The organism is Rhodobacter flavimaris, assembly GCF_021378075.1.
Lineage (GTDB): Bacteria > Pseudomonadota > Alphaproteobacteria > Rhodobacterales > Rhodobacteraceae > Rhodobacter > Rhodobacter flavimaris.
Genome location: NZ_JAJUOS010000005.1, coordinates 55156 through 165488, shown reverse-complemented (window position 1 = coordinate 165488; position 110333 = coordinate 55156). Strand labels below are relative to the sequence as shown.

Below are 110333 nucleotides of genomic sequence, written 5' to 3'. Positions count from 1 at the left end.
GGCGGCTCGCCGCGATGGCGCGAGATGAAACGCTCGAACACCATGCCGATCATGTCGGGCGAGACATCGGTGATGCCGAGCAGGTAGCACAGGATCGAATTGGCGGCCGAGCCGCGCCCCTGACACAGGATGCCGCGCGCACGGGCCTCGGAGACGATGTCATGCACGGTCAGGAAATAGGCGGCGTAGCCCAACTCGCCCACCAGGCCCACCTCCTTCGCCATCAGGGTCTGGACGCGCTCGGAGGGGCCGTCGGGATAGCGGCGGCGCAGCCCCTCCTGTGCCAGCCGGATCAGCCGCACCTGCGGAGTTTCGCCATCCGCGATCTCGTCGGGGTATTCGTAGCTGAGTTCGGACAGATCGAAGCTGCACCGCGCGGCGATTTCCAGCGTGCGCCGCACGGCGGCCGGGTGGTTGCGATAAAGCCGCGCCATGTCAGGCAGGCCCTTCAGGCGGCGCTCGGCATTGGGCAGGGCGCGGGTGCCGATCATGTCGATGGTGATGCCCTCGCGCAGGCAGGTCAGCACATCGGCCAGCTGGCGCCGCGCGGCGCGATGCATCAGCACGTCGCCCACCGCCACCATCGGCGCCGAGGCCCGCAGCGCCAGCGCGGCGCAGGCGTCGAGCCAAGCCTGATCCGAGCCGTCATAGCGCGGCGCGGCCCCCAGGAAGACATGGCCGGGATACCGTCGGCCCAAGTGCCGGAGCGGCGCGCGGGCCGCGCCCAGATCGGGTGGCGGCAGGGCGATCAGGATCATCCCCTGACATCCCTCGGCCAGGTCTGCCAGATCAAGGTGGCATTCGGCCTTTTCGGCGCGGCGCTTGCCCAGTGTCAGCAGCCGGGACAGCCGGTGATAGGCGTCGCGGTCGGTGGGCAGGGCGATCCACTCGACCGGGCAATCGCGCAGCACCAGCCGCGCGCCGACGATCAGCCGGGGCAGGCGCACGTCCTCGGGGCAGGCCAGATCCTGCGGTTGCCCGACCTCCTGGCGCGAGCAGGGATCGATCCGGTGGGCAGAGCGGATGCGCAGCGCCGCCCGTTCTTTCTCCAGCGCCCGCAGCGCGCTATAGGCCCGCACCACCCCCGCCAGCGAGTTGCGGTCGGTGATGGCGATCGCCTCAAGCCCCAGTTCGGCGGCGCGCAACACCAGTTCCTCGGGGTGCGAGGCCCCGGTCAGAAAGGTGAAGTTCGAGGTGACGCAAAGCTCGGCGTAGCTCATGCGAATTCCCCCTGCACGAACCAGCCGGGGTCTTGCGGCGTGTAGAACAGCCACAGGCGGCGGCCCTGCCGGGTCTCGACCCGCCAGTAATCGCGCATGCCCGAGCGCCAGTTTTCGTCCTCAAGCCACCATTCCGGGGCGATGCGCTCTGGCCCGGTGGCGCGCGCGGTGGCGAATGACATGCGGCGCCAGCGGAACCGCTCGGGCGGCTGCGGACCCGAGCCTGCGATGGCCTCGGGCGGGAACAGGCGCAGCGGGCGGGGGCGGGGGCTGCACCAGCCGCCCTCGGGGCTGCTGTAGGCTGCCGGGGCGATCAGGAAGCTGCGCTCGGGGATGTGGCTGTCGGCGGGCAGGAAGCGTTGCACGTTCTCCAGCCCGATGCGGGTGCCGATCCGGGTGATCAGGTCGGCCAGCCGGTCGGGGGCACCCTGCACCTGCATCGCGCCGATCTGTTCGACGGGCAGCGGCTCGACAAGCGTTGCCTCCAGCCGGATCTGGTCGATGCCGAAACCCGCGTCCACCTCGGCCACGCCGCGTTCGAACAGCGGCAGGATGCGCGCGGCATCGCGCATTGCCGCGGCCAGGCGCAGCTCGACCTGCTGGCTACCCTGATCGACACGGCGCAGGGTCAGTTCCAGCCGGCGCGCGCCCACCCCTTGGGCCTTGAGCCGGGCGCAGAGCGGCTCAAGCAGCCGGGCGGTCGCGGCCATCACGTCCGACACAAGGCCGATCGGGTCGGGGAAGGTCAGGCGCAGGCCGAAATGCGGTGGGTCGGCCTCGGGTGAGATCGCCTCGGCCACATCGCCCAGGGCCTGATCGAGCCGCGCCAGAAGCGCCGGGCCGAAGCGACGCGCAAGGGGCGCGCGCGGGGTGGTGCACAGATCCGCAATGGTGCGCAGGCCAAGCCGTTGCAGGCCGGTGCAGATCGCCTCGTCCAGCCGCAGCGCCGCGACCGGCAGCTGGGCGAGCGCGCGCCGCGTCTGACCCGCCGGGGCGATGCCCGCGCCGAAATGCGCCAGCGCCCAGGCCGCGCCGCGCGTATCGGCCAGCCCCAGCCGCAGCTCCAGCCCGGCCCGCGCGAGGCGCGCCCGCATGTCCTCCAGCATGGCCTCTTCGCCGCCCCACAGATGGGCCGAGCCGGTCACGTCCAGCACCAGCCCGTCCGCCCCTTCGCGCCCGACCCAGGGGCAATAGCGCCGCGCCCAACGCCCCAATGCCAGCAGGAAACGCGCATCGCGCCCGGGTTCGGCGGGGCGGCTGACCAGGTCGGGGCAGAAGGCGCGGGCATCGGCCAGGCTCATGGCGCGGTGCAGGCCCAGTGCCTCGGCGCGGGCGTTGAGGCAGTGGATACGCTCGGTATTGCTTTGCCGCAGCGTCAGCGCAAAGGGCGCCTCAATCGGGCGTGTTCGCAGAACCCGGTCGGAGGCCAACCGGGGAAACCACATGCAAACGACGCGTTTCCCGATTCCATCGAACATGCCAGGCCCCAAATGTTCCTGCTTTGTTCTTGATAATTTCCCACCGCATCAGAGTCGAGTCTTCGTCTTGCGGATCGAAGACCGGCGCGGCGTGCCAGCGCGTTTCCGCCGCGTTCGAGCCCATGCCCTCGGGGATCAGGCAAAGCCCGGTCGTGCCCCCCGCCTGCGCCGCCAGTTGCAGCCGCCGCCCTTCGCGCAGATTCAGCGGGCGGGTGATCTCGATCACGACAAAGGGCAGCGCGCCATCCTTCAGCGCCTCTTCGGCCACCGCAAGGCTGTCGGTCTGGCTTGCCGTGCGGGTCAGCAAAAGATCCGACGGATCCATGAAGGACAGAAAGCCCACCGGGTGCAGATTGTCCGCCTGCCAGGCCTCGCGCACCCAAAGCACGGGTTTGCCCGTCATGGCCGCGGCAATCGCGGCAAAGCCCGTGGCGGCGGGGCCGCAGGCCTCATGCACGCGGCCTGCGCGCAGGGGAAGGAAGGGGGGCGAAGCAGAAGACATGCCAAAGACTACCGCGATGACTAGCGATTTCAAGCGGCCCCATGACCTGCGTTCTGCTCCCGGATTGACAATGCCGTCGGCACGGGCGACGCTTGGCCTATGGGGATCCGCGATCTCCCCACGAGGCGATAGCCGAAGCTCGCGTTCCACATCAACCCGCACCCTTGGGAGGAACGCATATGCCTGCGCCCGACGCCATCACGCCCGACAAGCTCGCCAAGCTGATCGGCACGCCCCGCTGCCCCATCATCCTCGACACTCGGCGCGACGCGCTGCGTGCCGAAGACGCGCTGGTTCTGCCCGGTGCCCGCGCGATCCCCGAGGTCGAGATGGCGCCAGAGCGGCTCGCACCCCTGATCGCAACGCTGCAAGGCCCGGTGGTTGTGGCCTGTGCCGAGGGGCATAGTCGCAGCCAGGGACTTGCAGCCCTGCTGCGCAGTCAGGGCATTGCGGCAGAGTATCTCGAGGGCGGTTATGCGGCCTGGCGTGATGCGGGGCTGCCCCTGATCGATCCGGGCAAGATCACCGCGCGCGATGCCGAGGGGCGCAGCGTCTGGGTCACCCGATCCCGCCCCAAGGTGGACCGCATCGCCTGCCCCTGGCTCATCCGCCGCTTCATCGACCCGCGCGCGGTCTTTCTTTATGTCGCGCCCGCCGAGGTGGCAGGCGTTGCCGCGCTTTTCGGTGGCATGGCTTTCGATGTCGAGGACACCTTCTGGAGCCATCGTGGTGATCTGTGCACCTTCGACGTGATGCTGGCCGAGTTCGGGCTGAAATTGCCCGCGCTCGACCGGCTTGCGGTGATCGTTCGGGGTGCGGATACGGCTCGGCCCGATCTGGCGCCCGAGGCGCCGGGGCTGCTGGCGGCCTCGCTCGGCCTGTCGCGGATGTATTCCGACGATCTTGAGCAGCTGGAGGCGGGTATGGCACTTTATGACGCCTTCTACCGCTGGTGCCGGGACGCCACCGGGGAAACCCATAACTGGCCGACCAACCGGCCCGGAGGCGCCGCATGACCGAACAGTCCTATATCGCCGCACCCCCGGATTACCCCAGTCTTGCCGAGGCGACCAAGGTGTGGGCACGTATCGCGGCGCTTTCCTTTGGCGGGCCGGCAGGCCAGATCGCCGTGATGCACCGCATCTTGGTCGAGGAGAAACGCTGGCTCGGCGATGACCGGTTCTTGCATGCGCTCAACTTCTGCATGCTCCTGCCCGGCCCCGAGGCGCAACAACTGGCCACCTATATCGGCTGGCTGATGCATGGCGTGCGTGGGGCGTTGGTGGCGGGGCTTTTGTTCATCGCGCCGGGTGTGGTCGCGATCATGGCGCTGTCGTGGGTCTATGCGGTCTTCGGCGAGGTGGGGCTGGTTTCGGGGCTGTTCTTCGGGCTGAAGGCGGCGGTGCTGGCCATTGTCGTGCAGGCGGTGGTGCGGGTCGGCAAGCGCGCGCTGAAGAACCGCGCGATGCAGGGGATCGCCGCGGCTTCGTTCGGCGCGATCTTCCTGTTCGGCGCGCCGTTCCCGGCCATCGTTCTGGCGGCTGCGCTGATCGGCTGGGCGGGGGCAAGGGCGGGCCTTGCCGCTTTCCAGCCGGGCGGAGGCCATGGAGCGGTCGGCAAGACCCATGTGGCCGACGCACAGACCTTGCTCGGCGAGGAGCATATCGAGACCAGCACTGCCGCAACCCGAGGCGCCTTCACAGCCGGGCTTGGCGCGCTGGCGCTTTGGCTTGGGCCGGTGGCGGTGCTGTGGCTGATCGCGCCCGGCAGCGTCTTCGCCGAGATCGCGGCCTTCTTTTCCAAACTCGCCGTGCTGACCTTCGGCGGCGCCTATGCGGTGCTGGCCTGGGTCGCGCAAGAGGCGGTGGGCCACTACGGCTGGCTTGCGCCCGGCGAGATGCTCGACGGGTTGGGCATGGCTGAGACAACGCCGGGCCCCCTCATAATGGTTCTGCAATTCGTGGGCTTCATGGGGGCCTTCCGCGAGGCGGGCTGGGCGATGCCGCTGCTGGCGGGAACCCTGGGCGGGCTCTTGGCGACTTGGGTGACCTTTGCACCCTGCTTTGCGTGGATATTCCTCGGCGCACCCTGGATGGAGCGGCTGCGCAAGAACGCCAACCTGTCCGCCGCACTGACTGCCGTGACCGCCGCCGTGGTCGGCGTGATCCTGAATCTCGCGATCTGGTTTGCAATGCATGTGATTTGGCGCGAGGTCATGCGCCTGCAGGCTGGCCCCGTCTCGCTTGAACTGCCGGTGATGGCGTCGATCGACTGGGCGGCGGCGGCGCTGGCTGCGCTTGCGCTTGTCGCCGTGTTCCGACTGAAGCTCGGGATGGCGACGGTGCTGGGCGGAGCGGCGCTGGCTGGCATCGCGCTGCATTTGGCCGGTTTAAGCGTTTGATCGCGGGGGCCACAGTTTTGGAAACGGTTTAGGCTCCAGACTCATTGAGTTTCACGGCCATTCGAAACCGAAAACCGCGACCGGTCTGTAAACCAGACTGTAAACCGGGACCCGCGATTTCGGCTAAGTAGTGGAGGCGGGTACCGGAATCGAACCGGTCTTCACGGATTTGCAATCCGCTGCGTAACCTCTCCGCCAACCCGCCAGCCTTGAGGTGGGTCTGAACTAATGGAATGCGCAGCGCCGCGCAAGGGGCAGATTGTGCCGCAATGCCCCGCCGACGTGAAACTTGTGCGCAACAGCCACATGGCCAGTGCTGCGGCATGTTGCCCACTCGAATCTTATATGGCAAAACCGCACAAAGGACGCCCAAACCGAAGAGTTCAGACATGCAAGATTTCGCCGCGCGCCGCACGATGATGGTGGACACCCAGGTTCGTCCCAATGACGTGACGAAATTCCCGATCATCGACGCCATGCTGAACGTCCCGCGCGAAGAGTTCGTGCCCGCCGCGCGCCGCGAGGCCGCCTATGTCGGCGAGAATGTCGAGATCGCGCCGGGCCGCGTGCTGCTGGAGCCGCGCAACTTCGCCAAGATGTTGGATGCATTGGATATTCAGCCCTCTGACCTGGTGCTCGATATCGGCTGCGGGCTGGGGTATTCGGCGGCCGTGATCGCCCGGATGGCCGAGGCTGTCGTCGCTCTGGAAGAGGGTGATCTGGCGCCGCAGGCTGAGGCCACGCTGGCGCAGGCCGGGGCCGACAACGCCGCTGTGGTCGCTGGCGATCTGGCTGCGGGCTCGGCCAAGCACGGCCCCTATGACGTGATTATCATCGAGGGCGCGGTCGAAGCCGTGCCGCAAGCGATTCTCGACCAGCTCAAGGAAGGTGGTCGTATTGCCGCATTGTTCATCGAAGGCGCGCTCGGCACCGTTCGCATCGGCCACAAGATTGATGGCGATGTGACCTGGCGCTACGCGTTCAACGCCTCGGCCCCGCTTCTGCCGGGCTTCAAGGCGAGCAAGAGCTTTATGCTCTGACCGGCGCGCTTCGGCGGCCCGGTCGGTGGATGTGAATTGAAGAATGGGCCGCAATTGCGGCCCGATTTCCCTTGGCGGTGACGCCGGGGCCATGACCCGAAAAACGAGGACCGAGGCATGACGCGCAAGACTCTGAAACCCATCGTGCTCGCGGCAGCAGCAACGTTTGGCATGATGATGCAGCCCCTGGCGGCCCGTGCCGAGACGTTGTCGGACGCGCTGGTCTCGGCCTATCGCAACTCCAACCTGCTGGAGCAGAACCGCGCCGCACTGCGCGCCGCGGATGAGGACGTCGCGGGGGCCGTCGCCGCGCTGCGCCCGGTGCTGCAATGGTCTGCGGATTACGGTTACTCTAAAGCCGATCTCAAGCCGACCGCTGACCGTGTGACCGGTTCGATGACGCTGGCCGCGCAGATGACCCTCTTCGATTTCGGCCGCCATCAGCTGGCGCTCGACATCAAGAAAGAGGCTGTTCTGGCAACGCGCGAGGCGCTGCGCTCGGTCGAGCAGAGCGTGCTGCTGTCGGCGATCTCGGCCTATACCAGCGTCAAGAGCAGCGCCGAGCAGGTCGCGATCAACGAGAATTCGGTGCGTGTGATCGGCGAGGAACTGAAGGCCGCGCAGGATCGTTTCGAAGTTGGAGAGGTCACCAAGACCGACGTTTCGCAAGCCGAGGCGCAGCTGGCAGCGGCGCGTGCGTCGCTGGCGGCGGCTCGCGGAAGCTACGAAGTCGCGCGCGAGTCCTACAAGGCCGCGATCGGCCATTATCCCGGCTCGATTGCTGCTCTGCCGAATGCGCCTCAGTTGCCCAAGTCGGTTGGTGAAGCGACCTCGATCGCGCAGCGCAACCACCCGGCGGTCAAGCAGGTCCAGCACAACGTGACAATGGCGGAACTGGGCGTCTCGGCAGCTGCGGCCGAGCGGATGCCGAAGGTGACGGGTTCGCTGTCCTACAACTATGCCGAAGGTGGCTATGCCACCGAAAGCGCGGGCATCGCGCTGAGCCAGACGCTCTATTCCGGCGGCGCGCTTCCGGCGGCACATCGTCAGGCCCTTGCCAGCCGTGACAAGGCGCGTGCCACCCTTTCGCAGACCGGTGTGGAGCTGGCGCAGGGCGTGGCCCAGGCCTGGGCGCAGATCGACGTCTATCGTGCCCAGATGCGCGCCTATGACGAACAGATCCAGGCCGCCTCGATCGCCTATGACGGCGTCAAGGAAGAGGCGACCCTGGGCGCGCGCACCACGCTTGATGTGCTGGATGCCGAGCAGGATCTGCTCGACGCCCGCGCCTCGCGGATCGATGCCGAGGCCCAGTTGCAGGTAGCCTATTATCAACTTTTGTCGGCTATGGGTCTTCTGACTGTGGAAGACCTCAAGCTTGGAATCCCGACCTATGATCCGGCGGCCTATTACAACGCGGTGCGCAACGCGCCGTATACCAGCACGCAAGGCAAGAGCCTTGATCGCGTGCTGCAGGCTATCGGCAAGAACTGAGGAAGGTCGCTCGCTCCTGCCGCCCGCATTTAGTGCGGGCGCGCGGATCCTTGCGCAAATATGCGATTTTCACCCGCTTGGGGGCTGGACAGAAACGCGAAGCGATCGCAGGATTGAGGCATGATGTCTGAACCCGGAAAGCAAATCGAGATTGAGGACGTGCTGTCGTCCATCCGCCGCTTGCTGTCGCAGGACAATTCGGCTGCTGCGCCGGTCAAGGCCGTGGTGCGACCGGTTCCCGTGCCCGAACCCGCGCCGGAGCCGGTTGCCGAAGCAGCGCCCGAGGTCGAGGCTGCCTCCGACGCGGCGGGTGATGTTGATCTGCTTCTCCTGACGCCCGCGCAGCGGATCGCGCCTGCACCGGAAGCGCCGCTGGTGCTCGAGACGCCGCTGGTCGTGCCCGAGGATCTGGGCGAAGAACTCAGCCGCCTGGAAAGCAGCCTCGCGCAGATGCAGGCCGCAGTTGCCGAAAACGGGGGCGAGTTCGAGCCCGAAGAGGGTGATCCCTTCGAGGCCGATGGCGACGAGCTGGCCGAGCTGGTGGCGGGGGACGTGGCGCCTGAGCCGCCCTTCGACGAGGACCAGTCCGACAGCCTGTTTGCCGACGAAATGGCGATTGCCAGCTCGATTGACGAAGACGCGTTGCGCGATCTGGTGACCGAGATTATCCGGCAGGAATTGCAGGGCGCGCTCGGCGAGCGCATCACGCGCAATGTCCGCAAGCTTGTCCGGCGCGAGATCCAGCGCGTCCTGGTCAGCCGCGACTTCGAATAACGCTATCCACTTAAATGCAAAAGGCGCGCCAGCCGGGCGCGCCTTTTGCATTTGGGGAGGTCTTGTGACTCAGGCGGCTTCCGCCTCGTCCGCGGCCATGCGGCGTTCGCTTTCCTCGCGCGACAGCGCGACCGAAGTGCGCACGCCCTTTGCGACGAATTCCATCAGGCCCTTCACCACGCGCTCGTTCGGGTCGATCCCGGCGCAGGACAGCACTTCCCGACCGTCGCGCGAACGCGCCCACCGGGCGATCTGCTCGGGGCCATTCCCGTATTTCTTGTCATCGGCAATCGCATCGTCGAGCGCCGCCAGCACCACGGCCGCGAAGAGTTTGCGGGCGCGTTGGCCTTGCTCGTAGTTGAATGCGGAGCCGTCAACGAAATCGCGCATTATTTCGTCCTTTGTTATTGCTCTTACGTTTCCTGGCGTGCGGGTCATCTAGGGCGGATGGGTCCCGATTCGATACAGCCCCTAAGGTATGGCTGCCATGCATTTTTTGCATGGTGGTTACCGTATTTAGTCGAGTCCGCTTTCGGCGACCGGCCATATATATGCACCCAGCCAAACCGATCAAGCTTTTCTTCAATGAAAAAAGGTATCTGAAGGTCGTATGACGCTGCGGCGCAGAGGAGGCCGCCACCCAAGGCGCTCAAAGGTGTGAACTTGTCGATCCATGCTTTGGGTGCATGGCTAACGCATTCGTGAACGCTAACGGCGCCGTGGCTAGGCCTACTCGCGCCAGATCCGGGCGGCGTCGGCCAGCATTTCTCCGTCCGCGCGGTCGAGGCGCAGATGGGCGATGGCGTGGCCACCCGATTGGGTGAAAAGCGTGCCGACCACGCGCCCATCGGCAGTGATCTCGGTGCCCACGGGCGCGGCACCCTCGATGCGCACGGATGCAAGGCCCTTGCGCAGCTCGGTCTTGTGCTTCATCCGCGCGGTGACTTCCTGACCAACGTAGCAACCCTTGCGGAAATCGACGCCGTGCAGGCGCTCGAACCCGGCCTCAAGGATATAGGTCTCGGGGGTCAGTTCGATCCCGGTCTCGGGGATGCAATGGGCGACGCGGATCGCATCGAAATCGGTGCCGTCATCGCCCGCGCGCTCGCCGTAAAGCCGCCAGCCTAAGGCGGGATGTCGCGGGTCTTCCACAGCGCCGTCGGGCGCGGGCCCAGTGCCGTGAAATACCTTGCGCGCCGAGCGAGCGATCTGCACATCCGCGCGCAGCTTGTACATCGAAAGACGGCGCACCGTTGCCTCGGCAATTGTCGCGTCGATATCGAGAAGGATCGTCTCGCCCCTCGGCACTAGCAGGAAATCGGCCAGATACTTGCCCTGCGGCGTCAGCAGCGCAGCATAGACCGGCCCCTGAGCCAGCTGGCGGATGTCATTGCTGACCAGCCCTTGCAGGAAATGTTCCCGGTCATTGCCGGTAATCTCGTAGATCGCGCGTTCGCCCATGGTGCCTCCTACCCCCGATATAGGGGGCGCGTCTTACTCGACCAGTTGCATCCGGCACAGGCCCGCATAGGTGCCGCCTTTGGCGAGCAGCTCGTCATGCGTGCCTTCCTCGACGACCTGGCCCGCCACGATGACCACGATCTTGTCGGCGGTGCGCACGGTCGAGAGCCTGTGCGCGATGACCAGCGTCGTGCGCCCCTGCGCCAGCCCGTCGAGCGCTTGCGAGACTTTCGCCTCGGATGCGGTGTCGAGCGCCGAGGTCGCCTCGTCCAGAAGCAGGATCGGCGCGTTGCGCAGCACAGCGCGGGCGATGGCCACGCGCTGGCGCTGCCCGCCCGACAGCGCCGAGCCGCGCGGCCCGGCGGGGGTGTCGATGCCCGCGGGCAGGGCCGAGGTGAACTCGGTCACATAGGCGGCGTTCAGCGCCTCTTGCAGACGGTCGTCGGGCACGTCGGTGCGGCCTAGCAGGATGTTTTCACGGATCGTCTCATCGAACAGCGCGGCCTCTTGCGCCACGGTCGAGAACATCCCGCGCAGCGCCGCCAGATCGAGCGTGCGGATATCGACGTCGCCAATGGTGATGCGCCCCTCATCGGGGTCGATCAGCCGGGTGAGCAGCGCAAAGACCGTGCTTTTGCCCGCACCCGAGGGGCCGACTAAAGCCGTGGTCTTGCCTGCCTCGGCGGTAAAGCTCAGCCCGCGCAGAACGGGCGTGCTGTCATAGGCCATGCGCAGATCTTCAAGTCGGATCTCGGTTGTCTGGGGCAGGGCGGCGGGTTCGGCGGGGCTGGTGATCGAGGGCGGCGTGTCGAACAGCCGGTAAAGCCGCTCAAGGCTAGCCGCCGCCGCCTGCCAGGTGCCCGCAAGGCCACCGAGACGGCGCATCGGCTGGAAGGCCAGCGCCATCGCGGTGAAGAAGGACATGAACTCGCCCACGGTGCGCTCACCGGCGATGATCTGGCGCCCGCCAAGCACCAGAACGGCGAAGAAGCCAAAGCCCGTGATGATATCGACCAGCGCCGGGATCAGCGATTGCGACGCCGCCATCTTGACCTGTGCGCGGCGGATGATGGCAACAAGGCGCTCGAACCGGCCGGCCTGGTAGTCTTCCATCCGGTTCAGCTTGACCGCGTTGATGCCGTGGAAGACCTCGTCGAGCCGCGTCGCGCGCAGCCCCGAATTGTGCCGCATCTGGCCGGTCTTGCGACGAATGTAGCGCTGCGCCATCACCGTGGGCAACACCAGAAGCGGCGCGCCGATCAGCGCGGCCAGGGTCCAGACCGGGTCGATCGAGACCGCCACGCCAAAGAGCGACAGCAGCGCAATGGCATCCCGCCCCGCTCCGGTGATGAAGACCGACCACACGCCCTGCACGGCGGTGGTATCGCCCTGCACACGCTCGATCAGCGCGCCGGGCGGGTTGTGCTGGAAGAACCGCTGGTCGAGCGTCAGGATATGCCGCAAGAGGTCGGTCTGCATCTCGGTCGAGGTGCCAAGGGCGATGCTCGACATCAAGGTGCGCGAGGCGACCGAGGTGACTGCGCGCACGACGAACAGACCCATGATCGCGCCGCCCACCCACCAGATCAGGTTGGCCTGACCGGCGACGAAGACGCGGTCGAACAGGGGCTCCAGCATCCAGCTGAGCGCGCCGAGGGTCGAGCCTTCGACGATCATCAGCAGCAGCGCCAGCGCCATCTTGGGCCAGTGGCGGCGCAGGTAGCCTGTCCACAGCCGGGCAAAGAGGGCGCGCGAGGAATAGGGGTCGGTGCTCTTGGCCAAGGCAAGCCTGTCGTTTGAGGGCGCGAAAGGCGCGCGTTTCACGCGGTCTAGCGCGAAACTGCCCCCGCGGGCAAGCAAGCCGCGCAAGGCCGCTGCCCGCTGCCGGGCGTTGACCGCGCCCGCGCCGTTCTTTACCGCTTGGTCCATCAGCCCACGGAGACCCCACATGAGCCTCGCCCACGGCCGCCCCTACCTGGCCATCCCCGGTCCCTCGACGATGCCCGACCGCGTGCTGCGCGCCATGCACCGCGCCGCGCCGAATATCTACGAGGGCGAGATCGTGGACCTTACCGCGACCGTGCTGGCCGACCTGCGCCGCGTGGCGCTGAGCAGCTCGCATGTAGCGATCTACATGTCGAACGGCCATGGCGCCTGGGAGGCCGCGATCGCCAACATGTTCTCGAAGGGCGATAAGGCGCTGTTGCTGGCCACCGGGCGCTTTGGCATCTCCTGGGCGGAACATGCGCGCGGCATGGGGGTGGAGGTCGAGATGATCGACTTTGGCCGCCGCACGCCCGCCGACCCCGCCCGGCTGGAGGCTGCGCTGCGCGCCGATACCGAGCGGCGCATCAAGGCGGTGCTGGTGACCCATGTCGATACCGCCTCGAGCCTGCGCAACGATATTGCCGCGATGCGTGCGGCGATCGACGCGGTTGGGCATCCCGCACTGCTAGCGGTGGATTGCATCGCCTCGCTGGCCTGTGACGAGTTCCGCTTCGACGACTGGGGCGTCGATGTGATGGTTGCGGCCAGCCAGAAGGGGTTAATGGTGCCGCCGGGTCTGGGCTTCGTCTGGGTCTCCGACAAGGCGGTGGCGGCCAGCAAGGGGTCAGACCTTGCGACGCCTTACTGGAACTGGCACCCGCGCATTTTCGCCGAGGCCTATTACCTGCATTTCGCCGGCACCGCGCCGACCCATCACCTTTATGGCCTGGCCGAGTCGCTCAAGATGCTGCTCGACGAAGAAGGCCTGCCGCAGGTCTGGGCGCGCCACGCGGCACTCGCCCGCTCGGTCTGGGCGGCCTTCGATGCCTGGGGGCAGGGTGGCGATTTCCGTCTCAACATCGTCGATCCCGCAGCGCGCTCGCATGCGGTGACGGCGGCGCGTATCGGTAATGGCGGTGCCGACCGGCTGCGCGCCTGGTGCGAACGCGAGGCGGGCGTGACCCTCGGCATCGGTCTTGGCATGTCCGAGCCGGGCGCACCCGATGAGGGCGATTACCTGCGCGTGGCCCATATGGGCCATGTGAACGCGCATATGACGCTCGGCGCGCTGGCGGTGATGGAAACGGGGCTTCAGGCGCTGTCGATCCCGCATGGCAAGGGCGGGATCGCGGCGGCCGCGGCGGCCCTGGCCGCTACGGTGAAATAACGGCGCGCGGCGGGACCCCGCCGCGGCCAGAACCCCCGCCGCCACCGAGGCGGGGGCTTTCCTTGATCTGGTTATTGCTGGCCGTTCTTTTCCAGCCACTCGACCATCCAGGCGATCTCGGCTTCCTGCGCGGCGATGATCTCCTGCGCAAGCTTGCGCACTTCCGGGTCGTCGCCGTATTCGCTGACGATCTGGGCCATCTCGACGGCGCCCTCATGGTGCGGGATCATCGAGCGCACGAAATCCACATCCGCATCGCCGGTCAGCGGCACGGCCATATCGGCATGCATCTTGGCATTTGCCGCGAGATAGGCCGCGGTCGAGGGTGCCGCGTCGGCGGTAGCCGCCGCGCTTTCCATCGTATGCCCGGTATGGCTTTCCTGCGCATAGGCACCAAAGGCCAGCGCGAAGGCCAGCGGGCTCAGAATGGCGATACGGCGGGCGCGACTGATTCTGCTCATTTTCATCTCCTGTACGCTTTGGCAGGACGGTGCTTGCGCGGGGCGCTCCGCGCAAATCACCAAGCAGAGAGGGGAGCGTGATCGGCTTTAACGCGCCTGTGCCGCGCGGGCGCGGGCCAATGCGCCGGGCAGGGCGGCGGCGATGGCTGCCATCTCGGCCTCGGGTCCGCATGAGACCCGAATGCAGCGATCAAGCGGTGCCACGCCGGGCATCCGGGCGAAGATGTCCGCCGCTGTCAGCTCGGCTAGAACTGCACGGGCAAAGGCCCCGTCGGCGCCGCAGTCGATGGCTACGAAATTGGTGGCCGAGGGCAGGGGCGTCAGGCCATTGTCGCGCGCAATCTCCGCGATCCGATCGCGTGAGGCAGCCACGAGGCGGCGCATGAAGGCCTGCCAGGTGCGATCCTGCAAAGCCGCAAGCGCGCCCGCCTGGCTGATCCGGCACATGCCGAAATGGTTGCGGATCTTGTCGAAGGCCGCAATCAGCGGCGCCGCGCCAATGGCATAACCCACCCGCGCGCCCGCCATGCCATGCGCTTTCGAGAAGGTGCGCATCCGGATCACGCGCGGATCGTCGGGGGCAATGGGCGCCTCGGTGCCTTCGGGGGCAAGCTCGACATAGGCCTCGTCAAGGATCAGCAGGCTGCCTTCGGGCACGCGCTCGACCATCCGCGCAATGGCCTCGCCGGGGTGGTGGGAGGCCATCGGGTTGTCGGGATTGGCGATATAGATCAGCTTGGGCGCAACCTCGGCGGCCTTGGCGAGCAGCGCCTCGGGGTCCTCGCGGTCGTCGCGGTAGGGCACCTTGTGCAGCACGCCGCCAAAGCCCGCGACATGGTAGTTGAACGTCGGATAGGCGCCGTCCGAGGTCACCACCGTATCGCCCGGCTCGATCACCAGCCGCACAAGGTAGCCTAGCAACCCGTCGATCCCTTCGCCCACCACGATATTCTCGGGGCGGCAGCCGTGATGCGCGGCCAGCGCCGCTTTCAGGTCGTGGTTCTCGGGGTCGCCGTATTTCCACGCGTCGCCTGCCGCCGCCGCCATGGCCGCAATCGCCCGCGGCGAGGGGCCGAAGCCGTTTTCATTCGCGCCAAGCCGCGCCGCGAAGGGGCGGCCGCGCAGGCGCTCCTGCGTCTCGGGGCCGACGAAGGGCACGGTCGAGGGCAGCGAGGCGATCAGCGGGGTGAAGCGAGGTCCGGTCATGGCAAATTGCTACGGGCAAAGCCGAAACCCGGCAAGGGAATTTCGTTGCGTCACCAATGGTCGCACCCATCTCGCGCCCACGCGGGCGGCCCTTATATTGGGGTCAAAGAGGAGGACCCCATGGCCACTGTCACGATCGAAGTTCTGGGCGGCATCGCCTATGTCTCGCTCTCGCGTCCCGAAAAGATGAACGCCGTCACCTTCGACATGATCGAAGAGATGATCGCGGCAGGCGAGGAACTGGCTGCAATGCCCGACCTGCGTGCTGTGGTGCTGGTAGGCGAGGGGCGGGCGTTCTGCGCCGGGCTTGATGTGTCGAACTTCGCGCGCCTCGCCATGGGCGGCGCCGAAGAGCTGATCATGCCCCGCAGCCATGGCGAGGCGAACCGCTTCCAGCAATTCTCGCTGATCTGGCGCGCGCTGCCGGTGCCGGTGATCGCCGCGCTGCATGGTGTGGTCTTTGGCGCGGGCTTCCAGCTGGCCATGGGCGCAGACATTCGCGTGGCCGCACCCGCGACACGCCTCTCGATCATGGAAATGAAGTGGGGCCTGATCCCCGACATGGGCGGCATGGTCACGCTGCCCGAACTGGTACGCCCCGACGTGCTGCGCCGCCTGACCTATAGCGCCGAAGAGATCGAGGCGCGTCAGGCGCTCGACTGGGGGCTGGTGACCGAACTGGCCGAAGACCCATTCGCCCGCGCCTCACAACTGGCCGAGGCGATTGCCGCGCGCAGCCCCTCGGCCATCCGGGCGGCGAAGCGTCTGATCGCGACGGCCTATAGCGCGCCTGCCGCACAGGTGTTGCTGGCCGAAAGCCGCGAGCAGGTCGATCTGATCGGCAAACCGGACCAGATGGAGGTTGTCGCGGCCAATCTTCAGGGGCGCGCTCCGGCCTTCGCCTGATCACCCCTTGAGAAACTTGCGCCGCGCCTCTTCTGCGATGGCTTGTTTCATCATCAACTCGGAAAGCCGTGACATCGCGGCTTTCGCACCCTCGGTTCCCTTGGCCGCGGCATAGGCCACGCGGGCCGCCTCGACCTGTTTCTTGAGGACAATCTCCTCTGGCAGCACACCCGCCGCCGCCATCATGCGAAAGCCCACGGCCTCGCCCGCCGACAGATGCGCCTCGCCCGAGCGGTCGGGGAGGGGCTTGCCCTCCCCCTCTAGACGTTCAAGCTGGCCTTCGGCACGCGCCTTGAGCATCCGCCGTTCCGCAAGACGCTCAAGCCAGCTTGCCATCAGCCAAGCTCCGCCAGGCGCTTGACTGCGGCGGCGACCTTGGCGGCCTCTTCCTCGCGGGCGGCAAGGTTGTCGCGGGCCTCCTCGATCACCTCTTCCGAGGCGTTCTCGATGAACTTCGGATTGCCCAAGCGGCCCCGCAGCGCGCCAGCCTCTTTCTCCAGCTTGGCCAGCGATTTCTCGAGCCGCGCCTTCTCGGCCTGAATGTCGATCACGCCTTCCAGCGGCAGGCCGAACAGCGCGCCCACGACCGGGATCGAGATCGCCCCCTTCGGGATCGCGGTCTCGGTTACCGAGTCGACGCGCGCAAGACGCAGGATCAGCGCCTCGTTGCGGGCAATGGCGGCGCGGGCGGCCTCGTCGGCCTCGGCCAGAACCATCGGCAGCTTGAGGCCCACCGGCACGCCCATCTGCGTGCGCGACGAGCGGATCGTGTCGATCAGGTCGATGACCCAGTTCATCTCGCGGTCGGCCTCGGCATCGACCAGCTCGGCGCCGTAGCTCGGCCAGTCGCCATGCACCAGCATCTTGGCACGGCCACCTTCCGGCGCGGTCAGCTCCCACAGCTCTTCGGTGATGAAGGGCATGATCGGGTGCAGCATGGTGTAGCACTGCTCAAGCACCCAACGCATGGTCACGCGAGTTTCCTCGGCCTGCTCTCCGTCAAAAAGCGGCTTCGCGAATTCGACATACCAGTCGCAGACCTTGCCCCAGACAAAGCCGTAAAGCGCCTGCGCCGCGTCGTTGAAGCGATAGGCCGCGAAGGCCGCATCGACGGTTTCGCGCACCTTGGCGGTTTCGCCGATGATCCAGCGGTTCACGGTATGCGTGGGCTGCGGGATGCCGGCCGGGGCCGGGCCTTCGAAGACGCCGTTCATCTCGGCAAAGCGGGTCGCGTTCCAGATCTTGGTGCCAAAGTTGCGATAACCCGCGATTCGGTCCTTCGAGAGCTTGAGCACCCCACCAAGCGCCGCCATCGCAGTATTGGTAAAGCGCAGCGCGTCGGCGCCGTATTCGTCGATGATCTCGAGCGGGTCGATCACGTTACCCGCCGTCTTCGACATCTTCTTGCCCTTCTCGTCGCGGACAAGCTGATGCAAGTAAACGGTGTGGAACGGGATCTGATCGACCACGGCCAGCTGCATCATCATCATCCGGGCGACCCAGAAGAACAGGATGTCGAAACCGGTCACCAGCACATCGGTCGGGAAGTATTTCGAGGTGCTCTGATCCCAGTTCGGCCAGCCAAGTGTACCGATCGGCCAAAGACCCGAGGAGAACCAGGTGTCGAGCACGTCCGGGTCGCGCCAAACCGGATAGACCAGATGCGTCGGGTCCTGGCTTACGGCGTAATCCGCCAGGCTTGATGCCAGGGCCTCGATTGCGGCCTGTTTGTCGGCCACCTCAATCATGCGCGCATGGTTGAGCGGGGTCGGAATGTCGGCAATGTCGTCGCGGAACATCTCGACCACGTCGCCGAAACCGGCGGCGCAGTGGTAGACGTCATTGCGGTGAAGCATTCCGCCTTCCTGCAACAGGCGGCCCAGTTCCACCTCATCGAGCGCGCCGTCGCCCTCATCATCCTTGAAACCCGGCGCCGACAGGTCGAGCCCATACCACACTGGAATCTGGTGCCCCCACCAGAGCTGGCGCGAGATGCACCAGGGCTCGATGTTCTCCAGCCAGTGGTAATAGGTCTTCTCGCCAGCCTCGGGCAGGATCACCGTATCGCCATTGCGCACCGCGTCCAGTGCCTTGCCCACGATCTTCTCGGCATCGACATACCACTGGTCGGTCAGCATCGGCTCGATAACCACCTTCGAGCGGTCGCCGAAGGGCTGCATGATCGGCTTGGCCTCGACCAGTGCCACAAGGCTGGTTTCCTCGTCGCGCTCGTCGCCGCCTTCCTCGCTGTCAACCGGCGGCTTACCCGCCGCCTTGCCAAGGCGCGGATCGGTGGCGGGCACCATCACGGCCAGACCTTCGCGGGTGATCGCCTCGACCACGGCCTTGCGGGCCTCGAAACGGTCAAGGCCGCGCAGCTCCTCGGGCACCAGGTTCAGCGTATCGACCTCTGCCTCGGTGAACGTGGCCCCGCGCGAGATTTCCATCGCCCGGGTCGCGCAGTCCTCATAGCTCGCGCCATCCGCACGCATCTGCCCGCGCGTGTCCATCAGCCGGTAAAGCGGCAGGCCCGCGCGCTTGGCCACCTGGTAGTCGTTGAAGTCATGCGCGCCGGTGATCTTCACCGCACCCGAGCCGAAGGTCGGATCGGGGTATTCGTCGGTGATGATCGGGATCAGGCGGCGATGCTCCTTCGGACCCACGGGGATCTCGCACAGCATCCCCACGATCGGCGCATAACGCGCGTCCGAGGGATGCACCGCCACCGCGCCATCGCCCAGCATCGTCTCGGGGCGGGTCGTGGCGATCGAGATATAGTCGCGCTCTTCGGTAAAGAGCACGTTCCCCTCGGCGTCCTTCTCGACATAGGTATAGGTCGCCCCACCCGCGAGCGGGTATTTGAAGTGCCACATGTGACCGGCAACTTCGATGTTCTCGACCTCAAGGTCCGAGATCGCGGTCTCGAAATGGGGGTCCCAGTTCACCAGCCGCTTGCCGCGGTAGATGAGCCCCTTGTTGTACATGTCCACGAAGACCTTAATCACCGCGTCATGGAAATTGCCCTCTTCGCCCTCGGGTGCGTTCGGGGCGCCCGACATGGTGAAGGCGTTGCGCGACCAGTCGCAGGACGACCCGAGCCGCTTGAGCTGGTTGATGATCGTCTGGCCGTATTTGCCCTTCCATTCCCAGACCTTGCCCAGAAACTCCTCGCGGCTGAAATCGGTGCGCTTCTGCCCCGATTTCGCCAGCTCGCGCTCGACCATCAGCTGCGTCGCGATACCGGCGTGGTCCTGCCCGGGCTGCCAGAGCGTGTCATAGCCGCGCATCCGGTGCCAGCGGACCAGGATGTCCTGGATGGTGTTGTTGAACGCATGGCCCACATGCAGCGCACCGGTGACGTTCGGCGGCGGGATCATGATGCAGAAAGTTTCCTCACGCGAGGCATTGGCCCCCGCCTTGAAGGCCCCCGCCTCTTCCCATTTCGCATAGATCCGCGGCTCGGCCTCGCGCGCATCGAAGGTCTTTTCCATCGTCATCGGTCACGTCCTCATTCGGCTTGAGGCTCTTTAGCGCGCAGGCCAGACAAGGAAAAGCCTTTCCCGCATGGGCCAAGCGCCCGGCGCCCCTTCAATGTGGTGAAAATACCCCGCGGGGGTCCGGGGGCGCGAAGCCCCCGGCCGTGCCCTCAGACCGCGCGGTCAAGCTTGGTCGACAGATGGATCAGGCTCTCGGTGCCTTGCACCCCCGGAATAGCCCCGATGTCGTCGAGCACCTTGTCCAGCTGCTGGGTCGAACTCACCGCCAGTTGCAGCAACAGGTCGACCCGCCCAGAGGTGGTCAGGACGCGCTCGACCTCGGGGATGGATTTCAGGCGGCTCAGGATTGCGGCCTGGGCGCGGGGCTCGATCTCCAGCAGGGCGCTGGCGCGCAGACGTCCCGCCCGCGCGGCCTCGCCCAGCTTGACGGTATAGCCCGCGATCACGCCGCTCGTCTCCAGTCGCTCCAGCCGCGCCTGCACCGTCGAGCGCGCCACCTTCAACCGCCGCGCCAGCGTTGATAGCGACATCCGCGCATCCGAGGACAGCTGCCCGATAATCGCCTGATCCAGCTCATCCATCATCTGCACCTGAAAACATGACCGAAAGTTTCGTCATTATAACGAGATTTTCCGGCAAATATACCCATTTGATCGGTGAGATTGTACAGCATCTGCCGCAGCATAAAAGGAACAGGACGAGGGCGGATCGAACGCACCCTCCTGGGCTTGATTGAAACGCGTAGGCGCCCTCCGACCCGATCAGGGGCAGAAGAAGGCGGCCGCTCATTGGGTAAGGGAGAAACCAATGGGACTGACGAACACGATCTGGGCAAATCCTGCCGAGGTCATCCGGCTCAAGCGGCCGGACCATCCGGTGTTGGTTTTCGCACCGGCCGCGCTGCAGGCGACTGCCCGGCGCTTTATCAAGGGTTTTCCGGGGGTCGTGACCTATGCGGTCAAATCGAACCCCGACGAGATGGTGATCCAGAACCTCGCCGCGGCGGGGGTGACGGGCTTCGACGTGGCCTCGCCATGGGAGATCGACCTCGTTCGTCGCCTCGCACCCAGTGCGGCGCTGCATTACCACAACCCGGTGCGCGGCCGCGACGAGATCGCCCATGCCGTCGCCGCCGGGGTCAAGACCTGGTCGGTCGATTCCGTCTCGGAACTCGACAAGCTGATCGCCATGGTGCCGACCGCGGGCTGCGAGATCTCGGTGCGCTTCAAGCTGCCGGTCGAGGGCGCAGCCTATAACTTCGGCGCCAAGTTCGGCGCAACCGCCGATGTCGCGGCGCTTCTGCTGCGCCGTGCGGCGGCGGCGGGCTTCATCCCCTCGCTAACGTTCCACCCCGGCACGCAATGCACCGATCCGATGGCCTGGGACACCTATATCCGCGCCGCCGCGACGATCTGCGCCGAGGCGGGCGTCAAGGCGCACCGGCTGAACGTCGGCGGCGGCTTCCCCAGCCATCGCCAGCAGGCGCTGTCCCCTGCGCTCGAAGACATCTTCGCCCTGATCGACCGTGTCGCGACCGAGGCCTTCGGCGCCGACCGCCCGATCCTGGTTTGCGAGCCGGGCCGTGGCATGGTGGCCGAGTCCTTCAGCCTGATCGCCCGCGTCAAGGCGCTGCGCGACGAGGCGCATGTCTTCCTCAATGACGGCGTTTACGGCAACCTCACGGAGATGCCGCAGATCGGCAATATCGACCGCATAGCTGTCCACGCCCCCGATGGCCGCCCGCGCACCGCCGCGCTGATCCGCCGCGTCGTCTTCGGGCCGACCTGCGACTCGCTCGACCGGCTTCCGGGCGAGCTGCCGCTGCCCGGCGATCTGGCCGAGGGCGATTACCTCGTTTTCAGGGGGATGGGCGCCTACAGCACCGCCACGAACACGCGCTTCAACGGCTTTGGTCAGTGTGAGATCGAAACCGCCCTGTCGCTGGTCGGCTAAGTCTAATCACTACATCGTAAATGACCTGCAATGGACCTTGCCCTATAGTAAAGGGTAAGGTCCTTTCAATTTGGTCGGTGGGATGTCCGAAAGCGTGCTCAGTCGGAAAGCGGTGTGCTCATGCGGGGCGTGATCGAGCACATCTTTTCCGCGTTCCGGCGCCGTGGCACAGCCGAGCCCGCGGCGACGCCGCAGGCCCATGGGCGCGAGCCTGTCGATCACGTGATCCTGCTTGATGGCACGATGGGCACGCTCAACCCCGAGCGCATCACCTCGGTCGGCATTCTCTACCGCTTCCTGCGCCGCTCGAACCCGCGGCTGTCGCTTTATTATGGCAAGGGCCTGCAATGGCGCGAGTGGCGCGAGTTGCGCGATGTCTGGCTGGGGTGGGGGGTAAACTGGCAGATCCTGCGCGCCTATGGCTGGCTTGCGATGCGCTACCGGCCCGGCGACCGGATCTTTCTGCTGGGCTATTCGCGCGGCGGCTTTGCCGTGCGTTCGCTGGCCGGGCTGATCGACCGCGTGGGCCTGCTGCGCAGCGATCACGCGACCGAGCGCAACGTCCATCTTGCCTGGCGGTATTATGAAGCCGCCACCCCGCCCCGCGTCGCGCCCGTCTTTCGGCGCAAGTTCTGCCACTCCGACACGCATATCGAGATGGTTGGCGTGTTCGACACGGTCATGGCGCTTGGGATACAGGTTCCGTTCCTGTGGGTGCTGAGCGAACCGCGCTACCGCTTTCACGACCACAACCTCGGCCCCTCGGTCAATCACGGCTACCAGGCGCTTGCGCTGGATGAGACGCGCTCGGTGCTGGAACCCCTGATCTGGGGCACCGAGGAAAGCGGCGCCGACCGGATCGAGCAGGTCTGGTTCCGTGGCAGCCACGGCGATATCGGCGGGCAGCTTAACGGCTTCGAGGCAGCGCGGCCGCTGGCCAATATCCCGCTCGTGTGGATGCTTGAGCGCGCCGAGGCGCTGGGCCTGACGCTGCCCTCGGGCTGGCAAGAGGAATTCCCGACCGATCCGCAGGCCCCGTCAGTCGGGTCGTGGCGCAGCTGGGGGCGGTTCTTCCTGTTCCGTGCACCGCGCGTCGTGGGCCGCGACCCGTCCGAGCGTATCCACGAAAGCGCCGTCGGATCGCAGCGAAACTGGCGCACGATCCTGTTGCCCTCGGTCCTGCGCCGCCGCTCCGACGGATCAGATCGGGTCGCCCATGATGAAGCAGGTGGTCGAACCGGTGGCGTAGAGCTTGCCGTCAGCGACGCCGCGGATCTCGCCCCGGGCGACTCCGGTTGAACGACCGATGTGCATCAGTTCTCCGATGCCGACGATCTCGGCGCCGATGGGGATCGCGCGCAGCATGTTGACCTTGTATTCGAGCGTGGTCTGATACTGCCCGCGCGGCAGGCCGGTGATGATGGCGCAGGTCATGCAGGTGTCCATGATCACCCCATACCAGCCGCCATGCACCCCGCCGAAAGCGTTCGAATGCTGGAGAAGCGGCGTGCCGGTCACCTCGACGCGGCCTTTCTCGACCGCGCTGATCCGGTAGTTTGCACTGCGCGCGAAGGTCGTGGTGGGCACCTCGCCCGCCATCATCTTGCGCATGTATTCGAGGCCCGAGACCTCGCGGATCGCCTCGATCGACAGGAAATCGGCGGGGTCTTCGGCAAACAGCGGATCGGTCATGTGGTTCTCCCTTTGCCGCAGGGTAACCTGCGGGCGGACAGCGAAAAGGGGGCCGAAGCCCCCTTGCGCAAGTTCCGTTACGTCACGACCGTTCAGGCAACGTTTTCCAGCACCGCTGCCGGGGCCACGCCAAGCGCGTGACACACGTCGCGGGTCAGCTGCGGGCGGTTCAGCGTGTAGAAATGCAGGTCGTCCACGCCGCCACGGATCAGGTCGTCGCAAAGCTCGGTGCAGAGCGCGGTGGCCAGCAGCTGCTCGCGCCCGTCGCGGGTCGCGGCCTCGAAAGCCTCTTCCACCCAAGCCGGGATCGAGGTGCCGCAGCGCTGTGCGAAACCCTTGGCGCCTTTCCAGGACTGGATCGGCAGGATGCCCGGGATGATCTTGGCGTTGATGCCTTCCTTCTCGCAGGCATCGCGGAAGCGGAAAAAGGTTTCGGCCTCGAAGAAGAACTGGGTGATGGCCGAGGTCGCTCCGGCTTCCACCTTGCGCTTGAGCCAGCGCACATCGGCGAAGGTGTCGGCGGCTTCCGGGTGCGGCTCGGGGTAGGCACCACAGCGGATGGCAAAGCGACCATCAGCGGCCAGCGCCTCGATCAGCTCGACCGACGACGCGAAACCCTCGGGATGCGGCACGAAACCGGCCGAGCCCTTCGGCGGATCGCCACGCAGCGCCACGATCTCGGTCACGCCGGCCTCGGCGTAGGAATTCACGATCTCCAGCGTCTCGGCCTTGGTGGCGTCAACGCAGGTCAGGTGCGCGGCGACGTTCAGACCGTAGTTCTTGTGGATGGTGCCGACCGCCTCATGGGTCAGCTTGCGGGTGGTGCCGCCCGCGCCATAGGTGACCGACACGAAGTTCGGTTGCAGCGGAGCCAGCATCTGCACCGTCTCCCACAGGCGGAACGACGCATCCAGCGTCTGCGGCGGGAAGAACTCAAAGCTGATCTTCGGCGTGGTCATGATGGTATCCTTTCGTTGCGCCCCTTGTGCCTGATTCTGGGATGTGAGACAAATTCATAATCCTCAAGAAGGTTATGAGGCGCACAACAAGATGCATCTTGAGTTTCGACACCTGCGGACGATCAAGGCGATCCACGATGCCGGCGGCCTCGCGCGCGCGGCGGATATTCTGCACATCACCCAGTCGGCCCTGTCGCATCAGGTGAAGGGGCTTGAGGATCAGGCCGGGGTCGAGCTGTTCGTGCGCCGCTCGAAGCCCCTGCGGCTGTCGGCGGCGGGGATGAAGCTCTTGCGCCTTGCCGAACGCATCCTGCCCGAGATCGACGCGGTCGAGCAGGAATTCGACGCCCTGCGCAAGGGCCGTGCCGGACGGCTGCATATCGCCATCGAATGCCACGCCTGTTTCGACTGGCTTTTCCCGGTGTTAGAGCAGTTCCGCCGCGCCTGGCCCGAGATCGACATCGACATCCGCCCCGGCCTTGCCTTCAACGCGCTGCCCGCGCTGGCGCGCGAAGAGGTCGATCTGGTGATCTCCTCCGACCCGGAAAAGATCGAGGGCATCGTCTTCAACCCGCTTTTCGATTACTCGCCCACCTTCATCGCCGCCTCGAACAGCCCGCTTGCCGCCAAGCCCTATGTGGTGGCCGAGGATTTCGCGGATCAGACACTGATCACCTATCCGGTGGACCGCGCGCGCTCGGACGTGTTCACGCAATTGCTGACCCCCGCACGGGTTGAGCCGAAAGCCCATCGCAAGGTGGAACTGACGACCGTGATCCTGATGCTCGTGGCCTCGGGGCGCGGGGTGGCCGTGCTGCCCGACTGGGTGCTGCGCGAGGTAAAATACCAGCCCGACTACATCACCCGCCCGGTGACCGAGAAGGGCCTGACCAAGCGCCTTTACGCCGCCACGCGCGAGGAAGACGCGACCGAACCCTATATGGCGCATTTCCTGCGTCTGGCGCGGACCGAACCGGTCAAGCTCCAGCGGGCCTGATGTATCCGCACAATTCTGTGCGTGACGAAGGGGCGTGTGCGTCCTACATCGGTTGCAATCCGAGGGACATTCCGATGACCGCCATTCCGCAGCCGACCCGCGCCGCCAGCGCGACCGTCTTCCCGATCCTGATCGCGATCAGCCTGTGCCACATGCTCAACGATGTGATGCAGTCGATGCTGTCGGCGATCTATCCCATGCTGAAGGCGGATTTCGCGCTCGATTACTGGCAGATCGGGATGATGACGCTGGCCTTCCAGGGCACTGCCTCGCTGTTGCAGCCCGCCATCGGGATTTTCACCGATGCGCGCCCGCAGCCATGGTCGCTGCCGGTGGCCTCGGCCTCGACCTTCTTCGGGGTGCTGGTGCTGGCCTTCGCGCCCAGCTACCCGGTGCTGATCTTGGGCGCGATGCTGATCGGCATCGGATCGGCCATCTTCCATCCCGAAAGCAGCCGCGTGGCACGTCTGGCCTCGGGCGGGCGCTTTGGGCTGGCGCAATCGGTGTTTCAGGTCGGCGGCAATTTCGGCACGGCGATCGGGCCCTTGCTTGCGGCCTTCATCGTACTGCCGCTGGGGCGCGGGTCGGTTGCGCTCTTCGGCATTCTGGCGGTGATCGCGGGCACGGTTCTGGTGCGCGTCAGCCGCTGGTATGGCGGCGTTTTGGGCAACCGCGTGCGCCGGGCGGGCGACAAGACCCTGCCGCTGCCGCGCAATCGTGTCGTCGTGGCGCTGTCGGTGCTGGCCTTCCTGACCTTCACCAAGAATATCTACATGGCCTCAATTAGCTCTTATTACACCTTCTACCTGATCGAGACCTTCGCGGTGGATACCCGCACGGCGCAGCTGATGTTGTTCTTGTTCCTTGGCGCGGTGGCGGCGGGGACGGTGCTGGGCGGGCCGGTGGCCGACCGCTGGGGCCCGATGACCGTGATCTGGATATCAATCCTGGGCGTTCTGCCCTTCACGCTGGCGCTGCCGCATGTGGGGCTTGTGGCCTCCGGGGTGCTGTCGGTGCTGATCGGCTTGATCCTCGCCTCGGCCTTCTCGGCCATCGTCGTCTTCGCGCAGGAACTGCTGCCGGGCAGGGTGGGCATGGTCGCGGGCATCTTCTTCGGGCTTGCCTTCGGCATGGGCGGGATCGCTGCGGCGGCGCTTGGTGTGCTGGCCGACCACTACGGCATCCGCACGGTTTACCTGATCTGCTCGGTCCTGCCCGCGATGGGGGTGCTGACGATCCTTCTGCCCAAGCGATCCGAGTTCATCACCGGCAGCTGACCCCTTGGAATCTCGGCGCGCCTTGTGTATGGCGAGCCCTTGAGCCAAAGGAGCCCCCCGATGCAAGGCAGCGCAAACCTCAACCTGATGATCAAGGCAGCCCGCAAGGCTGGCCGCTCGCTGGTCAAGGACTTCCGCGAAGTCGAGAACCTTCAGGTCTCGTCCAAGGGTCCGGGGGATTTCGTGTCGAAAGCCGACCGCGAGGCCGAGCGCATCATCAAGGAAGAGCTGCGCGGCGCCCGCCCGTCCTATGGCTGGCTGGGTGAGGAAACCGGCGAGGACGCCGGCGAAGACCCGACCCGCCGCTGGATCGTCGATCCGCTCGATGGCACCACCAACTTCCTGCACGGCCTGCCGCATTGGGCGGTCTCGATCGCGCTTGAGCACAAGGGCGAGGTTGTCGCCGGGGTGATCTTCGACGCGGCCAAGGATGAGCTTTATTACGCCGAGAAGGGCCTTGGCGCCTTTATGAACGAGACCCGCCTGCGCGTCTCGGGCCGCCGCAACATGATCGAGGCGATCTTTGCGACTGGTGTGCCCTTCGGCGGTAAATCGACCCTGCCCGCGACGCTGCAAGACCTTGCGCGCCTGATGCCGGTCTGCGCCGGTGTGCGTCGCTTCGGTTCGGCGGCGCTTGACCTCGCCTATGTGGCCGCGGGCCGCTACGAAGGCTATTGGGAGCGCGGCATCAACCCGTGGGATATGGCTGCGGGCCTGATCCTCGTGAAGGAAGCCGGCGGTTTCATCGGCCCGGTGCGCGAGGGGCGCGACATCTTCGAAAGCGGCTCGGTCATCGCGGCCAATGCCGAGATGTTCGAGCCCATGTGCAAGATTCTGCGCCAACCCGCCTGATCGGGCTACCGTTCACCACTTGTTCACTTTGATCTGAGAGCCTGCCCGCAGAAGCGATCTGCGGGGGAACGATGACGGGTGAGGTGAACTGGATTGGCGTGGGGCAGGCCTTCGCGCTGCCCGAGGATACAATCGACGCAGCGGTGGAAGAGCTGTCACGCGCGGCCGGTGACATGGCGCGTTGCGCGGCGGCCGAGGCCATGGTCATGGGGCGTGTGGCCGCCCTGCGGACGCTTTTGGGCGAATGCGCTGCCTTGCAGGAGCAGGCAGGGGCGACCGAGGCCGAGACGCTGCAATCTGCCCTTGCCGCATTGCGCGACGATCTGGCCTCGCTTGAGGAAACCCTGCCGCTGGAGCGCGCCTTCCATGCCGATGAGCGTGACCGCGCCCGGGCCCGGATGGCTCAGGCCCGTGGCCGGCTGCGTCAGGCGATGCCCGGCTGATCGTTAGTCGCGCCGGGGCGTGTTCAGCCCGCGCTGTACTGCCGGGCGGGCCAGGAACCGGTCGAGATAGCCGGGCACATTGCGCAGCTGATCCCATCCCGCGATATCCGCCGCCTTGTAGCCGTCGCGCAGTGCGCGCAGCCAGGGTGCAATGGCAATATCGGCGATCGAGTATTCCCCGGCGATCCAGTCTTTCCCCTCAAGCGCGGCATCCAGCAGCTTGAGTTCGCGCTCGACCTCGGCGCGGAAGCGTTCCTTGGCGCGCGGGTCTTCGATCTCGCGTCCGGCGCCGGTGTGATAGTAGGCCAGCTGGCCAAACATCGGGCCGACGAAGCTGACCTGGAACATCAGCCATTGCAGGATCGGATAGCGGTCCTGCGCGGGCATGAGGCGCCCGGTCTTCTCGGCGAGGTAGATCAGGATCGCGCCGCTCTCGGTCAGGGTCAGGGGCTGCGCGCCGGGGCCGTTCGGGTCGATGATCGCGGGGATCTTGTTGTTCGGGTTGAGCGCGGAAAACTCGGGCGAGAATTGCTCGCGCTCCTCGAAGCGGATGTGATGCGCCTCATAGGGCGACCCGAGTTCCTCTAGCATGATCGACACTTTGACCCCGTTCGGGGTGGGGCGCGAATACAGCTGGATCGCCGTTGGATCGGTTGCGGGCCAGCGTTGCGTGACGGGATGGCGGGCAAGGTCGAACATGAAAACCTCCTGACGCGGGGATGCGAGGCGCGAAATTCCCCCTACGGTAAAGATGCAGTCGGATTGGAATCATGCTACCCCTTACGGGTCGCGACCAAACGACGCGGCACTGTTCAGGGGCAAGAAATGATCAAAGAGTTCAAGAATTTCATCGCCAAGGGCAATGTCATGGACATGGCCGTTGGTATCATCATCGGCGCGGCTTTTACCGCGATCGTGACCTCGCTGGTCTCGGACCTGATCAACCCGATCATCGGGGTGGTCACCGGCGGGATCGACTTCTCCAACCTCTTCGTGAACCTGGGCGAAGGTGAGTTCGCCTCGCTGGCCGCCGCGCGCGATGCCGGTGCGCCGGTCTTCGCCTATGGCGCCTTCATCACGGCGGTCATCAACTTCCTGATCATCGCCTTCGTGGTGTTCCTGCTGGTCAAGGCGGTCAACCGCATCAAGGACGCGGCCAACCCGCCCGAGGAACCCGCGCCCGCCGCGCCCGCAGGCCCGACCGAGCTGGAGGTTCTGCTGCAAATCCGCGACGCGCTGCAAAAGTAAGTCGCGTGGATCGCTGGAATGAAAAGGCCCGGTCGTTTGACCGGGCCTTTTGCTTAGATTGACAGGGCCTCGTGCGCCGTGATGAACGGCATCCCGAGCGCCTCGCCCACCGGCGGGCAGGTGATGTGGCCCGCGTGCACGTTCAGACCGGCCAGCAGGTGCGGGTCTTCGTAGCAGGCCTGCTTCCAGCCCTTGTTGGCCAGCGCCAGCATGAAGGGCAGCGTCGCGTTGCCAAGCGCCAGCGTCGAGGTGCGGGCAACCGCGCCCGGCATGTTCGCCACGCAGTAATGCATCACGCCATCGACCTCGTAGATCGGATCCTGGTGGGTGGTGGCGCGCGAGGTCTCGCAGCAGCCGCCCTGGTCGATCGCGACATCGACGATGACTGCGCCGGGCTTCATGGTCTTGAGCATGTCGCGCGTCACCAGCTTGGGCGCCGCGGCGCCCGGGATCAGCACGGCGCCGATGACCATGTCGGCCTGCGAGACAAGCTCGGCCGTGGTGGCGCGGCTCGAATAGGCGGTGCGGAAGGTCTTGCCGAACATGTCGTCAAGCTGGCGCAGGCGCGGCAGCGAGCGGTCAAGAACGGTGACATCGGCGCCCATCCCGGCAGCCACTCGGGCCGCATGAGTGCCCACCACGCCGCCGCCGATCACGACGACTTTGGCCGGGGCCACGCCCGGAACGCCGCCCATCAGCACGCCGCGGCCGCCATTGGCCTTTTGCAGCGTGTAGGCGCCGACCTGCGGGGCCAGCTTGCCCGCGACCTCGGACATCGGCGCCAGCAGCGGCAGGCCGCCGTTGCGGTCGGTCACGGTTTCATAGGCGATGCAGGTGGCGCCCGACTTGATCAGGTCCTTGGTTTGCTCCGGATCGGGGGCCAGGTGCAGGTAGGTGAACAGGATCTGGCCGGGGCGCAGCATTGCGCGCTCGACGGCTTGGGGCTCCTTGACCTTCACGATCATGTCGGCCTCGGCAAAGACGGCCGCAGCGTCGGGCAGGATCTTGGCGCCTGCCTCGATATAGTCGGCATCGGCAAAGCCCGAGCCCATGCCCGCGCCCGCCTCGATCAGCACTTCATGGCCGTTCGCAACAGCCTCGGTGGCCGCGCCCGGCGTCATGCCGACGCGGAATTCCTGCGGCTTGATTTCGCGCACGCATCCGATTTTCATTTGGTATCCTCCCTGGATCCTGAGATCTGCATGTGGACGATCCTGCGCGCTTTTTGCCGCAATTGTGTTGAATTCCTGTTGCGATTCCGGGTGGTTTGAGGCGATATCTTCTGGGTATCCTGATTTTGACCGGAGAAAATTGCGCAATCATGACGCTTGACGCCACAGATCGCCGAATCCTGACCGTGCTGCAAAAGCAGGGCCGCATCTCTAACGCGGAACTGTCCGAGCGGGTGAACCTCTCGGCCTCGGCCTGCCATCGCCGGGTGCAGCGGCTGGAGGAAGAGGGCTATATTCGCGACTATGTGGCGCTGCTTGATACCCGCAAGCTCGGGCGCCCGACCACGGTCTTTGTCGAGATCACCCTATCTGGGCAGGCCGATGAGGTGCTCGAGGCCTTCGAGCGCGAGGTCAAGAAGATCCCCGATGTGCTGGAGTGCCACCTGATGGCGGGTTCGGCCGATTATCTGCTGAAGGTCGTGGCCGAGGATACCGAGGATTTCGCGCGCATCCACCGCGCCAAGCTCGCACGGTTGCCGGGTGTGCAGGGGATGCAGTCGAGCTTTGCGCTGCGCACCGTGTTCAAGACAACCGCGCTGCCGGTCTAGTCGCGCCAGAAGCGCGGCAGGGCCAGCACCAGGATCGCAAGCAGCCCAAGCCGCCCCAGCAGCATCGCCAGCGTCATCAGCCAGGTCGCCGTGTCGTTGAAATCGACCATGGTTCCGGTGCGCGTAACCATCGGCCCGATGCCGAAACCGATATTTCCGATGCAGCCCCAGATCGCGAACAGCGCCGAGGTCAGATCGACACCGGCCATCGACATCGCGACCGAGAGCACGCCGAGCGTCAGGATATAACCGGTGACATGCAGCATCAGTGGGTAAAGCGTTGTCTCGTCCAGCGCCTTGCCGTCGTAATGTGGCTGGATCACCCGGTGGGGTGAGTGCAGCTGACGAATGCTGGTGCCGATCGCGGCGAAAACCACCTGCACCCGGAACACCGACAGCGCGCCCGAGCTGGACCCGGTGCAGCCACCCGCCAGCCCCAGCAGGAAGGCCAGCACCAGCGCGAAGGGCCCCCAAGCCTCGATCCCGGAAACGCCGAAACCGGTGCCGGTCAGCACCGAGGCAAAGTTGAACGCGGTTTCACGAAAAACCTGCTCGAAGGCGATATCCTCGCGGATCGCGCGGTAGGCCGACATCATCACGCAAAAATAGGCAAACCAGCGCAGGAAGGCGCGGACCTGCGAGTCGCGCCAGAGCGGCTTGGCTTGCCCCTGCACCAGTTGGAAGAAACGGATATAGGGCATCGCGCCCAGAAGCATGAAGACAAGCCCTGCATATTGCGCGGCGGGCGACCAGATTGCGAAATTCGCGTCATATGTGCCAAAGCCACCCGTGGCGATGGCGGCCATGGCATGGATCACCGCATCAAGCGCCGGCATCCCGCACAGCAGGAAGATCAGCGCGCACAGAAGCGTCAGGCCCGAGTATATCTGTAGCAGCGAGATCGCAATATCGCGGGCGCGCGGCAGCACCTTGCCCAGCGTGTCGAACCCCTCGGTCTGGAAGTAGCGCATCCCGCCGATGCGCATCACCGGCAGGAAGATCATCGCCACGAAGGCGATCCCCAGCCCGCCCATCCAGTTCAGCATCCCGCGCCACAGGACGACCGATTTCGGCAGCTCCTCAAGCTTGAGGAACACGGTGTAGCCGGTGGTGGTGATCCCCGAGACTGCCTCGAAATAGGCATCGGTATAGCTGACGTCGGGTTTGCCCAGAATAAAGGGCAACGCGCCGAACGCGGGCACGATCACCCAGATCGCAGCGGTGAGCAGATAGGCCTGGCGCAGCGACAGGCCCTTGCCGCGGTCCACCCGGGAGGCCAGCGCCAGCAGCGCACCAAAGAGAATCGTTATGATTGCGGCCTCGAATACTTGCGCCCAGTTCGGATCCGCTAGCGACAAATCCAGCGCAGCGGGGGCAAGCATGGTGACCCCGAGCGCCAGCAGAATCAGTCCTAGATGGTGAAAGACAGGGCCGAAATCGGGCATGATGCGAGAGCCTGTGTGCGGGCGCGGCATAAGCGCAATTCACGACCGCGTGAGCACCAAAAAACCCCCGATGGCGGGGCCATGGGGGTTGATTGTTGCGGATAAACCGCCAGCATTTTCAGGTGCTTAGAGAGCGCCTTCGCGCTGGGCCTTCTTCCGTGCCAGTTTACGGGCACGACGGACGGCTTCAGCTTTCTCGCGCGCTTTCTTGACCGAAGGCTTCTCGAAATGTTGCTTGAGCTTCATTTCACGGAAAACCCCCTCGCGCTGAAGTTTTTTCTTCAGAGCACGAAGCGCCTGTTCGACGTTGTTGTCGCGAACGCTGACCTGCATGTGGTGTCACCACCTTCCTAAGTTAGAGTTGCATCAGAGTGCAGGAAGCGGCCATATAGCAGGGAAGCCCCGCTTTGTCTACTGCCCGCGCGGAAGGAAAAACTCCATGAAAAACGACCATTTGGACGTGGACCGGCTACAGGCCGAACTGCTTGCCGCGATCGAGCCGCACGTGCCCTTCGATGGCTGGTCGGAGCCCGCGTTCAAGGCTGCGGTGGCCGATCTGGGCGTCGATCCGGGGTTGGCGCGCGTGGTCTGCCCGCGTGGCGCGGTCGATCTGGCGGTGGCCTATCACCGGGCGGGGGACCGCGCGATGGAGGCCGCGATTGCCGCCGGAGATTTCACCGGGTTCAAGTTCCGCGACAAGATCGCCGCCGCGGTGCAGATGCGTCTTGAGGTGGCCGACCGCGAGATGGTGCGCCGGGGCGCGGCACTCTTCGCGCTGCCGCAACATGCCGCGACGGGCAGCAAGCTGATCTGGGAAACCTCGGACCGGATCTGGCGCGCGCTTGGCGACTCGAGCGAGGATTTCAACTGGTACACCAAGCGCCTGACGCTCTCGGGCGTCTATTCGGCGACGGTGCTGTTCTGGCTGGGCGACGAGAGCGAGGATCACCGTGAGACGCGCGAATTCCTCGATCACCGGATCGAGAACGTGATGCAGTTCGAGAAGGTCAAGGGCAAGGTCATGGGCCTGCCCCTGGTGAAGGATTTTCTGGGGGCGCTGAGGGCGCCCACGGCGCCGGATCTGCCAGGCCGGACGGGAGGCGATAAATGACTCTGGCGCAGATGATGACGGCGGTCGAGATCACCGCTCCGGGCGGCCCCGAGGTGCTCAAGACCACGACGCGCGCCGTGCCGATGCCGGGGCCGGGCGAGATCCTGATCGAGGTGTCCTATGCCGGGGTGAACCGCCCCGATGCCTTGCAGCGCGCGGGCGCCTACAAGGCGCCGCCCGGTGCGTCGGACCTGCCGGGGCTGGAGTGTTCTGGGCGCGTGGCGGCCCTTGGACCCGACGTCGCGGGCTGGCAAGTGGGCGATCCGGTCTGTGCGCTGCTACCCGGCGGCGGCTATGCCGAATATGTCGTGACGCCTGCTGTCCATGCCCTGCCGGTGCCCATGGGCGTCAGCCTGCGCGACGCCGCCTGCCTGCCCGAAACCTGCTTCACCGTCTGGTCCAACATCGTCATGCGCGGCGGGCTGAAGGCGGGCGAGCGGTTCTTGGTGCATGGCGGCTCGTCCGGTATCGGCACGACGGCGATCCAGATTGCCTCGGCGCTTGGCGCGCGAGTCTTCGCCACCGCCGGCTCGGCCGAGAAATGCGCCGCCTGCGCCGATCTGGGCGCCACCGCGATCAACTACCGTGAGCAGGATTTCGTCGAGGTTCTGCGCGCCGAGGGTGGGGCCGACCTGATCCTCGACATGGTCGGCGGAAGCTATATCGCGCGCAATATCAAGGCGATGGCGGATGACGGGCGGATAGTCTTCATCGCCTTCCTTGAAAGTCCCAAGGCCGAGATCAACTTTGCCCAGGTGATGCTGCGTCGGCTGACGATCACCGGCTCGACCCTGCGCCCGCAATCCGACGCCGCCAAGGCCGAGATCGCGGCGCAGCTGCGCGGGCGGGTCTGGCCGATGATTGACGCGGGCAAGCTGCGGGTGATCCATGACAGCGAATTCCCGCTGGCCGAGGCGGCTGCCGCCCATGCCCGCATGGAAAGCAACGCTCATATCGGCAAGATCGTGCTGAAGGTGCGTTAACGCACCGCCTCCATCAGCGCGTCCCGCATGGTGCAGTCGCGGATCGTATCCGTGCCGCATCTGCGGGGCTCCAGGCCTTTGGTCAGGCAGACCCGCGCCTCTTGAAGCCGCCCGGACTTGCAGGTGATGGTGATCTGGTCGCGGGTCAGCCTGGGGTTGGCCTCAAGGAAGGCTTCTTCGACCACGGTAGCGGGCAGGCGGATGTCGCGGTTGAGGCGCGAGAAGACCTCGGGGATCGTCACGCTCTCATAGGCCGCGCGGGCGGTGGCGTAGTATTCCTCGGCGCTTAACCCCGCGCAGCGGCCGTGTTTTTTCCACTGATACCAGGCCGCCCCATCCGAGCCCATCACATCCTCCATCGCTGCCGATTGCGCGCGCGAGGGATCGCGGGCACTGGTGCGGCAATAGCTGGGCCAGCCAGTTTCATATTGCGGCCAGAGCCCGTGCAGCACGAAGGTCGCGTCATTCGCCGGATCGCATTGCGCGGCATCGCGGCCCGCGCCGTCGGTCGCGCACCAGCCCGGCGCCCAGGACAGCGAGAGCACGTAATAGTCGAAATCGCCTGCCCGTTCGCCCTCGGCCCATGCGGTCAGGGGCCACAGCATCAGGCAGGCCAGCGCGAAACCCTGCATTTTCTCTTTTCTCCGGACGTTTTCGGCACTATATACGGCTCAATTCCCCACCAGAAATGGACCGCGGCCGGGAAAAACCTAGGCCGCAGCCGGTTTCTCGGCACGGGAGAGATTTGTAAAGGATGGCTCCGATGACGAACAAGCCCCTGATGTCCAAGGCAACCGCCGTGTGGCTGGTGGACAATACGACGCTGACCTTCAAGCAGATCGCGGATTTCTGCGGCATGCACGAGCTTGAGGTGCAGGGCATCGCCGATGGCGACGTGGCGGCCGGTGTGAAAGGCTTCGACCCGATCGCCTCGAACCAGCTCGACCAGAAAGAGATCGACAAGGGTGAGGCTGACGCGGGCTACAAGCTGCGCCTCAAGTTCAACGCCGCCGCCGTGGGCGAAGACAAGCGCCGCGGCCCGCGCTACACCCCGCTGTCCAAGCGTCAGGACCGCCCGAACGCGATCCTGTGGCTGGTCAAGTTCCACCCCGAACTCGCCGATGCGCAGATCGCGCGCCTGGTGGGCACCACCAAGCCGACCATCGCCTCGATCCGCGAGCGCACGCACTGGAACATCCAGAACATGACCGCCATCGACCCGGTCGCGCTTGGACTGTGCCGCCAGTCGGAGCTGGATTCCGAGGTGCAGAAAGCCGCCAAGAAGCGCGCCGCCGAAGGCGTGATGAGCGATGACGAGCGCCGCAAGCTGGTCTCGACCGAGCAGTCGCTTGGCATGGCGACCGAGCCGCGCCTGCCGACCGCGATCGCGGGGCTTGAGAACTTCACCCTGGGCGGTGGCGATGAAGAGAAGGCCGAGCCCAAGGATTTCTCGGATGCGGACAGCTTCTTCAACCTGCCGCATGGCGATGATGACGAGGATGACGAGGACAACTGATCCTCGCCACACCGAACACAAGGGCCGCCCCTCGGGCGGCCTTTTTCTTTGCGCGCTGGCCAAGAAAAAAGGCGGCCCGAAGGCCGCCTTTCATCGCTGTGCCGGTCGTCAGATCGACAGGCAGATGTATTTCATCTCGAGGTAATCCTCGCAGCCGTGGTGCGAGCCTTCGCGGCCCAGACCCGACTGCTTGACGCCGCCGAAGGGCGCGACCTCGGTCGAGATGATGCCGGTGTTGACGCCGACGATCCCGTATTCGAGGCCTTCCTGCACGCGGGTGATGCGGCCGATGTCGCGGGCGTAGAAATAGGACGCCAGGCCGAAGATCGTGGCATTGGCTTTCTCGACCACCTCTTCCTCGGTCTCGAAGCGGAACAGCGGCGCGACGGGGCCAAAGGTTTCCTCGGTCGCGACCTTCATCTCCTGCGTGACGCCGGTGACAACGGTCGGTTCGAAGAAGGTGCCGCCAAGCGCGTGGCGCGCGCCGCCGGTCACGACCTTGCCGCCGCCCTTGAGCACGTCGGCGATGTGTTCCTCGACCTTGGCCACGGCCTTGTCCGAGATCAGCGGGCCGGTGGTGATACCATCGTTTAGCCCGTCGCCCACGTTCAGCTTGCGCACTGCGGCGGCCAGCTTTTCGGCGAAGGCATCATAGACGCCGGCCTGCACGTAGATGCGATTGGCGCAGACGCAGGTCTGGCCGTTGTTGCGGAACTTGGACATCATCGCGCCCTCGACAGCCGCATCCAGATCGGCGTCGTCGAACACGATGAAGGGCGCGTTGCCGCCCAGTTCCATCGAGCATTTCATGACCTGATCGGCGGCCTGACGCAGCAGGATGCGGCCCACTTCGGTCGAGCCGGTGAAGGTCAGCTTGCGCACGGCGTGGTTCTCGCAGAACTCCTTGCCGATGTCCGAGGCGCGCGACGAGGTCACGACCGACAGGATACCCTTGGGCAGGCCCGCGCGTTCGCCCAGAACCGCCATCGCCAGCGCCGAGAGCGGGGTTTCCGAGGCCGGGCGGCAGACAAAGCCGCAGCCCACGGCGATCGCCGGGCCAGCCTTGCGCGCGATCATGGCGTTGGGGAAGTTCCACGGCGTGATCGAGCCCACAACGCCGATCGGCTGCTTGATCACCTGGATGCGCTTGTCGCGCATGTGGCCGGGGATCGTTTCGCCGTAGATGCGCTTGGCCTCTTCGCCGAACCATTCGATGAACGAGGCGCCATAGGCGATCTCGCCGCGGGCTTCGGGCAGGGGCTTGCCCATCTCGGCGGTCAGGATCAGCGCGAGGTCTTCCTGATTCGCCATCATCAGGTCGAACCACTTGCGCATGATCGCGGCGCGCTCTTTGCCGGTGCGCGCGGCCCAGTCCTTCATCGCGACCTGCGCGGCGGCGATGGCGCGGGCGGTCTCGGCGCGCGACAGGTCGGGCACGGTGCAGATCACGTCGCCGCGGGCGGGGTTGGTCACCGCGAAGGTCGCGCCGTCATCGGCGTCGATCCACTCGCCAGCGACATAGGCCTTGGTGACGAGCAGCGAGGGGTCCTTGAGCAGGGATTTGAGATCGGTGTTGGTATCGAGCATGGGTCATCCTCCCGGAATTTGGGCATGGAGTGAGGGAAGCACGCGCAGAGGGGCCTTGTCCATCCTTCCGAATGGTCAGATAGGGCCGCCGCGCTTGCCGAACAGGGCGGTGCGCTTGCCAAACTGGCAGGTCAGGTGCGGAATCGCGCCGACCAGCAGGGTTGCAGATCGCCGGGCATGGGGGTTGCTGCATGAATGGCGCGGGCGATGGCGCGGGCAAGGCAGCTGGCCGCCGCATGGCCCAGAACGAAGGGGTCGGCCATCGGATCGGGCAGGGCGCGCGCACCGGTTGCCGCCGCAAAGACCAGATCGCCATCGAAAGGCGTGTGCGAGGGCACAAGCGCCCGCGCCATCCCGTCATGCGCGGCCACCGCCATGCGCTGCGCCTGCGCCTGTGTCAGGATCGCGTCGGTCGCGACGATGGCGATGGTGGTGGCCTCGCCCATCCGTTTCATCGGAGCGGGTTCATCCGCCGCAGGGTAGGTAGCCGCGACGCCAAGCCCGCCGAATTCGCCCTCCAGTTCCCAAGGCGCGGCCCAGAATTGCGGCTGATCGCCGACGGTCGCCTGCCCAAGTGCGTTGACCGCCACCAGCGCGCCGACGGTGATGCCGTTTTCCAGCACCGCCGAGGCCGAGCCGAGCCCGCCTTTCAGGTTCCCGGTCATCGCGCCGTAACCCGCGCCCGCCGTGCCGATCTCGAAATCAGAACTGCTGGCCTCCAGCGCCGCACGGCCAAGGGGTGCGTAGGGATTGGCGGCCCACCCCTTGTCGCCGCAATTGAGCAGATCGAAGAGGATCGCGCCGGGCACGATGGGCACGCGCATGTCGCCCACGGCAAAGCCGCGCCCCACCGCCCGCAGCCCCTCGGTCACGCCCGATGCCGCATCGAGCCCGAAGGCCGACCCGCCCGACAGCACCAGCGCGTCCACCTCTTGCACCAGCTTGTCGGGGGCCAGCAGGTCGGTCTCGCGCGTGCCGGGCGCGCCGCCCATCACATGCACCGCCGCGACGAACGGGCGCTCGCCCACCAGCACGGTGCAGCCGGAGCGCAGCCGCTCGTCCTGCGCATTGCCCACGCCCAGCCCCGCGACATCGGTGATCAGATTTCTTGGCCCCGGTCTCATCGCGTTTACTCCCTCAGATGCAGCGTCCGCCGTCCACTTCCATCGCGACGCCGGTGATCATCGACGCTTCGTCCGAGCACAGGAAGAGCGCCGCGTTCGCCATGTCCTCGGGGGTCGAGAAGCGCCCGATCGGGATTGTGGCCAGAAACTTCGCGCGCACCTCGGGGGTGTCTTCGCCCATGAAGCTCTTCAACAGCGGCGTTTCCCCCGCCACCGGGTTGATCGCGTTGACGCGCACGCCAAAGGGGGCAAGCTCGACGGCCATGGCGCGGGTCGCGGTGATCATCCAGCCCTTCGAGGCATTATACCAGTTCAGCCGGGGGCGCGGCGAGACGCCCGCCGTCGAGGCCACGTTCAGGATCGCCCCGCACCCGGCCGCCTTCATATGCGGCACGATGCTGCGCGCGGTCAGATAGACCGACTTGCCGTTGACCGCAAAAACCCGGTCAAAATCGGCCTCCGAGACATCCTCCATAAAGGCGGGCAGGTGGGTGGTGCCCGCGTTATTGACCAGAATGTCGATCCGCCCCCAGGCTTGCATCGCGGCCTCGGTCATCGCGGCGACGGACCCGCCCCGGCTCACATCGACGGCGCAGGGGATCGCGCCGATCTCTGCGGCGAAGGTCGCTGCGGCCTCGGCGTTCAGGTCCGCGACCATTACCTGCGCGCCCTCGGCCACGAAGCGCCGCGCGATGCCCGCCCCGAACCCCGAGGCCGCCCCGGTCACGATCGCCGTTTTGCCTTGCAGTCTCATGTCATCCTCCCTCAGCCGTGCCACGCCGCGACTGTCTTTAGCGCCGAGAAGCCGTAAAGCGCCTCGAACCCCTTTTCGCGACCATGGCCGGATTTGCCGGTGCCGCCGAAGGGCAGCTCGACCCCGCCGCCCGCGCCGTAATTGTTCAGGAAAACCTGCCCGGCCCGCAAGCGCTTGGCCATGCGCATCGCGCGCGGCCCGCTTTCAGACCAAACCGAAGCGACCAGCCCGTAATCGGTGCCATTGGCGATAGCGGTCGCTTCATCTTCGCCCTCGAAGGGGATGACAAGCTGCGCGGGGCCGAAGATTTCCTCTTGTGCGAGGCGATGCGCGCCATGCCCGCCCGCGATCAGGGTGGGGGCGAAGTAATGCCCTCCCGCAGGCGCATCGGCCACGACCTGCCCGCGCGCCGCAATCTCGAGATCGGCGGCCAGCGCCAGATAGCCTTCGACGATCTGCTTTTGCCGCCCCGAGATCAGCGGCCCGAGGTCGAGATCGGCCAGTGCAGGCCCCACGCGCAGGGAGCGGTAGGCCTCGGCCATGCGGGTGACGACCTCGTCATAGCGGCTGCGCTCGACTAGGATGCGCGAGGCGGCAGAACAGGTCTGGCCCGCGTTCTGAATACCTGCGTTGACGAGGAAAGGCAGCGCCCGGTCGAGGTCTGCATCCGCAAACACCAGTTGGGGCGACTTGCCGCCCAGTTCCAGCGTCACCGGCACGACATTCGCCGCCGTTGCCGCCTGGATCATCTGCCCAACGGCGACCGAGCCGGTAAAGCTGAGGTGGTTGATGCCGGGGTGCAAGGACAGCGCCGCCCCCGCTTCCTCGCCCAGACCCGTCACGATATTCAGCGCACCCGCGGGCAGGCCCGCCGCGCAGGCGATCCGCCCGAAGGCGAGCGCGGTCAGCGAGGCTTCCTCGGCGGGTTTCAGCACGGCGGCATTGCCCATCGCCAGTGCCGCCCCGACCGAGCGGCCAACGATCTGCATCGGGTAGTTCCAGGGCACGATATGCGCCGTCACGCCATGCGGTTCACGCAGCGTGTAGGCGGTGTAGCCGTTCAGATAGGGGATGGTTTCGCCCATCACCTTGTCCGCCGCGCCGCCGTAGAACTCCAGATACCGCGCCAACGCCACCACATCGGCGCGCGCCTGTTTCAGCGGCTTGCCAACGTCGAGCGCCTCGGCCTGCGCCAGCGCCTCGGCATGCTCCAGCACCAGCCCGGACATGCGCATGAGGACGCGCCCGCGTGCAGCCGCGGTCAGCGCGCCCCAGTCGCCCGCAAGCGCGCCTTGTGCCGCCGCGACGGCCGCGTCGATATCAGCGGGCGTGCCGCGCGCGATCTCGGCGATGGTCTCCCCGGTCGAGGGGTTCTCGACCGGCAGGTGTTCGGCGGTGGGCAGCCACCGACCGCCAATCAGGATCTCGGCCGGGTCAAACCAGAGCGGTTGCATGTCTCTCCTCCGTCCATGCTTGCGGAATTTGCGGCGCGGCTGCCAGAAGCCGCGCGGTGTAGGCGTGTTGCGGGGCGGTAAAGAGCGCCTCGGTCAGGCCCTGCTCGACGATCCTGCCCGCCTGCATCACAAGGCAGCGGGTCGTGACCGCGCGCACCACCGACAGGTCATGCGAGATGAACAGATAGGCCAGATCGTGGCTGCGTTGCAGCCCCGCCAGCAGATCAAGCACCTGCGCCCGCACCCGAACGTCGAGGGCCGAGACTGCTTCGTCCAGCACGATCAGCTTGGGGCGGGTGATCAGCGCGCGGGCGATGGCGATGCGCTGGCGCTGCCCGCCTGAAAATTCGTGGATGAACTTGCCCCGGTCGTCGGGCGAAAGGCCCACCTCGCGCAGCGCCTCGGCCACGCGCTCGCGCCAGTCGGCGGGGCGACCGGTCAGGTGGAAGGGCTCTGCCACCAGCCGCTCGACCCGCTGGCGCGGGTTGAACGAACCATAGGGGTCCTGAAACACCACCTGCACATCGGCGCGGGCGTGGCTGGGCATCTCGGGGCTGACCGCGTGGCCCGAAAGCGTGATCGCGCCAGACGCGAGCGGATCGAGCCCAAGGATCGCGCGGGTCAGGGTGGATTTGCCGCAACCGGACTCGCCCACCAGCCCAAGCGATTCACCCGCGCCAAGGGTGAAGCTGACGTTATCGACGGCGCGCAGCTCGGGGTGCGGCGCGAAGGGCTTGGGGCGCGGCAGGCGATAGCTGCGGGTGGCGGCGCTGACGGTCAGCAGTGGCGCGCCGGTCTTGGGCGTGCGGGCAGCAGCGGGATGGTGGGTCGAGGCCGCTAGCAGATCGGCGGTATAGCGCGCCTTGGGACGACGAAAGAGCCGCTCGGTCGCGCCGGTCTCAATCACGCGGCCTGCCTGCATCACCGCCACCCTGTCAGCCATGCCGGCGACCACGGCAAGGTCATGAGTGATAAGCAAAAGCGCCATGCCTTCAGACCGCGCGAGATCATGCAGCAGGCTCAGCACCTCGGCCTGGGTGGTAACGTCGAGCGCGGTCGTGGGCTCGTCCGCGATCAGCAGGCGCGGGCGCAGCGCGATGGCGAGCGCGATGGCCACGCGCTGACGCTGGCCGCCCGACAGCTCATGCGGATAGAGATCAAGCGGGAAACGCGGCGCCGTCAGGCCCACGCGATCCAGCCGGTCGCGCGCGACCGCCAGCGCCTCGGCGCGCGGCATCCTCTGATGGACCATCAGCGTCTCGGCCACCTGATCGCCGATGGTCATCAGCGGGTTGAGGGCGGTCATCGGTTCCTGGAAGATCATGCCGACCTCGTTGCCGCGCAGACGGCAAAGGGCGCGTTCGGGCAGGGTGGTGATCTCGCGCCCCTCCAGCCGCACCGCGCCCGACACCTGCGCGCCCGGCGGCAAGAGGCCCATGATCGCCAGCGCGGTCATCGACTTGCCCGAACCGGATTCGCCCACCAGCCCGACGATCTCACCCGGCGCGAGCGACAGCGAGACCTCGCGCAGGATCGCGGTGGGGCCGATCTGGACCGAGAGGGTTTCCAACGACAAGAGGCTCATGCGACGCGCCCCCGCAGCCTTGGGTCGAGTGCATCACGCAACCCGTCGCCCAGCAGGTTCAGCCCCAGCACGGTGGCAACAATCGCAAGGCCCGGAAACAGCGCCACATGCGGTGCCATCACCACCATAGTCTGCGCCTCGGCCAGCATCCGGCCCCAGCTGGGCGTCGGCGGCTGCGCGCCAAGGCCCACGTAGCTCAGCCCCGCCTCGGCCAGAATGCCAAGGCTGAACTGGATCGTCCCCTGCACGATCAACAGGTTCGCGATATTGGGCAGGATATGCTCGACCGAGATGCGGGTGCGATGCTTGCCCGCAACCCGTGCCGCGCGGATGTAATCGAGCGTCCAGAGGCTGAGCGCACCTGCACGCGCCACGCGGGCGAAGACGGGGATGTTGAAGATGCCGATGGCGATGATCGCGTTCAGCGCCGAGGGGCCGAAAACGGCGGTGATCAGAATGGCGATCACGAGCGAGGGGAAGGCAAAGATCAGGTCGTTGCCGCGCATGATCGCCTCATCGAGCCAGCGCCTCCGATGCGCGGCGGCGGCAAGGCCAAGCGGCACGCCAAGCCCCATGCCGATCCCGACCGCCACCAGCGCCACCGCGAGCGAGGTGCGCGCCCCCGCCATGATCATCGACAGGATATCGCGCCCGAAATGATCGGTGCCCATCCAATGCGCGGGTGAGGGCGGTTGCAGCCGCGCGCCGATCTGCAGAGCGGTCACGTCATAGGGTGTCCAGACCAGCGAGATGAGCGCCGCGACCAATGCAATTGCGGAGAGCACCGCACCAAGCACAAGCGCGGGCCTCATGCCGGTCTCCTCAGCCGCGGGTCCACGGCGGCATAGGCGAGGTCGGTCAGGAAGGTCACCGCGATCACGGCGAACACGAGCAGCATGACGACGGATTCGACCACGATCAGATCGCGCTGCGTGATGGCCTGAAAGATCAGCCGCCCGAGGCCCGGCAGGTAAAAGACGTTCTCAATGATGATCGCGCCTGCGAGCAGGAAGGAAAACTGCATCCCGAGGATTGTCAGCACCGGGATCAGCGCATTGCGCAGCGCGTGGCGGGTGAGCGCGGCCTGACGGCTCAGGCCCTTGGCGCGGGCGGTGCGAATATAGTCCTGCCCCAGCGTCTCGATCAGGGCCGAGCGCAGAACGCGCGCGAGGATCGCTGCCTGCGGCAGCGCCAGCGCGACGGCGGGCAGGGTCAGGGCGCGCAGCGCGGCGAGCGGGTCGGACCAGCCTGGAAAGCCCCCCGCCGGGAACAGCCGCCAGCGCACCGCAAGCAGCAAGACCAGCAGCATGGCGAACCAAAAGTTCGGCACGGCGATACCAAGCTGCGTCGCCCCCATGACCGCCGCATCCGTCGCCTTGCCGCGACGCGCAGCCGCGATCAGCCCGGCGGGCAGCGCCAGTGCCGTGGACAGCGCCAGCGCGATCAGCGCCAAGGGCAGCGAGATCTTGAGCCGGTCGCCCACCAGCTCGGCCACCGGCACCTTGTAGGTATAGCTCAGCCCGAAATCGCCGCTGAGCATGCCACCCACCCAATGCAGGTAGCGCAGCGGCAGGGGCTCATTCAGGCCAAGCTGATCGCGCAGCGCGGCAACCGTCTCGGGCGCGGCATTCAGCCCTAGCATAAAGGACGCAGGATCGCCCGGCGTCACCTCGATCAGCGCGAAAATCGCAAGGCTCGCCACAACGAGCGATGCGATCAGCGAGGCAATGCGTTTCAGGATATAGCGGCCCATTCCGGGCAGGTTCCGCCGAGCGGACCGGATGGTCAAGGCCCCTCGCATGTCTCCGACCATTTCACGGGGGCCATTTCACGGGGGATTGCGCGACGGCGCGGCTTGGGGCAGCATCTGCCCGAGTCGCGGCGATGGCGTCGCCGGAGGGCCGTTGGCCCGGTGACTTGCGGGCAACCGCCGGACGTCCTGTACGCCGGGATCTTTCGGGGTCCCCTGGCCCCTACGGAGACGACAATGCAAAGACCCGAATTCTACACCTGCGAGAACGGCCAGAAGGCCCCGCTGCCCTTCGCCCCCGAGGAATACGAGGCCCGTCTGGAAGGTCTGCGCGACCTGATGGAGATGCACAGCCTCGACGCCTGCCTCATGACCTCGATGCATAACATCGCCTATTACTCGGGCTTTCTCTATTGCAGCTTTGGCCGGCCCTACGGACTCGTGGTGACGCGTGACCGTTCGGTCGTGATCTCGGCGGGGATCGACGCGGGCCAGCCCTGGCGACGCTGCCATGGCGAGGCGCTGACCTATACCGACTGGGCGCGCGACAACTACTGGCGCGCGGTGGCCCATGTCATCGGCACCGGCAAGGCGGTGGGGGTCGAGGCTGATCACCTGACCATGGTCAATGCCGAGAAGTTCAACCACTTCCTCAAGCCCAAGCGCGGTATGGACATCGCCCCCGGGACGATGGTGCAGCGCATGGTCAAATCCGCCGCCGAGATCGAGCTGATCAAGCACGGCGCGGCGGTGGCCGATGTGGGCGGCTACGCCATCCACGACACGATCAAGGAGGGCCTGCGCGAGATCGACGTGGCCATGGCGGGCCGCGACGCGATGGAGGCCGAGATCGCCAAACGCTTCCCTGACGCCGAGTATCGCGACACCTGGGTTTGGTTCCAGTCCGGCCTCAACACCGATGGCGCGCATAACCCGGTCACCGGGCGCAAGCTCAAGCGCGGCGATATCCTCAGCCTCAACTGCTTCCCGATGATCTCGGGCTATTACACCGCGCTCGAGCGCACCATGTTCGTAGGCGAGGTGGACCCGGCCAGCCTTAAGATCTGGGAGGCCAACGTCGCCGCGCATGAATACGGCATGAGCCTGCTTGTGCCCGGCGCGCGCTGCGACGAGGTCACCGCCAAGATCAACGACTTCTTCGCCGAGCGCGACCTGCTGCAATACCGCACCTTCGGCTACGGCCACAGCTTCGGCGTGCTCAGCCATTACTACGGCCGGGAGGCGGGGCTGGAACTGCGCGAGGATATCGACACGGTGCTGGAACCCGGCATGGTGATCTCGATGGAGCCGATGCTGACGCTGCCCGAGGGCATGCCCGGCGCGGGCGGTTACCGCGAGCATGACATTCTGGTCGTGGGCGAGGACGGATCCGAGGATATCACCAAATATCCCTACGGGCCTGCCTTCAACGTGGTCGGATAAGCAACTTCGGGTCCGCGGGGCAGCCCGCGGACCCGGCCGTTCAGCTTTGCGCGGGCGCTGCGTAGCGCATCATGATCTCACCGGCGGCGTTCTGGGCCGCAGTGAACTCGGCCGAGGTGAAGGCCTGTACGGTCTTCAGCCCGTTGACCGAGCCCGATGCCCCCGCGACCATCAGCGCAGGCAGCATTTTCCGAACGTCATCCGTCTCGACGATCATCAGAAAGTCATTGTCGCCGGTCGTCAGCAGGTAGGTCACAAGCTTGCCGCCCGCGGCCTCGACCAGGGCACGGGTGGCGCTTTCACGATCGCTCGGATGGGCGATCATGCCTTTCATTGCGGCAGCGGAATAGCTGCCGGTCACGATGAATTTGGACATGGTTCCTCCCTCTCTGTCCTCGACCGAGCGGGTCAGGATGCCCGCAGCCGGGCCGGGGACGCGCGATCATAGCATGAAACGGGTCGATTCTGCGGGGCGCGTGTCACAAAAGCTTTGCTGCGCTGTCAGGCTTCTGTCGCATCGCTGTCCCATCGTCCGCGCGATTTCCGTCAGGAGGACGATACATGTTCGCACCACGCCTTTTCGCCGTCAGCTCGACCATCGCGCTTTGCGCCGCCATGCCCGCGGCCGCCGAGATGAACTTCAACCGCATCGCCGCTTTCGCGACCCCGGCCAATATGGCCGAGGGCGAGGATCGTGCCCGTGAAACCTCGTCCGAGATCATTGCGGCGACCGAAGATGGCATGATGCTCGTCTACACCGACAGCCCGCTAGGGGTGATCGGTCTGGTCGATATCGCCGATCCCAAGGCGCCGAAACCGCTTGGCAATGTCGCGATGCAGGGCGAGCCGACCTCGGTCGCCGTCATCGGCAATACCGCGTTTGTCGGCGTGAACACGTCGGAAAGCTATGTGGCCCCCTCGGGCCGTCTGGCGATGGTCGATCTGGGCTCCAAGGCCGAGGTTGCGTCTTGCGATCTGGGCGGCCAGCCGGATTCGGTTGCGCGCGCCAAGGACGGCGCGTTCCTGGCCATCGCCATCGAGAACGAACGCGACGAAGAGCTGAACGATGGCGCGCTGCCGCAGATGCCCGCGGGCTATGTGGTCAAGCTGCCGCTCAAGGACGGGCTGGCCGATTGCGACGCTATGCAGAAGATCGACGTGACCGGCCTTGCCGCCGTCGCCGGTGACGACCCCGAGCCCGAATTCGTCGACATCAATGCCGCGGGCGAGATCGTCGTAACCATGCAGGAAAACAACGAGATCATCGTGATCGGCGCCGATGGCGCGGTCGCCAACCATTTCAGCGCGGGCAGCGTCACCCTTGAGGACGTGGACACCAAGAAGGACGGAAAGATCGCCTTCACCGGCAGCCTGACCGACATTCCGCGCGAACCCGACGCGGTGAAATGGATCGACGCGGATCATTTCGCCACCGCCAACGAGGGCGACTGGAACGGCGGCTCGCGCGGCTGGACGATCTTCAAGAAGGACGGCACCGTCGTTTACGACAGCGGCAATACCTTTGAGTATGCCGTGGCCGAAATCGGCCATTTCCCCGACAAGCGCGCCGGCAAGAAGGGTGTCGAGCCCGAGTCGGTCGAGTTTGGCATCTTCCACGGCCAGCCGCTGGTCTTCATCGGGTCCGAGCGCGGCTCGGTCGTCGGTGTCTATGACGTGAGCGATCTGGCCGCGCCCAAGCTGCTGCAACTGCTGCCCTCGGGCATTGGCCCCGAAGGTTATGCCGCGATCCCCGCGCGCAACCTGCTCGTTTCGGCCAACGAAACCGACCTCGGCGCCGATGGCGCCGCGCGCGCCCATGTGATGCTGTATGAGCGTTCGGACGCCCCGGCGGCCTATCCCACGATCACCTCGGCCGGTGCCGAGGAGATGATCGGCTGGGGCGCGCTGTCGGGCCTGGTCGCAGATGCCGAGAAGCCCGGCATCCTCTATGGCGTGTCGGACAGCTTCTACTCGGCCGCGCCCTCGATCTTCACCGTCGACGCGAGCGCCAAGCCCGCCCGTATCGTGAAGGCGACGGTCGTGACCCGCGATGGCGCCCCGGCGCAACTGATGGACCTTGAGGGCATCACGCTTGACGGTGAAGGCGGCTTCTGGCTGGCGACCGAGGGGCGCAGCGACAAGATGATCCCGCATGGGATCGTGCATGTCGATGAGAACGGCAAGATCAAGGAGCAGATCGGTCTGCCCGCCGAGCTGTCGGCCAATGAGGTCCGCTTTGGCTTCGAAGGCATCGCCAAGGTTGGCGACACGCTGTGGATGGCCGTTCAGCGCGAGTGGAAGGACGATCCGGCAGGCATGGTCAAGCTGGTGGCCTATAACACCGAGAGCGGCGAATGGGGCGCGGTGCGCTATCCGCTTGAAGCCAAGGGCGCGGGCTGGATGGGCCTGTCCGAGATCACCGTGCAGGGCGATCACGCCTATATCGTCGAGCGCGACAACCAGCTTGGCGATCTGGCGGCGGTGAAGAAGATCTTCCGCGTGGCACTGGCCGAGATGCAGCCCGCGGCGCTTGGCGGAGAGCTTCCGGTGGTGGCCAAGGAAGAGGTGCGCGACCTGATCCCCGAGCTGAAATCCTTCGGCGGCTACGTCGTGGATAAGGTCGAGGGCTTTGCCATCGACGCGGCGGGCGAGGGCTTTGTGGTCACCGACAATGACGGCGTCGATGACAGCTCGGGCGAGACGCTGTTCTTCTCGATCGGCAAGCTGAACTAAGCTCTGCGGCCTTGAATTCGGCCCGCGCGGGGCAATCCTCGCGCGGGCTTTTTTGCCACGCGGGGCGCCTGCGGTCCCGCGCGGGGGTTGACGCAGCGACGCGGGCTTGACCATCTGCGCAGATTGGTCGGATCCTGTTCGGGATTCGTAATCAGTTTCGAGGGATTTGCCACCGTGATCCGCAGTTTTGCCCGTAGTTTGCGCCCGCTTGCGATGCTTTTGACCGTGGCAGGTCTTGCCGCCTGCGGCGCACCGGACACTTCTGGCGCAACGCTTTCAAGCGCGAACGTTCCGGCCGAATACCGTGCGCGCCCGGACGGCGAGCGCGTGATCCCCGCCGTCAATCCCGCCTATCTCAACGAGCGTAACCGTCGCCGCTGGGTTGCCTATGACGGCCCCGAAGAGCCGGGCACTTTCGTCGTCGATCCCCATGCGCGGCTGCTTTACCACGTGGTCGAGCCGGGCAAGGCCATGCGTTTCGGTATCGCCGTGGGCAAGGAAGGCCGGGGCTTCCGTGGCGATGCGGTGATCCGGCGCAAGGAGGAGTATCCCTCCTGGACGCCTACCAAGAACATGATCCGGCAAGACCCCGAGGTTTACGGCCCGCTGGCGGGCGGTCTGCCGGGCGGTCTGGACAACCCTCTCGGGGCGCGGGCGCTTTACCTCTACCGCGGCGGGCGCGACACGATGTATCGCATCCACGGCACGATGGACCCGAGCTCGATCGGCAAGGCCACCTCGGCGGGCTGCATCCGGCTGTTCAACCAGGACATCATCGACATGTATGACGAGATGGACTTGGGCACCAAGGTCCATGTCCGCTCCTACGAGGAAAGCCTTGAGATGGAAGGCCCGATGGTCGAGCTGCACACGGGCTACCTCGTGTCGGCTTCGGATGCGGCGGCGATTGCCGCCGATCAGGCCGCGTGGGAGGCCGGGCTGATCGTCGATCCGGCCGTGGCCGAGGCGCAGGCCCATGCCGCGGCGGCGGCGGCGGCCGAGGCACAGGCTGCCGGGGTCGAACCCGAGCCCTACCTGCTGACGATCTCGAGCGTCGATGCGCGCGAGCGCGAGTTGCAGGGCCTCGACTGATCAGCGCATGAGGATGACGTAATCCTTCCGGGTGGCCTCCAGCACCTCCCAGGTGCCGGTAAAGCCCGGACGGATCACGAAGGCGTCGCCCGGCCCGACCTCAAGCCGCGAGCCATCGTCGCCAGCGATGACCGAGTGGCCCTCGTGGATGCGGCAATATTCCCATTCGTCGTAACTGATGCGCCACTTGCCGGGGGTGGATTGCCAGATGCCGCAGTAAAGGCCGCGGTCATCTTCCACATTCCAGGTGGTATGCACGGGGTCGCCCGCAAGGACTTTCTCGGCATCGGGGCGCGAGGTTTCGGGCTCGGCAAGGCTCGGGGTCAGGGCTTCGATCAGCATGTTTCTTCTTTTGGGTGTCAGGGGAGTTGCCGGCGGGCCACCCATCGAGGGTGGCCCACCGGCGCGCGGACTTCCCCCTCGATGGGGGAAATCCGCGCAGGTTGGCGTATCTGGCGGGCGTCAGTCTACCCAGTGAACGCTGGTCAGATCGTTGGCCTGGCTGGGCGAGTTCTCCCACAGCCCCTCGATCTTGGCATTGGCGACGCCGGTCTTGGCAAGCTGGAAGAGATAGCCGTTGACGAAATCGGCGGCGATCATTTCCTGCGCGGCGTGGTTGATCCGGCTGCGCTCGCCCGCGTCGGTGGTGCGGTCCAGCTCGGCCATCAACTCTTGAAATGCCGGTTTGGCATAGCCGAAGTAGTAATCGTCGCGGGCGTAGATGTTGATATCGGCGGGTTCGGTATGGCTGACGATGGTCAGGTCGAAATCCTTGCCCTTGAACACCTGCTCCAGCCATTGCGCCCATTCGAGATTGCTGATCTCGGTCTTGATGCCCACGGCGCCAAGCTGGGCCGCGATGATCTCGCCCCCGCGACGGGCATAGGTGGGCGGCGGCAGGGCAAGGCGCAGGGTCAGATCGCTTGCACCGGCCTCGGCCAGCAGGGCCTTGGACTTTTCCGGGTCATAGGCCGACAGGGCCGTCAGATCCTGATAGTCGGGATTGTGCGGGGCGAAATGCGAGCCGATCGGCGTGCCATAGCCGAACATCGCACCGTCGATCACGTCCTGACGGTTGATCGCATGGGAGATCGCCTCGCGCACGCGGATATCGTCAAGCGGCGCCTTGCGGTTGTTCATCGCCAGGATGGTTTCGCCCTCGGTCGAGCCGACGATGACCTTGAAGCGCGGATCGGACTGGAACTGGATCAGCGTCTCGGGCGCGGGGAAGTTCGGGAAGGCATCCACGTCGCCCGCCATCATCGCGGCAAAAGCCGCAGTCGGGTCAGAGATAAAGCGGAAGGTCGCGCTGTTCAGCGCAGGCTTGTCGCCCCAATAGCCGGGATAGGCGGTGAGGGTGACATGATCGCCCTGCGCCCATTCGCCGAACTGGAAGGGGCCGGTGCCGACGGGATGGGTCGCGGCATCGGTGGCGCTTTCAGGCGCGAGGATTACCGCATCGCCCCAGGCCATTTTGAATGGAAACGCGCCATCGGGCGCCGAAAGCGTGACCTTGACCGTCGCCGGGTCGATCACCTCGACCGAGGCAATCCCCTTGAAGAGCGCCTTCTGCGCATTGGCGCTGTCCTCCGCCCGCGCGCGGTCGAGCGAGAACTTCACATCCTCGGCGTCGAAGGTGCTGCCGTCATGGAAGGTCACCCCCTGCGCAAGGTGGAAGGTGTAGGTGCTGCCGTCCTCCGACACATCCCAACTGCGTGCCAGCGCGGGCAGGACCGATCCATCCGGGGCAAAGCGCGTCAGCCCCTCGAAGAGGTTGGCATAGACGACCTCGTCAATCGCCGCCGCGGCCCCGGCGGTCGGGTCGAGGTTCGGCGGCTCCAGCACCATGCCAAGCGTGATCGCGTCGGGCGCGGCAAGCGCGCCGCTGGCCGAAAGCGCGAGCGCGGCGACGGCGGAAAGCAGGCGGTTGGTCATGCGAAACTCCCAAGGTTGTGGCATGATGGTGCCGGAGATGATCGGTCCGAACCCGTTTCAGATCAAGGCGTTTGCCGCCGCGCGGCCAAGGGGGAAACGTGGCGGCATTCTCCCGGTTGGTGCTGCGCCGCGGCATTTCTATCTTTGCAATATGGGGGCAGGGGCGCTATGCCTGCCTGCCAAGGGAGAGAGGGAGGTTGCCATGAGTGCCACGGGAACCACGCGGCAGAAGATGCCGTCCGATATTGCTGCGATGAAGGGCGGGGCGCCTGTCGTCTGCCTGACGGCCTACACCACACCGATGGCGCGCATGATGGATGCGCATGTCGATCTGGTGCTGGTGGGGGACTCGGTCGGCATGGTGCTGCACGGGCTGCCCTCGACGCTTGGCGTGACGATGGAGATGATGATCCTGCACGGCAGGGCCGTGGCGCGGGGGCTGCAAAACGCCTGCCTCGTGATCGACATGCCCTTTGGCAGCTACGAGGAGAGCCCCGCGCAGGCCTTCCGCAATGCCGCCCGGCTGATGTCGGAAACCGGCGCGGGGGCAGTCAAGCTGGAAGGCGGGCAGCATATGGCCGAGACGATCGCCTTCCTGGTGCAGCGCGGCATTCCGGTGATGGCGCATATCGGTCTTACGCCGCAGTCGGTGAACGTGTTCGGCGGCTACAAGGTGCAGGGCCGTGGCGAGGATGGCGCGCGCCTGATGAAAGACGCGATGGCCGTCGAGAAGGCAGGCGCCTTTGCCGTCGTGCTGGAAAAGGTTCCTGCGAGCCTGGCCGACCGGATCACCGCCGAGGTTTCGATCCCGACCGTGGGCATCGGCGCCAGCGCGGGCTGCGACGGGCAGGTGCTGGTGGTAGACGACATGCTTGGCCTCTTCACTGCCTTCAAGCCGAAGTTCGTCAAACGCTATGGCACGCTTGGCGAGCAGGGCGAGGCCGCGATTGCCGCCTATGCCGCCGAGGTGCGTGCCCGCGCTTTCCCGGCGCCCGAACATATCTTTGCAGATGAGGTGAAGAAATGACCCAGATTATCCGCACCTCGGCCGATCTGCGCGACCGCGTGGCGGCATGGAAACGCTCGGGTATCCTGGTCGGCGTCGTGCCCACCATGGGGGCGCTGCATGACGGCCACATGAGCCTAGTGCGCGAGGCGCGCAAGCAATCGGACCGGGTGATCGTGACGATCTTCGTCAACCCGATGCAGTTCAACAATGCCTCGGACCTCGACAAGTATCCGCGCGACGAGGCGCACGATCTGGCCATGCTTGAGGCCGAGGGTGTGGATGTCCTCTTCGCTCCCGGCGTGAATGAGGTCTATCCGGACGGCTTCGCCACCAAGGTCTCCGTGTCGGGAATATCCGAGCCGCTCGAGGGCGCCTTCCGTCCCGGACATTTCGACGGCGTCGCGACGGTGGTCAGCAAGCTGTTCGGCATGACCCAGGCAGGGCGCGCCTTCTTCGGCGAGAAGGACTGGCAGCAGCTTCAGGTCGTGCGGCGCCTAGTCGAGGATCTGAATATCCCGATCCGCATCATCGGCTGCCCGACCATCCGTGAACCCGACGGACTTGCCATGTCGTCCCGCAATGTCCGTCTTTCGGAAGCCGAGCGCGCGCAAGCCCCGGCGCTGCACCGCATCATGACCGCAGCGGCCGAGCAGATACGTGCCGGCGCGCCGATCGAAACTGCGCTGGAGCAGGCCAAGGCCGAGATCCTTGCCGCGGGTTTCCACGATATCGAATATCTCGAGGTCCGCTCGGTGGAAGGTTTGCGCCCGATGGAGACCTTCTCCGAGCCGGGTCGGATGCTGGTCGCCGCTTATCTCGGCGACGTGCGCCTGATCGACAATATCGCGGTATGAGGGCGTGCTAAGGGGGCGCTGCCCCCTCGCGCGAAACGCGCTCACCCCCGGGATATTTGGACAAAGCCGAAAGAGACGAGTGGTCACCTGACCTGCGATAGGTGATCGCCGCAGGTCAGGTGCTTTCGTCTTTGACGGTCATCGGCGTCCCCACCTGTACCGCACCCCAAGACTAGCGCGAAATGGTTAAGGAAACCTTTCGCCCTTTCGGCTTTGCTCAAATATCCTCGGGGGGTGAATGCGCGTAGCGCAGAGGGGGGCAGACAGCCCCCCATTCCCGCTTTGCCCATGATTACTGACCCAGTTTGGCGTGCACCTCGCCGAGGTCGACCTCTGCGGTCGGCATCTTGTTGTCCGGATCGTCGAAATCGTAGCGGAACAGCTGGAAGTCTTTCTTGTAGATCTCCCAGATCAGGTGGCGGGACAGATCGTCGAAATAGTCGCTGACCTTATGCGCCCTCTTGGGGCCGTGGCCCTCGGATTCGTTGAAGCGGGGTATTTGCGTCAGATCGACAGGGACCGGCGTCTCGATCCGGTCGAGCACCTGCTGCATCCCCTCGTTGAACTGCTCGGTGAAGATGATCTGATCGTAGCACCCGCCATTCGCGATGAAGGTCGCGATATGGCCAGACATCGCCGACCAGTGGATGTCGGGCTCCATAGGCTTGCGCCAACGGATGGTGTCGCGAGCGAACAGCAGGAAGCGGCGGAAGGATTTGATCTGGTCGAACTCGAACCCATCCTCGGGCGAGCCGACTTCGATCCCGTATTTCTGCGCGAGTTGCGGTACGAGGTTGCCGCGGTAGCGTTTGCCGTTGCGCTGGATGCCCGCGATCTTGTCGAAAAACGAACTCAGGATGCGCGCGTAGGGATTGCGCACGCAGGTGAAGGCAAAGGACTTGTGCGCGCGTACATTCGCCTCGATCAGGGGCTGGCTGTGCTCCTGCGCCCATTTGTGCAGGCCGGTCGCCGAGTCGTGGATGTCTCCATCAAAAAAACGACCGTGATCCGAGTAATACATGATCTGACCGATGGTCGAGCAGGCGCATTTCGGGACGACCCGATAGACCACGCTTTCACTCTCGGTCATCCAGGTGCCGGGAAAACCCATTAATACACTCCTTCAGCGTTCCGAGCCCGGACAGTGGTGGAACGTCGTAAATACTTCCTTAAAGAACAGAGAACCCCTGTCATTTCAACGGTGACTGGCATTATCTAGACGCCGCAAAGACATCATCTGCCCCAGACCCGCGCATTATGGCCAAGATCGCCTTTATCCTGTTGACCCACAAAGACCCCGAGGGGGTTATTTCCCAGGCTCGCAGGCTGTCTTCCGAGGGTGATTTCGTCTCGATCCACTTCGATGCCCGCGCGAGCCAGACGGATTTCAAGCGCATTCAGACGGCGCTGGCGGGCGACCCGGCGATCACCTTCGCGCGGCGGCGCGTGAAATGCGGCTGGGGGGAGTGGAGCCTGGTCGCGGCGACGCTTGAGGCGGTCAAGGCGGCGGTCGATGCCTTCCCGCAGGCGACGCATTTCTACATGGTCTCGGGCGACTGCCTGCCGATCAAGACGGCGGAATATGTGCATGACTTCCTTGATGCCGAGGATGTCGATTACATCGAAAGCGTCGATTTCTTCACCTCGGGCTGGATCAAGACCGGGATGCGCGAGGACCGGCTGATCTACCGCCATTTCTTCAACGAGCGCCTGAACAAGTGGCTGTTCTACAAGAGCTACGAGTTCCAGCGCGCCCTTGGGTTGACTCGCAAGGTTCCCGAGGACTTGCAGATGATGATCGGCTCTCAATGGTGGTGCCTGCGCCGCCAGACCGTCGAGGCGGTGCTGGAGTTCTGCCGTGCCCGTCCCGCCGTGATGCGTTTCTTCAAGACCACCTGGATCCCCGACGAGACCTTCTTTCAGACACTCGTGCGTCACCTGGTGCCCGACCAAGAGATCCGCAGTCGCACCCCGACCTTCTTGATGTTCACCGATTACGGGATGCCGGTGACCTTCTACAACGATCACTACGATCTGCTGCTGGGGCAGGATTTCCTGTTTGCCCGCAAGATCAGCCCGGATGCTGCGGACCTCAAGGCACGGTTGGGCGCGCTTTGGCACGACTCCGGGCGCGCCTTTTCGATCTCGGGCGAGGGGCGGGCGCTGTTTTCCTTCCTGACCGGGCGCGGGCGTATCGGGCGCCGGTTCGCCCCCCGTTTCTGGGAGGTCGAATCCTCGCTTGGCCGCGAGCGGACGCTTTTTATCCTCGTGTGCAAGAAATGGCATGTCGCCAAGCGGCTGGCCGAACGGGTGGCCGCGCACGCGGGCATCCCGCGCGTCGAATACCTGTTCAACGAACTCTGCCCTCTGCCCGCGCTTGGTGGAATCGAGACCACACTTTCCAAGCGCAACCGTCATCGCCGGGCGCTGCTGCGGATGCTCTTCGACTATCACCGCATCGATCGCCTGTTGATCTGCCTTGACCCGACCGAGTTCGAACTGCTGCGCGATCTGACCGCGGATCGGGTGGATGCGCGCATCCTTGAGATCGAGTGCGATTTCACCGACGACTACCTGATCGGCCATGCGCGGCGCGTGGGGCTTGCCGGGGCCAGCTCGCCCGCCGGGGTGATCGAGCGGCTTTTGCCGACCATCCGCTTCGATCTGAAATTTGAAAGCGACCGGATGCGCGACGCTGGCTTCCCTGCGTTCGAGCATATTCGCCAAGGGGCCTCGCCGCAGGCAAATGCCCTGCCGCTTGCGCGTTTTCTGGGTGTCGATCGCGATCTTGCGCAAGAGATCGCCGCGACCGAATATCTGTTTCTGGACTGAGGAGATTCCCCCGTGGCCTATGCCTATGACCCGACGAATATCTTCGCCCGCATCCTGCGCGGCGAGATCCCGAACAACACCGTTCTTGAGACCGAGCACACGCTGGCCTTTCGCGATATCGCCCCGCAGGCCCCCGATCATGTGCTGGTGATCCCCAAGGGCCCCTATGCCACCTTCGATCATTTTTCGAACGTGGCGAGCGACGCGGAGATCGTCGATTTTTACCGCACTGCGGGGCAGGTCTGCAAAATGCTGGGGATTGAGCCGGGCGAGGGCGGCATGGGCTTCCGCGCGATCACCAATTCGGGCGATCACGGCGTGCAGGAAGTGCCGCATTATCACCTGCATATCCTTGCCGGGCGGGTTCTCGGGCGGATGCTTTCGCGCGGCTGAACTGGCCGCACCCTCTTGCCCCGAAGGGCGCAATCGCTAATATGCGCGGTCGAACCAGACTGCCGGAGCCAGCCCATGACCATCGCCGCCCCCGAGACCCAAGTTGTCACCACCTGGAAGGTCGCCTGTGACGGCGGCGAGGGGGCCTTGGGCCATCCGCGCGTCTACCTGACCATCCCGCATGACAGTGGCGAGGTCGAATGCCCCTATTGCGACAAGAAATTCGTGATCGACCGCGATCACGCGCATGACGATCACTGATCGGATCTGATCGGTTCGCAGGCGGCCCTTCGGGGCCGCTTTTCGTTTGCGGGTTTCGGCCCGGCGCGGGCTATGGCAGAACGGGTCAACGCGACACGGAGGACCCCATGGCTTTCGGCAAAGGCTGCCATCTGCATCTGATCGACGGCTCGGCTTTCATCTTCCGCGCCTATCACGCGCTGCCGCCGCTGACCCGCAAGTCGGACGGGCTGCCGGTGGGGGCCGTCGCGGGCTTTGCCAACATGATCTTTCGCTACATCGAAGAGGCCAAGGGCCCCGATGCGCCGACCCATGCGGCGGTGATCTTCGACTATAGCTCCAAGACCTTCCGCAACGAGATATTCCCCGAATACAAGGCCAACCGCCCGCCGCCGCCCGAGGATTTGCGCCCGCAGTTCCCCCTGACCCGCGACGCGACGCGCGCCTTCAACCTGCCCTGCATCGAGACCGAGGGTTTCGAGGCCGACGACATCATCGCTACCCTTGCGCGCGAGGCCCGCGAGGCCGGCGGGCGCGTCACCATCATCTCGTCGGACAAGGATCTGATGCAGCTGATCGGTGGCGGAGTCGAGATGCTCGACGCGATGAAAAACCTGCGCATCGGCCCCGATGAGGTCGAGGCCAAGTTCGGCGTGCGCCCGGATCGGGTAATCGACGTGCAGGCGCTGGCGGGCGACTCGGTCGATAACGTGCCCGGCGCGCCGGGGATCGGGATCAAGACGGCGGCGCTTCTGATCAACGAATACGGTGATCTGGAATCCCTTCTGGCGCGGGCCGAAGAGATCAAGCAGCCCAAGCGGCGACAGACCCTGATCGACTTCGCCGACCAGATCCGGGTCTCGAAGCGCCTTGTGACGCTGGACGATCACGCGCCGCTTGATTTCACGCTGGACAGCCTTGAGGTCAAGGACCCGAACCCCGAAGAGCTGATGGCCTTCCTCAACCTGATGGAGTTCCGCACGCTGACCAAGCGTGTCGCGGATCGCTTCGGGGTTGAGGCGCCGACCCTGCCGCCGATGGAGCCCGCCGGTGTCGATGCGGCCGCGCGTTGGGCTGCCGGTGCCGCGCCGCAGCCGCGGCTTGAACCGAAAGCCACGCCCGAGGCGCCTTTCGACACCTCGGCCTATGTCTGCATCCGCGATGCCGCGACGCTTCAGACCTGGCTGGACGAGGCCCGCGCCCTGGGCTGGCTTGCCGTCGATACCGAAACCACCAGCCTTGACGAGATGCGCGCCGATCTGGTCGGCGTGTCGATCTGCTCGGTCGCGGGCAAGGCCGCCTATATCCCTCTTGGCCACACGACCGGGGGCGACGATCTTTTCGGCGGCACCGCCCGCGCGCCGGGGCAGATGGATCTGGACGCGGCGTTGGCGCTGCTCAAGCCCGTGCTTGAGGACGAGGCGATCCTCAAGATCGGGCAGAACATGAAGTATGACTTCAAGATTTTCGCCCGCCACGGCATCCGCGTCGCGCCGTTCGACGACACGATGCTGATGAGCTACGCGATGTTCTCGGGGCTGCATAACCACGGCATGGATGAGCTTTCGGAACGCTATCTCGATCATCGCCCGATCCCGATCAAGGAGTTGCTCGGAACCGGCAAGGCGCAGATCACCTTCGACAAGGTCGAGATCGACAAGGCCGTGGCCTATGCCGCCGAGGATGCCGACATCACGCTGCGCCTGTGGGCCCGCTTCAAGCCGATGCTGCACCGTGCCCGCGCCACCACGATCTACGAAACCGAAGAGCGCCCGCTGGTGCCCGTTCTGGCCGATATGGAGATGGCGGGCGTGCGCGTCGATGCGCAGGTGCTGGCGCGCATGTCCAATGCCTTTGCCCAGAAGATGGCGGGGCTGGAGGCCGAGATCCAGGAGATTGCGGGCCAACCCTTCAACGTGGGCTCGCCCAAGCAGCTGGGTGAGATCCTCTTTGACCAGATGGGTGTCCCGGGCGGGGCCAAGGGTAAGACCGGCGCCTATTCCACCGGCGCCGATGTGCTTGAGGACATCACCACGATGGAGGATCAGCCCAAGGCGGGCGAGCTTTCCTCGAAGGTGCTCGACTGGCGGCAGATCTCGAAGCTGAAATCGACCTATACCGATGCGCTGCAGGGCCATGTGAACCCGGAAACCGGGCGGGTGCATACCTCTTACAGCATCGCGGGCGCGAACACGGGGCGTCTGGCCTCGACCGATCCGAACTTGCAAAACATCCCTGTGCGCAGCGACGAGGGCCGCCGCATTCGCGAGGCTTTCGTGGCCGGGCCGGGGATGAAGATCGTCAGCCTCGACTACAGCCAGATCGAGCTGCGCATCCTTGCCCATGTCGCTGACCTGCCTACGATGAAAGAAGCCTTCCGCGAGGGCTTGGATATTCACGCGATGACCGCGTCAGAGATGTTCAACGTGCCGATCGAGGGCATGGACCCGATGATCCGCCGTCAGGCCAAGGCGATCAACTTCGGCGTGATCTACGGCATCTCGGGCTTTGGTCTGGCGCGCAACCTGCGTATTCCGCGCGCCGAGGCGCAGGGCTTCATCGACCGCTATTTCGAGCGTTTCCCCGGCATCCGCAAATACATGGACGACACCGTGGCCTTCGCCAAGGAAAACGGCTTTGTCGAGACGCTGTTCGGCCGCCGCATCCACACGCCCGAGATCAACGCCAAGGGCCCGGGCGCGGGCTTTGCCAAGCGCGCCGCGATCAACGCGCCGATTCAGGGCGCCGCCGCCGACGTGATCCGCCGCGCCATGGTGCGTATGCCCGATGCGATCCGCGATCTGCCCGCGACCATGCTCTTGCAGGTGCATGACGAATTGATCTTCGAGGTCGAGGAAAGCGCGGTCGCGGCCCTGATCAAGGCTGCGCGCGCGACGATGGAGGGGGCGGCCGATCCGGCGGTGCATCTGTCGGTGCCGCTTGTCGTCGATGCAGGCACCGGCGCCAGCTGGGCCGAGGCGCATTAAGGGCCGCTCAGGCGCGGGTCATCCGCGCCGTCAGCCGCCGCGCAACCGGGGCCACGACCAGAACGGCCGGGTAGGCCAGCGCCCAGCTGGGCAGCCAGGCTCCGATCCAAAGCCCCATGAACCCCTCGACCGCGCCTGCCGCGCGGAAGGTAGCCACGCCCGAGACGAGGAAAGACATCAGCCCTGACAGGATCAGGCTGAAGACGAAATGTGCGTAGCGGGCGGGGATCATCGCGGGGCTCCTGACCTTTGCGGAAGGCCGGGTTATCGCGCATTCGCGCGTAAGCGTCCATCGCGGGCAGGGCACAGGCCCCTGTTCATCGGCGCGCAGATACGGCAATGCTGCGGGTGACTTCGTTCGCGTTCCCGCTAGAGTGGCCCCATGCCGCACGATCACGACCACCACGGTCATCATCACCACCATATCACCCCCGAGACGGGGGACCGGCAGGTTGCCTGGGCGGTGGCGATCAACGTCGGGCTAACCTTCGCGCAGGTCGCGGGCGGGCTGGTCGCCGGATCGGTCGCGCTGATTGCCGACGGGGTGCATAACTTCTCGGACGCGGCGGCGCTGGTGCTGGCCTTCGGGGCGCGCAGGCTGGCGCGGCGCGGCGCCGATGCCGCCATGAGCTTTGGCTGGGCGCGCGCGGAGGTTGTCGCGGCGCTGGTGAATTACGTAGCCCTGGTTATCCTGGCGATCTGGCTGATGGCCGAGGCGACGGGGCGCCTGCTGAACCCGCCCGGTGTCGATGGCTGGATCGTGGTCTGGCTGGCGGGGCTTGCGCTGGCAATCGACCTTGGCACGGCCGCACTGACCTGGCGGCTGTCGAAAGACAGCCTGAACATCCGCGCGGCCTTCCTGCACAACCTGGCCGACGCTGGGGCCTCGGTCGCGGTGATCGTGGGCGGCGTTCTGATCCTGCTCTACGACTGGCGCCTTGTGGACCCGCTCCTGACGATCGGAATTTCGCTCTTCATCCTGTGGCATGTGGCGGGCGACCTGCGTCCTGTGCTGCGCATCCTGATGCTTGGCGCCCCCGAACGGCGCGACGCGACCGAGGTCACCCGCCGCCTGACCGCGCTCGACGGTATCGAGAGCGTGCATCACGTTCACCTGTGGCAGATCGACGAAAAGCGCAGCTCGCTCGAGGCGCATCTGGTGCTGACAGAGGGTGCGGATTTCGCCGAGGTGATCGCGCGGGCCAAGCATATGCTGGCCGAGGAGATGGGCCTGACCCATGTCACGCTGGAGCCCGAAACGCCCGCGCGCGGCTGTGCGGATCACGAGGGCGCCTGTCCTAGCCCTTCGCCTTACTGAACCAGTCAAGCCCCTCGGCGGTATCGCCTGCCGGAAAATATTCGGCGCTGACATCGCCGCCATAGCCCTCGGCATCGAGCCGCGCGAAGAAGGCCGGGTAGTCGATCTCACCGCCCGTCGGTTCGTGCCGCCCCGGGTAGCCCGCGATCTGGATATGGGCCGCGCGCTGGCCGTATCGCTGCCAGGCGGTGCCTACATTGCCGATGATCCGATGAGCGTGGTAGGCATCGAATTGCAGATACAGGTTCGGCGCGCCGAGTTCATACAGGATCGCCTCGGCCTGCACGAAATCGTTCAGGAAATAGCCTGGCATGTCGATCGGGTTGATCGGCTCGATCGTCAGGCGTTGATCCGGCACCTGCGCGGCGGCCCATTCGAGATTGCGCAGATAGCATTCGCGCGCCTCGGGGCCCGAGGCCAGACCCGACATGATATGCAAAAGCCCCGCGCCAAGCACCTCGGCATAGTCCACGGCCTGTGCGAACTCGCGCCGGAAGCGGCCTTCCTGCCCCGGAATGGCCGCGCAGCCGCGCCCGCCATCGGCCCAGTCGGGGGCGGGGGTGTTGATCAGCACAAGGCGCAGGCTGGCCGCGTCAAGGCGGTCGCGCACGTCCTGCGCCGGGTGATCGTAGGGAAAGAGCGCCTCGACCGCGTCGAACCCCGCCGCGCGGGCGGCGGCGAAGCGATCCAGGAACGGCCGCTCGGTGAACAGGAATGTCAGGTTGGCGGCAAATCGCGGCACGTCACAGCTCGGCCATCGGGATCACCGGGAAGAACTGCCCGCCCGACCACAGGCCAAGCCAGTCCTGCCCCTCATGCGGGCCGGGAACGGCGATGTCGATCAGCCGGTAGAAGGTCTTGCGGTCGATCAGCGCCTCAAGCCCACGCCGGATATGGACATAGGGCGAGGGCTCGCCATCGGGGGCGCGCACCACGCGGATCGGGTTCTCGGCGCCTGCGGTGACGCTATCGCCGACATTGGTGGTGAAGGTCAGATCCTGCGCCTCGCCCGTGCCCGAAACGGTGCAATCGACCGCCACGAAGGGCGCATCGACAACGCGGATGCCCACCTTCTCGACCGGGGTCACAAGGAAATACTTGCCGTCCTCAAGCTTGAGGATCGAGGCGAACAGCTTGACCAGCGGTTGCCGCCCGATGGGTGTTCCAAGGTAGAACCATGTCCCGTCGCGGTGGATCTCCATATCCAGATCGCCGCAAAAGGGCGGGTTCCAAAGGTGCACCGGCGGCGGCCCCTTTTTCGTGGCCTTGCCCGCCGCCTGGGCGAGCCCTTCGGCCGATGGAGCTTTCACGGCATTTTGTGGGGGTTGATCGTCAGTCATGGTCGCTTTGCGTTTGGGTCCGGAACAAATATCTGTTTTCCTGACGATATAACCTGTGGGGAGCCTTTGTCATGTCCGAGCCTGCCGATCTTGTCGCTGAAATCGAGCGCCTGGGGGAAAAGCTCGGCCTAGCGCGGGCCTCGATCAACCGCCGCTTCATCGGGCAGGAGCGCGTGGTGGAACTCGTGCTTTCCGCACTTTTGTCGGGCGGGCACGCGCTTTTGGTGGGCTTGCCGGGTCTGGGCAAGACGCTGCTGGTCGATACGCTCTCAACCGTGATGGGGCTCAGCTCCAGCCGGATCCAGTTCACGCCTGACCTGATGCCCGCCGATATCCTCGGCTCGGAAGTGCTGGAAACAGCGGCCGACGGCAGCCGGGCGTTTCGCTTCATCCCCGGCCCGGTCTTTTGCCAGCTTCTGATGGCGGACGAAATCAACCGCGCCAGCCCGCGCACCCAGTCGGCGCTGCTGCAAGCCATGCAGGAAAAAGAGGTGACCGTCGCCGGGGTGCATCACCCGCTTGGCCGCCCGTTCCACGTGCTTGCCACGCAAAACCCGATCGAGCAGGAGGGCACCTATCCGCTGCCCGAGGCGCAGCTTGACCGTTTCCTCGTGCAGATCGACGTCGAGTATCCCGACCGCGCGACCGAGCGCGATATTCTTCTGGCAACCACCGGCGCCTCGATGGCCGAGGCTCATGCCGTCTTTACCCCTGATGAGTTGATCACCGCGCAGGAAATCGTGCGCCGGATGCCGGTGGGCGAGAGCGTGCTGGAGCTGATCCTCGATCTGGTCCGCGCCTGCCGCCCTGGCGAGGCCGAAAGCGCATCCATCGCCAACGAGGCGCTGGCTTGGGGGCCTGGGCCGCGCGCGGCTCAGGCGCTGATGCTGACCGCGCGGGCGCGCGCGCTGATCAATGGCCGCCTTGCCCCCTCGGTCGAGGATGTGCTGGCGATGGCGCGCCCGGTGCTGACGCATCGTATGGCACTGAATTTCGCTGCCCGCGCGCGGGGCGAAACCCTTGCCTCGGTCATTGCCAGCGTCGCCGCGCAGGTCTCGGGTCAGGCCGAGGCCGCCGAGTGACCGCCAAGCCCCAGACCGCGGCGCTTGAGTTGCGCCGCGCGGCCGAGGGCGCAGCCTCGGCCCTGCCGCCCTTGCTGGTGGCCGCCGAACAGCTTGCGGCGACGGTGCAGATGGGCGGGCATGGCCGCCGCCGCGTCGGCCCGGGCGAGGAGTTCTGGCAATACCGCCCCGCCCATTCGGGCGATGAGGCACGGCGGGTAGACTGGCGCCGCTCGGCCCGCTCGGATCAGCAATTCGTGCGCGAGCGGGAATGGCAACTAGCGCAATCGGTGCATCTTTGGGTCGATGACGCGGCTTCGATGCGGTTCAGCGGCGCGCCCGAGGGGGCGCGCTCGCGCCCCACGAAAGGCGCGCGGGCGCGACTGCTGGCGCTGGCGCTGGCGGTGTTGATGGTGCGTGCAGGCGAGCGCGTGGGCCTGACGGGCCCGCTCGCGCCGCCGCGCCCCGGCCGCGCGCAGCTGCAGACGCTGGCCGGGCTGCTGTCCGAAGATGCCTCCGCCGAGGATTATGGCGTGCCACAGGTCGCGGGCGTCGCGCCCTACGCCCGCGTGGCGATGCTGTCGGATTTCCTGGGCGATCTGGCCCCGCTTGAGGCCGCGCTGGCCGCGCTGGCCGATCGCGGCGTGTCGGGCGTGATGCTTCAGGTGCTCGACCCCGCCGAAGAAGAGTTTCCGTTCCATGGCCGCACCATTTTCGAAAGCATGGGCGGCAGCCTGAGCCACGAGACCCGCAAGGCTGACGATCTGCGCGCGCGCTATCTGGCGCGGCTCGCAGAGCGCCGCGACCGGCTGGAAGGTCTGGCCCGTGCGGCGGGCTGGCAGTTCGCGACGCATCACACCGGCCATCCCGCGCAGGTGCCGCTGCTGTGGCTTTGGGCCGCGCTTGAGCGGAGGCGCGGATGACCGTTTTCGGCCCCATCGGCTTTACCGCGCCTTGGCTTTTGCTGGGGCTGTCGGCCTTGCCGGTGCTGTGGTTCTTGCTGCGCGCCGTGCCCCCCGCGCCGATCCGCCGCCGCTTTCCCGGTGTCGCGCTGCTTCTGGGGCTGGCCGATGAAGAGGTGCAGGCCGAGCGCACGCCCTGGTGGCTTCTGGCGCTGCGGATGCTGGCGCTGGCGGCCGCGATTGTGGGCTTCGCCGGCCCGGTCTTGAACCCGGTCGTAAGCGTGCCGGGGCAGGGGCCGCTCTTGATTGTCGAGGATGGCTCCTGGGCCTCGGCACGCGACTGGTCGCGCCGGGTTGCGCGCATGAAAGAGGCGCTGAGTGAGGCCGAGGGTGCCGGTCGCCCGGCCGCGATCCTGATGCTCAGCGATCCGCCGCCGGGTCCGCAGCCCTTCGCGGCGCCGGGTGATCTGGTGCCGGGTCTTGCCGGGTTGAAGCCCGCCCCGTGGGAGCCGGGGGCCGATGTCCCGCCGCTGCCTGACGGGCGGTTTGAGACGCTCTGGCTGTCCGACGGCCTTGCGCGACCCGGCCGCGAGGCTCTGGCCGACGCCCTGCGCGCCCATGGCGCCCTGCGTGTGTGGCAGCCCGCCGTGCCGGTTCTGGCGCTTGGCGCGGCGCGGATTGTCGAGGCCGAGGTTCATGTGCCGGCGCTTGCCTCGGCGCCCGTGCCCTTCCCGGTCGAGGTGACGGCGGTCGGTCTCGACCCCGCCGGGATCGAGCGTGAACTGGCCCGGCAGGAGATCTCGCTGAGCGCCGCGACGCGGGCCGAGGCGATCTTCGACCTGCCGCCCGAGCTGCGCAATCGCGTGACGCGCTTCGAGGTCACGGCCCTGCGCAGCGCCGGGTCGGTCAGCCTGACCGACGATGCCGTCAAACGCCGCAAGGTCGCGCTGATCGGCGGCGCGCCCACGCGCGAAGGCCTCGCGCTGCTTTCGCCGCTGCACTACCTGCAACAGGCACTGGCGCCGAGCGCGGATCTGCTTGAAGGCACGCTTGACGATATCCTGATCGCCAAACCCGATGTGATCGTTCTGGCCGATGTGGCGACACTGGCCGAGCCCGACCGCCTTGCCGAATGGGTCGAGGAGGGCGGTCTGCTCTTGCGCTTTGCTGGCCCTCGGATGGCTGCAGCCGAAAGTGGCGACGATCCACTCTTGCCGGTGCGGCTGCGGGCGGGCGGGCGCTCGGTCGGTGGCACGATGAGCTGGGGCGAGCCGCGTCAGCTTGCGCCCTTCCCCGAGGCATCGCCCTTCTTCGGCCTGACGCCGCCCGACGATGTGACGGTGCGCGCACAGGTCATGGCCGAGCCCGGCCCCGAACTGGCTGAACGCACCATCGCCGCGCTTGCCGATGGCACGCCGCTTGTGACCCGCGCGCGTTTTGGACAGGGCGAGGTGGTGCTGTTCCACGTCTCGGCCAATGCGGAATGGTCGAGCCTGCCGCTCTCGGGTCTCTTCCCGCAGATGCTGGAGCGGCTGGCCATCTCGGCCCGTCCGGCGCAGCCGGGGCAGGCCGAGCTGGCCGGAACCACATGGCGTGCGGTCAAGCTGATCGACGCTTTCGGGCGGCTTGAGGGCGCCGAGGCAAGGTCGGGCATCCCCGGCGAGGATCTGGGCGAGGCGCTGGCGGGCGCCGGTGCCGGGCCAGCCCTGCCGCCGGGGCTTTACGCGGCCGAGGATCGCTCGGTCGCGCTGAATGCGTTGGCGCCCGGGCGGGAGCTTTCCCCTGCGCTCTGGCCGCTCGATGTGCCGGTCGAGGGGGGCGAGGCGCCGCGTGCCATGCCGCTCAAGGGCTGGCTGGTGCTGGCGGCGCTTGGGCTTCTGGCGCTGGATATCCTTGCAGCGCTTGCGGTCTCGGGGCGGCTGCGCGGGCCGCGCGTGGCGCGGGCAATGGTGGTTCTGCTGGCCCTTGGCCTTGGCATGATGCCCGGCACAGGCCTGCGCGCCGAGGAAACCACGATGGACCCCGAGCGCGCGATTGCGGCGGCCTCCAACGTCGTGCTTGCGCATATGCCCACAGGTGACCCCGAGGTGGACCGGATCGCGCTGGCGGGGCTGCAGGGGCTCTCAGACACGCTTTTTGCGCGCACTGCGGTCGAGCCATCGGAACCGATGACGCTGGATATCGAGCGCGACGATCTGGCGCTTTTCACGCTGATCTACTGGCCCGTCACCGCTGACCAGCCCGCGCCCTCGCCGCAGGCCTATGCCCGGCTGAACCGCTATCTGCGTGGCGGGGGGATGATCCTGTTCGACACGCGCGATGCCGATCTGTTGGGGGTCGGCTCTGCCTCGCCCGCAGCGCGGCGGTTGCAGGCGCTGGCCGCGCCGCTCGATATTCCGCCGCTCGAACCCGTTCCGAGCGATCATGTCCTGACGCGGACCTTCTACCTGCTGCAAACCTTCCCCGGCCGTTATGACGGCCCGATCTGGGTTGAGGCCGCACCTCCCGATGCCGAGCGCGCCGAGGGGATGCCGTTTCGCAACCTCAACGACGGGGTGACGCCGCTGGTGATCGGTGGCAATGACTGGGCCGCCGCTTGGGCCGAGGACGCGCGCGGCCTGCCGATGTTCCCGATCGGGCGGGGCTCGGCCGGGGATCGCCAGCGCGAGATCGCGCTGCGCTTCGGCGTCAACCTCGTGATGCATGTGCTGACCGGGAACTACAAATCCGACCAGGTCCATGTGCCTGCGCTGCTGGAAAGGCTTGGGCAATGAGCGGGCTTTCGGTCATCTTTGTGCCGCTTCTGCCCTGGGCGGTGCTTGGCGCGGGGGCGGGGCTGGCGGTTGCGATGCTGGCGCTCGCGCTCTGGCGTGGACTGCCCGGCTGGCCGCTGCGCGGGGTGGCGGCCATGGTGCTGCTGGCCGCGCTGTCGGGGCCGTCGCTGCAACGCGAAGAGACCGAGGCGCTGTCCGATATCGTGCTGCTTTTGGATGACCGCTCGGCCTCGCAGGGGCTTGGCGGGCGCGCTGCGCAGACCGACGCCGCCGTGGCGGCACTAGAGGCGCGCATTGGCGCCCTGCCGGGAACCGAGTTGCGCCGCGTCACAGTGCCCGATGGCGAGGAGAACAGCGGCACTCGGCTGGGTGCTGCACTTGCCGAGGCGCTGGCCGCCGAACCTCGCGCGCGGGTTGCCGGGGCGGTGGTGATCAGCGACGGGCAGGTGCATGACGCGCCCCTGATCCCCGAGCTTCCCGCGCCGCTGCACCTGCTTCTGACGGGCGCTCCGCAGGACTGGGACCGGAGGCTCGTGATCCAGACCGCGCCCGCCTTCGGCATCATCGGCGAGCCTGTCTCGATCCGCTTGCGCATCGAGGATGTCGGTGCCGTGCCTGCCGGAGTGGGCAGCCGCGCGAAAGTCTCGATCTCGATCGAGGGCGAGGAGCCGAATGAATACGAGGTCAGCGTCGGGCGCGATCTGGAACTGCCGCTGACCCTGCGCCATGGCGGGCAGAACGTCGTGCAATTCTCGGTCCTGCCGGTCGAGGGAGAGCTGACCACGCGCAACAATGACGCGGTGGTGCAGATCAACGGCGTGCGCGACCGGCTGCGGGTGCTGCTGGTCTCGGGCGAGCCCCACGCGGGCGAGCGCACCTGGCGCAACCTGCTCAAGTCCGACCCGGGCGTGGATCTGGTGCATTTCACCATCCTGCGCCCGCCCGAAAAGCAAGACGGCGTGCCGGTGGCCGAGCTGTCGCTGATCGCCTTCCCCACGCAAGAGCTGTTCATCGACAAGATCGACGAGTTCGACCTGATCATCTTCGACCGTTATGGCGAGCGGGGCATCCTGCCCTCGGCTTATTTCGAGAATATCCGCGACTATGTTCTCAAGGGCGGGGCGGTGCTGGTCGCTGCCGGCCCGGAATATGCGACGGTCGAGAGCCTGTGGCAGACCGATCTCGCCGATATCCTGCCCGCGCGTCCCACGGGCCGCGTGCTGGCCGAACCCTTCCTTCCGCGCCCGACCGAGCTTGGTCTGCGCCATCCGGTCACGGCTGGGCTTGAGGGCGCGCCGGGGCTGGAGGGCGACGATGGCCCGCATTGGGGGCGCTGGCTGCGCCAGATCGAGCTGAGCGACCCGACCGGCGAGGTCGTGATGCAAGGTGCGCGTGGTGCGCCGCTGCTGGTGCTGTCGCGTGCGGGCGAGGGGCGGCTGGCGCTTCTGGCCTCGGACCATGCATGGCTTTGGGATCGCGGCTATGAGGGGGGCGGGCCGCAGCTTGAGCTGCTGCGCCGCATCGCGCATTGGGAGATGAAGGAACCCGAGCTTGAGGAAGAGGCGCTTTTTGCTGAGGTCGAGCCGGGCAGCATGGCGCTGACCGTCGTGCGGCGCACGATGGAGGGGCAGGCCGATCCGGTGCAAGTAACGCTGCCGGATGGCTCAACCCGCGAGATCGCCTTGCAGGAAACCGCGCCGGGGCGCTTCACCGCGCGATGGGTGGCCCCCGAGGCGGGGCTTTACCGGCTGGCGCAGGGCGATCTGGAGCGGGTGGCGGCCCTCGGCCCGGCAAGCCCGCGCGAATATGAAGAGCCGATCGCTTCGCCCGAGCCATTGGCGGCGGCGCTTGTCGCCTCGGGGGGCGCTGTGACGCGGCTGTCCGATGGTATTCCCGCGGTGCGGACGGTGCGCGAAGGGCGCCCCTCGGCCGGGCGCGGCTGGATCGGCATTACCCCGCGCGGGGCGGCGGCGACCACCGATATTCGCGTCGTGCCGCTGCTGCCCGCTTGGGCCTGGCTTGCGATAGCGGCGCTGCTTAGCGTTGCGGCCTGGCTGCGTGAGGGGCGAGGCCGGACCCGCGCTTAAACCGGCGGGTTTTCCAGCAGCGCCTTGCGCGCGGTCGAGGCGAATTCGCGCCGCCACAGCATTGCCGTGGTGAACAGTGCCGCCGCGATCAGCGCCCAGGGCCCGAGCAGCCAGGCCAGCGACGCCAGCGCGAAATAGACCGCACGCAGGCCGCGGTTGAAGCTTTTGGCGGCGTTGATGTTGAGCCGAGCGGCCTGCTCGGCGCGCGGATAGGCCAGCGGGTCTTCGGGGTCATTGGGCACGGCGGCCATGGCAATCGCGGCATAGCTAAACAGCCGGTGCGACCAGACGAACTTCAGGAAGGCATTCGCGCCGAAGAGCACGGCGGTCAGGATGCGGCTTTCCCACAGCAGGCGCGGCCCGCTGCTCAGCGCGAATTCCTCTGCCAGATCGGTCAGTTGCTCGGGGTTGCCGATCAGCGCCAGCCCGCCGCCGATAGCAATCAGCGCGGTCGAGGCGAAGAAGGTCGTGGATTGCCGCAACCCGTCCACCATGGCGCTGTCGAAGATGCGCGGCTGGCGCGTCACCAGCTGGCGCATCCACTCGCGCCGGTAGCCCTCCATCAGCTTGCCGACCGAGGGGCGATGCGGCGCCGAACGCTCGGTCACCCAGCCGATCCAGAGCCAAGATCCGACCAGCAGCCCCAGGGCGGCAAGGTCGAGAGGCCCGAGCGGGCCGATATGCAGCAGATTTTCCATGCGCAGAGCTTAGCGGGCAGACTCAATGCTTGCCAGATAGCAAAATTGGTTATATTTTTTTACCGGACGGAGGAGGTTGCTCATGGATATGCCCATTCCCAGCCGGCGCGTTCTGGACCGCAAGGCGGCGATTGTCGCGCGGCTGCGCGCAGCGCTTCCCGCAGATGCGGTGATCGACGATCCCGCCGAGACGCGCGCCTATGAATGCGATGCGCTGTCGGCTTATCGCTGCCAGCCCATGGCGGTGGTCTTGCCGCGCACGACCGAAGAGGTCGCCGCCGCGCTGAAGATCTGTGCGGCCGAGGGCGTGCCGGTCGTGCCGCGCGGCGCCGGGACCAGTCTGGCGGGGGGCTCGATGCCCTCAGAGGATTCGGTGGTGCTGGGGCTGGCGCGGATGAACCAGGTGCTTGAGGTCGACTACGACAACCGCTTCGTGCGGGTCGAGGCGGGGCGCACGAACCTCTCGGTCACCGGCGCGATCGAGGCCGATGGCTGGTTCTACGCGCCCGACCCCTCAAGCCAGCTCGCCTGCGCGATCGCGGGCAATATCGGGATGAACTCGGGCGGGGCGCATTGCCTGAAATACGGAGTGACGACGAATAACCTGCTGGGCGTCAAGCTGGTGACGATGGCGGGTGAGGTGGTCGAGATCGGCGGGCCTTATTGCGATGCCGCGGGGCTGGATCTGCTGGGGCTGATCTGCGGCTCGGAAGGGCAGTTGGGTGTCGTGACCGAGGCCACATTGCGCATCCTGCCCAAGCCCGAGGGTGCGCGCCCGGTGTTGATCGGGTTTTCGTCGAACGAGATCGCAGGAGCCTGTGTGGCCGACATCATCCGCGCGGGTGTGCTGCCGGTGGCCATCGAGTTCATGGACCGCCCCTGCATCGTCGCGACCGAGGCCTTCTGTCACGCGGGCTACCCCAATTGCGAGGCGCTGCTGATCGTCGAGTGCGAGGGCTCTGAGGCCGAGATCGCCGAGCAGTTGGGCCTGATCCGTCAGATCGCGATGCGCCATGACCCGGTCGAGTTCCGCGAGGCGCAGAGCGAGGACGAGGCCAAGCGCATCTGGCTGGGACGCAAGTCGGCCTTCGGCGCGATGGGGCAGATCGGGGATTACATGTGTCTGGACGGCACGATCCCCGTCTCGGCCCTGCCGCAGGTGTTGCGGCGGATTGGCGAGCTGTCGGCGGAGTACGGGCTGGAGGTGGCTAACGTCTTCCATGCCGGGGATGGAAACATGCATCCGCTGATTCTTTATAACGCCAACGAACCCGGCCAGCAGGAGCAATGCGAGCGCTTGGGTGCCGAGATCCTGAAGGCCTGTGTCGAGGCGGGCGGGTGCCTGACAGGCGAGCATGGCGTGGGCATCGAGAAGCGCGACCTGATGGAGGTGCAGTTCGACGCGCCCGATCTGGAGGCGCAGATGTGCGTCAAGGACGTGTTCGATCCGGGTTGGTTGCTGAACGCTGCCAAGGTGTTCCCGCTGCATGTAAGTGCCGGGCGGCGTGCCGGTTGAGAGTGCCGGGGGCTGTCTGCCCCCGGACCCCCGAGGATATTTGAACCACATTGAAGGCAGGGCAGGATGAAGGTTGAGAGCGAGGGGCAACTGGCCGAGGCGATCCGTGCGGCCACGGGCCCGCTGGATATTGTGGGTGGTGGAACGCGACCGGTGGGGCGCGGTGCGGGCGAGGTTCTGGAGGTCGGGATCTCGGGGATTTCGCTTTACGAGCCCGGGGCCCTGACGCTGGTGGTCGGGGCGGGGACGCCCTTGGCCGAGGTTGAGGCAGCGATTGCCGCGGAGGGGCAGCGGCTGCCCTTCGAGCCTGCGCGGTGGGGCGCGTTGCTGGGCGCATCCGGCGAGAGCACCATCGGCGGTGTGGTGGCGGCGAATGTTTCGGGGCCGCGGCGGGTGCAGGCGGGGGCTTGCCGCGACAGTCTGATCGGGGTGCGTTACGTCGATGGGGCGGGCACCGTGGTGAAGAACGGCGGGCGGGTGATGAAGAATGTCACCGGCTATGATCTGGTGAAGCTGATGGCCGGAAGCTGGGGCACCTTGGGGGTGCTGAGCAAGGTCGCCTTCAAGCTGCTGCCCGCGGCGCCTGCGCAGGCGAGCGTGGTGATGGATATTCCCGCGGGTGAGGCGGTGGCGGCGCTGTCGCGCGCGCTTGGCTCGCCCTACGACGTGTCGGGTGCGGGGTGGTTGCCGGGGCTGGGTGCTGTCGTTCGGGTCGAGGGGTTGGCGGAATCGGTCGCCTATCGCGCGGAGCGGCTGGCCGCGTTGCTGGCGCCCTATGGTGCGCGGATCGAGCGTGATGGGAGTGCCGCGATTTGGGCTGATCTGGCCGAGGTCCGGCCTTTCCATGGGCGTTCGGGCGATCTGTGGCGGTTCTCAATCAAGCCCTCCGAGGCGCCGGGGGTGATCGCGCGGCTTGGCGGCGAGGTCGTGCTGGACTGGGGCGGCGGGTTGATCTGGGCCTTGGTGCCCGAGGGCACCGATGTTCGCGCGAAAGCCGCGCCCTATAGCGGCCATGCGATTTGCCTGCGCGGTCAGGCTGCGGCCTTTGAGCCGGAGGCCGCGCCCGTTGCCGCGCTCTCGCGCGGGTTGCGTGCGCGCTTTGATCCGCGCGGTATCCTCAACCCCGGAAGGATGGGCTGATGCAGACGAATTTCACCGCTGAGCAGCTGACCGATCCGGGCATCGCGCGCGCCAATGAGATCCTGCGATCCTGCGTGCATTGCGGGTTTTGCACCGCCACTTGCCCGTCTTATCAGGTCTTGGGGGATGAACTCGACAGCCCGCGCGGGCGGATCTACCTGATCAAGGATATGCTTGAGGCCGGACGACCCGCCGACGCGAAGACAGTCAAGCATATCGACCGCTGCCTGAGCTGTCTGGCCTGCATGAGCACCTGCCCCTCGGGGGTGCATTACATGCATCTGATCGACCATGCGCGCGCCCATGTCGAGAAGACCTACAAGCGCCCGCTGTTCGACCGGCTGCTGCGCTGGACGCTGGCGAAGATCGTGCCCTATCCGGGGCGGTTCCGGCTGGCGATGCTGGGCGCCAAGATCGCCAAGCCCTTCGCGGGGCTGCTGCCCGATGCGCGGCTGCGCGCGATGATTTCCATGGCCCCGAAAGAGATCCCTCCGGTTAGCCGCAACGATGATCCGCAGACCTTCCCGGCGATGGGAGAGCGGCGCTATCGTGTGGCCTTGCAGATCGGCTGCGCACAGCGGGCGCTGAACACCGATATCAACGATGCGACGATCCGCCTGCTGCGCCGTCTGGGCTGCGATGTGGTGATCCCGAAGAACCTCGGCTGCTGCGGGGCACTGACGCATCACATGGGTCGCGAGGGGGAAAGCCACAATCAGGCCGCACGCAACATCCGCGCCTATCTGGGCGAGGGCGAGCTGGACGCGATCGTCATCAACACCTCGGGCTGCGGCACGACCGTCAAGGATTACGGTCATATGTTCCGCAACGATCCGATGGCCGCTGACGCCGCCAAGGTCTCGGGGCTGACCTGCGATATCAGCGAGTTTCTCCAGCGCATCGGCCTGCCCGAGGGCGCGCCCAAGGATCTGCGCGTGGCCTATCACGCGGCCTGCTCGCTGCAACACGGTCAGCAGGTCAAGACCGCGCCCAAGGATCTGCTGAAACGCGTGGGTTTCACCGTGGTCGAACCCGCCGACAGTCATCTGTGCTGCGGCTCGGCCGGCACCTACAATCTGCTCCAGCCCGAGATTTCGGCCGAACTCAAGCGGCGCAAGGTCGCCACGCTGGAGGCCAAGGCGCCGCAGGTCATCGCGGCGGGCAATATCGGCTGCATGATCCAGATCGGCTCTGGCACCGGGGTGCCGGTGGTGCATACGGTCGAGCTGCTCGATTGGGCCACAGGCGGGCCAAAGCCGCGCGCGCTGGCCGATTTGCCTTAATCTCGCCCAAGGGGCGGTCTAGAAAGGGTCAACCCACGAGGCACCCATGCTCCGACTGATCCTGGCCATCTTGCTGCTTGCCGCGCCCGCCCGGGCCGAGCCGAGTGCGCTGCAAAGCCTGACCACCGGCTCGGACAGCCGTGGCTGGGAGGCGGTCGGGCGGCTCGATTTCGGCGGGACGGGGTTTTGCACCGGAACGTTGATCGCGCCGGATCTGGTGCTGACTGCGGCGCATTGCCTGTTCGACAGCCACACCGGGCAGATGATCTCCGCCGATGAGATCGAGTTCCGGGCGGGTCTGCGCAACGGGCGCGCGGTCGCCTATCGCGGTGCGCGGCGGGCGGTTGCGCATCCCTCTTACCTCTACCAGGGGCCAGACCGTTTCGACCGCGTCGCCTGGGATCTGGCGCTGGTCGAGCTGGACCAGCCGATCCGTCTGCCGCAGTTGCAACCCTTCGCGATCGACACCCCTCCGCACCGGGGTGAGGATGTGGGCGTTGTGTCCTACGCCCACGACCGGGCCGAGGCGCCTTCGCTGCAAAAGCTTTGCAAGGTGCTCGACCGGCCCGACGATGTCGTGCTGATGGATTGCTCGATCGACTTCGGATCTTCGGGTGCTCCGGTCTTTGCGCTGCGCGACGGGGTGATGCGGATCGTCTCGGTCATCTCGGCCAAGGCGCGTCTGAATGACCGGCCGGTTTCTCTGGGCACGCTGGTCAGTCGCGTGGCCGACATCGAGGCGGTGATGGCCAATCGCGCGCCTGCCACGCGCTCGCTTGCGACGCGTAGCGACGGGGCCAAGTTCCTGCGGCCCTGAGGGTCTTGAAACCACGTTTCCCCTTCCCCAGATCAGTCTGACCGAGGCGCCGCAAGGGCCTTGGATGAACCGCCCGTCCCGATGCGGAGGGCTAGACGACATCGCTCAGTTGAGGATGAGACCATGCGTAGTTTTGACTTTTCGCCGCTTTACCGTGCCACCGTCGGCTTCGACCGTGTGGCTGACATGATGGATCGTGTGCTTTCGGCTGAGGTGGCCCAGCCGACCTATCCCCCCTACAATATCGAGAAAACCGACGAGAACGCCTATCGCATCTCGATCGCCGTCGCGGGCTTCGGCTCGGATGAGCTGAACGTGGAACTGCGGGAAGGCGCGCTGATCGTTTCCGGCAAGAAGGCCGAGGAAGAGGCCGCCCGTACCTACCTGCACCGCGGGATCGCCACCCGCGCGTTTGAGCGCCGCTTCGCGCTGGCCGATCATATGAAGGTCACCGGAGCGAGCCATGCCGACGGGATGCTGCATATCGAGCTGGTGCGCGAGGTGCCCGAGGCGCTGAAACCCCGCCGGATCGAGATTGCCGGGCCGAACACCGTCGAGGCCAAGGCCGTCGAGACGCTGGAGGCCTAAGCGCTCTTCACATCCCTTCAGGCGCGCGGGCAGGGGCCTGCGCGCCTTTTCATTTATGCGTCTCTGCCAGATCGTCGCGCGCCACCGCGACCGATTTTAGGATCGCATGGCAGGGCACGCCGGGCGCCAGCCCAAGCGCCGTGACCGAGCGTTGGGTGAGGCGCGCAAGGATCGCCTCGTCGCCCATGCGCAGTTGAACCCAGGCGCGCTGGCCGCTGTCGGTTTCGATCTTCTCGACCCGTCCGGGCAGGATGTTGAGGGCCGAGAGGCCCTGTGGCGCCTCGCGCGCAAGGATCACGTCGCTGGCGTGGATGCGGATGCGCAGCTCGGCCCCCACCGGCGCGGGTTGCGAGACCCAGACAGTTCCGGTTGCCGTTTGCAGCCGTGTCAGCCCGTCGGCATCGGTTCCCAGAACGCGGGCGCGCAGCAGGGCGCCGGCCTCTTGCGCGCCGAACTGTGCGGCAAGCGCGGGGTCTGCCAGAACATCCTCGGCCCGGCCCGAGGCCAGGATGCGGCCTTCCCCCAGCACCACCAGCGTATCGGCAAGGCGGGCGACCTCGGCCACCGAATGGCTGACGTAGAGAATGGGCAGACCCGCATCGCGCAACCGCTCGACGAAGGGCAGGATCTCGGCCCGGCGCGGGGCGTCGAGGGCGGCCAGCGGCTCGTCCATCAGCAGCAGGCGCGGTTTGGACAGCAGGGCGCGGCCAATGGCAACGCGCGCCTTTTCGCCGCCCGAGAGCGCGCCGGGGCGGCGCTCAAGCAGCGCGCCGATGCCAAGCATCTCGACGACACGGTCGAAGGCGGGGCCCGTGGCGCCGCGCGGGGCAAAGCGCGCGCCGAACAACAGGTTCGCGCGCACGTCCAGATGCGGAAAGAGCCGCGCGTCCTGAAAAACGTAACCGATGCGGCGGCGGTTCGGCGGCAGGCAAATCCCGGCGGCGGTATTGAGCAAGACCTCGCCCTGCGCCACCACCCGCCCCGCATCGGGGCGCATCAACCCGGCGACCGTATTCACGACCGTCGTCTTGCCGCTGCCCGAGGCGCCAAACAGCGCCGTGACCCCGGCAGGCGCGGTGAAGGCCGCATCCAGTGCGAAGCTGCCGAAATCATGGCGCAGCGAGACCTCCAGCATCACGCCCCCCTGATCCGCGCGGCGACGCGGCGCGCGATGAACTCGGACAGCAGTACCGCGCCGATGGCGACGATGACCGAGATCAGTGCCAAGCGCCCGGCGAGCGCGCTTTGACCGGGCAGTTGCAGCGCAGTGTAGATCGCCAAGGGCAGGGTCTGCGTCTGCCCGGGAATGTTCGACACGAAGGTGATGGTGGCGCCGAACTCGCCCATCGCCTTGGCGAAGGCCAGCACCGCGCCCGCGATCACGCCGGGCAGGATCAGCGGCAGGGTCACGCTGCGAAAGACCGCAAGGCGTGAGGCGCCAAGGGTGCTTGCCGCCTCTTCAAGCCTGGGGTCCACGGCCTCGATCGCCAATCGCATGGCGCGCACCATCAGCGGAAAGCCCATGACCGCTGCCGCCAGCGCAGCCCCTGTCCAGCGAAAGGCGAAGACCAGCCCGAAGGCCTGTTCAAGAAAGGCGCCCACCGGCCCTTTGCGCCCGAAGGCCAGCAGCAGGAAATAGCCGGTGACCACCGGCGGCAGGATCAGCGGCAGATGCACCAGCGCATTCAGCAGCCACAGCCCCGGCCAGCGCCCCCGCGCCAGCACCATCGCCACCGCCAGCCCGACTGGCAGCGAGGTCAGCACCGCCACCCCCGCCACACGCAGCGAGAGCATCAGGGCCGTGGCTTCTTCGGGCGTCAGTCCGGTCATGGGGCGGGGATCACCGTAAAGCCCTGCGCGGCGAAGATACCGGACGCCTGCGCGGAGCCGAGGAAGGCCAGAAACGCATCGGCTGCATCGGCATTCGGGGCATCCTGCATCCGCGCGGCGGGGTAGACGATGGGCGGGTGGCTGTCAGAGGGGAACTCTGCGGCGATATGCACGCGCGGCTCTGCCGCCGCGTCGGTGGCATAAACGATCCCGAACGGCGCCTCGCCCGTGGCCACCAGCGCCAGGGCCGCGCGCACGTTGTCAGTCTGCGCGACCTGCGGGGCGAGGGCCTGCCACAGCCCCAGATGCTCCAATGCTGCCTTACCGTATTGCCCGGCCGGGACGGCCTCGACGAGGCCCATGGCCAGATACTCGGTCCCAAGCCGGTCGGGCAGGTCTGCCAGTGCGACCGATCCCGGCGCCGAGGCGATCAGCACCAGCCGGTTTCCCAGCAGATCGCGGCGCGAGCCCTCGGCCAGTGCGCCCGCAGCCTGAAGGCTGTCCATCCACTGGGTCGAGGCCGAGATATACAGATCCGCGGGCGCCCCGGCCGCGATCTGCTGTGCCAGCTTGGCGCTGCCGCCATAGGCAAGGGTCGCGGTATGGCCGGTCTCGGAGTGCCACTCCTGCGCGATCTCATCGAGTGCGGTCTGCATCGAGGCTGCCGCGAAGACCAGAACCTCATCGGCCCGGGCGGCAATCGGGGTCAGTGTCAGGGCAAGGATGGGCAGAAAGCGCATGGGTTTCCGGCTCGATATGTTTCGTCGGACATAACAGTGCGGCGCGCGGTGGCGCAAGCTTTATTTCCCATCGGACATATCGCACCGAACCAAGGCACCAATCGTCGCCAACTCATCCGCGCCCGCCTCGCGCAGCTTGGCCTCGAGCGCGCGATAGGCCGCAAGCACTGTCTGCCCCACCTCGGTCAGTGCCGCGCCGCCGCCCTTCGCGCCACCGCGCGCGCTTTCGACAAGCGGCTCGGCAAAGCCCGCGTTCATCGCCTCGACCAGCATCCAGGCGCGTTTGTAGCTCATGCCCATGCGCCGCCCGGCGGCCGAGATCGAGCCTTCCTCGGCGATCCCCGCAAGCAGGTCTGCCTTACCCGGGCCAAGCATCAGTTCGCCAAAATAAAGCCGCAGCATCAATCGGGTCGGGGTCATCGGGGCCTCCATCGCAGGGCGCCATCCTGTCGGTTGGGCGCGGGCTTGGCAAGATCGCGGCCCCTTGCGCATCCCGCGCCCATACGGCAGCTTGAGCGCGATCCTCGGGGGAACCATGCGTCTATCCATTGCCTTTCTCGTGGCTGGCTATGTGCTCAGCCAATTCTACCGTGCGTGTCTTGCGGTCCTGACGCCCGTTCTCAAGGCCGAGCTGGGGGCAAGTGCGGGTGATCTCGCCGTCTCCTTGGGGCTTTGGTATGTGGCCTTCGGGCTTATGCAGATCCCGGTCGGCGAGGCGCTGGACCGGATCGGGCCGCGTCGGACGGTGGGCGCGCTGCTCGCGCTTGGCGGCGGTGGTGGGGCGGCTGCCTTCGCCATGGCAGGCGGGCCATGGGGTATCCACATCGCGATGATCCTGATCGGGATCGGCTGCTCGCCGGTGCTGATGGGGTCGTATTACATCTTCGCACGCAGCTTCCCGCCTGCGGCCTTCGGCTTTCTCGCGGGGGCGGTGATCGGCGTGGGCAGCCTTGGCAATCTCGCCGGCGCCGCGCCGCTGGCGGCCACGGTCGAGGTCATCGGCTGGCGCGCGACGCTTTGGGCGCTAACGGGCATCACGCTGGCCGTGGCGGCGGCGATCCTTGTCTTCACCCGCGACCCCGAGCGGCTGACGCAGCCTGCAGGCAAGCGCGGCTCGGTTCTGGATATCCTGCGGCTGCCGGGGCTGTGGCTACTCTTGCCGCTGACGGCGGCGAATTACACTGCGGCGGCGGGTATCCGCGGACTTTGGGCTGGGCCGTATCTGACCTCGGTACATGGCGCGGATGCGGCGCTGATCGGCAATGTGACGCTGGTGATGGGGCTTGCGATGATCGCGGGTAATTTCGCCTATGGCCCTGCCGACCGTCTGCTGGGCAGCCACAAGCGAGTTGTGCTGGCGGGCAACGTCGTGCTCGCGATCGCGCTGGCGGCGCTTTGGCTGATGCCGGGGGCAGGCCTGTGGACGGTGACGGCGATGCTGGCGGCCGTGGGCTTCTTCGGCGCCTCCTTCCCGGCGATCATGGCGCATGGGCGCGCCTTCTTCCCGCCGCATCTGGTCGGGCGCGGGGTGACGCTGCTCAATATGTTCTCGATCACCGGGGTCGCGCTGGCGCAGTTCGGCTCGCGTCCGGTCTATGAATATGCGGCGGGCGCGGGCTCGCCCCAGACCGCCTATGCGACGCTGTTCCTGTTCTTCCTTGTGCCGGTGGTCATCGGCCTGTGCTTCTACCTCTTCACCCGAGACAACCCGGCCGAGACAGTCTAGAACGCTGCAATGCAGATACCCAAGCCCGATCAGATCGAAGTCATCGCCCCGAACCTCAAGCGTCGCCTGTCGGGGGTGACGGCGACGATTGTACGGCTGGTTCCGATCCAGGCGCGGGACATCGGGATCGTCGCGACTGGGCCGGGGCTGCCGCCCTCAGTGCCACATGTGCCGCTCTGGCGGCTACCGCTTCTGCCGCGTAGGCGTCAGGTCTGGCACGCGCGTCGCAACACCGAGATGTTGCTGGGTCTGTTCCTGAAGACAGTCTTCCGTATGCCGCTAAGGCTGCTTTTCACCTCCGCGAGCCAGCGCAAGCATACAGGCTACACCAAATGGCTGATCTCGAAGATGGATATGGTGGTTGCGACCTCGTCGAGGACAGCAAGCTATCTGGAGCGCCCCTGCCGGGCCATCCTGCACGGAATCGATACCGGGGCTTTTTCCCCGCCCGATGATCGCGCGGCGCTACGAACGTCTCTTGGCGTGCCGAACGGCGTCTTGGTGGGTTGCTATGGCCGTATTCGCGCACAGAAGGGCACAGATGCCTTCGTCGATGCGATGATCTCGATCCTGCCCGACCGGCCGGGGGTTACCGCACTGGTGATGGGGCGCGCCACCGAAAGCCACGGTGCCTTTCTTGAGGGGCTGAGGGCAAAGGTTCACGATGCAGGTCTGGCGGGGCGCATCCGCTTCCTGCCCGAAGTCACCGTGGATCGCATGGCGGATTGGTATCGTGTTCTCGATCTCTACGTCGCGCCGCAGCGTTGGGAAGGATTTGGTTTGACGCCCGTCGAAGCGATGGCCTGCGGGGTGCCGGTCGTCGCGACACGTGTCGGCGCGTTCGAGGAAATCGTCACGCCGCAAACCGGGGCGCTCGTTGCTCCTGACGATATTCCGGCGCTTGCGACGGCGACGGCGGCGTTCCTCGACGACCCGGCTCGCCTTTCGGCGGCCTCTGAAGCGGCGCGGCTGAGGGTCGAGGAGAGCTTCCGTATCGAAGCCGAAGCCGCCGCCCTGATCGCCATCTACCGCGAGATGCTGGCGTGAGCTGGCTGCCGTTCCTGCTCGCACGCACCCTGCGGCGCGAGACCCCTCTTGCGACGTTTTCGGTCGCGCAGTCGGACCTTCTGGCCGCGCTGGCGGGCAAGCGCGTCGCGCTGATCGGCAATGCTCGCGCCTTGGCCGAGACCGATTTCGGCGCCGAGATCGACAGCGCCGATCTTGTCATCCGCATCAACCGCGCACCGATGCCGTCCGCGCGCAGCCATGGCACGCGGACCGATTGGCTCGCACTGGCTACACGCCTCAGCGCCGAAGACCGCACTCGGATCGGCCCTGCCCGCTATTTGTGGATGAGTCCCAAGCGTAAGCGGCTGGATTGGGAGACCGCGACAAGCCCCGGCTTCTACCTTTATCCGCTTACCGATTACACGCGTCTCCACGCAGCGCTTGGCGCCCCGCCCACGACTGGCGCGATGATGATCGACCTGATCGCGCGCAGCGACATGGCCTCGCTGACGCTTTACGGCTTCGACTTCTTTGCCTCGCTCTCGCTGTCGGGGCGGCGCACGGCCGAACAGGTGCCGCATGACTTCACCTCGGAAGCCGATTGGGCCGCTGATCTGATGGCGCGTGATTCCCGCATCACATTGCGGAAATCGTGACGAATCCCTTTCCAAATCTCCCAATCTTCGTTAAGCGGCCTCGTTCTTTTGAGCAAGGAGGTCCTGATGGGCTACAAAGTCGTCGTCGCCGGCGCCACGGGGAACGTGGGCCGCGAAATGCTGAACATCCTGGCCGAGCGCCAGTTTCCTACCGATGAGGTTGTTGCTCTGGCTTCGCGCCGGAGCCTCGGCACTGAGGTCAGCTATGGCGACAAGACCCTGAAGACTAAGGATATCGAAGGCTTCGATTTCTCGGGCTACGATATCGCTCTCTTTGCTATCGGCTCGGAGGCGACGAAGAAATACGCCCCCATCGCCGCGTCGCAGGGCTGCGTCGTCATCGACAACTCGTCGCTCTACCGCTACGACCCCGAGATCCCGCTGGTCGTGCCGGAAGTGAACCCCGAGGCCGTCGAGCAATACGGCAAGAAAAACATCATCGCGAACCCGAACTGCTCGACCGCGCAGCTCGTCGTGGCGCTCAAGCCCCTGCATGACCGCGCGCGCATCAAGCGCGTCGTCGTCTCGACCTACCAGTCGGTGTCGGGCGCAGGCAAGGAAGGCATGGACGAGCTGTGGGAGCAGACCAAGGCTGTCTACAACCCGACCGCCGAAGTGCCGCCGAAGAAGTTCACCAAGGAGATCGCATTCAACGTGATCCCGCATATCGACGTCTTCCTCGACGACGGTTCCACCAAGGAAGAGTGGAAGATGACCGCCGAGACCAAGAAGATCCTCGATCCCTCGATCAAGCTGACCGCGACCTGCGTGCGCGTGCCGGTTTTCGTGGGCCACTCGGAAGCGGTGAACATCGAGTTCGAAGAGTTCCTCGACGAAGACGAGGCCCGTGACATCCTGCGCGAGGCGCCGGGCATCATGGTCGTCGATAAGCGCGAAGCGGGCGGCTACATCTCGCCCAAGGAATGCGTGGGCGACTACGCGACCTTCATCTCGCGTATCCGTCAGGACTCGACCATCGAGAACGGCATCAACCTGTGGTGCGTGTCGGACAACCTGCGCAAGGGCGCGGCGCTGAACGCTGTGCAGATCGCGGAAACGCTCGGCAACCGCTGCCTCAAGAAAGGCTGATCGCCGCGCGATCCGCTGACCCAAACGTGAGGGCGCCGTGATCGGCGCCCTCTTGCTTTTGTGCCGCCCCCCGGTGACCCTGCGCGCAGATATTCCGGGAGGCCCCGCATGAAATTTTCGCTTATCACCACTTTGATGCTGGCTGCCGCGCCCTCGGCGCTTCTGGCGGCTCCGATCGAACATCCCGCCCGCGTCGATGCCGTGACCCTGTTCCCCTGGGGCGCGCAGGTCAGCCGCAGCGTGGCCGTGGCGGAGGGTGAAACCGAGGTGCTGGTGCCGAACCTGCCCGACGGCACTGACGTTGCCTCGTTGCGCGTCAGCGGTGCGGGGGTGCGGATCGGCGCTGTCACCCTGATCGACGAGCGTCAGCCAGCAAGCGACGCGGTCACCTCGCCCGAGATCGAGGCCGCACGCGCCGAGGTCGAGCGGCTGGAGGCTGCGCTGGCCGCGGGCGAGGACGCCGTGGCCGCGATCCGGGCGCAGGCGTTGGCGGCTCAGGCGCGAGTTGCGTTCCTGAACAGGCTCGACACCTCCAACACTCCGCCCGATCAGGTCGCAACCCTTGCCGCGACCGTGGCCGAGGGCGTGCTGGAGGCCTCGCGTCAGGCACTGGTCGCCGAGGCCGAGGCGCGCGCCGCCGATCTGGCCCTGCGCCCCGACCGCGAGGCGCTGGAGCAAGCCCGCAAGGCGCTGGCGGCGCTGGAGCACCCCGCGCGAGACAGCGATGCCGTGCTGATGCAGGTCAGCGGCGCCGGGACGGTGACGATCACCACCTTCGTTTCCGATGCCGGCTGGCAGCCCGCCTATGACGTGCGTCTGGATCGCGCGCAGGGCGTGCTTTCGCTCGATCGTCTCGTGTCGGTGCATCAGGCCAGCGGCGAGGATTGGAGCGGCGTCGCCCTGACGCTTTCCACCGCGCGCCCGTCCGAGCGCAGCGCGCCCTCGGAACTCTGGCCCGAGTTCCTGCGCTTTGGCCCGCCCGATGAGCCGGTGTTGATGGCCAAGGCCGAGCGCGGCTATGCGATGGAGGCCGCGCCCGCGCCGGAGGCCGACGCGGCGCTGGTCGGGGCAGGCGCGCTTGAGATGGTCGGCGAGACGGTTACCTACCGCTATGACGGCGCGGTCGATATCCGCGATGGCGTCGAGGATCTGCGGTTGCAGCTCGACCGGCTGGACCTGCGCGCTGAGGTGCTGGCCGAGGCGGTGCCGATGCTCGACCCCACAGCCTATCGCATCGCCGAGGCGCGCAACGACAGCGGGCAGGTGCTGCTGCCGGGCCCGGCGACGCTGTGGCTCGATGGCGCGGTCATCGGCGCCAGTCAACTGCCGCTGGTGGCGGCGGGCGCCGAGCTGCGCCTTGGCTTTGGTGCCATCGACGGAATGCAACTGCGCCGCATCGTCGAGCAGGCACAGGAGGGCGACCGCGGGGTGATCTCAAAGTCGAACGAACGCAGCGAGACGGTTCGCATCGAGGTCGAGAACCTGACCGGCGAGGCTTGGCCGGTGCGCCTGATCGACCGCGTGCCCTATGGCGAACAGGAAGATCTGGAGATCGGCTACACCGCAACGCCGAAGGCCACCGAGGAAAATTACGACGACAAGCGCGGCCTGCTGGCCTGGCGCTTCGATCTGGGCGCTGGGGCCAAGCAGACGGTCGATCTGGAAACCACGATCCGCTGGCCTGCGGGTCAGGTGCTGCGCTGAAACGAAACGGCCCCGCATTGACGGGGCCGTTGCTTCTCAGAGCTCTTCGAAAGTGCCCTGATCTGGCAGGAACTGGCTCAGGCTGCCTCCGCCGATGTCGTGCCAGAGGCCATGCAGCGTCATGTCGCCAGCCTCAAGCGCGGCCTGCACGAAGGGGAAGGTCATCAGGTTCTCAAGGCTGATGACGACCGCCTGTTTTTCCAGCGCATTGACCTGGTCTGCCTCGGGCAGTTCCTTGACGCGCTCGAAGCCTGGGCGCAGCAGGTTCAGCCAGGCGCCCACGAACGAGGTCTTCTCCTCAAGCTCGGGGGCCTTGCCGGTGCACATCGCATGGCAGCCTGCGACGCCGCCGCATTGCGAATGGCCCAGAACGATCAGGTGCGAGACCTTGAGCGCCCGCACTGCATATTCGACCGCAGCCGAGGTGCCGTGGTGGTCGCCGTCCGGGTTATAGGGCGGCACGAGGTTCGCGATGTTGCGGTGTAGGAAGAACTCGCCCGAGTCCGCGCCGAAGATCGAGGTGACATGAACGCGCGAGTCGCAGCAGGAAATCACCATGGCGCGGGGGCGCTGCCCGTCTTCTGCCAGACGGCGATACCAAGAGCGGTTCTCGCTGTAGGTGGTGGCTTTCCACCCTTGAAAACGCTGAACGAGGTAGTTGGGCAGTGGCCGCACGTGTTCCTTCATTTTCGTCCCTTTCCGATAGCTGCCGTTACATAGGGGCGGGCATCTTGATTTTCGAGAGGTTTCTTGCGCGGTTCAATCATTTCTTATGAGCGAAGGCGCAGTTGGGTATGCGGCGGCCCCCTTGCAGAGATGCACTGGTGTATTGCGTGCACCCTCGCCTCGATAAAACCGGCATAGTGCGGTATGATCCCCTGCGCGCCTGTGTGCTCGGATCGAGCAGTGGGCGAGGGCTTGGGCCTTGCGGCTGGTGATGCCCGCGCTAGGGTGACCCAAAGGCTGCCTTTGCCGGAGACCCACCATGACCGCCCTGCCGTTCTTGCCCGACCGCCCCGAGATGCGCTTTGCCCCGGCAAACGCGGCCAGCCTGCCGCTATGGCTGTGCGAGGGCGACGCCCGCCCCGAGGCACTGACGCCTGCGCAAAGCGCATGGGCGACCGCGCAGGGCTTTACCGCAGCTTTAGGGCAGCTCTGCCTGTTGCCCGCCGAAGATGGCGCGGTGGCCGGGGCCTTGTTCGGTATGGGCAGTGCGGCGAAACGCGCGCGAGGACGGTTCGCGGTCGCGGAGGCGGCAAGCTCCTTGCCCGAAGGCAATTGGCGGATCGAGGGGCTGTCCTCCGCCGCCGAGGCCGAAGAGGCAGCACTTGGTTGGCTGCTAGAGGGCTATCGCTATCGGCGTTATGCGGCGGGCTCGACCCCAAAAGCGCGGCTGATCTGCCCCGAGGGCGTGGATGCCGCCCGGCCTGAGATCATCGCCGAGGGCGAGGCGCTGACCCGCGATCTGATCAACACCCCCGCCAATGACCTTGGCCCGGTCGAGCTTGAGGGCGCCGCGCGGGCACTGGCCGCGCGTCATGGTGCGCATGTGCATACGGTCGAGGGCGAGGCGCTTCTGGCGCAGGGCTTTCCGCTGATCCATGCGGTCGGGCGTGCCAGTACCCGCGCACCGCGTCTGATTGACCTGCGGTGGGGCGAAAGCGGGCCGGAATTGACGCTGGTGGGCAAGGGCGTGTGTTTCGACACCGGAGGGCTCGATATCAAGCCCGCGGCCTCGATGGGGTTGATGAAGAAGGATATGGGCGGGGCGGCCACGGTTCTGGGGCTTGCGCATATGATCATGGGGCTCGGCCTGCCGCTGCGGCTGCGCGTGCTGATCCCTGCGGTCGAGAACGCGGTGGCGGGTGATGCCTTCCGCCCGCAGGACATCTACACCTCGCGCAAGGGTTTGACGGTCGAGATCAACAATACCGATGCCGAGGGGCGCCTGGTGCTGGCCGACGCGCTGGCCCTTGCCGACGAAGAGGCACCCGATCTGATCTTGTGCATGGCGACGCTGACCGGCGCCGCGCGGGTCGCGCTTGGCCCCGACGTGCCGCCTTTCTACACCGATGACGATGATCTTGCCGGGGCGCTTGCGCGCGCAGCGGTGCAGGTCGCGGACCCGCTCTGGCGGATGCCGTTCTGGGCGCCCTACGAGGCGATGATCGAGCCGGGCATCGCCGATCTGGATAACGCGCCCTCGGGCGGGATGGCCGGGTCGATCACGGCGGCGCTCTTCTTGCGCCGGTTTGTCACCGAGACCGAGCGTTTCGCACATTTCGACATCTACGGCTGGCAACCGGCGGCAAAGCCCGGGCGGCCCAAGGGCGGCGTGGGGCAGGGCGCACGCGCCATCCTGGCCGCTTTGCCCGAGGTGCTGGGCCTATGAGCGACCGCCGCCTGACCCCGTTTTCCGGCCGTGTCGCGCTTGAGGCCCTGCGCGGACAGGTCGAGGCCGCGGCCTTCACCAAGGGCGAGGCTGCGCGTCTGGCCTGCCCGGTGACCGACCTGCTGGCCAGCCCCGAGGGTCCACGCGACCGCCAGTTGCTGTTCGGCGCCGATCTGGTGGTGATCGACCGGCAGGGGGCGCATGTCTTCGTGCAATCGGTTGCCGATGGCTATTGCGGTTGGGTGCCCGCCGATTGTCTGGCCGCGCCGCAGCTTGCCACGCACCGGGTGATTGCGCCCGCAACCCATGTCTATCGCGAGGCCTCTATCAAGCGCGGCGAGGCGATGCGCCTGTCCCTGGGGGCGCGCGTGGCCGTACTGGCGCAGGAGGGTGGCTTTGCCCGCACGCCCGAGGGGTTCATTCCGCTCCAGCACCTGCGCGCGTTGGACGATCCGCCCGCCGATCCGGTTACGCTTGCCGAGAGCCTGCTTGGAACGCCCTACCTGTGGGGCGGGAATTCGCGCGACGGCATCGATTGCTCGGGCCTTGTGCAGGTGGCGTTCCATGCCTGCAACCGTCCCTGCGCGGCGGATTCCGATCTGCAACGGGCTGAGTTCGGCGCCTTCCTGCCGCACGGCACCCCGCCGCAGCGGGGCGATCTGTTCTTCTGGCGCGGCCATGTCGCCATCGCGGTCTCGCCCGAGCGGCTGATCCATGCCAATGGCCACACGATGAGCGTCGCCTATGAAGAGATCGGTGCTTGTCTTGCGCGGATCGAGGCTGCGGGCGAGGGGACGTTCTACGGGATCAAGCGCCCTTCCTAGTCGATCGGGCGGATCAGCTTGCGTTCCAGCACGCGCAGCACGGTCGGCAGGTCGTGTCCGCGCTTGAGGATCTGCCCGTCCATGCCCACCACGGCATACATCCCCTGCTTGCTGCGCAGCGCGGGGCGCTTTTCGATGCGGTAGATCGGGTGCTCGGCCGCGCGGCGAAAGATCGAGAAGACCGCCATCTCGCGCAGGAAGCTCATGGCGTAGTCACGCCATTCGCCTGCCGCCACCATGCGTCCATAAACGGACAGGATCGCCCCTAACTCGGTCCGGTCGAAGGCGACCTGCTCGGGGGCAGGGCGCGGGCCGGGGAACGGGGTCGGCGGCTGCATGGTCATGACAGAATGGTGACACCGGGCCTGCGCCAAATCAACCCTCACGAGAGGGGCGCGTTCGCAGGTCGCGAAATTGCCATGGAATCTTCGCGGTCTTGCCCGGGCGCGCACCCCAAAGCTGCCGTGTTTGCAGGCCAGATTGGGGACAGCGGAAATCGCTAAGTCCCCGGCAGGGCGGTCAACAGCCCCCACCGTTCGTCCTGCCGGGGCGCATCACGCGCATTTTTCCGCCCGGCGATTGCCCTTGGTCGCGTTTCGCCCCATCCTGCGCCCATCGCTGCTACGGAGGCCCGCGTGAAACCGATCCGCCTGACGATTGCCCTGGGGTTGATGCTTGTTGCAGGCGTTGCCCTTGCCAAGGAAGACCCGACCAATCCTGTCGTGCTCAAGCGCGTGGAGGCGATGCGGGCGATGAAGGCGCAGGTTACGCTTCTGGGCGATATGGCCGTGGGCAAGGCGCCCTATGACGCCGCGCTGGCCGAGGAAACCGCGGCCGCCTTCACTACGACCGCCGATCTGGTCCCGGTGCTCTTCGACGCGGAAGAGGACGACCCGGCCTCGGACGCGCTGCCCGACATCTGGTTTAACCGGGGCGAGTTCAACCAGAAGGCCGACCGGCTTTACAAGGCGGCGATGGGCCTTGACTGGAAAAGCGCAGGCGGCCTTGCGGCCTCAATGAATGCGGTGAATGCGGCCTGCAAGGATTGCCACGGCCGATTCAAGATGTGACCCCGCTCAGTTGCAGTCGATCTTTTCGATCTTGCCGCTGGCGTCGACGTGGAAATTCAGCCGGTTCGGCCGGAAATCCATGGTGACCATGTCTCCGGGGTGGATGACGCGCAGCGGCACCGCGAATTTCATGCTTGCCAGCACGGTTTCCGACTGCCCGATCAGATCCTGAAGATCCGCGGCGGTGCAGCCGGCTGGCGCTGGTTCCTCGGGCGCGCACCCCGCGAGGGCGGACAGGAGAGCCAGGCCAGCGGCAAGCTTACGCACGCCTTAACCGCAATCGATGTTGAAGATGTTGCCCACGGCATCTAGGCGGAAGACGATGCGCTGCGGGTTGTATTCCTGCGGCTCGATGCCCCGCCATTCGATCACGTTGACCGGGCGGGTGATGCCGAGCGTCGGGATGATCGCGCCGGGCTGGCCGAGGGCCGAGACGTAGTCGATCGCGTGGCAGGTGTCGGGCTCGCGCTGTTCAAGCCCGCCGGTTTGCGTGACGGCCGGGGTCATATAGGGCGCCGGCATGACCGGCGGGGCCTCTTCGATCGGTTCGGACTGGCAGGCCGCCAGCGTTAGCGCCGCGGCCGTCATGACGGTAAATCGGATCAACATGTCGCACCCATTCTTGCGTTCGCCGTGGCAATGCCACAGGGTTTGGCAAAGCTATACTAGGAGAATTTGCCGATGAGAACCCGTGCCGCAGTGGCTGTTGCCCCCGGGAAACCGCTTGAAATCATGGAAGTGAACCTTGAAGGCCCGAAGGCTGGCGAGGTTTTGGTTGAAATCAAGGCCACTGGCATTTGCCACACCGACGAATTCACATTGTCGGGAGCCGACCCCGAGGGCCTGTTCCCGGCGATTCTGGGCCATGAGGGTGCGGGAATCGTGCTTGAGGTCGGTGAGGGCGTGACCACGCTCAAGCCCGGCGATCACGTGATTCCCCTTTATACGCCCGAGTGTCGCCAGTGCCCAAGCTGTCTGAGCCAGAAGACGAACCTCTGCACCGCGATCCGCGCGACGCAGGGTCAGGGCCTGATGCCCGATGGCACGACGCGGTTTTCGATGCTCGATGGGACGCCGATCTATCACTACATGGGCTGCTCGACCTTCGCCAATCACACGGTGATGCCCGAGATCGCGCTGGCCAAGATCCGCGATGACGCGCCCTTCGAGAAGGTCTGCTACATCGGCTGCGGCGTGACGACGGGGATCGGTGCGGTGATCAACACGGCCAAGGTCGAGATCGGCGCCAAGGCGGTCGTCTTCGGTCTGGGCGGGATCGGGTTGAACGTGATCCAGGGCCTGAAGATGGCCGGGGCCGACATGATCATCGGCGTCGATCTGAATGACGGCAAGCGCGAGATGGCCGAGCGGTTCGGCATGACCCATTTCGTGAACCCCTCGAAGATCGAAGGTTCGGTCGTGCAGCATATCGTCGATCTGACCAAGACCCCCTTCGACCAGATTGGCGGGGCGGATTACTCGTTCGACTGCACGGGCAATGTGAAGGTGATGCGCGATGCGCTGGAATGCACCCACCGCGGCTGGGGCGTGTCAGTCATCATCGGCGTGGCGCCGGCCGGAGCCGAGATCCAGACCCGTCCGTTCCAGCTGGTGACGGGCCGGGTGTGGAAGGGCACGGCATTCGGTGGGGCGCGCGGGCGCACCGATGTGCCGGGGATCGTGGATTGGTACATGAACGGCAAGATCGAGATCGACTCGATGATTACCCACACCATGCCGCTTGAGCGGATCAACGAGGCCTTTGATCTGATGCACAAGGGCGAGTCGATTCGCTCGGTCGTGATCTACTAAGGCCAAGGCCGGGGGCTGTCTGCCCCCGGACCCCCGAAGGTATTTTAGCCAAGAAGAAGCCTAGGGGCCGAGGTAGGCCTTGAGGGCTTCGGGCGGGTTGTTCAGCAGACTTTCGGTCGGCTGGGGCGGGAGGGTTTTTCCATCCGCCACGAGGATCGTATCGGGGCAGAGGCTGCGGGCGTCGTCGGGGTCGTGCGAGACCATAAGGATGGTCGTGCCCTGTTCGGCAGCGATTTCGGCCACGAGGACGAGCATCTCGGCCTTAAGGGCGGGGCCCAGGGCGGCGAAGGGTTCATCCAACAGCAGGAGCGGGCGGGCGCGCAGGAGTGCGCGGGCCAGTGCCACGCGCGATTGCTGGCCGCCCGAGAGGGCTGCGGGTTTTCGGTCTTCCAGCCCTTGCAGGCCGGTGCGGGCGAGGGCCTGTGTGATCCGGGCATGGTCGGCGCGGCTGAGGCGCAGTTTGGGGTCGATGCCGAGGCCGAGGTTTTGAACGACGCTGAGGTGCGGGAAGAGGTTTTGGTCCTGAAACAGGATCGAAAGCGGGCGGTCTCCTGGTGCCATCCGGGTCAGGTCGGTCTCGTTCCACAGGATGCGCCCGGCCGTGGGGCGGATGAAGCCCGCGATCGTCGAGAAAAGCGTCGATTTGCCCGCGCCCGAGGGGCCCATCACGGCGATACGCGCGCCGGTGGGCACGCTCAGGTCGGCGGTCAGCGAGAACTCGCCCTGGACGATGTGCAGCTTATCGAGGGTCAGCATGGTGTCCGATCCGGTCGCAGGCCCAGAAGAGGGCGAAGGTGAGGGCCATGAGCAGGCAGGCGGCCGCGGCGGCCTGATCCATTCGATAGGCGCCCATCAGCTGAAAAAGCGCAAGGGGAAGGGTTTGCGTGCGGCCGTCTGAGAAGAGCGTGATCACTCCCAGATCGCCCATCGAGAACGCCGCCGCGATCCCGGTAGAAAACCCCAGCGGGCGGGCGAGGCGCGGTAGTGTCAGGTAGCGCAGGCGGGCAAATCCGCTGAGGCCAAGTGAGGCTGCCAGCCGGTCATAGTCGTTTTGCAGGGTGCGGACCTCGGGCAGAAGGATACGCACGGCGAAGGGCAGGCTGAGCGTGGCGTTGGCGATCAGGGTGACGGGCAGCGTCAGGCTGGTGGGGTTCACGAAGGCGCGGGCGATCAGGAAGAGGCCGGTGCCGATGACCAGCGCCGAGGCGGCCATGGGCAGCATCGCGGCGGTCTCAGCCCAACGGCGGCGGGGGGCGGCCAGCGCAAGGGGCAGGGCCAGCGCCAGCGTCAGTAGGGTCGAGACGGTGGCGAGAGTGAGCGAGATGCGGGTGGCGGCCCAGATTGAGGGGGGCAGATCGGCCAGTGCGGGCAGGCCGCGTACCACGATTGCGCCGATGGGGAGAAGCAGGAATGCCGTTGCCAGCAGGATCGCCAGCCCGTCCTGCATCCGTAGGAGTGCTCCTTGCCCAAGCGGTGTGGCCAGCGGGCGGTCGAGGCCCGCGCCAAAGCTCTCGCCCCGGGTGATCCGTGCGGTGAGGGTAAGCGCCGCGACGCAGATCGCCACCTGCACCAGCGCCAGCGAGGCCGCGCGCCCGAGGTCGAAATCGAAGCGGAAGGCCTGATAGATCGCCACCTCGACCGTGGTGGCGCCGGGGCCGCCGCCCAGGATCAGTGCAACGGCGAAGGAGGTCAGACAGACGAGGAAAATCGCCAGGAAGGCGCCGGGCAGCACGCTGCGCAGCATTGGCCATTCAAGATGGCGCTGGATCTCGTGCGGGCCAAAATCGAGCGAGGCGGCAAGGCGCAGGCGCTCGGACGGGATGGACTGCCAGCCGTGCAGCACCATGCGCGTAGCCAGCGGCAGGTTGAAGAACACATGGGCAACGATGACCCCATGCGCCCCGTAGATCGAGAACTCGGGCAGGCCGAATCCGCCAAGTGCCGCGTTGACCATGCCGCGGCGCCCGAAGACGGCGATCAGCCCCATGACGGCGACGACGGTGGGCAAGATGAAGGGCGCGCCGAGCAACGAGATCAGCGGCCCACGCCCGGCGAAGCGGCGCCGGAACAGGGCGCGGGCGACGGGCAGGGCCAGCAGGCAGGACAGCATGGCCGAGACCGCCGCCTGCCAGAGCGTGAACCACAGCGCCGAGAGATCCCCCCCGCGCAAGCCGCCAAAACCCCCGGCGCGGATCGTCACCGCGCCGAGGGGCACCAGCACCAGCGCCGCAACAAGTGCGGCGGCTAGTGCGGGCCAGATCAGTGCGCGAGCGCCGCTTCCCATTCCGCCAGTGCCGGGACGCGCAGGGCCTCGGCCTCATCCTCGGTGTAGAAGAAGGTCTTTTCCGGGCGCGGCAAGGCGGCGAAGCCCTCGGGCAGGAAGCCCTCTTTGATGACAGCCGGATAGGACCAGTTCGCCATGGCGATCATGCCCTGGAACGCTTCCGACAGGATGTAATCCATGAAGGATTGCGCCAGCTCGGGCGTGTCGGTCGTCTTCATCTGCGCGGCCACCTCGGTCATGAAGTAGTGCCCCTCGGGGAAGATCGCGGCGACCTTGGTGTCATCCTCTTCGGCGATGATGTGATAGGCGGGCGAGGTGGTGAAGCTGAGCACCATATCGGCCTCGCCATCGGTGAAGAGGCCGTAGGCCTCGGACCAGCCGGGCGTGACGGTCAGGATCTTGGGGGCGAGCTTGGCCCAGGCTTCGCCAGCCTTGTCGCCATAGACCGACTTGACCCACAGCAGCAGCGCGAGGCCCGAGATCGAGCTGCGCGGATCCTGAATGGCGATCTTGTAGGCATCGTCCGGCGCGTCCAGAAGCTCTTGGAACGAGGCAGGCGGATTGGCGAGCTTGGTCTTGTCGTAGATGAAGGCCGTCTCGCTCCAGTTGAAAGGCAGGAAGGTGTCGTCATTCCAGGCGATCGGCAGGGTCAGGGCCGAGGTGTCTTCGTTATGCGGTGCGAAAAGCCCGGTCGCGCGGGCGCGGGCCAGAACGTCGGTGTTCAGACCGATGACCACGTCGGCCTCGGTCTTGTCGCCTTCCAGCAGAACGCGCGGCAGCACGTCACCCGCCACGAACTGCAGATCGCAGGCGCAGACCGCCTCAAAGCCCTTCTCGATGGCGGGCCCCGGCCCCCATTCGCTGGTGAAATATTCGGGCGCATAGACAGTGAGCACGGGCTTTTCGTCGGCCAGCGCCGGGCTGGCAGCCAAAAGACCCGCAAGCATCAGAGTTTTCTTCATCTCGTCCTCCAAAGCCGACGGGCGGAGTCGGGGCCGGGATGAACCGGAAACCTTCCCTCCGCCGGTCTTAACCGGTTCAGGTTCAACGGGTTCGCATGACGCATCTCAGCTTGGGCAAAACTGCCCGCAGCACCCCGAGGTAGCGCGCAACATAGGGCAAAGCGGGCCTCTCGCAAGGGAAATCGCTTGAGTGTGGCCCGCCGCGCCTTTATCCGAGGGCGAAAGGAGAGCCGCCATGAGCTTCAACACCTTCGGTCACCTGTTCCGCGTCACCACCTGGGGCGAAAGCCACGGGCCCGCCCTTGGGGCGACGGTGGATGGCTGCCCTCCCGGCATCGAGATCTCGGAAGAGTTCATCCAGGTCTTCCTGGACCGTCGCCGCCCGGGCCAGTCCAAGATGACCACGCAGCGGCAGGAGCCCGATCAGGTGCGCATTCTCTCGGGCGTGTTCGAGGGGAAAAGCACCGGCACCCCGATCCAGCTGATGATCGAGAACACCGACCAGCGCAGCAAGGATTACGGCGAGATCGCGCGGCAGTTCCGCCCGGGCCATGCCGACGTCACCTATCACCAGAAATACGGCATTCGAGACTATCGCGGTGGCGGGCGTTCCAGCGCGCGGGAAACTGCGGCGCGGGTGGCGGCGGGCGGCGTGGCGCAGGCGGTGCTCAAGGCGCTGGTGCCCGATCTGCGGATCACCGGCTACATGGTGCAGATGGGTGCCAAGCATATCGACCGCGCGCGCTTTGACCGCGACGAGATCCTGCGCAACCCGTTCTTCATTCCCGATGCCGACGTGGTGGCCGAATGGGCGGATTATCTCGATGCGATCCGCAAGGGGCACAGCTCGGTCGGGGCGATGATCGAGGTTGTGGCCGAGGGCTGCCCGCCCGGCCTCGGTGCGCCGATCTATGCCAAGATGGACAGCGACCTTGCGGCCGCCATGATGACGATCAACGCCGTGAAGGGCGTCGAGATCGGCGAAGGCATGGCCGCCGCCGCGCTGAGCGGGATCGAGAATGCCGACGAGATCGTCATGGGTCCGAACGGCCCCGAGTATCTGTCGAACCACGCGGGCGGCATTCTGGGCGGAATCACCACCGGCCAGCCCATTGTCGTGCGCTTTTCGGTCAAGCCGACCTCGTCGATCCTGACGCCGCGCCGTTCGGTCAACACGGCGGGCGAAGAGGTCGAGGTCATCACCAAGGGCCGTCACGACCCCTGCGTGGGCATCCGCGCCGTGCCGGTGGCCGAGGCGATGATGGCCTGCGTGATCCTCGATCACTTGCTGCTCGACCGCGCCCAGACCGGCGGCGTGCGCGGCCGCATCGGCTGATCTCGTCGCAGCACCTGTTCCATGCGATGCTTTTCCGACCAGAATCGGGAGGCAGATCATGATCCTTTATCACGCGCCGCGCAGCCGCTCCTCCACCATCGTTGCGCTGATCCATGAGCTTGGCGCCACGGACCGGGTCGAGATCCGTCCTGTGACCATCCCGCGTCAGGACGGCTCGGGCGGGCGCGACCCGCTGAACCCCCACCCCGAGGGCAAGGTGCCCTACCTTGTGACCCCCACCGGACCGGTGCGCGAGCGTGGCGCCATCGTGCTGAGCCTGTGCGAGGCCTTCCCCGAAGCAGGCCTTGCCCCCGGCCCAGGCGAAGAGGGACGGGGTGAGTTCCTCTCGTGGCTGTTCTACTATCAGGGCGTGATCGAGCCCGTGCTGGTGGGGCAGGTGATGGGCGTCGATCACCCGGTCTTTCGCGCCACCTTTCGCGGCCCGGCCGAGATGGCGGAGACATTGCAGGCGGCGCTGGAGAAAGGCCCCTACCTGATGGGCGAGCGTTTCACCGCCGCCGATCTGCTGGTCTTCTCGCCCTTCGGCTGGTTTCCGCAGATCATGCCCGACGTCCCGGTCATCCGCGACTGGGTGGCGCGGGTCATGGCGCGGCCCTCTCTCCAGAAGGTCGCCGAGTGGGATGAGCAGTTGATCGCAGGCTGATCGCCCGGCCTTGCCCCGGCTGAACCGCGCGGTTTATGTTGAGCCGTCCGGCGCGTGGCCGGGACGGAGGGCGCATGGCCGAGGCAGAGACCAAACCGAAGATCCGCAAGGGCCGAAAGTTCGCGCAGGTGCTTGAGGGTGCGCGCACGGTCTTCCTGCGCGACGGGTTCGAGGGTGCCTCCGTCGACGACATCGCGCGTGAGGCGGGCGTGTCGAAAGCCACGCTCTACAGCTATTTCCCCGACAAGCAGCTTCTGTTCATGGAAGTCGCCAAGGCCGAATGCGCCCGTCAGGCTGATGAGGCCGTGGAGCTGATCCACCGCCAGGCCCCGGTGCGCGACGTGCTGCGCTTTGCCGCCGAGAAGATCGTGGCCTTCATGTCCTCGGATTTCGGGCGCGGCATCTTCCGCATCTGCGTCGCCGAAAGCGATCGCTTCCCGCAGCTTGGTCACGAATTCTACCACTCCGGCCCGGTGATGGTGCGCGAGCGGCTGGTGGACTACCTGCGCGAGGCGGCAAGCCGGGGTGAGCTGGTGATCGAGGATTTCGAGCTTGCTGCCGACCAGTTCGCGGAACTGTGCAAGGCCGACATCCATGCGCGGCTGATCTTCGGCGTCGATACCTGCTGCGCGCCCCGCGACGTGAAGCGCACCATCGACGGCGCCATCGAGATGTTCATGGCCCGCTACGGGGCGCCGCGCTGAACGCCCTCAGGCCTTGTCGCGCACGATCAGGTGGTTGCCCGGCCCCTGCTTGACCTCGAAGCGACCGGTCTTTTTGAGCAGATCCGAAAGTTTCGCAGCGCCATAGGTGCGGGTGTCGAAGTCGGGATGCGACAGGGTAATGAACTGCCCCAACTGCCCCAGCGAATACCATTCCTCTTCAAGCCCGATGCGCTTCATCGCGGCGACGACGATGGGGATGGCCTTCGAAGGGGGCAGCTTGGTCGTTTCGCCGCTCGGCGGTTCGGTGGCCGGGGTGCCCGGTTCCGGCGGCGAGGTATCGGCTGGCGTGCTGTCAGCGCCGAGGTTCTCGACATAGATGAAGCGCTTGCACGCGTTGCGAAAGGCCTCGGGGGTCTTCTGCTCGCCGATGCCATAGACGTCCAGCCCCTGTTCGCGAATGCGCGAGGCAAGGCGGGTAAAGTCGCTGTCCGACGAGACCAGCACGAAGCCGTCGAACAGCCCCGAATGCAGGAAATCCATCGCCGCGATTACCAAGCCGATGTCCGAGGCATTCTTGCCCTTGGTGTTCGAGAATTGCTGATCGGCGACCATGCCAAGCGCATTGACCTTCTTTGCCCAACCGGCCAACCGGGCCGAGGACCAGTCGCCGTAGATCCGGCGAACCGAAGCCTCGCCGAGGCCGGAGATCTCTTCAAAAATGGATTCAGCGTAGCTGGCGGGAACGTTGTCTGCGTCGATCAGGACGCATAGGCGCGGGGCGCGAGTGGCGGGCATGGTGCCTCCTTGGATGGGTACACACTAGGCCATTGGGCGTGGCGCCGCCATGCGAAAGCAGTCTGGCGGTGTGCAAAATGAAAAACGCGCCCCAGAGGGCGCGCTTTCCTGTTCAGGATCAAGCTGCGATCAGACGTGCTTGCCTTTGTGCGGCGCCCAGAGGCGCTTGTTGCTCAAGTAGAGCAGCACGGTCAGCAGGCCCAGAAGCATGACGGCGGTGAAGCCCATGTTCTTGCGGCCCATCAGCTTGGGTTCGGCGGTCCACATCAGGAAGGCCGAGACGTCTTCGGCCATCTGCTCGACGGTCGCCGGGGTGCCGTCTTCATACTCGACCAGATCTTCCGAGAGCGGCGGGGTCATGGCAATCCAGCCACCCGGGAAGGCGTGGTTTTCATAGAAGAACGAACCGGCTTCCTCTTTTTCCTCGCCGGTGAAGCCGGTGAGGATGGCCGTGATGTACTCGGGACCACCGATGCCCTTGACGAGCTGGTTGATACCGGTGCCGTAGGGGCCGTGGAAGCCCGCGCGGGCCTTGGCCATCAGCGAAAGGTCCGGACCCATGCCCTCGCCCTTGCGGGTCGGGAACATGTCGGTTTCCTTGCGCGGACGCGGCTCGCCGGAGTCCTTGTCGATGGCCTCGTCGAGTTCGGCGGCGTAGGCGCGCACCCAGTCGGGGTTCATCTGCGGGCCGCCCTCATCCGACAGCGAGCGGATCGGGACAAACTTGAGCCCGTGGCAAGCAGCGCAAACTTCGCGGTAGACTTGGAAGCCACGGCGCAGCTGCTGCTGGTCGTAGCGCCCGAAGGGCCCTTCGAACGAGAAGGCGATATCTTCGATATACGCCTCACCGCCCGCGGCGAAAGCCGAACCGGTGCCAAGCACGAGCGCGGAAACGGCAGAGATCAGAAGTTTTTTCATGATTTCAGGTCCTGTTTCTTACTCGGCCGGGTTGCCGTAGTGGTTGTTGAAGTCTTCTTCGACCGTGGCCGGGATCGGCAGCGGCTTTTCGATGATGCCCAGAAGCGGCAGGATCACGAAGAAGTAGGCGAACCAGTAGGTCGCGCCGATCAGCGAGATGTAGGGGTAGATCCCGTCGGTCGGCATGGCGCCAACCCACATCAGCACGACGAAGTCGATCGCCAGCAGCCAGAACCACCATTTGAACATCGGACGGAACTGACCCGAGCGGACTTTCGAGGTGTCCAGCCACGGAGCCAGGGCCATCGCGATGATCGCGCCGAACATCGCGATAACGCCGAAGAACTTGGCGTCAACGATGCCGAAGGTGATCTTGTTGACCAGGATCACGGCCCAGACGTCGGCCGTGAAGGCCCGCAGGATCGCGTAGAACGGCAGGAAGTACCATTCCGGAACGATATGCGCCGGGGTCGAGAGCGGGTTCGCCTCGATGTAGTTGTCCGGGTGGCCGAGGTAGTTCGGCATGAAACCGACAACCGCGAAGAAGATCGTCAGGACGAGCGCGAGCGCGACCAGATCCTTCACCACGAAGTAGGGCCAGAAGGGCAGGGTGTCTTTCTGGGCTTCCGCTTTCGAGCCGCGACGCACCTCGACACCGGCCGGGTTGTTGTTGCCCGTGGTGTGGAAGGCCCAGATGTGAACGGCGACGAGGGCCGCGATCACGAAGGGCAGCAGGTAGTGCAGCGAGAAGAAGCGGTTGAGCGTGGCGTTGTCCACGGCCGGTCCGCCAAGCAGCCAGGCCTGGATCGCGGGGCCAACGCCCGGGATCGCGCCGAACAGACCGGTGATAACGGTGGCGCCCCAGAACGACATCTGGCCCCACGGCAGCACGTAGCCCATGAAGGCGGTGCCCATCATCATCAGATAGATCACCATGCCGACGATCCAGGTCACTTCGCGCGGAGCCTTGTACGAACCGTAGTAGAGGCCGCGGAAGATGTGGATGTAGACGGCAAGGAAGAACAGCGAGGCGCCGTTGGCATGCATGTAACGGATGGCATAGCCGCCGTTCACGTCACGCATGATATGCTCGACCGAGGCGAAGGCCAGATCGACATGGGGGGTGTAGTGCATCACCAGGACGATGCCGGTGACGATCTGAAGCCCGAGGCAGAACGCCAGGACGATGCCCCAGATCCACCACCAGTTCAGGTTTTTCGGCGTCGGGATCATGATGGTGTCGTAAATCATCGACACGATCGGCAGACGCGAATGCAGCCACTTCTCGATGCCCGTCTTGGGCTCGTAATGGTCGTGCGGAATTCCAGCCATTTAGCTTCTCCCTCAGCCCAGCAGGATCGTGGATTCATCGGTGAACTGGGCCACCGGAATGTCGAGGTTGCGCGGCGCTGGACCCTTGCGGATGCGGCCGGCGGTATCGTAGTGCGAGCCATGGCAGGGGCAGAACCAGCCGCCGAACTCGCCGGCGTCGCCAAGCGGCACGCAGCCCAAGTGGGTGCAAACGCCCATCATCACCAGCCATTCGCCAGCTTCGTCGAGGGTGCGGTTCTCGTCCGAGGCGTCAGCGCCCGGCTTGTTCGCATTCTCGGCCGACTGGTCGATCAGGGTGGTGAGATCGACGGCGCGACCGGCCTCGATTTCATCGGGGGTGCGGCGACGGATGAACACCGGCTTGCCGCGCCATTTGACGGTCAGCTGGGTGCCGGGCTCGACGCCCGAGATATCGACGTAAATCGAGGCGAGCGCCTTGACGTCAGCCGATGCGTTCATCTGGTTCACCAGCGGCCAGACGGCCGCGCCCGCAACCACGGCGCCGGTGCCGGCGGTCGCGTAGTAGAGGAAATCCCTCCGGGTGCCTGCGTGATCTTCTGCGTGGGACACGTATCTTCTCCCTTCCCGGGCCTGAAAATCAGGCCGATACGACTTGCCGGGCCGCACTAAGTGCCGCCGAACATGGGGGGTTCTTTAGCAATCACAAACCTGTCAGTCCAGCAGACATTCACGTGCAGACGTGGCCAATTGCCGCGATGCAACAGTAGCTTGGGTGTTTTGCCGCATGTTGCGCGTATGTTTTGCGCAAACATTGCGAAACCCCCGTGCCATAAGGCGCAGAGGCGGTCGGTATCGGGCGCGCGCGCGACTCAGTCCGGGGCGAGCATGTATCCCAGCCCGCGCACCGTCTGCAGGTAGCGCGGCTCGCGCGGGTCGGGTTCGATCTTGCGGCGCAGGCGGGTGATCTGAACATCGACGGCGCGGTCGCCCGCGCCCTCGTCTGCGGCTCCGGCGCGATCACGGCCCAACTCGTCGATCAGCTCGGCACGGCTGATGACCTCGCCGGAATGCGACGCGAAGATACGCATCAGCGCGACCTCGGTCGCGGTCAGGCGCACCGGCGCGTCGCCCTGCCACAACTCGCCTCGGTCCTGGTCGTAGCGTAGCGGGCCGAGGCTGATGTATTTCGGTCCGGTCTGCACCTCGGTCGGGACGCGCCGCAGAATGGCGTTGATGCGCAGCAAAAGCTCTTTCGGCTCGAAAGGCTTGGCGAGGTAGTCGTCGGCCCCGGCCTCAAGCCCTTCGATGCGGTCGCGCGTCTCGCCGCGCGCGGTCAGCAGCAGGACCGGTGTGGCCACCTTGCGGGCGCGCAGGTCGCGGGTCAGGCTCAGCCCGTCCTCGCCCGGCATCATCACATCCAGCACGATCAGGTTGAACTCAAGCCCCGCCAGCAACCGCCGCGCATGGGCGGCATCGCGCGCGGCCGTCACAAGAAAACCGTTTCGTGCCAAGAACTTGTGTAGAAGCCCCCTGATACGTTCGTCATCGTCCACGATCAGCAGATGCGGAGAATTCGCCGAGCCGCCCATCAAGCGCCGTCCTTCATCATCTGGTAGTGGCGACGCATCTCGAAATCCATCATCGCCTCAAGCACCTGGCGGAAGCCGGCGACGGCCTGCGGCCCCGCGGCGCGATAGGCCGCGCGCATCCGCTCGCGCTGTGCACCAGACAGTTCGCGCTCCAGCGCCTCGCCCTTCTCGGTCAGGAACAGATGCCGCTCGCGCTTGTCCTTGCGGCCAACGCGGCTTTCGACCAGCCCATCCTCGATCAGCGTGCGCAGCACCCGGTTGAGCGATTGCTTGGTCACGCCCAGAACCGACAGAAGCGTGGTTACGGTCAGGCCGGGTTGGCGGTTGATGAAGTGAATGGCGCGGTGATGGGCGCGCCCATAGGCGTATTTCTCGAGGATTCGGTCCGGGTCGGCGGTAAAGCCACGATAGGCGAAGAACATCGCCTCGATGCCCTTGCGTAACTGCTCGTCCGTCAGGAACAGCAGGGTCTCGCCGCCCTGCGTGCCGCTGTCTGCCATGTGTCACCCTCTCTTTTCGGTGATTTTATGTCAGCGTTGTTGACTTTCCAAGAATCAATTGCTACCGAAGCCCACAATTTGCGCAATATTATGTCCGCATCGGACATTTTCTGCGCAATATTCGAAAACCGGGTGATCCGAAGGAGGATAAAATGGCCGGGGCTTATGATGATCGCGATGGCTGGATCTGGATGGATGGTCAGATGGTGGAATGGCGCAACGCCAAGGTCCACATCCTGACCCATGCGCTGCACTATGCCTCGTCCGTCTTTGAGGGCGAGCGCTGCTACAACGGCAAGATCTTCAAGAGCGTCGCGCATTCCGAGCGTCTGCACCGCTCGGCCAACCTCCTGGATATGGAGATCCCCTACACCGTCGAGGAAATCGAGAAGGCCAAGTATGACATGCTGGCCGCGAACGGCTGGAAAGACGCCTACGTGCGCGCCGTTGCCTGGCGTGGCGCGGGCGATGACATGGGTGTCTCGGCCAAGCGCAACCCGGTGCGTCTGGCCGTGGCCGGCTGGGAGTGGGGTAACTATTACGGCGATGCCAAGATGAAAGGCGCCAAGCTCGACATCTCGAAATGGCGCCGCCCCGATCCCAAGACGATCCCGTCCGAGGCCAAGGCCGCCGGTCTCTACATGATCTGCACCATGTCCAAGCACGCCGCCGAGGCCAAGGGCTGCTCGGATGCGCTGATGATGGATTACCGCGGCTATGTGGCCGAGGCGACCGGCGCCAACGTCTTCTTCGTGAAGAACGGCGAAGTGCATACGCCCAAGCCGGATTGCTTCCTGAACGGCATCACCCGTCAGACCGTAATCCAGATGCTGAAGGACAAGGGCATCACCGTGCACGAGCGTCACATCGAGCCGGTGGAACTGGCCGGGTTCGAGCAGTGCTGGCTGACCGGCACCGCCGCCGAGGTCACCCCGGTGGGCCAGATCGGCGACTTCCACTTCGAAGTGGGTGCGCTGACCCGCGACATCTCGGAAAGCTACGAGCGTCTCGTGCGCGCGTGATGCGCGAAAGCACAAATGGAAAGGCGCGCCCTAGGGCGCGCCTTTTTCATTTCGATCTCGCGAAGCTTGAAACGCTCAGACCGCGTCCTTCTGCTCGCGGTCGATGCGCAGATACTCCTGCACCTTGCGCGCACCGCGATCGGCCGGGCGCTGGTTCAGCTCTGTCACCGCAGGATGGATACCTTTCTTGCGTTCGATATCGACGAATCTTTCGGTCCGGGTGCCTTCGGCTTTCGGGGCAGCGTGGTCGGTAATATGACGGGTCATCTTGGCCTCCTCAGCTTGCTTAGTGAGGAACCCTAGCACAACTTTGCCGATTCTGCGACCGGGCCCGATGCCGCATCCAGACCTAGCCCTGCGGCGTCATCACTTTGCGCTGTGCATTGCGCCTCAGGCCCAGTTGATGCTCGCGCCAGATGATCAGCACGCCCGCAAGGATGATCAGCGCCGCGCCCGCCAGCATGACCAGCGTGGGCACCTCGTCGAAGACGAAATAGCCGATCAGCAGCGCGAAGATCATCGAGGCATAGTCGAAGGGCGCCACGATAGAGGCATCCGCATAGCGGTAGCTGGAGGTCAGCAGGATCTGACCCACACCCCCGAGCAGCCCTGTGGCGATCAGCAGCGCGGCTTCGGTGGGCGTCGGCATGACCCAGCCGAAGGGAATGGTGATCAGCGACAGCAGGGTCGAGGTGATCGAGAACCAGAAAACGATGGCCGAGGTCCGCTCGGTCGCGACAAGCTTGCGGATGAAAACCTGCGCCAGCGCCGCGCAAAGCGCCCCCATCAGAACCAGCATCGCACCAAGGGCTTCCCGGTGCCCCGAGTCGCCTACGGCACCGAGCCGCGGGGACAGCACGATCAAAACACCCGCCAGCCCGAGCGCAACGGCAGACAGGCGGAAGGCGCGCACTTCCTCGCCCAGGAACATCGCGGCGAAAACCACGACCAGCAGCGGGCTTGCATAACCGATCGCGGTGACCTCGGGCAGGGGTAGCAACACCAGACCGGCGAAGCCGAAGCCCATCGCCGAGGTGCCGACAACCCCGCGCCAGACATGGCCCATCGGGTTGCTCACCCGCAGGCCCTGGCCCAACTCGCGCCGCCAGGCCAGCCAGCCCAGGATCACCGGAATTGCGAAGGCCGAGCGGAAGAACACCGTCTCGCCCGCCGGGATCGCCCCCCCGGTGGCCTTGATCAGCGCCGACATGACGATGAAGACCAGTACCGAGATCACCTTGAACAGGATGCCTGTCAGGGGCGAGTGTTGCAGGCTCGAAGCCGCGGGTGTCGGGGTGCTTGGTTTCATGCAGTGACGGTAGCCCGGATGTTCGCGAAGAAAAGCGGAAAGGCTGTATCCCTTACAATTCCGCTTCGGGTTCAGGGCTTCAGCCGCTCTGCCGCCCAATGCGCGGCGTCCGCTACCGCCGCATCCGGATCATCGCGCAGCCCAAGCGCCAGCGGCCGCAGCGCTGAATTCCCGGAATTGCCGATCGCATAAAGCACGTTGCGCACCATGCGGTCGCGCCCGATCCGCTTAATCGGCGATCCCGCGAACCGCGCCCGGAATGCCGCATCGTCCAGCACCACGAGTTCGGCAAGCGTCGGCGCGCCGATCCGGTTCTCATAACCGATTTCACGCGCCTCGGCGGCGAATTTGTTCCAGGGGCAGGCGGCCAGACAGTCGTCGCAGCCATAGATCCGGTTGCCCATCAGCCCGCGCAATTCGGGATCGACCGGCCCCTTGTGCTCGATCGTCAGGTAGGAAATGCAACGCCGCGCATCTAGCCGGTAGGGCGCCGGAAAGGCCCCGGTCGGGCAGGCATCCAGACAGGCACGACAGTTGCCGCAATGGCTGACCTCGGGCTCATCCGGCGCCAGCTCCAGCGTCGTAAAGATCGCGCCCAGAAAAAACCAACTCCCCAGATCCCGCGCCAAGAGGTTCGTATGCTTGCCCTGCCACCCCAGACCCGAGGCCTGCCCAAGTGGCTTTTCCATCACCGGGGCGGTATCGACGAAAACCTTGATCTCACCCATAACCCCGCGCCGCCCGGCCTCCTCAAGCAGCCATCGCCCGACGCGCTTGAGCCGCTTCTTGACCAGGTCATGGTAATCCTTGCCGCGCGCATAAACGCTGATCACCCCGTGATCCCGACGCGCCACCGCCGCCATCGGATCCTCCTCGGGCGTGTAGACCTCGGCTAACATCACGACGGAACGCGCCTCAGGCCAAAGCGCCGCCGGGTAGCCGCGCCAGCCCATACGCTCAGCCATCCAGCCCATCTGCCCGTGCATTCCGCTGCCGACGAAGGCCTCCAACCGCACGGCTGCCTCGGGACTCGCATCGGGACGGGTCACCCGCAGCTTCGAAAACCCTTCCTCAAGGGCTTTACGGGTCAGCGCAGCTTTCAGATCCGTCACGGGCCTTTCCCTTCAATGTGGCGAAAATATCCCGGGGGTCCGGGGGCAGCGCCCCCGGCTGCGCTCAGAAATCCAACTCGGCATATTGCGGCGAGGGCGGCATGCCCGGCAACTGATCCGCCAGCAGCGACCGGAACGCCGGGCGCGACTTGATCTTGGCATACCAGTCCTTGACTGTTTCCGAGCGGTTCCAGTCTACGTCCGAGATATAATCCAGACAGCTCAGATGCGCGGCCGCCGCAAAATCGGCCAGGGTCATGCTGTCCCCCGCCAACCAGCGCCGCTGATCCAAAAGCCACCCCATGTAATCGAGGTGATACTTGATGGCGCCAAGCCCTTCCTTGACGGTCTTGCTGTCCGGATATCCCTTCTTCATGACCTTCTTCCAGACCCGCTCGCCCATCACCTTGCGGGTAACTTCCTCGTTGAACTTGTCGTCGAACCAGGCGCAGAGTCGGCGCACCTCGTAGCGCGCCTCGGCGTCGCGCGGCATCAGGGGCGGCTGCGGCGCGGTCTCTTCCAGATACTCGCAGATCGCCTGGCTTTCGCTCATGACGCGAGAATCGAGACGCAATACCGGCACCTTCCCCGCCGGGTTGCGGCGCAGAAAATCGGGATGCTGCTCCCAGTAACGCTCCTCGACCAATTCGACCTCGATCTTCTTCTCGGCCAGCGTCAGGCGGACCTTGCGGCAAAAGGGCGAGAGCGCGACGTGATAAAGTCGGTTCATGAGGATACTCGGAAGAAACGGGTTTCTTCCCTGATAGCGGGCAGGCGCGGGGCGTTCAATGCTTGGCGCCCGCACAGCGCGCCTCTTGCCCGGATTTCCGCCGTTTCTTCGGCGCGGGCTCGGGGAGTGCCGCTTCCATGACCGCGATCAGACCGGTCAACCAGCCGGCATCCTCCTACTCATCCGCCTCGATCCGCCACCAAGGCTTGGCGCCGGGGTAGGGAAAGCCCTCGACCGGGTCGCCAAGATAGGCACTCGCCTCGGGGATCTGACGTACGAAAAGCGCATCGTCACAAAGCAGCGCGACCGTCTTGCCACCCGCATAGACGGCATATTCGCCGAACATGGGCCGCAGTCGCACCCGGTCCCCCAATTGCTCCAACAGGAACTCGGCGGTTTCCGGGCTGGTCGCCATCAGAAACTGCGCCGCGCCCGAAGTGCGGCCTGAATCGTGCCATCGTCGAGGTAATCAAGCTCCCCCCCGATCGGCACGCCCTGCGCAAGGCTCGTGATCCGCAGATCGCGGCCTTCAAGCGCCTCGGCGATGTAATGCGCGGTGGTCTGCCCCTCGACCGTGGCGTTGAGCGCAAGGATCACCTCGCGCACGCCCTCGGTGCCGACGCGCTCGATCAGCGTCGGAATGCCGAGTTCTTCCGGGCCAACGGCGTCCAGCGCGCTCAGCGTGCCGCCAAGCACATGGTAGCGCCCCTTGAAGGCGCCGCCGCGCTCCATTGCCCAAAGATCGGCGACATCCTCTACCACGCAGATCTCGCCGGTCGCGCGGGCCGGGTTCTCGCAGATGTCGCACACCGCGCCGACCGAGATATTGCCGCAACGCGCGCATTCCCGGGCGGTCTCGGCGACATGGGCCATCATCTGCGCAAGTGGCGCCATCAGGCCGGCGCGCTTGCGGATCAGGTGCAGCACCGCGCGCCGGGCCGAGCGGGGCCCAAGCCCCGGCAGTCGCGCCATCAGCGCGATCAGCTCCTCGATCTCGTCGCGCGCGCCGCTCATCTCAGGTCGGCAGCGGCATGTCGGTGGGCAGGCCAAGCTCCTGAAGCAGTTTCTTCTGCTCATCGATCTCGCGCTGCCGGGCCTTGTGCTGCGCTTCCTTGATCGCGGCAAGGATCAGGTCCTCGACCACTTCCTTTTCCGAGGCGACGAGGATCGAGGGGTCAATCGACAGCCCGGTCAGCTCGCCCTTGGCCGTGGCGCGCGCCTGCACCAGCCCCGCCCCGGATTCGCCCACGACGATGATTGTGCTCAACTCTTCCTGAAGCGCCGCCATGCGCTCTTGCATATCCTTGGCGGCCTTCATCATCTTGGCCATGTCGCCCAACTGGCCCAAGCCCTTGAACATCGCGTTCTCCTTAACTGTCCTCGAAAGGATCCCATTCGTCTTCGACCTCGGGCAGGGCCTCGGCCTGCTGCTCAAGAGCGATCTGTGCGGCGGTGGTGATATCGTCGAAGGCGGCCTTCGGGAAGGCCTCGAAGATCGCCGCGATCACCGGGTTCGAGCGCGCCTCGGCCTCGGCCGCGCGGCGGTCGGCATTGCGGATCTCGGCGATGGTTTCGGCGCCGCCTTCGGACACGACCGACACACCCCACCGCGCCCCGGTCCAGCCCGCGAGCCGCTGCGAGAGCGTCGCCGCCAGATCGCGCGGCGCGTCCTCGGTCGGCTGGAACTCGATCCGTCCGGGTGCGTAACGCACCAGGCGCAGGCATTTCTCGACATCGAGCAGCAGTTTGACGTCGCGCATCCGGCTGATTAGTTCGACCACATCCTCGAACCGGGCAAAGCGCGCCAACGCGGTTTCGATCTGCGCCGCACGGGCCACGGCGGCATTGCCTGCCCGCGCAATTGGTGCGCCATAAATCCCGCGCATGGTCGCTGCGGCCATGGGTTCAGCCTGTGCGGTCGGCCCTCCCCCAGACCCGCCGCCCGGCGCGGGCCCGCGCCCGGCCGCGCCGCCCGGGCCGGACTGGATCTTGCGCATCAGCGTTTCGGGGTCCGGCAGGTCGGCGACATGCGTCAGGCGGATGATTGCCATCTCAGCGGCCATCATCGCATTGGGCGCATTGGCCACCTCTTCGATCGCCTTGAGCAGCATCTGCCAGAAACGGCTGAGCACCCGCATCGGGATCGCGGCGGCCAGCGCCTGGCCGCGCGTGCGTTCTTCCGGCGGAACGGTCGGATCGTCGGCCGCCTCAGGTGTGATCTTGATGACCGAGACCCAATGCGTGATTTCGGCCAGATCGCGCAGCACGGCCATCGGGTCCGCCCCGTCGGAATACTGGCTGCCGATCTCGGTCAGCGCGCCCGCAGCATCGCCCTTGAGGATCATGTCGAAGAGATCAAGCACGCGCGCCCGGTCGGCCAGCCCCAGCATCGCGCGTACCTGCTCGGCCGTGGTCTCGCCCGCGCCATGGGCGATCGCCTGATCCATCAGCGACATCGCATCGCGCACCGAGCCTTCGGCGGCGCGGGTGATCAGCGCCATCGCATCGGGCGCAAGGCGCGCGCCTTCCTTCTCGGCGACACGGGCCAGATGCGCCATCATCACCTCGGGCTCGATCCGCTTGAGGTCGAAACGCTGGCAGCGCGAGAGGACCGTGACCGGCACCTTGCGGATCTCGGTCGTGGCAAAGATGAATTTGACGTGGGCGGGCGGTTCCTCAAGCGTCTTGAGCAGCGCGTTGAAGGCGCTGGTCGAGAGCATGTGCACCTCGTCGATGATGTAGACCTTGTAGCGCGCCGAGGCCGCCCGGTAGTGCACGCTCTCGATAATTTCGCGGATGTCGCCCACGCCGGTGCGCGAGGCCGCGTCCATTTCCATCACATCGACGTGGCGCCCCTCGGCGATAGCCTTGCAATGCTCGCAGTGCAGGCAGGGTTCGGTCGTGGGGCCGCCCTTGCCATCGGGGCCGACGCAATTGAGGCCCTTGGCGATGATCCGCGCCGTGGTGGTCTTGCCCACCCCGCGAACGCCAGTCATGACGAAGGCATGGGCGATCCGGTCGGCGGCGAAGGCGTTCTTGAGCGTGCGCACCATCGCCTCTTGCCCGATCAGGTCGGCAAAGGTTGCCGGGCGATACTTGCGGGCCAGAACCTGATAGCCGGTCTCGGGCGTGTCGGACATGCGCGTCTCCTCTCGTCGCGCCGCAGTCTATCCGCGGGGCGGGCCAAGTCAAACCGATGTGGAGAGAGGGTGAGAGGCTGGACATCTCTGGTCGAAAAAAAATTACATAAATATCAATATGTTGAATGGTGTTTCTGGGTGCTGTTTGTAGCAGGGGGCGTGGGGCTGTATGTGGCGAAGATGTCACGGGCAATTTCCGTCAAGACCTAAGTGCACATGCCGTATCGAATGAATGGCACCTGAAGCGGGCGCGATGTTCGCGCCCAGCCTCTGAGAAAGGTGTAGAATCAGACGAAAGCGAGTTCGACGCTTAGGATAACAATTCGCGCAGCGCCCTGACGCGCTCAGGAGTAACCTTCGGGTCGCGCCCGCCTGATACGATGCGGATGAACTCGATCCACGCGCGCTCGTTCTCGCTGAGCTGGTCCCACGGTCCCATCGGAGAACGAGGTGTCACGATTGGTCCGTCGCTCATAGCCCGAAGATACTCCGAAGCGTAGTGCGGGACCGGGCGGTCAGACGAGGATCGCCGTTGCCAGACGCCTTGCGGATCTCGTCGAGCCATCCACGCTCGTTCTCACTGACTGGCGTGCCGAACACCTCGACGATTGCGGTCGCCGCGGTGACGCCGACGGACTGTTCGAGCGCGAGACGCATCAGCACTGCCGGGTCCGCCTCCAGCGCTTTCGCGAGCGCGGGAACCCGATCCAGCGGCACCTTATTCGCGCCAGATTTCAAGAGGCTCATCATGTTGCTGTTCACGAAGCCGACTTCGTGGGCAATGTCTCCCTGAGATTTCTTGTGCTTCAGGTCGCGCACACGCTCGGCGATGAACTCTGCGGCGGGACTGTCTTCGTAAGGTTTTTTCTTCACGGTATCTCCTGTGTATTGAAGCTGTAATACAGTGATACCGCGCGCGCTCGTGCAGGTCGGGTGGGACTATGCATCTGCTCAGAGGGAAGTCGAAGTCCTAGGAATATTGCGCAGACATGATGGGGATGCGTTCTGGCGCCACAGACGTGGCCGGTAGAACCCTCCGGGTTTGCGAACGTGGTCGTCTTGTCTCGCTACAGGTGAACTTCTACACGCGACGCTTCTGGAGATCGGGATTTCCTAAGGATCGCGCGCGCCGCGAACATCGCTGCCAGTCTCGACCCCGACTTTGAGCGCGCAGGACTGCGCGTCCTGAAAGGAAAGCTCTGATGCCCCGTCCGCCCCACGTCTGCACCTGTGGTCGCATTGCGCCACACGGCAAGCGCTGCCAGTGCCAGATCGAAAGCACCCGCGTCCGAAACCGTCGCCACGATGCGCGCCGCCCTAGCGCCCGCCAGCGTGGCTACACGACCGACTGGCAGAAGGCCCGCGCCGAATACCTGATGTTCCATCCTGAATGCGTGGTCTGCGGTGCGCCTGCGACCGTTGTCGATCACATCACACCGCACCGGGGCAACAAGGAACTGTTCTGGGATTGGCGCAACTGGCAGAGCCTCTGCGCCCACCACCACAACAGCGCCAAGCAGCGTCAGGAGCGGGCGCAGGTCGGCTATTGCAGCGTATAAGTTACTTGGTTCTCGCTAGCGGAAATTACCGTCAGCACGTGACCCGCTATGCTGACTGAGTTCGCGCCCGCTCTAGTCGGGACGCGAATTGTGATCTCTCGGACTCCAGTAATCATATCTGACGGCGTGTTCGGAGGAAGAAATACCGGCGCTCTGTAGGTCGTCGAAGTGCCGCTGTAGGGCAGATAGCCTATGTTGCCCGTGTGATATGTCTGTGAATTTCCGCCAATCATGATCGGAGTGGAGTTCATTGTTGTTTTCTGGCTCGAAATTGACACATCGCGCCGAAGGAAAGTTGCGGTCGATCTGGTGCCACTAATGAAGATAAGCGCGGTGGTTCCCGTGGGGCGAGTTCTGCCAAACACATCCGCTCCGCCAAATGCATTGGGCAGACTTTCTTGGCTTACGACTTCAAGAACTGCATCGCCCCTGCCTGCAACCAAGTTGTCGCCAACACG

111 protein-coding genes, 1 tRNA gene and 1 riboswitch (2 of these 113 only partly in view) are annotated in these 110333 nt (G+C 65.9%); of the genes, 51 read left to right on the top strand and 61 right to left on the bottom strand.

Annotated elements, in window-relative coordinates; translation table 11 throughout:
• The 3 genes in view from LZA78_RS08595 to LZA78_RS08585 are tightly spaced (each overlapping or abutting the next) and all read right to left on the bottom strand, a layout consistent with a single transcriptional unit that may run on beyond the window.
• On the bottom strand, positions 1 to 1220 hold the 5' end (the start) of the coding sequence (locus LZA78_RS08595) for an error-prone DNA polymerase (RefSeq protein ID WP_233676520.1). It extends 2086 nt beyond the left edge of the window; the window shows 1220 of its 3306 coding nt (coding positions 1-1220); the start codon lies at positions 1218 to 1220; its stop codon lies off the left edge, out of view.
• Positions 1217 to 2698, bottom strand: coding sequence for a Y-family DNA polymerase (locus LZA78_RS08590; RefSeq protein WP_233676519.1), 1482 nt, complete (start codon positions 2696 to 2698; stop codon positions 1217 to 1219). Before LZA78_RS08590 ends, LZA78_RS08595 begins: the two co-directional genes overlap by 4 nt.
• On the bottom strand, positions 2613 to 3200 hold the full coding sequence (locus LZA78_RS08585) for an ImuA family protein (RefSeq protein WP_233676518.1): 588 nt from the start codon (positions 3198 to 3200) through the stop codon (positions 2613 to 2615). Before LZA78_RS08585 ends, LZA78_RS08590 begins: the two co-directional genes overlap by 86 nt.
• A 179-nt stretch (positions 3201 to 3379) precedes the next feature.
• Between LZA78_RS08585 and LZA78_RS08580 the strand changes: the two genes are divergently transcribed.
• Complete coding sequence (locus LZA78_RS08580) at positions 3380 to 4216, top strand: chromate resistance protein ChrB domain-containing protein (RefSeq protein ID WP_233676517.1); 837 nt, start codon at positions 3380 to 3382, stop codon at positions 4214 to 4216.
• The gene (gene chrA, locus LZA78_RS08575) at positions 4213 to 5601 is read left to right on the top strand and encodes a chromate efflux transporter (RefSeq protein ID WP_233676516.1); all 1389 of its coding nucleotides are present in this window, start codon (positions 4213 to 4215) and stop codon (positions 5599 to 5601) included. The genes LZA78_RS08580 and chrA overlap by 4 nt, the downstream gene beginning before the upstream one ends.
• Positions 5602 to 5732: 131 nt before the next feature.
• Here the strand turns inward: chrA and LZA78_RS08570 are convergent.
• Positions 5733 to 5806: transfer RNA gene (locus LZA78_RS08570), tRNA-Cys, on the bottom strand.
• Between the two features lie 184 nt (positions 5807 to 5990).
• Between LZA78_RS08570 and LZA78_RS08565 the strand changes: the two genes are divergently transcribed.
• The 3 genes from LZA78_RS08565 (at position 5991) to LZA78_RS08555 (ending at position 8909) form a co-directional block, all read left to right on the top strand.
• Positions 5991 to 6641, top strand: coding sequence for a protein-L-isoaspartate O-methyltransferase family protein (locus LZA78_RS08565; protein WP_233676515.1), 651 nt, complete (start codon positions 5991 to 5993; stop codon positions 6639 to 6641).
• Positions 6642 to 6758: 117 nt separating this feature from the next.
• Complete coding sequence (locus LZA78_RS08560; protein WP_233676514.1) at positions 6759 to 8135, top strand: TolC family outer membrane protein; 1377 nt, start codon at positions 6759 to 6761, stop codon at positions 8133 to 8135.
• A gap of 120 nt (positions 8136 to 8255) precedes the next feature.
• Positions 8256 to 8909 (top strand): hypothetical protein, encoded by a 654-nt coding sequence (locus tag LZA78_RS08555; protein ID WP_233676513.1) that lies wholly within the window; start codon positions 8256 to 8258, stop codon positions 8907 to 8909.
• 69 nt (positions 8910 to 8978) lie between these two features.
• Here the strand turns inward: LZA78_RS08555 and LZA78_RS08550 are convergent, their stop codons facing one another.
• The 3 genes from LZA78_RS08550 to LZA78_RS08540 form a co-directional block, all read right to left on the bottom strand.
• Positions 8979 to 9299: a DUF6280 family protein gene (locus LZA78_RS08550; protein WP_218630633.1), complete on the bottom strand. Its 321-nt coding sequence runs from the start codon at positions 9297 to 9299 to the stop codon at positions 8979 to 8981.
• Positions 9300 to 9638: 339 nt separating this feature from the next.
• Entirely contained in the window at positions 9639 to 10370 is a 732-nt protein-coding gene (gene ygfZ, locus LZA78_RS08545; RefSeq protein WP_233676512.1) for a CAF17-like 4Fe-4S cluster assembly/insertion protein YgfZ, read from the bottom strand.
• Positions 10371 to 10403: 33 nt separating this feature from the next.
• The gene (locus LZA78_RS08540) at positions 10404 to 12068 is read right to left on the bottom strand and encodes an ABC transporter ATP-binding protein (RefSeq protein WP_233676589.1); all 1665 of its coding nucleotides are present in this window, start codon (positions 12066 to 12068) and stop codon (positions 10404 to 10406) included.
• A 250-nt stretch (positions 12069 to 12318) separates the two neighbouring features.
• On the opposite strand from LZA78_RS08540, the gene LZA78_RS08535 reads away from it, so the two are divergent.
• Positions 12319 to 13524 (top strand): pyridoxal-phosphate-dependent aminotransferase family protein, encoded by a 1206-nt coding sequence (locus LZA78_RS08535; RefSeq protein ID WP_233676511.1) that lies wholly within the window; start codon positions 12319 to 12321, stop codon positions 13522 to 13524.
• 71 nt (positions 13525 to 13595) lie between these two features.
• Here the strand turns inward: LZA78_RS08535 and copM are convergent, their stop codons facing one another.
• Complete coding sequence (gene copM, locus LZA78_RS08530) at positions 13596 to 13985, bottom strand: CopM family metallochaperone (RefSeq protein WP_233676510.1); 390 nt, start codon at positions 13983 to 13985, stop codon at positions 13596 to 13598.
• A gap of 87 nt (positions 13986 to 14072) precedes the next feature.
• Positions 14073 to 15191, bottom strand: coding sequence for a pyridoxal phosphate-dependent aminotransferase (locus LZA78_RS08525; RefSeq protein ID WP_233676509.1), 1119 nt, complete (start codon positions 15189 to 15191; stop codon positions 14073 to 14075).
• 120 nt (positions 15192 to 15311) lie between these two features.
• On the opposite strand from LZA78_RS08525, the gene LZA78_RS08520 reads away from it, so the two are divergent.
• Positions 15312 to 16097: a crotonase/enoyl-CoA hydratase family protein gene (locus tag LZA78_RS08520; protein WP_233676508.1), complete on the top strand. Its 786-nt coding sequence runs from the start codon at positions 15312 to 15314 to the stop codon at positions 16095 to 16097.
• Here the strand turns inward: LZA78_RS08520 and LZA78_RS08515 are convergent, their stop codons facing one another.
• From LZA78_RS08515 to LZA78_RS08505, 3 genes are all read right to left on the bottom strand, one after another.
• On the bottom strand, positions 16098 to 16433 hold the full coding sequence (locus LZA78_RS08515) for a DnaJ family domain-containing protein (RefSeq protein WP_233676507.1): 336 nt from the start codon (positions 16431 to 16433) through the stop codon (positions 16098 to 16100).
• Positions 16433 to 19594: a valine--tRNA ligase gene (locus LZA78_RS08510; RefSeq protein ID WP_233676506.1), complete on the bottom strand. Its 3162-nt coding sequence runs from the start codon at positions 19592 to 19594 to the stop codon at positions 16433 to 16435. Before LZA78_RS08510 ends, LZA78_RS08515 begins: the two co-directional genes overlap by 1 nt.
• A gap of 149 nt (positions 19595 to 19743) precedes the next feature.
• On the bottom strand, positions 19744 to 20175 hold the full coding sequence (locus LZA78_RS08505) for an Lrp/AsnC family transcriptional regulator (RefSeq protein WP_233676588.1): 432 nt from the start codon (positions 20173 to 20175) through the stop codon (positions 19744 to 19746).
• 226 nt (positions 20176 to 20401) lie between these two features.
• Here LZA78_RS08505 and LZA78_RS08500 point away from each other — a divergent pair, with 226 nt between their 5' ends.
• Both LZA78_RS08500 and LZA78_RS08495 read left to right on the top strand, forming a co-directional pair.
• Positions 20402 to 21547, top strand: coding sequence for a type III PLP-dependent enzyme (locus LZA78_RS08500; protein ID WP_233676505.1), 1146 nt, complete (start codon positions 20402 to 20404; stop codon positions 21545 to 21547).
• Positions 21548 to 21667: 120 nt separating this feature from the next.
• Positions 21668 to 22846 carry a T6SS phospholipase effector Tle1-like catalytic domain-containing protein gene (locus tag LZA78_RS08495; protein WP_233676504.1) on the top strand — a complete coding sequence of 393 codons (1179 nt, stop codon included), beginning with the start codon at positions 21668 to 21670 and terminating at the stop codon, positions 22844 to 22846.
• Here the strand turns inward: LZA78_RS08495 and LZA78_RS08490 are convergent.
• Together LZA78_RS08490 and metF are read right to left on the bottom strand one after the other, a co-directional pair.
• Entirely contained in the window at positions 22748 to 23239 is a 492-nt protein-coding gene (locus LZA78_RS08490) for a PaaI family thioesterase (protein WP_233676503.1), read from the bottom strand. The genes LZA78_RS08495 and LZA78_RS08490 overlap by 99 nt on opposite strands.
• 92 nt (positions 23240 to 23331) lie before the next feature.
• On the bottom strand, positions 23332 to 24198 hold the full coding sequence (metF, locus tag LZA78_RS08485) for a methylenetetrahydrofolate reductase [NAD(P)H] (protein WP_233676502.1): 867 nt from the start codon (positions 24196 to 24198) through the stop codon (positions 23332 to 23334).
• Positions 24199 to 24289: 91 nt separating this feature from the next.
• Between metF and LZA78_RS08480 the strand changes: the two genes are divergently transcribed.
• The 4 genes from LZA78_RS08480 (at position 24290) to LZA78_RS08465 (ending at position 27767) form a co-directional block, all read left to right on the top strand.
• Positions 24290 to 25195: a LysR family transcriptional regulator gene (locus LZA78_RS08480; RefSeq protein WP_233676501.1), complete on the top strand. Its 906-nt coding sequence runs from the start codon at positions 24290 to 24292 to the stop codon at positions 25193 to 25195.
• A gap of 74 nt (positions 25196 to 25269) precedes the next feature.
• On the top strand, positions 25270 to 26472 hold the full coding sequence (locus LZA78_RS08475; RefSeq protein ID WP_255697306.1) for an MFS transporter: 1203 nt from the start codon (positions 25270 to 25272) through the stop codon (positions 26470 to 26472).
• 60 nt (positions 26473 to 26532) lie between these two features.
• Positions 26533 to 27324, top strand: a complete 792-nt coding sequence (locus LZA78_RS08470) for an inositol monophosphatase family protein (protein ID WP_233676500.1) — start codon at positions 26533 to 26535, stop codon at positions 27322 to 27324.
• A gap of 71 nt (positions 27325 to 27395) precedes the next feature.
• The gene (locus tag LZA78_RS08465) at positions 27396 to 27767 is read left to right on the top strand and encodes a hypothetical protein (protein ID WP_233676499.1); all 372 of its coding nucleotides are present in this window, start codon (positions 27396 to 27398) and stop codon (positions 27765 to 27767) included.
• 3 nt (positions 27768 to 27770) lie between these two features.
• On the opposite strand, the gene LZA78_RS08460 is transcribed toward LZA78_RS08465, so the two are convergent.
• Positions 27771 to 28466, bottom strand: coding sequence for a glutathione S-transferase N-terminal domain-containing protein (locus LZA78_RS08460; protein WP_233676498.1), 696 nt, complete (start codon positions 28464 to 28466; stop codon positions 27771 to 27773).
• A 126-nt stretch (positions 28467 to 28592) separates the two neighbouring features.
• Between LZA78_RS08460 and mscL the strand changes: the two genes are divergently transcribed.
• A complete protein-coding gene (mscL, locus tag LZA78_RS08455; protein ID WP_233676497.1) occupies positions 28593 to 29015 on the top strand; it encodes a large conductance mechanosensitive channel protein MscL in 423 nt (140 codons plus the stop codon).
• Between the two features lie 53 nt (positions 29016 to 29068).
• On the opposite strand, the gene ald is transcribed toward mscL, so the two are convergent.
• Positions 29069 to 30187, bottom strand: a complete 1119-nt coding sequence (ald, locus tag LZA78_RS08450) for an alanine dehydrogenase (protein WP_233676496.1) — start codon at positions 30185 to 30187, stop codon at positions 29069 to 29071.
• 149 nt (positions 30188 to 30336) lie between these two features.
• Between ald and LZA78_RS08445 the strand changes: the two genes are divergently transcribed.
• Positions 30337 to 30795, top strand: coding sequence for an Lrp/AsnC family transcriptional regulator (locus tag LZA78_RS08445; protein ID WP_233676495.1), 459 nt, complete (start codon positions 30337 to 30339; stop codon positions 30793 to 30795).
• On the opposite strand, the gene LZA78_RS08440 is transcribed toward LZA78_RS08445, so the two are convergent.
• Positions 30792 to 32240, bottom strand: a complete 1449-nt coding sequence (locus tag LZA78_RS08440; protein WP_233676494.1) for a TrkH family potassium uptake protein — start codon at positions 32238 to 32240, stop codon at positions 30792 to 30794. The two genes, LZA78_RS08445 and LZA78_RS08440, sit on opposite strands and share 4 nt — an antisense overlap.
• A 126-nt stretch (positions 32241 to 32366) precedes the next feature.
• A complete protein-coding gene (gene rpsU, locus LZA78_RS08435; RefSeq protein ID WP_011748553.1) occupies positions 32367 to 32573 on the bottom strand; it encodes a 30S ribosomal protein S21 in 207 nt (68 codons plus the stop codon).
• A gap of 106 nt (positions 32574 to 32679) precedes the next feature.
• Between rpsU and LZA78_RS08430 the strand changes: the two genes are divergently transcribed.
• The gene (locus tag LZA78_RS08430) at positions 32680 to 33351 is read left to right on the top strand and encodes a COQ9 family protein (RefSeq protein WP_233676493.1); all 672 of its coding nucleotides are present in this window, start codon (positions 32680 to 32682) and stop codon (positions 33349 to 33351) included.
• Positions 33348 to 34334 carry an NAD(P)H-quinone oxidoreductase gene (locus tag LZA78_RS08425; protein ID WP_233676492.1) on the top strand — a complete coding sequence of 329 codons (987 nt, stop codon included), beginning with the start codon at positions 33348 to 33350 and terminating at the stop codon, positions 34332 to 34334. Before LZA78_RS08430 ends, LZA78_RS08425 begins: the two co-directional genes overlap by 4 nt.
• Here LZA78_RS08425 and LZA78_RS08420 read toward each other — a convergent pair.
• Entirely contained in the window at positions 34331 to 34966 is a 636-nt protein-coding gene (locus LZA78_RS08420; RefSeq protein ID WP_233676491.1) for a ribonuclease T2 family protein, read from the bottom strand. The two genes, LZA78_RS08425 and LZA78_RS08420, sit on opposite strands and share 4 nt — an antisense overlap.
• A gap of 131 nt (positions 34967 to 35097) precedes the next feature.
• Here LZA78_RS08420 and LZA78_RS08415 point away from each other — a divergent pair, with 131 nt between their 5' ends.
• Entirely contained in the window at positions 35098 to 35850 is a 753-nt protein-coding gene (locus LZA78_RS08415) for a DUF1013 domain-containing protein (protein WP_233676490.1), read from the top strand.
• A 108-nt stretch (positions 35851 to 35958) separates the two neighbouring features.
• Here the strand turns inward: LZA78_RS08415 and LZA78_RS08410 are convergent, their stop codons facing one another.
• The 7 genes from LZA78_RS08410 to LZA78_RS08380 all read right to left on the bottom strand — a co-directional run bounded on the left by LZA78_RS08410 (position 35959) and on the right by LZA78_RS08380 (position 44107).
• Positions 35959 to 37437, bottom strand: a complete 1479-nt coding sequence (locus tag LZA78_RS08410) for an NAD-dependent succinate-semialdehyde dehydrogenase (RefSeq protein ID WP_233676489.1) — start codon at positions 37435 to 37437, stop codon at positions 35959 to 35961.
• Positions 37438 to 37568: 131 nt separating this feature from the next.
• Entirely contained in the window at positions 37569 to 38561 is a 993-nt protein-coding gene (locus LZA78_RS08405; RefSeq protein ID WP_233676488.1) for a P1 family peptidase, read from the bottom strand.
• 13 nt (positions 38562 to 38574) lie between these two features.
• A complete protein-coding gene (locus LZA78_RS08400) occupies positions 38575 to 39315 on the bottom strand; it encodes an SDR family oxidoreductase (RefSeq protein WP_233676487.1) in 741 nt (246 codons plus the stop codon).
• 11 nt (positions 39316 to 39326) lie between these two features.
• Positions 39327 to 40769, bottom strand: coding sequence for an aldehyde dehydrogenase family protein (locus LZA78_RS08395; protein ID WP_233676486.1), 1443 nt, complete (start codon positions 40767 to 40769; stop codon positions 39327 to 39329).
• The gene (locus LZA78_RS08390) at positions 40750 to 42354 is read right to left on the bottom strand and encodes an ABC transporter ATP-binding protein (RefSeq protein ID WP_233676485.1); all 1605 of its coding nucleotides are present in this window, start codon (positions 42352 to 42354) and stop codon (positions 40750 to 40752) included. Before LZA78_RS08390 ends, LZA78_RS08395 begins: the two co-directional genes overlap by 20 nt.
• Positions 42351 to 43166 carry an ABC transporter permease gene (locus LZA78_RS08385; protein ID WP_233676484.1) on the bottom strand — a complete coding sequence of 272 codons (816 nt, stop codon included), beginning with the start codon at positions 43164 to 43166 and terminating at the stop codon, positions 42351 to 42353. Before LZA78_RS08385 ends, LZA78_RS08390 begins: the two co-directional genes overlap by 4 nt.
• Positions 43163 to 44107 carry an ABC transporter permease gene (locus LZA78_RS08380; protein WP_233676483.1) on the bottom strand — a complete coding sequence of 315 codons (945 nt, stop codon included), beginning with the start codon at positions 44105 to 44107 and terminating at the stop codon, positions 43163 to 43165. The genes LZA78_RS08385 and LZA78_RS08380 overlap by 4 nt, the downstream gene beginning before the upstream one ends.
• Positions 44108 to 44341: 234 nt before the next feature.
• Between LZA78_RS08380 and LZA78_RS08375 the strand changes: the two genes are divergently transcribed.
• Positions 44342 to 45547, top strand: coding sequence for an aminopeptidase P family protein (locus tag LZA78_RS08375; RefSeq protein WP_233676482.1), 1206 nt, complete (start codon positions 44342 to 44344; stop codon positions 45545 to 45547).
• 40 nt (positions 45548 to 45587) lie between these two features.
• Here the strand turns inward: LZA78_RS08375 and LZA78_RS08370 are convergent, their stop codons facing one another.
• Positions 45588 to 45923: a GYD domain-containing protein gene (locus LZA78_RS08370; RefSeq protein ID WP_233676481.1), complete on the bottom strand. Its 336-nt coding sequence runs from the start codon at positions 45921 to 45923 to the stop codon at positions 45588 to 45590.
• Positions 45924 to 46108: 185 nt separating this feature from the next.
• On the opposite strand from LZA78_RS08370, the gene LZA78_RS08365 reads away from it, so the two are divergent.
• Together LZA78_RS08365 and LZA78_RS08360 are read left to right on the top strand one after the other, a co-directional pair.
• Positions 46109 to 48280 carry an esterase-like activity of phytase family protein gene (locus LZA78_RS08365; RefSeq protein WP_233676480.1) on the top strand — a complete coding sequence of 724 codons (2172 nt, stop codon included), beginning with the start codon at positions 46109 to 46111 and terminating at the stop codon, positions 48278 to 48280.
• Between the two features lie 213 nt (positions 48281 to 48493).
• The gene (locus LZA78_RS08360; RefSeq protein WP_306798966.1) at positions 48494 to 49372 is read left to right on the top strand and encodes a L,D-transpeptidase; all 879 of its coding nucleotides are present in this window, start codon (positions 48494 to 48496) and stop codon (positions 49370 to 49372) included.
• Here the strand turns inward: LZA78_RS08360 and LZA78_RS08355 are convergent, their stop codons facing one another.
• Positions 49373 to 49714, bottom strand: a complete 342-nt coding sequence (locus LZA78_RS08355) for a cupin domain-containing protein (protein ID WP_233676479.1) — start codon at positions 49712 to 49714, stop codon at positions 49373 to 49375.
• A 120-nt stretch (positions 49715 to 49834) separates the two neighbouring features.
• The gene (locus LZA78_RS08350) at positions 49835 to 51307 is read right to left on the bottom strand and encodes an ABC transporter substrate-binding protein (protein ID WP_233676478.1); all 1473 of its coding nucleotides are present in this window, start codon (positions 51305 to 51307) and stop codon (positions 49835 to 49837) included.
• A gap of 202 nt (positions 51308 to 51509) precedes the next feature.
• Here LZA78_RS08350 and panB point away from each other — a divergent pair, with 202 nt between their 5' ends.
• Together panB and panC are read left to right on the top strand one after the other, a co-directional pair.
• The gene (gene panB, locus LZA78_RS08345) at positions 51510 to 52334 is read left to right on the top strand and encodes a 3-methyl-2-oxobutanoate hydroxymethyltransferase (RefSeq protein ID WP_233676477.1); all 825 of its coding nucleotides are present in this window, start codon (positions 51510 to 51512) and stop codon (positions 52332 to 52334) included.
• Positions 52331 to 53170, top strand: a complete 840-nt coding sequence (gene panC, locus LZA78_RS08340) for a pantoate--beta-alanine ligase (RefSeq protein ID WP_233676476.1) — start codon at positions 52331 to 52333, stop codon at positions 53168 to 53170. The genes panB and panC overlap by 4 nt, the downstream gene beginning before the upstream one ends.
• Positions 53171 to 53462: 292 nt before the next feature.
• Here panC and LZA78_RS08335 read toward each other — a convergent pair whose 3' ends face one another.
• Positions 53463 to 54281, bottom strand: coding sequence for a sulfotransferase family protein (locus LZA78_RS08335; protein ID WP_233676475.1), 819 nt, complete (start codon positions 54279 to 54281; stop codon positions 53463 to 53465).
• A gap of 146 nt (positions 54282 to 54427) precedes the next feature.
• Here LZA78_RS08335 and LZA78_RS08330 point away from each other — a divergent pair, with 146 nt between their 5' ends.
• The 4 genes from LZA78_RS08330 to polA all read left to right on the top strand — a co-directional run bounded on the left by LZA78_RS08330 (position 54428) and on the right by polA (position 59622).
• Complete coding sequence (locus LZA78_RS08330) at positions 54428 to 56002, top strand: DUF5928 domain-containing protein (RefSeq protein ID WP_233676474.1); 1575 nt, start codon at positions 54428 to 54430, stop codon at positions 56000 to 56002.
• A 12-nt stretch (positions 56003 to 56014) separates the two neighbouring features.
• Positions 56015 to 56395, top strand: a complete 381-nt coding sequence (locus LZA78_RS08325) for an HIT domain-containing protein (protein ID WP_233676473.1) — start codon at positions 56015 to 56017, stop codon at positions 56393 to 56395.
• Between the two features lie 75 nt (positions 56396 to 56470).
• Positions 56471 to 56656 (top strand): zinc-finger domain-containing protein, encoded by a 186-nt coding sequence (locus tag LZA78_RS08320; RefSeq protein ID WP_218630592.1) that lies wholly within the window; start codon positions 56471 to 56473, stop codon positions 56654 to 56656.
• Between the two features lie 107 nt (positions 56657 to 56763).
• The gene (gene polA / locus LZA78_RS08315; protein ID WP_233676472.1) at positions 56764 to 59622 is read left to right on the top strand and encodes a DNA polymerase I; all 2859 of its coding nucleotides are present in this window, start codon (positions 56764 to 56766) and stop codon (positions 59620 to 59622) included.
• A 7-nt stretch (positions 59623 to 59629) separates the two neighbouring features.
• Here polA and LZA78_RS08310 read toward each other — a convergent pair whose 3' ends face one another.
• Positions 59630 to 59854, bottom strand: coding sequence for a DUF2798 domain-containing protein (locus tag LZA78_RS08310; RefSeq protein WP_233676471.1), 225 nt, complete (start codon positions 59852 to 59854; stop codon positions 59630 to 59632).
• 150 nt (positions 59855 to 60004) lie between these two features.
• On the opposite strand from LZA78_RS08310, the gene LZA78_RS08305 reads away from it, so the two are divergent.
• On the top strand, positions 60005 to 60940 hold the full coding sequence (locus LZA78_RS08305) for a cation diffusion facilitator family transporter (protein WP_233676470.1): 936 nt from the start codon (positions 60005 to 60007) through the stop codon (positions 60938 to 60940).
• Here LZA78_RS08305 and LZA78_RS08300 read toward each other — a convergent pair.
• The gene (locus LZA78_RS08300; RefSeq protein WP_233676469.1) at positions 60921 to 61682 is read right to left on the bottom strand and encodes a hydroxypyruvate isomerase family protein; all 762 of its coding nucleotides are present in this window, start codon (positions 61680 to 61682) and stop codon (positions 60921 to 60923) included. The genes LZA78_RS08305 and LZA78_RS08300 overlap by 20 nt on opposite strands.
• A 1-nt stretch (position 61683) precedes the next feature.
• The gene (locus LZA78_RS08295; RefSeq protein ID WP_233676468.1) at positions 61684 to 62280 is read right to left on the bottom strand and encodes a DUF1285 domain-containing protein; all 597 of its coding nucleotides are present in this window, start codon (positions 62278 to 62280) and stop codon (positions 61684 to 61686) included.
• A gap of 71 nt (positions 62281 to 62351) precedes the next feature.
• Between LZA78_RS08295 and LZA78_RS08290 the strand changes: the two genes are divergently transcribed.
• The 4 genes from LZA78_RS08290 to LZA78_RS08275 are packed head-to-tail and all read left to right on the top strand — an operon-like array spanning position 62352 to position 69104.
• Positions 62352 to 63362 carry an AAA family ATPase gene (locus tag LZA78_RS08290; protein WP_233676467.1) on the top strand — a complete coding sequence of 337 codons (1011 nt, stop codon included), beginning with the start codon at positions 62352 to 62354 and terminating at the stop codon, positions 63360 to 63362.
• On the top strand, positions 63359 to 64264 hold the full coding sequence (locus LZA78_RS08285; RefSeq protein ID WP_438811064.1) for a DUF58 domain-containing protein: 906 nt from the start codon (positions 63359 to 63361) through the stop codon (positions 64262 to 64264). The genes LZA78_RS08290 and LZA78_RS08285 overlap by 4 nt, the downstream gene beginning before the upstream one ends.
• Complete coding sequence (locus LZA78_RS08280; protein WP_233676466.1) at positions 64261 to 67017, top strand: DUF4159 domain-containing protein; 2757 nt, start codon at positions 64261 to 64263, stop codon at positions 67015 to 67017. The genes LZA78_RS08285 and LZA78_RS08280 overlap by 4 nt, the downstream gene beginning before the upstream one ends.
• Positions 67014 to 69104, top strand: a complete 2091-nt coding sequence (locus tag LZA78_RS08275) for a hypothetical protein (RefSeq protein ID WP_233676465.1) — start codon at positions 67014 to 67016, stop codon at positions 69102 to 69104. Before LZA78_RS08280 ends, LZA78_RS08275 begins: the two co-directional genes overlap by 4 nt.
• On the opposite strand, the gene LZA78_RS08270 is transcribed toward LZA78_RS08275, so the two are convergent.
• Complete coding sequence (locus tag LZA78_RS08270) at positions 69101 to 69802, bottom strand: DUF599 domain-containing protein (RefSeq protein ID WP_233676464.1); 702 nt, start codon at positions 69800 to 69802, stop codon at positions 69101 to 69103. The two genes, LZA78_RS08275 and LZA78_RS08270, sit on opposite strands and share 4 nt — an antisense overlap.
• 82 nt (positions 69803 to 69884) lie before the next feature.
• Here LZA78_RS08270 and LZA78_RS08265 point away from each other — a divergent pair, with 82 nt between their 5' ends.
• The 5 genes from LZA78_RS08265 (at position 69885) to LZA78_RS08245 (ending at position 75146) form a co-directional block, all read left to right on the top strand.
• Positions 69885 to 71318, top strand: coding sequence for an FAD-linked oxidase C-terminal domain-containing protein (locus LZA78_RS08265; protein WP_233676463.1), 1434 nt, complete (start codon positions 69885 to 69887; stop codon positions 71316 to 71318).
• A gap of 66 nt (positions 71319 to 71384) precedes the next feature.
• Positions 71385 to 72458 carry an FAD-binding protein gene (locus tag LZA78_RS08260; RefSeq protein ID WP_233676462.1) on the top strand — a complete coding sequence of 358 codons (1074 nt, stop codon included), beginning with the start codon at positions 71385 to 71387 and terminating at the stop codon, positions 72456 to 72458.
• Positions 72458 to 73741 (top strand): glycolate oxidase subunit GlcF, encoded by a 1284-nt coding sequence (gene glcF, locus LZA78_RS08255; protein ID WP_233676461.1) that lies wholly within the window; start codon positions 72458 to 72460, stop codon positions 73739 to 73741. Before LZA78_RS08260 ends, glcF begins: the two co-directional genes overlap by 1 nt.
• 46 nt (positions 73742 to 73787) lie before the next feature.
• Positions 73788 to 74558, top strand: coding sequence for a trypsin-like serine peptidase (locus LZA78_RS08250; RefSeq protein ID WP_233676460.1), 771 nt, complete (start codon positions 73788 to 73790; stop codon positions 74556 to 74558).
• A gap of 123 nt (positions 74559 to 74681) precedes the next feature.
• A complete protein-coding gene (locus LZA78_RS08245; RefSeq protein ID WP_233676459.1) occupies positions 74682 to 75146 on the top strand; it encodes an Hsp20 family protein in 465 nt (154 codons plus the stop codon).
• 49 nt (positions 75147 to 75195) lie between these two features.
• Here the strand turns inward: LZA78_RS08245 and modC are convergent, their stop codons facing one another.
• Genes modC through LZA78_RS08225 form a run of 4 tightly spaced genes read right to left on the bottom strand, consistent with a single transcriptional unit; the run spans position 75196 to position 78136 of the window.
• On the bottom strand, positions 75196 to 76284 hold the full coding sequence (gene modC / locus LZA78_RS08240; RefSeq protein ID WP_233676458.1) for a molybdenum ABC transporter ATP-binding protein: 1089 nt from the start codon (positions 76282 to 76284) through the stop codon (positions 75196 to 75198).
• The gene (gene modB / locus LZA78_RS08235; protein WP_233676457.1) at positions 76281 to 76976 is read right to left on the bottom strand and encodes a molybdate ABC transporter permease subunit; all 696 of its coding nucleotides are present in this window, start codon (positions 76974 to 76976) and stop codon (positions 76281 to 76283) included. The genes modC and modB overlap by 4 nt, the downstream gene beginning before the upstream one ends.
• Positions 76973 to 77716: a molybdate ABC transporter substrate-binding protein gene (gene modA, locus LZA78_RS08230; RefSeq protein ID WP_233676456.1), complete on the bottom strand. Its 744-nt coding sequence runs from the start codon at positions 77714 to 77716 to the stop codon at positions 76973 to 76975. The genes modB and modA overlap by 4 nt, the downstream gene beginning before the upstream one ends.
• A gap of 60 nt (positions 77717 to 77776) precedes the next feature.
• Positions 77777 to 78136, bottom strand: coding sequence for a winged helix-turn-helix domain-containing protein (locus LZA78_RS08225; RefSeq protein ID WP_233676455.1), 360 nt, complete (start codon positions 78134 to 78136; stop codon positions 77777 to 77779).
• Between the two features lie 115 nt (positions 78137 to 78251).
• Between LZA78_RS08225 and LZA78_RS08220 the strand changes: the two genes are divergently transcribed.
• The 5 genes from LZA78_RS08220 (at position 78252) to LZA78_RS08200 (ending at position 83899) form a co-directional block, all read left to right on the top strand.
• Positions 78252 to 79442: an MFS transporter gene (locus tag LZA78_RS08220; RefSeq protein ID WP_233676454.1), complete on the top strand. Its 1191-nt coding sequence runs from the start codon at positions 78252 to 78254 to the stop codon at positions 79440 to 79442.
• Between the two features lie 9 nt (positions 79443 to 79451).
• Positions 79452 to 80489 carry a glycosyltransferase family 4 protein gene (locus LZA78_RS08215; RefSeq protein WP_233676453.1) on the top strand — a complete coding sequence of 346 codons (1038 nt, stop codon included), beginning with the start codon at positions 79452 to 79454 and terminating at the stop codon, positions 80487 to 80489.
• The gene (locus LZA78_RS08210; RefSeq protein ID WP_233676452.1) at positions 80486 to 81106 is read left to right on the top strand and encodes a glycosyltransferase family 29 protein; all 621 of its coding nucleotides are present in this window, start codon (positions 80486 to 80488) and stop codon (positions 81104 to 81106) included. Before LZA78_RS08215 ends, LZA78_RS08210 begins: the two co-directional genes overlap by 4 nt.
• Positions 81107 to 81172: 66 nt before the next feature.
• Entirely contained in the window at positions 81173 to 82195 is a 1023-nt protein-coding gene (locus LZA78_RS08205) for an aspartate-semialdehyde dehydrogenase (protein WP_233676451.1), read from the top strand.
• A gap of 108 nt (positions 82196 to 82303) precedes the next feature.
• Positions 82304 to 83899: a DUF4139 domain-containing protein gene (locus tag LZA78_RS08200; protein ID WP_233676450.1), complete on the top strand. Its 1596-nt coding sequence runs from the start codon at positions 82304 to 82306 to the stop codon at positions 83897 to 83899.
• Positions 83900 to 83935: 36 nt separating this feature from the next.
• On the opposite strand, the gene LZA78_RS08195 is transcribed toward LZA78_RS08200, so the two are convergent.
• The gene (locus LZA78_RS08195) at positions 83936 to 84586 is read right to left on the bottom strand and encodes a carbonic anhydrase (protein WP_233676449.1); all 651 of its coding nucleotides are present in this window, start codon (positions 84584 to 84586) and stop codon (positions 83936 to 83938) included.
• 298 nt (positions 84587 to 84884) lie between these two features.
• On the opposite strand from LZA78_RS08195, the gene LZA78_RS08190 reads away from it, so the two are divergent.
• Entirely contained in the window at positions 84885 to 86291 is a 1407-nt protein-coding gene (locus tag LZA78_RS08190) for a leucyl aminopeptidase family protein (protein ID WP_233676448.1), read from the top strand.
• A complete protein-coding gene (locus LZA78_RS08185) occupies positions 86288 to 87115 on the top strand; it encodes a C40 family peptidase (RefSeq protein ID WP_233676447.1) in 828 nt (275 codons plus the stop codon). The genes LZA78_RS08190 and LZA78_RS08185 overlap by 4 nt, the downstream gene beginning before the upstream one ends.
• Here the strand turns inward: LZA78_RS08185 and LZA78_RS08180 are convergent.
• Positions 87112 to 87459 carry a DUF2794 domain-containing protein gene (locus tag LZA78_RS08180; protein WP_233676446.1) on the bottom strand — a complete coding sequence of 116 codons (348 nt, stop codon included), beginning with the start codon at positions 87457 to 87459 and terminating at the stop codon, positions 87112 to 87114. The two genes, LZA78_RS08185 and LZA78_RS08180, sit on opposite strands and share 4 nt — an antisense overlap.
• A 291-nt stretch (positions 87460 to 87750) precedes the next feature.
• Here LZA78_RS08180 and LZA78_RS08175 point away from each other — a divergent pair, with 291 nt between their 5' ends.
• Positions 87751 to 88185, top strand: coding sequence for a c-type cytochrome (locus LZA78_RS08175; protein ID WP_233676445.1), 435 nt, complete (start codon positions 87751 to 87753; stop codon positions 88183 to 88185).
• A gap of 6 nt (positions 88186 to 88191) precedes the next feature.
• On the opposite strand, the gene LZA78_RS08170 is transcribed toward LZA78_RS08175, so the two are convergent.
• Positions 88192 to 88452: an I78 family peptidase inhibitor gene (locus LZA78_RS08170; RefSeq protein ID WP_233676444.1), complete on the bottom strand. Its 261-nt coding sequence runs from the start codon at positions 88450 to 88452 to the stop codon at positions 88192 to 88194.
• A gap of 3 nt (positions 88453 to 88455) precedes the next feature.
• Positions 88456 to 88794 (bottom strand): hypothetical protein, encoded by a 339-nt coding sequence (locus LZA78_RS08165; RefSeq protein WP_233676443.1) that lies wholly within the window; start codon positions 88792 to 88794, stop codon positions 88456 to 88458.
• Between the two features lie 72 nt (positions 88795 to 88866).
• Between LZA78_RS08165 and LZA78_RS08160 the strand changes: the two genes are divergently transcribed.
• A complete protein-coding gene (locus LZA78_RS08160; protein ID WP_233676442.1) occupies positions 88867 to 89997 on the top strand; it encodes an S-(hydroxymethyl)glutathione dehydrogenase/class III alcohol dehydrogenase in 1131 nt (376 codons plus the stop codon).
• Between the two features lie 60 nt (positions 89998 to 90057).
• Here LZA78_RS08160 and LZA78_RS08155 read toward each other — a convergent pair whose 3' ends face one another.
• From LZA78_RS08155 to thiB, 3 genes are read right to left on the bottom strand one after another with little or no spacing between them, the layout of a single operon-like run.
• Positions 90058 to 90753 (bottom strand): thiamine ABC transporter ATP-binding protein, encoded by a 696-nt coding sequence (locus LZA78_RS08155; protein WP_233676441.1) that lies wholly within the window; start codon positions 90751 to 90753, stop codon positions 90058 to 90060.
• The gene (locus tag LZA78_RS08150) at positions 90737 to 92281 is read right to left on the bottom strand and encodes a thiamine/thiamine pyrophosphate ABC transporter permease ThiP (RefSeq protein ID WP_233676440.1); all 1545 of its coding nucleotides are present in this window, start codon (positions 92279 to 92281) and stop codon (positions 90737 to 90739) included. The genes LZA78_RS08155 and LZA78_RS08150 overlap by 17 nt, the downstream gene beginning before the upstream one ends.
• Positions 92257 to 93243 carry a thiamine ABC transporter substrate binding subunit gene (gene thiB / locus LZA78_RS08145; protein WP_233676439.1) on the bottom strand — a complete coding sequence of 329 codons (987 nt, stop codon included), beginning with the start codon at positions 93241 to 93243 and terminating at the stop codon, positions 92257 to 92259. The genes LZA78_RS08150 and thiB overlap by 25 nt, the downstream gene beginning before the upstream one ends.
• Positions 93244 to 93279: 36 nt before the next feature.
• A riboswitch (TPP riboswitch) is annotated at positions 93280 to 93390 on the bottom strand.
• A gap of 88 nt (positions 93391 to 93478) precedes the next feature.
• Here thiB and aroC point away from each other — a divergent pair.
• The 3 genes from aroC (at position 93479) to LZA78_RS08130 (ending at position 95947) form a co-directional block, all read left to right on the top strand.
• Positions 93479 to 94579 carry a chorismate synthase gene (aroC, locus tag LZA78_RS08140; protein ID WP_233676438.1) on the top strand — a complete coding sequence of 367 codons (1101 nt, stop codon included), beginning with the start codon at positions 93479 to 93481 and terminating at the stop codon, positions 94577 to 94579.
• Between the two features lie 58 nt (positions 94580 to 94637).
• On the top strand, positions 94638 to 95243 hold the full coding sequence (locus LZA78_RS08135; RefSeq protein ID WP_255697268.1) for a glutathione S-transferase family protein: 606 nt from the start codon (positions 94638 to 94640) through the stop codon (positions 95241 to 95243).
• A 74-nt stretch (positions 95244 to 95317) separates the two neighbouring features.
• Positions 95318 to 95947, top strand: a complete 630-nt coding sequence (locus tag LZA78_RS08130; protein ID WP_233676437.1) for a TetR/AcrR family transcriptional regulator — start codon at positions 95318 to 95320, stop codon at positions 95945 to 95947.
• Between the two features lie 6 nt (positions 95948 to 95953).
• Here LZA78_RS08130 and LZA78_RS08125 read toward each other — a convergent pair whose 3' ends face one another.
• The 6 genes from LZA78_RS08125 to LZA78_RS08100 all read right to left on the bottom strand — a co-directional run bounded on the left by LZA78_RS08125 (position 95954) and on the right by LZA78_RS08100 (position 101003).
• On the bottom strand, positions 95954 to 96703 hold the full coding sequence (locus LZA78_RS08125; RefSeq protein ID WP_233676436.1) for an NYN domain-containing protein: 750 nt from the start codon (positions 96701 to 96703) through the stop codon (positions 95954 to 95956).
• 129 nt (positions 96704 to 96832) lie between these two features.
• Positions 96833 to 97624 carry a cytochrome c1 gene (locus LZA78_RS08120; protein ID WP_233676584.1) on the bottom strand — a complete coding sequence of 264 codons (792 nt, stop codon included), beginning with the start codon at positions 97622 to 97624 and terminating at the stop codon, positions 96833 to 96835.
• 15 nt (positions 97625 to 97639) lie between these two features.
• Positions 97640 to 98953, bottom strand: a complete 1314-nt coding sequence (gene petB / locus LZA78_RS08115) for a cytochrome b (RefSeq protein ID WP_233676435.1) — start codon at positions 98951 to 98953, stop codon at positions 97640 to 97642.
• A gap of 12 nt (positions 98954 to 98965) precedes the next feature.
• A complete protein-coding gene (gene petA, locus LZA78_RS08110; RefSeq protein WP_233676434.1) occupies positions 98966 to 99523 on the bottom strand; it encodes a ubiquinol-cytochrome c reductase iron-sulfur subunit in 558 nt (185 codons plus the stop codon).
• Between the two features lie 260 nt (positions 99524 to 99783).
• A complete protein-coding gene (locus tag LZA78_RS08105) occupies positions 99784 to 100503 on the bottom strand; it encodes a response regulator (protein ID WP_233676433.1) in 720 nt (239 codons plus the stop codon).
• On the bottom strand, positions 100503 to 101003 hold the full coding sequence (locus LZA78_RS08100) for a MarR family winged helix-turn-helix transcriptional regulator (protein WP_233676432.1): 501 nt from the start codon (positions 101001 to 101003) through the stop codon (positions 100503 to 100505). The genes LZA78_RS08105 and LZA78_RS08100 overlap by 1 nt, the downstream gene beginning before the upstream one ends.
• A 152-nt stretch (positions 101004 to 101155) precedes the next feature.
• Between LZA78_RS08100 and LZA78_RS08095 the strand changes: the two genes are divergently transcribed.
• Positions 101156 to 102025 carry a branched-chain amino acid aminotransferase gene (locus LZA78_RS08095; RefSeq protein ID WP_233676431.1) on the top strand — a complete coding sequence of 290 codons (870 nt, stop codon included), beginning with the start codon at positions 101156 to 101158 and terminating at the stop codon, positions 102023 to 102025.
• 75 nt (positions 102026 to 102100) lie between these two features.
• Here LZA78_RS08095 and LZA78_RS08090 read toward each other — a convergent pair whose 3' ends face one another.
• From LZA78_RS08090 to LZA78_RS08050, 9 genes are all read right to left on the bottom strand, one after another.
• Positions 102101 to 102292, bottom strand: coding sequence for a hypothetical protein (locus LZA78_RS08090; RefSeq protein ID WP_233676430.1), 192 nt, complete (start codon positions 102290 to 102292; stop codon positions 102101 to 102103).
• A gap of 82 nt (positions 102293 to 102374) precedes the next feature.
• On the bottom strand, positions 102375 to 103334 hold the full coding sequence (locus LZA78_RS08085; RefSeq protein WP_233676429.1) for a DMT family transporter: 960 nt from the start codon (positions 103332 to 103334) through the stop codon (positions 102375 to 102377).
• Positions 103335 to 103405: 71 nt separating this feature from the next.
• Positions 103406 to 104446, bottom strand: coding sequence for a tRNA epoxyqueuosine(34) reductase QueG (gene queG / locus LZA78_RS08080; protein WP_233676428.1), 1041 nt, complete (start codon positions 104444 to 104446; stop codon positions 103406 to 103408).
• A gap of 64 nt (positions 104447 to 104510) precedes the next feature.
• Positions 104511 to 105176 carry an FtsZ-binding protein FzlA gene (gene fzlA / locus LZA78_RS08075; RefSeq protein ID WP_233676427.1) on the bottom strand — a complete coding sequence of 222 codons (666 nt, stop codon included), beginning with the start codon at positions 105174 to 105176 and terminating at the stop codon, positions 104511 to 104513.
• Positions 105177 to 105351: 175 nt separating this feature from the next.
• Positions 105352 to 105591 carry a TfoX/Sxy family protein gene (locus tag LZA78_RS08070; RefSeq protein WP_233676426.1) on the bottom strand — a complete coding sequence of 80 codons (240 nt, stop codon included), beginning with the start codon at positions 105589 to 105591 and terminating at the stop codon, positions 105352 to 105354.
• A complete protein-coding gene (recR, locus tag LZA78_RS08065; RefSeq protein ID WP_233676425.1) occupies positions 105591 to 106190 on the bottom strand; it encodes a recombination mediator RecR in 600 nt (199 codons plus the stop codon). Before recR ends, LZA78_RS08070 begins: the two co-directional genes overlap by 1 nt.
• 1 nt (position 106191) lies before the next feature.
• Positions 106192 to 106536, bottom strand: a complete 345-nt coding sequence (locus LZA78_RS08060; RefSeq protein ID WP_233676424.1) for a YbaB/EbfC family nucleoid-associated protein — start codon at positions 106534 to 106536, stop codon at positions 106192 to 106194.
• Positions 106537 to 106546: 10 nt separating this feature from the next.
• A complete protein-coding gene (locus LZA78_RS08055) occupies positions 106547 to 108316 on the bottom strand; it encodes a DNA polymerase III subunit gamma/tau (RefSeq protein WP_233676423.1) in 1770 nt (589 codons plus the stop codon).
• Between the two features lie 471 nt (positions 108317 to 108787).
• The gene (locus LZA78_RS08050; RefSeq protein ID WP_233676422.1) at positions 108788 to 109189 is read right to left on the bottom strand and encodes an XRE family transcriptional regulator; all 402 of its coding nucleotides are present in this window, start codon (positions 109187 to 109189) and stop codon (positions 108788 to 108790) included.
• 329 nt (positions 109190 to 109518) lie between these two features.
• Here LZA78_RS08050 and LZA78_RS08045 point away from each other — a divergent pair, with 329 nt between their 5' ends.
• Positions 109519 to 109875, top strand: a complete 357-nt coding sequence (locus LZA78_RS08045; protein ID WP_233676421.1) for an HNH endonuclease signature motif containing protein — start codon at positions 109519 to 109521, stop codon at positions 109873 to 109875.
• Here LZA78_RS08045 and LZA78_RS08040 read toward each other — a convergent pair.
• Positions 109860 to 110333, bottom strand: partial view of a hypothetical protein gene (locus LZA78_RS08040; protein ID WP_233676420.1) — the 3' portion only. Its footprint extends 102 nt past the window's final position; only the last 474 of its 576 coding nucleotides appear in the window; its start codon lies off the right edge, out of view; its stop codon occupies positions 109860 to 109862. The genes LZA78_RS08045 and LZA78_RS08040 overlap by 16 nt on opposite strands.

Coding starts and splice junctions, on each gene's coding strand:
- LZA78_RS08590 (WP_233676519.1), bottom strand. CDS start 2,698: ATGTTCGATGGAATCGGGAAACGCGTCGTTTGCATGTGGTTTCCCCGG.
- LZA78_RS08585 (WP_233676518.1), bottom strand. CDS start 3,200: ATGTCTTCTGCTTCGCCCCCCTTCCTTCCCCTGCGCGCAGGCCGCGTG.
- LZA78_RS08580 (WP_233676517.1), top strand. CDS start 3,380: ATGCCTGCGCCCGACGCCATCACGCCCGACAAGCTCGCCAAGCTGATC.
- chrA (WP_233676516.1), top strand. CDS start 4,213: ATGACCGAACAGTCCTATATCGCCGCACCCCCGGATTACCCCAGTCTT.
- LZA78_RS08565 (WP_233676515.1), top strand. CDS start 5,991: ATGCAAGATTTCGCCGCGCGCCGCACGATGATGGTGGACACCCAGGTT.
- LZA78_RS08560 (WP_233676514.1), top strand. CDS start 6,759: ATGACGCGCAAGACTCTGAAACCCATCGTGCTCGCGGCAGCAGCAACG.
- LZA78_RS08555 (WP_233676513.1), top strand. CDS start 8,256: ATGATGTCTGAACCCGGAAAGCAAATCGAGATTGAGGACGTGCTGTCG.
- LZA78_RS08550 (WP_218630633.1), bottom strand. CDS start 9,299: ATGCGCGATTTCGTTGACGGCTCCGCATTCAACTACGAGCAAGGCCAA.
- ygfZ (WP_233676512.1), bottom strand. CDS start 10,370: ATGGGCGAACGCGCGATCTACGAGATTACCGGCAATGACCGGGAACAT.
- LZA78_RS08540 (WP_233676589.1), bottom strand. CDS start 12,068: ATGGCGCTGGCGCTGCTGCTGATGATCGTCGAAGGCTCGACCCTCGGC.
- LZA78_RS08535 (WP_233676511.1), top strand. CDS start 12,319: ATGAGCCTCGCCCACGGCCGCCCCTACCTGGCCATCCCCGGTCCCTCG.
- copM (WP_233676510.1), bottom strand. CDS start 13,985: ATGAGCAGAATCAGTCGCGCCCGCCGTATCGCCATTCTGAGCCCGCTG.
- LZA78_RS08525 (WP_233676509.1), bottom strand. CDS start 15,191: ATGACCGGACCTCGCTTCACCCCGCTGATCGCCTCGCTGCCCTCGACC.
- LZA78_RS08520 (WP_233676508.1), top strand. CDS start 15,312: ATGGCCACTGTCACGATCGAAGTTCTGGGCGGCATCGCCTATGTCTCG.
- LZA78_RS08515 (WP_233676507.1), bottom strand. CDS start 16,433: ATGGCAAGCTGGCTTGAGCGTCTTGCGGAACGGCGGATGCTCAAGGCG.
- LZA78_RS08510 (WP_233676506.1), bottom strand. CDS start 19,594: ATGACGATGGAAAAGACCTTCGATGCGCGCGAGGCCGAGCCGCGGATC.
- LZA78_RS08505 (WP_233676588.1), bottom strand. CDS start 20,175: ATGGATGAGCTGGATCAGGCGATTATCGGGCAGCTGTCCTCGGATGCG.
- LZA78_RS08500 (WP_233676505.1), top strand. CDS start 20,402: ATGGGACTGACGAACACGATCTGGGCAAATCCTGCCGAGGTCATCCGG.
- LZA78_RS08495 (WP_233676504.1), top strand. CDS start 21,668: ATGCGGGGCGTGATCGAGCACATCTTTTCCGCGTTCCGGCGCCGTGGC.
- LZA78_RS08490 (WP_233676503.1), bottom strand. CDS start 23,239: ATGACCGATCCGCTGTTTGCCGAAGACCCCGCCGATTTCCTGTCGATC.
- metF (WP_233676502.1), bottom strand. CDS start 24,198: ATGACCACGCCGAAGATCAGCTTTGAGTTCTTCCCGCCGCAGACGCTG.
- LZA78_RS08480 (WP_233676501.1), top strand. CDS start 24,290: ATGCATCTTGAGTTTCGACACCTGCGGACGATCAAGGCGATCCACGAT.
- LZA78_RS08475 (WP_255697306.1), top strand. CDS start 25,270: ATGACCGCCATTCCGCAGCCGACCCGCGCCGCCAGCGCGACCGTCTTC.
- LZA78_RS08470 (WP_233676500.1), top strand. CDS start 26,533: ATGCAAGGCAGCGCAAACCTCAACCTGATGATCAAGGCAGCCCGCAAG.
- LZA78_RS08465 (WP_233676499.1), top strand. CDS start 27,396: ATGACGGGTGAGGTGAACTGGATTGGCGTGGGGCAGGCCTTCGCGCTG.
- LZA78_RS08460 (WP_233676498.1), bottom strand. CDS start 28,466: ATGTTCGACCTTGCCCGCCATCCCGTCACGCAACGCTGGCCCGCAACC.
- mscL (WP_233676497.1), top strand. CDS start 28,593: ATGATCAAAGAGTTCAAGAATTTCATCGCCAAGGGCAATGTCATGGAC.
- ald (WP_233676496.1), bottom strand. CDS start 30,187: ATGAAAATCGGATGCGTGCGCGAAATCAAGCCGCAGGAATTCCGCGTC.
- LZA78_RS08445 (WP_233676495.1), top strand. CDS start 30,337: ATGACGCTTGACGCCACAGATCGCCGAATCCTGACCGTGCTGCAAAAG.
- LZA78_RS08440 (WP_233676494.1), bottom strand. CDS start 32,240: ATGCCCGATTTCGGCCCTGTCTTTCACCATCTAGGACTGATTCTGCTG.
- rpsU (WP_011748553.1), bottom strand. CDS start 32,573: ATGCAGGTCAGCGTTCGCGACAACAACGTCGAACAGGCGCTTCGTGCT.
- LZA78_RS08430 (WP_233676493.1), top strand. CDS start 32,680: ATGAAAAACGACCATTTGGACGTGGACCGGCTACAGGCCGAACTGCTT.
- LZA78_RS08425 (WP_233676492.1), top strand. CDS start 33,348: ATGACTCTGGCGCAGATGATGACGGCGGTCGAGATCACCGCTCCGGGC.
- LZA78_RS08420 (WP_233676491.1), bottom strand. CDS start 34,966: ATGCAGGGTTTCGCGCTGGCCTGCCTGATGCTGTGGCCCCTGACCGCA.
- LZA78_RS08415 (WP_233676490.1), top strand. CDS start 35,098: ATGACGAACAAGCCCCTGATGTCCAAGGCAACCGCCGTGTGGCTGGTG.
- LZA78_RS08410 (WP_233676489.1), bottom strand. CDS start 37,437: ATGCTCGATACCAACACCGATCTCAAATCCCTGCTCAAGGACCCCTCG.
- LZA78_RS08405 (WP_233676488.1), bottom strand. CDS start 38,561: ATGAGACCGGGGCCAAGAAATCTGATCACCGATGTCGCGGGGCTGGGC.
- LZA78_RS08400 (WP_233676487.1), bottom strand. CDS start 39,315: ATGAGACTGCAAGGCAAAACGGCGATCGTGACCGGGGCGGCCTCGGGG.
- LZA78_RS08395 (WP_233676486.1), bottom strand. CDS start 40,769: ATGCAACCGCTCTGGTTTGACCCGGCCGAGATCCTGATTGGCGGTCGG.
- LZA78_RS08390 (WP_233676485.1), bottom strand. CDS start 42,354: ATGAGCCTCTTGTCGTTGGAAACCCTCTCGGTCCAGATCGGCCCCACC.
- LZA78_RS08385 (WP_233676484.1), bottom strand. CDS start 43,166: ATGAGGCCCGCGCTTGTGCTTGGTGCGGTGCTCTCCGCAATTGCATTG.
- LZA78_RS08380 (WP_233676483.1), bottom strand. CDS start 44,107: ATGGGCCGCTATATCCTGAAACGCATTGCCTCGCTGATCGCATCGCTC.
- LZA78_RS08375 (WP_233676482.1), top strand. CDS start 44,342: ATGCAAAGACCCGAATTCTACACCTGCGAGAACGGCCAGAAGGCCCCG.
- LZA78_RS08370 (WP_233676481.1), bottom strand. CDS start 45,923: ATGTCCAAATTCATCGTGACCGGCAGCTATTCCGCTGCCGCAATGAAA.
- LZA78_RS08365 (WP_233676480.1), top strand. CDS start 46,109: ATGTTCGCACCACGCCTTTTCGCCGTCAGCTCGACCATCGCGCTTTGC.
- LZA78_RS08360 (WP_306798966.1), top strand. CDS start 48,494: ATGCTTTTGACCGTGGCAGGTCTTGCCGCCTGCGGCGCACCGGACACT.
- LZA78_RS08355 (WP_233676479.1), bottom strand. CDS start 49,714: ATGCTGATCGAAGCCCTGACCCCGAGCCTTGCCGAGCCCGAAACCTCG.
- LZA78_RS08350 (WP_233676478.1), bottom strand. CDS start 51,307: ATGACCAACCGCCTGCTTTCCGCCGTCGCCGCGCTCGCGCTTTCGGCC.
- panB (WP_233676477.1), top strand. CDS start 51,510: ATGAGTGCCACGGGAACCACGCGGCAGAAGATGCCGTCCGATATTGCT.
- panC (WP_233676476.1), top strand. CDS start 52,331: ATGACCCAGATTATCCGCACCTCGGCCGATCTGCGCGACCGCGTGGCG.
- LZA78_RS08335 (WP_233676475.1), bottom strand. CDS start 54,281: ATGGGTTTTCCCGGCACCTGGATGACCGAGAGTGAAAGCGTGGTCTAT.
- LZA78_RS08330 (WP_233676474.1), top strand. CDS start 54,428: ATGGCCAAGATCGCCTTTATCCTGTTGACCCACAAAGACCCCGAGGGG.
- LZA78_RS08320 (WP_218630592.1), top strand. CDS start 56,471: ATGACCATCGCCGCCCCCGAGACCCAAGTTGTCACCACCTGGAAGGTC.
- polA (WP_233676472.1), top strand. CDS start 56,764: ATGGCTTTCGGCAAAGGCTGCCATCTGCATCTGATCGACGGCTCGGCT.
- LZA78_RS08310 (WP_233676471.1), bottom strand. CDS start 59,854: ATGATCCCCGCCCGCTACGCACATTTCGTCTTCAGCCTGATCCTGTCA.
- LZA78_RS08305 (WP_233676470.1), top strand. CDS start 60,005: ATGCCGCACGATCACGACCACCACGGTCATCATCACCACCATATCACC.
- LZA78_RS08295 (WP_233676468.1), bottom strand. CDS start 62,280: ATGACTGACGATCAACCCCCACAAAATGCCGTGAAAGCTCCATCGGCC.
- LZA78_RS08290 (WP_233676467.1), top strand. CDS start 62,352: ATGTCCGAGCCTGCCGATCTTGTCGCTGAAATCGAGCGCCTGGGGGAA.
- LZA78_RS08280 (WP_233676466.1), top strand. CDS start 64,261: ATGACCGTTTTCGGCCCCATCGGCTTTACCGCGCCTTGGCTTTTGCTG.
- LZA78_RS08275 (WP_233676465.1), top strand. CDS start 67,014: ATGAGCGGGCTTTCGGTCATCTTTGTGCCGCTTCTGCCCTGGGCGGTG.
- LZA78_RS08270 (WP_233676464.1), bottom strand. CDS start 69,802: ATGGAAAATCTGCTGCATATCGGCCCGCTCGGGCCTCTCGACCTTGCC.
- LZA78_RS08265 (WP_233676463.1), top strand. CDS start 69,885: ATGGATATGCCCATTCCCAGCCGGCGCGTTCTGGACCGCAAGGCGGCG.
- LZA78_RS08260 (WP_233676462.1), top strand. CDS start 71,385: ATGAAGGTTGAGAGCGAGGGGCAACTGGCCGAGGCGATCCGTGCGGCC.
- glcF (WP_233676461.1), top strand. CDS start 72,458: ATGCAGACGAATTTCACCGCTGAGCAGCTGACCGATCCGGGCATCGCG.
- LZA78_RS08250 (WP_233676460.1), top strand. CDS start 73,788: ATGCTCCGACTGATCCTGGCCATCTTGCTGCTTGCCGCGCCCGCCCGG.
- LZA78_RS08245 (WP_233676459.1), top strand. CDS start 74,682: ATGCGTAGTTTTGACTTTTCGCCGCTTTACCGTGCCACCGTCGGCTTC.
- modB (WP_233676457.1), bottom strand. CDS start 76,976: ATGACCGGACTGACGCCCGAAGAAGCCACGGCCCTGATGCTCTCGCTG.
- modA (WP_233676456.1), bottom strand. CDS start 77,716: ATGCGCTTTCTGCCCATCCTTGCCCTGACACTGACCCCGATTGCCGCC.
- LZA78_RS08225 (WP_233676455.1), bottom strand. CDS start 78,136: ATGACCCCGACCCGATTGATGCTGCGGCTTTATTTTGGCGAACTGATG.
- LZA78_RS08220 (WP_233676454.1), top strand. CDS start 78,252: ATGCGTCTATCCATTGCCTTTCTCGTGGCTGGCTATGTGCTCAGCCAA.
- LZA78_RS08215 (WP_233676453.1), top strand. CDS start 79,452: ATGCAGATACCCAAGCCCGATCAGATCGAAGTCATCGCCCCGAACCTC.
- LZA78_RS08205 (WP_233676451.1), top strand. CDS start 81,173: ATGGGCTACAAAGTCGTCGTCGCCGGCGCCACGGGGAACGTGGGCCGC.
- LZA78_RS08200 (WP_233676450.1), top strand. CDS start 82,304: ATGAAATTTTCGCTTATCACCACTTTGATGCTGGCTGCCGCGCCCTCG.
- LZA78_RS08195 (WP_233676449.1), bottom strand. CDS start 84,586: ATGAAGGAACACGTGCGGCCACTGCCCAACTACCTCGTTCAGCGTTTT.
- LZA78_RS08190 (WP_233676448.1), top strand. CDS start 84,885: ATGACCGCCCTGCCGTTCTTGCCCGACCGCCCCGAGATGCGCTTTGCC.
- LZA78_RS08185 (WP_233676447.1), top strand. CDS start 86,288: ATGAGCGACCGCCGCCTGACCCCGTTTTCCGGCCGTGTCGCGCTTGAG.
- LZA78_RS08180 (WP_233676446.1), bottom strand. CDS start 87,459: ATGACCATGCAGCCGCCGACCCCGTTCCCCGGCCCGCGCCCTGCCCCC.
- LZA78_RS08165 (WP_233676443.1), bottom strand. CDS start 88,794: ATGTTGATCCGATTTACCGTCATGACGGCCGCGGCGCTAACGCTGGCG.
- LZA78_RS08160 (WP_233676442.1), top strand. CDS start 88,867: ATGAGAACCCGTGCCGCAGTGGCTGTTGCCCCCGGGAAACCGCTTGAA.
- LZA78_RS08155 (WP_233676441.1), bottom strand. CDS start 90,753: ATGCTGACCCTCGATAAGCTGCACATCGTCCAGGGCGAGTTCTCGCTG.
- LZA78_RS08150 (WP_233676440.1), bottom strand. CDS start 92,281: ATGGGAAGCGGCGCTCGCGCACTGATCTGGCCCGCACTAGCCGCCGCA.
- thiB (WP_233676439.1), bottom strand. CDS start 93,243: ATGAAGAAAACTCTGATGCTTGCGGGTCTTTTGGCTGCCAGCCCGGCG.
- aroC (WP_233676438.1), top strand. CDS start 93,479: ATGAGCTTCAACACCTTCGGTCACCTGTTCCGCGTCACCACCTGGGGC.
- LZA78_RS08135 (WP_255697268.1), top strand. CDS start 94,638: ATGATCCTTTATCACGCGCCGCGCAGCCGCTCCTCCACCATCGTTGCG.
- LZA78_RS08130 (WP_233676437.1), top strand. CDS start 95,318: ATGGCCGAGGCAGAGACCAAACCGAAGATCCGCAAGGGCCGAAAGTTC.
- LZA78_RS08125 (WP_233676436.1), bottom strand. CDS start 96,703: ATGCCCGCCACTCGCGCCCCGCGCCTATGCGTCCTGATCGACGCAGAC.
- petB (WP_233676435.1), bottom strand. CDS start 98,953: ATGGCTGGAATTCCGCACGACCATTACGAGCCCAAGACGGGCATCGAG.
- LZA78_RS08105 (WP_233676433.1), bottom strand. CDS start 100,503: ATGGGCGGCTCGGCGAATTCTCCGCATCTGCTGATCGTGGACGATGAC.
- LZA78_RS08100 (WP_233676432.1), bottom strand. CDS start 101,003: ATGGCAGACAGCGGCACGCAGGGCGGCGAGACCCTGCTGTTCCTGACG.
- LZA78_RS08095 (WP_233676431.1), top strand. CDS start 101,156: ATGGCCGGGGCTTATGATGATCGCGATGGCTGGATCTGGATGGATGGT.
- LZA78_RS08090 (WP_233676430.1), bottom strand. CDS start 102,292: ATGACCCGTCATATTACCGACCACGCTGCCCCGAAAGCCGAAGGCACC.
- LZA78_RS08085 (WP_233676429.1), bottom strand. CDS start 103,334: ATGAAACCAAGCACCCCGACACCCGCGGCTTCGAGCCTGCAACACTCG.
- fzlA (WP_233676427.1), bottom strand. CDS start 105,176: ATGAACCGACTTTATCACGTCGCGCTCTCGCCCTTTTGCCGCAAGGTC.
- LZA78_RS08070 (WP_233676426.1), bottom strand. CDS start 105,591: ATGGCGACCAGCCCGGAAACCGCCGAGTTCCTGTTGGAGCAATTGGGG.
- recR (WP_233676425.1), bottom strand. CDS start 106,190: ATGAGCGGCGCGCGCGACGAGATCGAGGAGCTGATCGCGCTGATGGCG.
- LZA78_RS08060 (WP_233676424.1), bottom strand. CDS start 106,536: ATGTTCAAGGGCTTGGGCCAGTTGGGCGACATGGCCAAGATGATGAAG.
- LZA78_RS08055 (WP_233676423.1), bottom strand. CDS start 108,316: ATGTCCGACACGCCCGAGACCGGCTATCAGGTTCTGGCCCGCAAGTAT.
- LZA78_RS08045 (WP_233676421.1), top strand. CDS start 109,519: ATGCCCCGTCCGCCCCACGTCTGCACCTGTGGTCGCATTGCGCCACAC.